Below are 115,343 nucleotides of genomic sequence, written 5' to 3'. Positions count from 1 at the left end.
AAGTTTTGCAACAATTCCAAATCTTTAAACGATTGAGAGATATCAAAACCGTTCGCTCCTAAATTGAGGTTGAAAGTGGGTGTTTTTCCTTTTGTGGACACATCGCCCGAAACAGACAATGCGCCATCAAAAATACTGGAGGTTAAATTTTCCAAGGTTGCCTGTTGGTCTTTTATATATAGCTGCCCCGTAACATTCTTTAAATTCAAATTATCGTAAACTACGGTATTGGCTTTTGCATTGACCACACACTCTAAAAAGGCAGGAATTTTCAGTGATTCAGCGCTGCCTGTGGTTTCAGAAGTTGTTTTTGTTTCGGTGTCTTCGGCCATAAAATCGTTCACCTTAAACAAATTAGACGTTAAGTTAAAATTCCCTTTCAAGGTGTTATCACTCAATAAAAAGCCCAATAGGTTTTTTATGCTTCCTGTTACATTGATATCGCTATCGCCAGTTTTGGCCTTAAAACCATTCAACGTTACCGTGCCGGGGTTGAAAGCCATATTGGCTTGGGTAATATGAAAAGGATGTACCATGTCTTCCGAAGAAAACACAAAATCGGTAATGCTCACTTCACCATTATTTTTTATGCGCTCGTAGGCATTGGTTTCAATGGCATTCATATCGAAAGACGTATTCAACTTTCCTCTTAAAATTCCGGTCAGTTGATTTTCCAATTCAATGGGATATACTTTAGTAAGGTTCGCCAAATTGATAACCCCGTCCAATTGGGCGTTTACCAACATATTTTTGGTAAGGTTTTTTATGGTCGCCGAAGATTTAAAAACGTCGTTATCAATTTTAAAATTCAAGGTTTGGATATCCACATAGGTATCATCTGCAATTCCGGTGGTGTTTTTAATGCTGGTATTGATGACGATATTTTCAACCTTTTTGGGTAACTCGGGATATTTAAACGAAGCGTTGTTCGAAGTAATCGTAATATCCAAATTCGGAATGGTTTCATCGGTCACCATACCTTGAATGGCTCCAACTACTTTAAAATCGCCCGTGGTCTCCACATTTTCAATGTTTTTGGAATAGGTTTTTGGAATAACGGCCAAGAAATTTTTAAAATCCGATTCGGGATTTTTAAAAGTGATGTACACTTTCTGTCCTTCCTCCAACAATTGCACATAGCCTTGAAATTCCAACGGCAAATCGTTAATAAAACCTTTGTTTTCCTTGAAGGTATATTTGCTGTTTTCCAAATCCAAACCAATCAACGCATCCAATTTTACGGGGTTACTGTTTAGGTAATTGGTGCTGTCCATAGTAAAACTCACATGGGCTTCACTTTTGGTATCCAATTCTGAAGTTTCCGCCGAAAACGTACCGTGCCCACTATGGTTTAGCTCGGTCACATCAATCTGCATTTTAGACACTTCATCAATGTAGGTAAAAGCACTTTTGTTTATGGCGTAATCTTCCACATCAAAAGCAAAATCGCTACTGCTTTCTGCTTCGGAAGCATTTTCGTTTTCCTTGACAATATCGTAATTCACATTGCCAAACTTATCGGTTTTTAAGCTAAGAAGCGCTTCGTCTATTACAATGGAATTGACCACTATGGGGCCATCGCTCGGTTTTTTAAACAGTTCCTTAACCGACATGGTAAACGCTATATTTTTTGCCGTGGCCAATTTTTCGTCCTTAAACGGTTCAAAATTGGTAATGGTTAAATCTGAAACCCCAACATGGGCTTGCGGAAAACTGCGTAAAAAACTCAAGCTCACATCGCTGAATTCCACTTGGGCATTTAGGTTTTGATTAACCAATTGTTTTACCATATCCTTGATTTTTCCTTGGAAGGCAAAAGGCACAACCAACAGCAAGGTTATTATTATCAAAAAGGTGATTCCTATTATTTTTAAGGCTTTTTTCATCGGGGAAATATTTATAGAAATATACGTTGTAAATAGATTCTACGACGAAGTAAATAAAAAGTTTAATAAATATTTAACCTAACCGCTAAATATATTAATGCATACCGTTAAAGGAGGTCGATTTCTTCGCCGGTTTTGAGCTTAAATCGCTTTTTTAAGAGGTACACCCCCAAATACAATAAAGGGGTGTCGCAGGCTGCTACAATCACTTTAAACAAAAAGCCGCTCACTAGCAAACCTTTAAAATTTTCCCATTCAATAATACCGAATGAACACAGTAAAAACACAATAGTAAACGTATCTACAAACTGCGAAAACCAGGTTGAAAAATTATTGCGCAACCACAAGTGTTTTCCTTTTGTAAGTCGTTTCCAAAAATGGTAAACCTGAATATCGACAAACTGGGCAAACAAATACGTAAGCATACTGGCAAAAACCGCAATGGCCGAATTGCCAAACACCTTGGCAAACAAACTATCGTTAACGTACGACCACGACGTGGCGGGCACCACACTGGCCACATAAATAATCAGCAACGAAAACAGGGAGGCAAAAATACCGGTTACCACCACATCGTTGGCCCGTTTTTTTCCGTAAATCTCACTAATTAAGTCGGTAATTAAAAATGTGATGGGATAAGGCAAAATACCCACTGAAATTTCAAAAAGCTTACCTCCAAAAATCTCAATATCGAACGGATACCAATAAAAAAACTTTTGAAAAATAAGATTCGACACCACCAACGAAGTAATAAACAATGCCCCTAAAAGGATATAAGTACGTTGGGCGGCCAATTTGTCTTTTTCTGTCATTTAGCTGCGTTTTTAATCACTTAAAATAAGATAACAAACCCGATTTTTTTGAAGCCGAAACCATAATTTCCTTACCATTGCTGAGTACAACACTACCACCCTTCCCCTTTACATACTTTACCACTTCGTTGACGTTTACCAAATACGATTTGTGCACCCGAGCAAAACAGCCATCGCTTAAAATATCTTCAAAATATTTTAGGGTTTTGCTCACTATTTTTTTCTTGTTGTTGTTCAGGTAAATTTCGGTGTAATTATCATCGGCTTTGCAATATAAGATATCCGCAGTATTCAACACCTCGAAACCGTCCAATTGCGGAATGGTTATTTTTCCGTTTACGGCATTGGTTTTGGGCACTAATATTTGGTCTTGCAAGGCTTGTTCCTTAGTTTTTATTTCAGAAACATAATCTACCGCTTTTATCAGTTCGTCGATGGAAATAGGTTTGGTTAAATAATACGACGCATGGGCATTTAGTGCATCGATAGCGTAATGGTTGTATGCCGTAACGAACACGGTTTCAAAATGGATTTCGCCAACTTTATCGAGCAAATCGAAAGCATTGCCATAGGGCATTTCCACATCGAGAAACACCAAGTCCAGTTCGTTATTCCGTATTAGCACCAAGGCTTCATCTACATTGGCCGCCTCGCCCAAAACCGTAACATTAGGACAGTATTTTTTAAGGTAATTTTTTAGAATATCCCGACTGGTTTCTTCGTCTTCTACTATAATGGAATTTAGTTTCATGTTTTTTTAGTTTGAAGCTGGAAGCCTGAAGCGTGAAGTTTTCTTCCAACTCCGCACTTCGTACTTCCAGCTTTAATCAGTCCTTTTTCAATGTTACCACTACTTTGGTTCCCGTGTCTTCTTCGGCCTGCAAATCGTCAATAAACACGTCCACTTTATCTTTGTACATATCGTTCAAAATAGCCACCCGCTCTTTTATGTTGCCCATCCCCTTTGAATTTTGCTTCTGTTGGTTTTCGGTTTTCAAGGCTTTCGATTTGGCCCGACCGATGCCATCATCCGTAATGGTGATTTTTATTTCCTCGGGAGTGGTTTGAACGATATCAATCTCTAAATGCCCTTTACTTTTTTTGTAGCGCAGCCCATGCCAAACAGCATTTTCAATATAAGGCTGCAACAACATGGGCGGAATAACAAACTCTTGCAACTTTATGTGTTCATCAACTTTTATACTGTAATCGAACTTATCCTTAAACCTGAAATGTTCCAGTTTGGTGTAAAGTTGAAGAAGTTCGATTTCCTTTTCCAACGGAATAAAATCTTCTTCGCTATTTTCCAAAACGGCACGCATAAGCATGGAAAAATCGGTAAGGTATTTATTGGCTGTGCGTTCGTCGTTTGAAGCAATAAAACTGTTGACCGAATTTAGGGCATTGAAAATAAAATGCGGATTCATTTGGCTACGCAGACTTTTCAGAGCCAATAAATTGTTAGCCAACCGTTGCTGTTTGATGTATTTAAACATTAAAAAAGCTGCGATTAGCAATAAGAGAAGCCCGCCAACCAACGAATAAATAATCAAGGTTTGCCGTTTCGATTGCTCTACGGTCAATTGGTATTTGCTTTGCGACAGTTCGCGCTCGCCCTCCAAACTTGAAATCCGGTTTTGCTTGCTCGCTATATCTTTACTGAAACGAGCCGCCTGCGATATTTCCTGTTCTTTTAGTGCATAGAGCGTATCCACCAAATCGACGTAACTTTGATAGGCAACCAAAGCTTTATCGAATTGCCCGGCATCGCGGTACACCTCCGATAATTTTCGGGTAGCATCCTTCTTAACAATCAAATCCTTTTTTTTGCCCGCCTCCGAAATACTTTTTTCGAGATACTGAATGGCATTGCCATAATCACTTTGAGAGGCATAAGCATTACCTATTTTATAATTTTGCTTTTGGGGAGTTAGGGCACTTTCGTTGTTAAATTCGGCTTCCTCTTCTATTTCAATCAAGGTATTTAACGCTTCTTTCCGCAGTTCAATTTCATCCGAAAAATCATTGGTTTCACTTTTAAAATCGGCGACTTTCAATTTTTCCTCAACGGCTCGTTTTTTGTTTTCGGTATTGGCCAACTGCATCGATTTTTCAAAGAACGATTCCGCTCTCCGCACCTCACCCTTGGCATTGTAAACCTGCGCTATTTTTGAGTTGAAATCGGTAATCTTTGGAGTAATTAAATGTTGTTTGGCAATTTTTAGACCTTCCTCGTAAAAATCGATGGCAGGCTGATAGGATTTAATTAAAAAATTAACATCGCCCAAGCCCATGTAAAGTTCAGTGAGCTGCCAATTGGAAAGACTATTTTTATCAATGCCTTTGTAGGTTTCCAAACTCTCTTGATAGTTTTTGTTTTGTCCGTAGGCATCAGCAAGCTTAAGGCTTACCAGGTTGGTTTTTCTATTCTGTAGACTAATCCGGTAGTTTGACACCGCCAAATCATACTGTTTCCAATGTGTATAAATGTCGCCCAAAACCTCGTAGGCTTCCCCGTTTTGCTTCGTTGAACTACTTTCAACCAGGGCATCGGCTACAAATTGAATGCTCTTTTTGGCATCGGTTTTCAAATAGGCTTCCGCCGAATCAATAAGCGCATTGAAACTTTCGGCTTTTGATAATCTGGAAAACTTTTTCAGTTTGGAAGTACTGATTTCCTCGTCGCTAGGCTCAACTTCAACCCTTATCCGTTCATCACTTTTAATGGTGTAAACCACGGTTTCAAAATCTTTGTGCCTAATAGTGAGTTCGTCGCCCTTCCGTGCTTCAATCCTAAAATCGCCAAAAATATCGGTGGTGGTGTACTGTCCGCCATTCACCTCTACATTAACATTGGGTATGGGGTTGCGGGTATCACGCTCAATAACCGATCCGCGCAACGTAAATTTCGGCTCTTCGGTTTTGCGCAACAGGTCGTTTTGCCCAAACAGTAGTGTTCCGCTAAAAAAGAGATGAAAAATGAAAATGTATTTTAAGGCAACGCGCATTCGCTTCGTTTAAATGAATTATCGAGTAGCTAAACTTACGCACTTTACTTGGTTTAATAAAATGTGTGTTCTGCAAAACCTTGATTTTTTTATATGGAAAATCAAACTTCACACAACCAAAAAGCGGTTTCACTCATTAAAATGTAGCTTTGGCTCATTCTGCCTTTTATAAGAAATAAGTTGGCTCTAGTTTTATGTTGTCAATGAACCAAAGTGGACATTTAGTTTAATTCATCTTCAATTAAAAAACGTAAACATCATGAAAACGCAAATCAAAACCCTGTTAGTATGCTGCTCGCTTGCCACAATTTTATCCTGCAACGCCAATAGCAAAAAACAGGATGTGGCTCAATATCAAGTGAGCGCAGATCACCCCGAGCCCAACAAACAATATATAAAAGTCGCCTTACTTTTGGACACTAGCAATAGCATGGACGGATTGATAGACCAAGCCAAAGCTCAGCTATGGGACATTGTAAACGAACTATCGTACGCCAAATGCGGCATCCAAAAACCCAATCTACAAATTGCATTATACGAATATGGAAACGATAATTTGAATAGTCGTGAAGGCTACATCAGGCAGGTTTTGGCTTTTAGCGAAGATTTGGACGATATTTCAAAAGAACTGTTTTCGCTCACCACAAACGGTGGCGAGGAATACTGTGGGCAAGTGATCCAAACTTCGTTAAACCAGTTGGATTGGGGCAAAAACCCCGACGACTTGAAACTGATTTTCATTGCCGGCAACGAACCTTTTACCCAAGGCAAAGTAAACTATAAAGATGCCTCGACCAACGCCAACGAAAAAGATGTTACGGTAAACACTATTTTTTGTGGCGATTACAACCAAGGCGTTTTAACTAACTGGAAAGACGGCGCCCGTTTAACCCATGGCGATTACATGGCCATAAACCATAACCGAGCCACGGTACATATCGCTTCGCCCTACGATGACGAAATCTTAATTTTAAACCGAAAACTGAACAAAACCTATTTGGCCTACGGTAAAAAAGGCATGGAAAAAATGGCACTTCAGGCCGAGCAGGATGCCAATGCCAATTCGTACAGCAAGGCCAACGCCGTAAAACGGACCATCAGTAAAAGTTCGCACCTGTACAAAAACAAAACTTGGGACTTGGTGGATGCCGTGGAACAGGAAGAAGTAGTTGTTGCCGATATTAAAGAAGAAGAACTCCCAACGGAACTAAAAGGGAAAAGCGAAGCGGAGATTGAAGCCTACATTGCCACAAAAAGTAACGAACGGGCCGAAATCCAGAAGAAGATCAAAGCACTTAACGCCAAACGCAAAGACTACGTTTTAAAACAACAGAAAGAAAACACCAACGGTTTGGAAAACGCTATGATAAAGGCCATAAAGGAACAGGCCAAAAAGAAAAAGTACAGTTTTCAATAATAAAAAAAGCCTCGAAAACATCAGTTTTCGAGGCTTTTATTATTTAATCTTTAGGCTTACTTGTTCCCTTTTTCGTAATCGGCCAAGAACTTCGCCAAACCGATATCAGTCAATGGGTGCTTCAACAATCCGGTGATTGAAGATAACGGGCCGGTCATCACATCACTGCCAATTTTCGCACAGTCGATAACGTGCATGGTGTGACGAATGGAAGCCGCCAAAATTTGCGTTTCGAAACCGTAGTTATCATAAATTTGTCTGATTTCAGCAATAAGGTTCAACCCATCGGTTGAAATGTCGTCTAACCTTCCCAAGAACGGCGATACGTAAGTGGCTCCCGCTTTGGCGGCCAACAAGGCCTGCCCTGCCGAAAACACTAAAGTCACATTCGTTCTAATGCCTTTATCAGAGAAATATTTACAAGCTTTGATACCATCGGCAATCAACGGTAATTTTACCACAATCTGTGGGTGTAGCGCTGCCAAAGCCTCGCCTTCTTTTACCATACCATCAAAATCGGTTGAGATTACTTCGGCACTTACATCGCCCTCAACAATATCACAGATTTTTTTGTAGTGATTCAATATATTCTTTTCCCCTGTAATACCTTCCTTTGCCATTAAAGAGGGGTTAGTGGTAACGCCATCCAATACACCCAAAGCCTGTGCTTCGGCTATCTCGTCTAAGTTGGCTGTGTCGATAAAAAATTTCATAATATTTTAGTTTTGTTGTGTTTTTAAATAGGCCAATACCTCTTGGCTCACCTTTTCTCCCGTAAACCCGAACTTATCGTCCAGTACGCCTGCTGGTGCAGAATATCCGAAGTGCTCCAATCCGAACACTTTCCCGTTATCTCCTACCAAACCTTCTAAGTTTACAGGCAAACCAGCTGTTAAACCAAACAATGGTTTGTTTTTAGGAATGATGCTGTTTTGATAATCTTTTGATTGTTGTTTGAATAAGCCCTCAGAAATCACCGAAGCAATACTAACTTTAAGGTTGTGGTCTGCTTCTAAAATTTCGGCAGCAGCCACTAAAGTTGATACTTCCGATCCGTTGGCTACAAGCACCACATCTGGATTATCAACAGATTTCACCAAATAACCACCTTTTTCGGCCGCTAAAGCCGCTTCGTAACGAGAACCTTCAGCAGGTACATCTTTTATACCCTGACGCGATAAAATTAAACCTGAAGGTGTATCAGTATTTTCCATAGCCATTTTCCAAGCAACGCTAGTTTCGGCAGAATCTGCAGGACGTAACGCTAAGAAACTTTGTTTGTGGCTGTGGTTTTGAAGTTTTTCTAACAAACGAATTTGTGCTTCTTGCTCAATAGGTTGGTGTGTTGGCCCATCTTCACCTACTCTAAAGGCATCGTGCGTCCACACATATTTAACTGGCAATTCTTGAATCGCACTTAAACGAATGGCAGGCTTCATGTAATCTGAAAACACAAAGAATGTTGCTACAACCGGAATAATACCACCGTGTAATGCAATACCGTTCGCGATACAAGCCATAGTTAATTCGGCAACACCGGCTTGTAAGAACGAACCAGAGAAATCTCCTTTTTGTAAAGACGATGTTTTCTTTAAGAATCCATCCGTTTTATCAGAGTTAGATAAATCGGCAGAAGACACGATCATGTTTTCTACGTTTTCAGCTAAATACGCTAACACGTTAGAAGATGCTGCTCTAGACGCTAAGCCTGCTTTGTGCTCAACTGAAGCAAAATCTAATTCTGGTAATTGTCCCGAAAGGAAGAAATCCAATTTATCGGCTAGTTCAGTATTGGCTTTTTTCCAAGCCTCGATTTCAGCTTTCTTTTCAGCTGCTTGTTTTGTTTTTTGTTCGATTAGGTTTTTATAGAAATCGTTTACCTCATCAAAAATCTCAAAAGGATTGTCAATATCGGCACCAAGGTTCTTTAATGTTTTTTCGTAATCGGCACCGGTGTCGCCAATAGGCTTACCGTGCAATTCGCAATGCCCTTCGTACATGCTTCCATCGGCCGTTACACAACCTTTACCCATTATGGTTTTACCAATAATCAGGGTTGGTTTTTCGGTTTCGTTGTTGGCATCAGTCAAGGCCTTTCTAATTTCATCGTGGTCATGACCATCAATGGTTACCACTTTCCAGCCCCAAGCTTCGTATTTTTTAGCAGTGTCTTCGGTGGTTACTTCGTCAGTTGAAGTCGACAATTGGATATCGTTAGAATCGAAGAACATAATAAAATTGCTCAAGCCCAAGTGCCCGGCAATCCTTCCTGCCCCCTGAGATATTTCCTCCTGGATACCTCCATCGGAAATAAATCCGTAAATCTTGTGGTTCATCCAATCGCCAAATCTAGCCTGTAAAAACTTGGCTGCAATGGCTGCCCCAACACCCATAGTGTGCCCTTGGCCCAGTGGCCCAGAGGTGTTTTCAATTCCCCTTTTAACATCTACTTCTGGATGACCCGGTGTTACAGAGCCCCACTGTCTAAAGTTGGCGATGTCGTCTTTTGAATAGTTGCCCAACAAATAATACTGAGCGTACATTAAGGTTGAGAGGTGGCCGGCGTCCATAAAAAAACGGTCCCTGAAAGGCCACTCCATATCAGACGGGTCGTAATTAAAAAATTCTGAATATAAAATGTGCATAAAATCTGCCCCGCCCATTGGTCCTCCCGGGTGGCCAGAATTCGCCTTTTCTACCATGGCAACGGCCAGTGCTCTAATATTATCTGCCGCCTGTTGATCAATTTTTTTGTTCATTTTTTTAATTACAATTTTGTCTTTGATATTGTTTGTTATTTTTCCATCACTTACTAAAAAAGCAACGATCCGCAAAACTAAAACTTTTTATCCAAAACCCTTATTTAATTTCAAATTATATGGCTGTGAAAACATTACAACTCATAAATTTGGTGTAAACATGCAAAAAAACCCACAGGCAAACAATATAGCTGTTTGCATTTTAGGCTGTTGAAGTATTTATAGGTTCAACAAACCACCAAAAAAAACCACAGATTAATTCATACTATAAGGGATTTGCTTAAATTTGCAGCCTAAAATTTTTCTATGTACCGAAGTCATAATTGTGGTGAATTAACATCGACAGATATCAATAAAGAAGTGACCCTTGCCGGATGGGTTCAAAAAATAAGAGACAAAGGCTTTATCGTTTGGGTAGATTTGCGCGACCGTTACGGCATCACCCAATTGGTTTTTGATGAAGAACGCACCTCGAAAACACTTATCGAACAGGCTCAAAACTTGGGTCGCGAATTTGTGGTTCAAGTTAAAGGCACTGTTATTGAGCGTGCTTCGAAAAACCCGAATATCCCAACTGGGGACATAGAATTATTGGTTTCAGAATTGAACATTTTAAACGCAGCCAAATTACCGCCCTTTACTATTGAAGATAAAACCGATGGCGGTGAGGACATCCGAATGAAATACCGTTATTTGGACATCCGCCGAAACCCTGTAAAAAACAGTTTAATTTTTAGGCATAAGGTTACCCAAGAGGTTCGTAATTACCTTTCAAAAGAAGGATTTATTGAAGTAGAAACGCCTTATTTAATAAAATCAACTCCCGAAGGTGCCCGCGATTTTGTGGTTCCTAGTCGCATGAACGAAGGTCAGTTTTATGCCCTTCCGCAATCGCCACAAACATTTAAGCAATTGCTTATGGTGGGTGGCATGGATAAATATTTCCAGATCGTGAAATGTTTTAGGGATGAAGACTTACGTGCCGACCGTCAGCCCGAGTTCACCCAAATAGACTGCGAAATGGCCTTTATAGAGCAGGAAGATATTTTAAATGCTTTTGAAGGGTTAACACGCCATTTATTAAAAGAAATTAACGGTGTTGAAGTTGAAAAATTCCCAAGAATGCTTTACGACGATGCCATGCGTTTATATGGTAACGACAAACCAGACATTCGTTTTGGGATGGAGTTTGGCGAATTGAACGCCGTGGCTCAACACAAAGATTTTAACGTATTTAATGCTGCCGAATTGGTTGTTGGTATTGCCGTACCGGGCGGAAATAGCTACACCAGAAAAGAAATCGATAAATTGATTGATTGGGTTAAGCGTCCGCAAATCGGCGCATTGGGCATGGTATATTGCCGATGCAATGACGACGGCAGTTTTAAATCTTCGGTCGATAAATTTTACGACCAGGACGATTTGGCGAAATGGGCTGAAGCTACCGGCGCAAAACCTGGCGATTTAATCTGTGTGCTTTCTGGCGACAAAAACAAAGTAAGAACACAGTTAAGTGCTTTACGTATGGAATTGGCCGAGCGTTTAGGGTTGCGTAAACCCGATGAGTTCGCTCCGCTATGGGTAATGGATTTCCCTTTATTGGAATGGGACGATGAGACCAATCGTTACCACGCCATGCACCACCCCTTTACCGCGCCAAAACCAGGACAGATTGAATTGCTAAAAACCGATCCCGGTGCCGTAAAAGCCAATGCTTACGATTTGGTGTTGAACGGCAACGAAATTGGCGGTGGCTCAATCCGTATCCATGATAAAGAAACCCAAGCCTTGATGTTCGATTATTTAGGCTTTACTCCAGAGGAGGCAAAAGCACAGTTCGGCTTCTTAATGGATGCTTTCCAATATGGGGCACCACCACACGGCGGATTAGCATTTGGTTTGGATCGACTGGTGGCCATATTGGGCGGACAAGAAACTATTAGAGATTTCATTGCTTTCCCGAAAAACAATGCCGGTCGCGATGTGATGATTGACGCTCCTGCTCCTATTGACGATGAGCAACTGAATGAATTGAGTTTAAAACTTAACTTAAAACAATAAAACAAAATCCTGCTGAAAAGCGGGATTTTTTAGTAGTTTTATACAATGCCTGTTTCAACTAAAAGTTTGTTGCGTAAGTTTTTAATCTGGAAATACAAACATCTTTCAGAGCAGCAATTTATTTACATACTCAGCATACTTGTTGGTTTTTTGGCAGGAATCGGTACGGTAACCTTAAAAAACCTTACACACTACATCCGTCTGCTTTTTGAGTTGGATTTCCTCAAAAACTATCAAAACTCATTATACTTTGTTTTTCCTATTATTGGATTATTTCTGGTTTATGTTATTAAACAGACTTGGCTTAAAAAACATATTGGGCACGGTATTTCATCAACGCTTTACGCTATTTCAAAGTTAAATGGAATCATTCCGCGGTACAATATTTATGCGGCTTTAATCACTGCGCCGTTAACCGCTGGATTTGGTGGTTCGGTGGGGTTGCAGGGGCCTGCCGTTAGTGTGGGTTCAGCATTGGGCTCCAACGCCGCACGCCTGTTCCATATGAATACCAAAACCCGAATGCTGCTTATTGGTTGTGCAGCGGCAGGTGCTATGGCCTCTATGTTTAAGGCGCCCATTGCGGCAATCATTTTTGCCATTGAAGTCTTTAGTCTCGATATTGCGTTTACCTCGTTAGTCCCTTTACTTTTGGCATCGGTTTCAGCAGTAGTGACCTCCTATATGTTTTTAGGAACAGACATATTGCTTCGGTTTCAACTCACCGATAAATTCCAAGTGAACGACATTGCGTTTTACGTAGTGTTAAGTGTTGTGACTGGCTTGGCATCCGTATATTTTTCCAAAGTATTTTTTGCCATTACCAACTTCTTCAAACAATTTGAAAGTCGGGCGAAGCGCCTTTTAATTGGAGGCATTGCCATAGGCACCATGCTTTATTTTATTCCGCCCCTTTATGGTGAAGGTTACGGCATTATGAATAATCTTTTGAAAGGCGACCACTTGGCGGCCATTGGCACCACACCATTGGATTTGGACCTATCGAATATATGGATTGTTGTTGCGTTGCTTTTGGGCATTTCGGTTTTTAAAGCCATTGCCATGACCACCACCTTTGGCGCCGGTGGCGTGGGTGGTGTTTTCATTCCTACCTTGGTAATGGGAAGCGCCTTAGGAAACGCCTTTGCTAAAATTATTAACCATATTGGGTTAGGCTTTCATGTTTCGGAATCAAATTTTACGCTTATCGGGATGACGGGGCTTATGGCTGGGGTATTACACGCCCCTCTAACCGCTATTTTCCTTATTGCTGAAATCACTGGAGGATACGAGCTTTTTGTACCGCTTATGATTGTTTCAGCCGTATCGTTTGCCATAACAAAATACTACGTATCGCATTCCATTTACACGTTGAAGCTTGCCGAACGCGGCGAACTGATGACGCACGATAAAGACCAAAACGTACTGATGGTGTTAGACATCGACAAAGTCATCGAAACCAATTTTATAACATTAACACCTGAAATGAAATTGGGAGAGATTTTGAATGAAGCCGTGGCCAAATCATCGCGAAACCACTTTCCCGTGGTTAATGATGAACACGAATTTTTGGGCGTGATTAGACTTGACGATATACGCCATATGATGTTCGACACCAGTTTATATGATAAAGTAGATGCCGCCAGCCTGATGCATGCCGACGCCGGAATTATTGATTACGATGCAGATTCCATGCACGATATCATGGAAAAATTTAAAACTACTGGCGCTTGGAATTTGCCTGTAACCAAACAAGGTAAATATTATGGTTATATTTCAAAATCGAAATTACTGACTGCTTACCGCCGCCAACTGATAAAATTCACAAAGTAAACATGAAATACCTCATCATTATATTGACCATTGCCGTTTTTACGAGTATTATTTTAGGTTTCACACTCGATGTGGACTACTCCGAAAAGTTGATTGGTTTTGGGGTCGCTGGACTGTTTTTGGTGGTTTTCCCCTTGTTTATTTATCACCGTTGGAAAGACCGAAACTTAAAAGATTATATGCTTACCAAAGAAAATTTGGATAAAATGCGTGAGAACCAGCGTGACAGTAAGTATTAGTTTTCTCCATTCATTACAGAATGAATTAATGAGATCCTGAAACAAGTTCAGGGTGACGAACGTCAATTCAAATTCCGTTTTTCAATAAAAAAGCGTTTTAAAAGCGTAGAAGCCTCTTCCTCCAAAACACCACCTTTCATTTGAGTTTTGGGGTGCAGTTTGGTTTTCAAATTGATACATCCGCGCTCCATATCTCGAGCCCCATAAACAATATTCGAAATTTGGCTCCAATACAAAGCCCCCGCACACATTTGGCAAGGCTCCAAAGTGACATAAAGCGTGCAATTTTGAAGATATTTTCCGCCTAAAAAATTCGCTGCCGCTGTAATGGCCTGCATTTCGGCATGGGCCGTAACATCGTTAAGGGTTTCTGTTAAATTATGTCCGCGGGCAATAATCCTATTATCAATTACTACAACCGCCCCTACCGGGATTTCCCCTTTTTCAAATGCCATTTCGGCTTCCTGCAAGGCTTTTTTCATAAAATAGTCATCATCAAACGGCTCGATCATTCAAATAAAATTTTGGTTTCAAATCAAAAATACAATTTCATCTGCTACATTTGTATTCAAATGCAAAATTTACTCCAACAAATCCATTCTCCCAAAGACCTCCGCAATTTAAGTACGAACGACCTGCCGGAGTTAGCCAAAGAATTACGCCAATTTATCATCAACATTGTGGCCACCAAAGAAGGTCATTTAGGTGCGAGTTTAGGCGTGGTGGAGTTGACCATTGCATTACACTACATCTTTAACACTCCCAACGACCAATTGATTTGGGATGTGGGCCACCAAGCTTACGGACACAAAATATTAACCGGCCGCCGCGACCAATTTCACACCAATCGGCAGTTGGGCGGAATCAGCGGTTTCCCAAAACGAGAAGAAAGCGAATATGATACTTTTGGTGTTGGGCATGCCTCCACCTCTATTTCGGCAGCTTTGGGCATGGCCATTGCTTCGAAAATTAAAGGCGATACCGAAAAACAACATATTGCCGTTATTGGCGATGCCAGTATTGCTGGTGGGATGGCTTTTGAAGGACTCAACCATGCCGGCGTTACCGATGCCAATATTTTGGTAATACTCAACGACAATGCCATTGGCATCGACCCAAGTGTAGGTGCACTAAAGCAGTACTTAACTAACGTAAAAAAGGGCACCCAAAAACGGAATAATATTATAAAAGCTCTAAACTTTGACTATTCGGGCCCCATTGATGGTCACGATTTTGAGGCTTTGTTGAAAGAACTGAAACGACTAAAAAAAATAGAAGGTCCTAAATTTCTGCACGTTATTACCACAAAAGGAAAAGGACTGAAACAAGCCGAAGCCGACCAAGTCAAATACCACGCCCCCGGAAAGTTTGATGCCAAAACGGGCGATTTAATTGCTAAGGCCAAATTAAAGCAGCCTCCAAAATATCAGGATGTATTTGGGCATACCATTGTAGAGCTAGCCAAAACGAACCCAAAAATTGTGGGGATCACCCCTGCTATGCCAACGGGAAGTTCACTTAAATTTATGATGGAAGCCATGCCCGATCGAGCTTTCGACGTGGGCATTGCCGAACAACACGCCGTAACCCTAGCGGCAGGCATGGCCACACAAGGTCTTATTCCGTTTTGCAATATTTATTCCACTTTTTTACAACGGGCCTACGACCAAATTATACACGATGTGGCCCTGCAAAAACTACCCGTTGTTTTTTGTTTAGACCGTGCCGGATTGGTCGGTGCCGATGGCGCCACCCACCACGGTGTGTTCGATTTGAGTTATCTGCGCTGCATACCCAACCTCATCATTTTTGCACCGCGAAACGAAATGGAATTGCGAAACATCATGTATACCGCCCAATTAGGATTGGATATGCCTATAGCCATTCGCTACCCACGCGGCATAGGCGTCACCATAGATTGGGAACAACCCTTTGAAAACATTGAAATTGGGAAAGGTATCGTTTTAAAAGAAGGACAGGATTTGGCTGTTTTAACTATTGGCAACATGGCCAAAAATGTAACCGAAGCCGTTGAAAAATTAGACGTGTCGCATTACGATATGCGTTTTGTAAAACCGCTGGATGAAACCTTATTGCACCATATTTTTAAAACCCACCACACGATTGTTACGGTTGAAGACAACGCCATAAATGGTGGTTTTGGAAGTGCCATTTTAGAATTTGCTGCCCAGCACAATTACCACAACACCGTAAAGGTTTTAGGTATTCCCGACACCTTTATCGAACACGGCAGCACGGCAGAACTGCAACAAGCTGTTGGCTTGGATACAAATAGTTTAAAAGCTCTTTTTGAAAGTTTGCTCTGATTGCTAGTTTTCAACTAATTTGACTTTACAGAAAACTTCAACTATATTCGTTGTCAATCATTAATTTCCGATTATTAAAACAGCATAAACCAACCCTCAACTATAGAAACATGCCAGCACACACCATCTTTACATTTAACAAAACCTCAAACTTAGAACACTGGAAAGTGGTTGATGATGCGGTTATGGGCGGTAAATCTTCAGGGCATTTTAAGCTTAATGAAGACGGTATGGGCATGTTTTACGGCAAGGTTTCTTTAGATAACAATGGTGGATTCTCTTCCTTACGGTACCGAGGCGATTCCATTGATACCCAAGGTTTCCAGGAAATAGTCTTAAGAATAAAAGGCGATGGCAAACGCTACCAGTTTAGAGTAAAAGCAAATCTTGACGACAACCACTCATACGTTTCATATTTTACAACAACAGGTGAATGGCAAACGCTTATCGTCAAACTAAAAGATCTTTTTCCTCGGTTCAGAGGGCGTAATTTAAGCATCCCAAAATTTTCTGGAAAAACCATTGAGGAACTTGGCTTTTTGGTGGCCAATAAGAAAACAGAGGAGTTTACGTTACTAATAAAAAACATATGTTTACAATAAATAGCCTTAACAACCTTAAACTTTTGCTTACCTTTAAGAGTTATGCCTGTTGACTTTTTAAAATTTTCAACTGCCTTCGTTTAGCTGTAATCAACACATTTATTTTAAAGCGGCTGGGAGCAATCATCCAATATTTCCATTTTAAACCCAAATCATTTATATGAACATTAAGGCTTTCATCCTTTTTATTACCATACTTCAAAATAGTTTTCTGTTCGCCAACGACAGTATTGTTAAACATTTACTCTTTACCCCACAAAAATTATTAGTTAATAATGATTCGGTGGCGATTCGCCCATCACAAATTTCAGATTTAGAGGCATTCTTAAAATCGAGTCTAAAGGAAGCTTCTGCTGGAAAATTCATAGTCCACACACCAAATAATGACTTTAATATTTGTTTTGAAATCAATGCGGATTTAGAACAGTTTGACAGTTACCGTTTAAACATAAAGCCTACTGAAATCAGGTTATCCGCAAAAAACACCAATGCTTTACGTTACGGCAAGCAGACCTTAAATCAACTTTTGGGATATGTAAAAACAAATAACACCCCCCTTCCGCAAATAGAAATCAACGATTGGGCAAACTTTGAAAAACGGGGCTATATGCTTGATATAAGCCGTAACAAAGTCCCCAGCATGGCAAGCCTCTATCAATTAATTGATCAATTGGCGGCATGGCGCCTTAACGAATTACAACTATATACCGAACATACTTTTGCCTATCGTAACCATCCGGTAGTTTGGCAAAATGCGAGCCCGTTAACCGCATCTCAAATTCAAGAATTGGACCTTTATTGCTTAAAAAGAGGAATTGATTTAGTGCCCAACCAAAACTCGTTTGGCCACATGGAAAATTGGTTAAAGCACGATGCCTATTTAGATTTGAGCGAATGTGAAACCGACTGCAAAACCAAGTGGGGCAACAAAAGCAGAACTGCATTAGCACCAACAAACCCAAAATCTTTTGAGCTTATGCAGGAGCTTTATGCCGAACTTCTCCCCCATTTTTCGAGCAAATATGCCAACATTGGCGGCGATGAAACCTTAGAGTTGGGCTTAGGAAAATCGAAGGCCTTATGCGACTCCATTGGCAAAGGCCAAGTGTACCTCAACTTCCTGAAAAAACTGAATGATGAAGTGGTAAAAAACGGAAAGCAAACCCAGTTTTGGGGCGATATTGTTTTAAACCACCCCGGATTGATTAAGGACATCCCTAAAAACATGACGGCACTGGTTTGGGGCTACGACGCTACCTATCCGTTTGATAAAAATTTAATTGAATTCCATAAAGCCGATTTAGATTTTTATGTGTGCCCCGGCACTTCGAGTTGGCGTTCGGAGATTGGCAGAAACAACAACGCGTTTATCAATTTAAAAAACGCCGCAATAGCAGGTAAAAAATATAATGCCAAAGGTTACCTTATCACAGACTGGGGCGATTTTGGGCATTTTCAACCCAAATCGGTGAGTTACCCTTCGTTGGTTTTAGGTGCTAATTATGCGTGGAATTATTCTGAAGACACCATAAATAATTTGGAATTTCTGCTGAATAAATATGTCTTTAAAGACGCTACGGGTTACACCGCAAAAGCCCTATTAACTTTGGGAAACGCTTATTTAAAAGCGAACATCCCAGAAGGGAATGCCAACGCTTACCACTTAATGCTACGCCGATTTAGATGGACCATTAACGGCCATTACCAAACCAAACACCTAACTAAAGCGGGATTTTTAGCTGCTAAAGCCGAAATTGAAAACGGTTTAAACCAACTTCAAAAAGCCAAACCAATATCAGCTGATGGTGAGATAATCATCAAAGAATTAAAACAAGCCTCTAAATTAGCATTATTTGGTATTCAATTGGGAATAGCGCGCTTAGATGCAAAAGATATGGCCACTAAAAACATCCCTTCTAAAAAAAGGAAAGAATTGGCCAACACACTTTCAAATTTAATTGACAGCCATAAATCGGTATGGCTCATTAGAAATAGAAAAGGCGGATTACAGGAATCTGTTGACAAACTACAAGACTTAGTCGATTATTTAAACGAATAAAGTCTAAATAATCTTGGTTTTATGACCATGATCATTGTGAATTTAAAAGCTATCAAAGCCGTTTGATCTTTAGGGATTAATTTCGTATTTTAGTTATAATAAGGTTGTTAACCGTGGACAAGTCACTAAACACAAACCGCAACCAAGCCTAAACTAAAAAAGATGAAAAAAATACTATTCCCTACAGACTTTTCGCCTGCCGCCCATAAAGCATTTGCTTACGCCATAAGCATCGCTAAGAAAGCCGACTCTAGAGTTGATGTAATACACGTCTACCCAGAACCCGGCAAAGGCAAGGAGCTTTACATGGACCCTAAAGAACTTCGCGATGGCCGCAAAATGTTTCAAAAAGACATGAAGAAAAAAATGGCTGAATTTATAAAACCATATGACGCCAATGCCATAGGAAGTCAAGTGGTATTTCCTTCTGACGAAACAACAAATAAAATCATAGAATTTAGCGACCATAAGTACGACCTCATTATTATGGGTACCAAAGGTGAAAGAAATGCGCTGAACAAAATTATGGGCAGCATTACAACAAAAACCATGATGAATGCGCACTGCCCGGTATTAGCCGTTCCCACTGACACCGAGATCAAGGATCTTAAAACCATAACCTACTCGACTTCCCTAAAAGAGAAAGACGACACCTTTCTGAAATCACTTTCTGAATTTGCAGATTTGTTTGGAGCTTCAATAGAATATCTTCATGTTGTAGATAATTCTGAAAATCAGGCTATCGCCAACTTAAAAGCCAAAGGGCTTTCCGCCGATTCTTCTAATGTTCATTTGGTAAAAAACACTTCTGTTTTAAATGGGGTGGATGATTTTTTAAAGGAACACCAAACCGACGTGCTGGCTCTTTTTATTCCTAAAAGAACATTTCTTGATAAACTATTCCATAAGAGTGTCACAAAAAAACTAACGTTTTATGCGGGCATTCCGCTATTCGTTGTAAATGAAAAGTAAATAGAACAATCACCTTTCATTTCTTATGCCGCTTTAAAAGGTTACCCCTTCTATCTTTTTAAAGTTTTGGATGGCTTTACTATCCGACAACAACGATACATAATGGCAAACCGAAAGCAGTCTTTGGTACAGATTATCGCTCTTAAAATTGATGGTTTCGGGCATACGGGTCAGTATCAATTTATCGTAATTTGAAGCCGTGCCGTTGTACGAGTTATTTACCGCAGCCGTGTAAACGCCCAACAGCTTATTGATAATTTGGTAACCAGCAATTTCTTTATCAACCACCTCTTCCGATTGGTACACGTTTTCAACACTAATTTTTATGATGTCCTTAATTTGGGCATCGTACTTACTTTTATCCAACAGACCGCAATCAAAACTACCGTTTAAAATAGCGTCTTCATTGGCCATAAAAATATCTACCGCATCGTTAATAAGTGCCCCAATGGCGAGCGCACGTAAATAGCCAATACGATCTTCGCGGCTGGATAGCGCATAATAGTTTTCGGCTATAATATTTTCGCGAATGACTTTTGAAAGATACTCCAAAGCATATTCCTCTTGAATAAGCCCCAAATTAATGCCATCTTCAAAATCGATGATGGTATAGCAAATATCGTCGGCCGCTTCAACCAAATAGGCCAAAGGGTGACGTGAAAAACTAATGTGGTCGTTGCTTCGTTTTATCAAACTCAATTCATTGGCTACATCTACAAAAGCATCTTTATCACTTTGGAAAAATCCATATTTTTTATCGGCGATATGGGTTGTGGGCTTTTTGGGCAACGACTCTTTTGGGTATTTGGTAAAGGCTCCGAGTGTGGCATAGCTCATTCGCAAACCGCCTTTTCGCCCAGGGCGATTTTGGGTCAGTATCTTAAAGCCGTTGGCATTGCCCTCGAAATCGCAAAGGTCTTGGTATTGTTTCTCGGTAAGTTGGGATTGGTATTGTTTCCCTTCGCCCGTTTTAAAAAATTCACCGATGGCCTTTTCGCCCGAATGCCCGAACGGTGGATTACCAATATCGTGCGCCAATGCCGCCGTGGCAACAATAGCCCCAAAATCGTTGGCCTGATAGCCGTGAACACTCTGTAAATGCGGGTGTTTTTCCAAAACCTTCAACCCCACTTTTCTTCCCAACGAACGCCCCACTACGCTCACTTCTAAACTGTGGGTTAAACGGGTGTGCACAAAATCGGTTTGCGACAACGGAATCACCTGGGTTTTATCCTGAAGACTTCTAAATTCCGAAGAAAAAATAATACGATCATAATCCACTTCGAAGCCTAGTCGGGTTTCGTCCTGCTCTTTTCTTAATCTTTTATTGGTATCGCCAAAGCGTTTTAAGGATAGTAGTTGTTCCCAGTTCATTGTTCATTTTTAAAGCAAGGCAAGATAAAAAAGATCTTATTAACCTATGGGCTTTACTTTCGTTTTTTTGCCACACACGAGTTAACATTACGGTAACATTTTAATCATCGTTGTTTAATATTTAGGTAACATTAGATTTATAATGTTTCGCTTATTTTGCCACTTATTTACACATTAATAAACATGAAGCATATTATTGTCATTGCCGCTATACTTTTCAGCACACTTTCCTTTAGCCAAAAGACTGGGCTTATTGTTGGAAAGGTTTTAGACAATGAAGTTGAAAATGCGCCTTTGGTTTTGGCTGACATCAGCATTAAAGATACCGAGGTAAAAGCCAGCACCGACCAAACCGGCATGTTTGTTATTGAAAACTTGAAAGCCGGCGATTACACTTTGGTTTGCAGTTTTGTAGGTTACGAACCTCAAGAAGTTGATGTTCATGTTGATGGCTTTAACCCAGTAGAATTGAAACTCACTTTGGAAGCTAGCAACGTTTCTATGGACGATATCGCTTTAGCTATGGCCATGGCAAACGCCGGGCAAAGTTCAAAAAACACTTCGGATCAGTAACAACCATGTTTCCGACAGTCAACACATTCTTTATTTTCCAGACTTAGACTTCGTTGGAGTTATTTTCCATCTGAAAAAACTTTTCTTTTTTCGAAGAATTGATTTTAAGCTCCATTTGAATTCCACGACCTAACCTTACTTCGATTTTAGATTTCATCCCCAATCTATCTCTCATGATTTTCAAGAAAAGCTATTTCCAATCTTACCCCTCCTTTTTAAAATTCAAAAGTCAAAACACATCATTTCCAACATTAAATTAATGTAACTATTTTCTCTAAAAACCCAGTTAAGCATAACGTTTACATAACACTTCTATTACCATTGTTTAACCCATAGGTAACACCCCGTTCACATAGTGTATCGTTATTTGCACAAGATAAAAACTAAGAAATATGAAAAAATTCACTCTATTTTTAGCGCTAATTACAGCATCGGTTTTTTACGGACAAAATACTGGTTCTGTGGTTGGTAAACTAACCGACAAAGAATATAACAATGAGCCTTTGGCCTTTGCCAATGTGTTGATAAAAGGTACTACAAAAGGAACCACTTCTGATTTTGACGGATTATACGCCCTTGAAAATTTAGATGCTGGCGACTACACTTTAATATATAGTTTTGTGGGTTACGAAACCCAAGAACTTGCCGTTACCGTAGTGGCCGGAAAAGTAACCGAAGTGAATGTGCCCATGGGCGCAAGTGCCGCTTCGTTGGACGAGGTGGTAATTACCACAACTACCAAACGTGAAAGTGAAACTGCCCTGTTGTTGGAGCAGAAAAAAGCGGTACAAATAAAAACAGCCATAGGTGCACAAGAGCTTAGCAAAAAAGCGGTATCAGATGCTGCCGATGCAACACTAAAAGTTACCGGCGTTAACAAACAAGAAGGATCGAGTAAAATTTATGTTCGTGGTTTAGGTGACCGCTACAATTCTACTACGCTTAACGGTTTACCGTTACCTTCTAATGATCCAAGAAACAAAAATGTCGACCTATCACTATTCAGCTCAGATATTATTGAAAGCGTAGGCATCGGCAAGGCGTTTTCTTCATACATGTCTTCAGATGTATCGGGTGCAAGCATTGACATTGTTAGCAAAGAAACTACCGACAAATCATTATTCAAAGTCAGCCTTTCATCAGGAGCAAACACCCAAACTACGTTTAAGGATTTTAAGGAAATGGATGGTGCCAATTGGTTTGGGGTTAATAGCAACACCCAACACAAAATACGAAGTTTGTCTAATTACAATTTTGACAACAGCTATTCCCCTAATTCAGGCAAAGCCAATCCAACATTGGGCGTTTCATTGAACTACGGAAAAAAAATAACATTATCTGACGAAAGCAACATTAGCATATTCCTTGTGGGGTCTTTTGATAATAAATATGCTTATCGTGAAGGGCAATCTGATGCCATAGTTGATATTAATGAAGATGGCTCATTAAATGTGGGGTCTATTTTTGATACAAAAACTTATGATTACAATGCCTCCAAGATGTTAATGGGCAATTTGGTTTACAAAATCAATAACAGCCACAAACTGAGCTACAACCATTTATTTGTACACTCCAACACCCAAAAAATTGAAGATTTTGTTGGAACAACAAATGACATTGGTAGAGATGCTGAAGACAATAGATTAGTGAACGTAATATTGCAAACTGAAGTTCAAAATAAGCTTTTCGTTAACCAGTTATTATCAGAACACAAACTAGGAGAGTCTTTTGACGCCAACGCCTCAGTAAGTTATAATGCCATTTATAATGACGAACCGGATAGAAGAAAAAACACTTTAATTATAAATAACGACACCAACAGAACCAGAATTTCCCAAAATGCGGTTAGGGACAACAGTAGGTTTTACGGCAACTTATTTGAAAATAGTATCGCAGGAAACTTAAATATTGTGAAATACCTTGGCGACCGTTTTGAAAATAAAGGCAAAATTACATTGGGATATAATGGGAATATTACCGATAGAAAATTTGACGGTATTTACTTTGACCATAACTTCTCTAACCCAAGGAATACGTTTGTAGATGTAGAAAACTTAGACGCCACATTCAACCAAACCAATTTGGACAATGGTGTATTTGGCATAGAGACATCAAGAGGTAGGAACAGCGACGATGCCGAAACTTATCTTCCGCAATTATACGATGCCAAAAAAACTACACATGCCGTTTATATTGATGCGGTTTATAAATTCAACGAAAAGCTTACTGCCAATTTTGGCGTACGTGCAGAAGATGTAAAAATGGACGTAGAATGGGACACCAACATTAGTTTCCCTGGGTTCACAAACAACAGCCAGATTACTTTGGACAAACAATACGTTTTACCTACTCTTAACCTGAAATATCAGCTTAACGACAAAATCAACTTAAGAGCCTCTGGTAGCGTAACGTACACTTACCCTCAGTTTAAGGAAATTGCCCCATTTACTTACGAAGGCATCAACTATCAAGAAAGTGGTAACCCAGCTTTGATGCCGTCAGACAACTATAACGGCGAACTTAAATTCGAGTTGTTCCCAAACAAGAGTGAGCTTTTTTCCATAGGTGTTTTCGGGAAATTAATTCAAAACTCCATTAACCGATTAGAAAGAAACTCTGCAATCGAAAGAGACTTCACCTTTGACAATTCTGGTGACGCTACTGTTTTTGGATTGGAATTAGAAGGCAAACTGGATATTATCTCTATCGAAGATACAGATAGTGAAAAATCCCAAACCCTTTCCCTTGGAGGTAACGCTACTTTGATGAGCACCAAACTGGAGTTTAACACAGCCAACACCTTGTTCAACTACACCGGAGATAGCTCTCAATTAGAAGGCGCTGCTCCCTTTACTGTTAACGCAGATGTTTCATACAGATTTGAGTTAAACGATAAAGAAACCGTTTCAACTTTAGTATTCAACTACCAAAGCGACAAAGTGTACAGTATTGGCACAAACTTTAAGGAAAACATTATTGAAAAAGGAGTTCCGCTTTTAGACTTTGTATTTAGCCACAAATTCAACAAGAATTTAGGAGCAAAATTTAATGTAAAAAACATATTGAACCCTAGCTTTGACAGATACAGGGATATCCCGGAAAAACTAACAATGAATACCTACAAAAGAGGCACCTCCTTTTCAGTTGGCATCTCTTATGATTTGTAACAAAGAACACAATATTGACAGTCAACAAAAAGAAACCCACAAGACTATAAACATTAAGTTAACATAAGTAAATTTTCTTAACCTAATACTAATATTGGCTTCAAACTAAGTTTAAATCTAATTTCTTTTTTTGCAGAACAATAAAAACAAGAATTTAAAATTAAAAAAAACAAAATGAAAACATTAAAAAACTTATTAATAGTAGCCGTTGCTATCTCTATTTTTTCTTGCTCAAGTGATGATGACAACAGAACTATTGACCCAGGAAACGGCGGTGGCCCGATTACTGGAAATGAATTAAAAGGAGAGATTACTGAAGATGCCACATTATTAGCTTCTGTAGAATACAACTTAACCAGTTCTTTAACTGTAAAAGAAGGAGCTACCTTAACCATAGAGCCTGGTACAGTAATTAAGGCAAAAAGCGGAAGAACCGATGTGTTTTTAGCTGTTGAAAGAGGAGCGAAATTAATTGCCAAAGGTACAGCAGCCAACCCTATTAGATTCACCTCTGATGCTGCATCTCCAAAAGCAGGAGATTGGGGTGGTATTGTGCTAGCTGGTAAAGCAAAAAGTAATAAAGGAACTGACGTTCAATCTGAGGTTGCCGGATTACTTTATGGTGGCAATGAAGACACAGACAGCTCTGGCGAGCTAAGCTACGTAATCGCTCAATATACTGGCGCTAAAATTAATGGCGAACAAGAGTTTAATGGTATATCTTTCTTTGGTGTTGGAAATGGCACTATTGTAAATAACATTGTTGTAAGCGACGGAAATGACGATGGCATTGAATTTTTTGGAGGCAGCGTAAATGTAACCAATGTTTACTGTGCTAACATTGCAGACGATATGTTCGACTGGACAGAAGGTTATACTGGTACAATTACAAACGCTTTTGGTGTTCGTAACGATGGCTTTGATGCTGCCACTGATGACCCACGAGGTATTGAAGGAGACAGCAACAGTTCTGACCCTACTGCTGCCCCTATATCAACACCTACCTTAAAAAATGTTACCATTTTAAACCTTAACCCAGATATACCTTTAAAAGGTGGTGCTGAAATTAGACGTGGCACACAAGCCGTAATCAGTAACATATTGTTCGCGGCATACGGCAATGCTTCTTTTGGAAACAGGATAGACACAAAAGACGACAAAGGCAACGGTACTTTAACAATTACTAATGCTGTTGCTCAAGGAAACGTTGGTGACGATAATGTAGGAGGAGACATTACAGGATCAGTAACATCAATCACTGATGGTATTACAATTACCGCCAACAACACCATAAGTTTTAAAGCTGGCGTTGGTGCAGACGTATCAGCCTTTACTTGGGCCGGACAAAGTTTTGTAGTTACCATGCTTAACTAGTAACCAACACTTTTCAAGGTTAAGATGAAATAAAAAAAGCATCCCAAATGGGATGCTTTTTCTATTTGTAGTTTGCTTAGTTTTTATAGGCCTTTATCGTCCTTAACGTCTGTTTCCTTCAAACTAGCGATTACATTTTCATTGTAATCTACTTCTTTTACGGTTTCATTAGTGTAATAAAACCACTTGCCGACTTTTTTACCATTATCATAATTACCAGAAACTGTTTTTTTGCCTTCTGCGCTAAAGCTTAACCACTCCCCTTGAAGTTTACCATCTGTAGTGTAAAAACCGGTTTGGCTCACCACTCCATTGTCATGATAGTAAGTTACTTCAATTAAATTGGTGTCTTTGTTAAACTTTAAATCTCTCTTTTGTTCTTTTTGAGCAAAAGAAACCACAGTAATTAAAAAGGCAAAACATAAAATAAACTTCTTCATAATTATGGGGTTTTTAACATTATTAAATCAAAGTTACAAAATTGATAACATTTAAACAACATTTACATAACATTAAATTAACATTAAACTTGTAATCATTTGTTTTTCAATGAATTGAATATTTAAAAAAACATCATTATTAATATTAAATTAATATTTGCGTTACATTACAATGAACTTAAACCTTGATATTTGCACAGTCTTGAGACAATTTAATTAGTATTTCATATAATCTATTAGTTTTTGTCGACTACATTATCATGATTTCTAATGAGACTGCCTTTGGCCAAGGCAGTCTTTTTATTGTTTTAATGTTAATCGTTTGGTAACATTTAGATAACATTAGGATTGGTTCTTTGCAGCGACAAAAACTAATACGTACAATGAAAATTAAATTTGCCATCGCGCTAGCGTTTGGCCTAGTACTAGCTGCACATTCTCAAGAAATCAGTGAGACTTCTTTTGGAAAAGGATTAATCAATTTTGTTGCAAAAGATAGTTCTTTCAGTATAAAATTCGCTCCCCGTTTTCAGGTTCGCTACAATTCCCAATGGAATTATAACGGCAATAACTATGGTAGCCCCGAATATGATTTTTCAGTCCGTCGTGCCCGATTAAAATTCGATGGTTTTGCCTATAGCCCTAAACTAAGGTACAAATTGGAGTTGGGACTTTCTAACAGAGACATTTCTGGAGCAAACCAGTTTACCCGTAACGCACCGCGTTATATTTTAGACGCCGTTATTATGTGGAACTTTGCCAAAAACCTCGAACTTTGGGCCGGACAAACCAAACTTCCCGGCAACGTAGAGCGTGTAATTTCGTCTGGCAACCTACAGTTAATCAACCGATCATTATTAAACAGGCGTTTTACCCTAGACCGCGATATGGGCATACAATTGCGACATAAATCAAAATTAGGCGGCAATTTCTTAATGCGTGAAAAAATCGCAGTATCGCAAGGGGAAGGACGCAATATTACGGAAGGCAACCAAGGCGGTTTGCAATACACAGCCCGGCTTGAACTTTTACCTTTTGGAACGTTTCAATCTAAAGGAGATTACACAGGTTCTGATTTAAAGCGGGAAGCCAGCCCTAAACTAATGCTGGGCTTCACTTACGACCTCAATCAGGATGCCGTAAAAACCCGAAGCGTTTTAGGCAATTACATGTTCAGGGATGATGGTTCGCTTTACGAAACCGACATCACCACCTTTTTTGCCGATGCCATGTTTAAGTACAACAGATTTTCATTTATGGGCGAATATGCCAACCGTACAGCCGATAACCCTGTTGCCGTAAATGCAGACAACTCCGAAACGGGCGATATCGTTTTGGTGGGTAATGCCCTGAATTTACAAGCGGGATACTTACTTAAATGCAATTATGAGTTTGTTGGGCGTTTCACCACTTTGAATTACAAGTCTGTTACCAATACTTTGCCAACCAAACAATACACTTTTGGCGTGAACAAATTTATAGTTGGGCACAAACTAAAAGTACAATCCGATTTAAGTTATACAACCGTTAACAGAACTAAAGATAACATTTTGTTCAGGTTAGGATTCGACATCCATTTTTAACCAATTAAAATAACAATTACGTAACATAATAACCATATATTGTCATGATATTTGCAGTCCTTTTACAATTGAAACCTATGGAACACATTTACTTATACATGCTTATAGCTATCGCTATTTTAGCTGTAGTTGATCTTGTTGTTGGAGTAAGTAACGACGCCATTAACTTTCTTAATTCTGCCATTGGATCGAAAGCCATTTCCATGCGCACCATTATGATTGTGGCCAGTTTGGGTATTTTTATTGGAGCCGTTTTTTCCAGCGGACTTATGGAAGTAGCCCGAAAAGGTATTTTTGTGCCGGCCATGTTCAACTTCCATGAAATCATGCTCATTTTTATGGCTGTAATGATTACAGACATACTCTTGCTCGATTTCTTTAACACTATTGGATTGCCCACCTCAACCACAGTATCCATCGTATTCAATTTATTGGGTGCTGCGGTGATTATGGCTGCAATAAAAATCACGGCTTCGGATTCTGAAACCCTGGCCGATTTGGGCAATTACATTAATACCGAAAAAGCCATAGAAATTATAAGTGGTATATTACTATCGGTAGTTATAGCTTTTAGTATCGGCGCCTTGGTTCAGTGGGTATCGCGACTTATTTTCACCTTTCATTTTGAAGAAAAAATCAAAAACTTTGGTGCTTTCTTCGGTGGCGTGGCATTAACGGCCATACTGTATTTCATCTTTATGAAAGGCTTAAAGGGCACACCTTATTATGATAATTTAAAAGGAGTGATTGAAGGCAATGAAATGTATATCATTTTAGGCAGTTTTGTTCTCTTTACCCTGCTCTCGTTTGCTTTCCAAAAAATAGCTAAAAAGAGCATTTTAATCATCGTTATTGCGGTTGGTACGTTTGGATTGGCATTGGCTTTTTCAGGGAACGACTTGGTAAACTTTATTGGTGTACCCATGGCCGCATACCACAGTTACGAAGCTTGGGTAGGTTCTGGAACAGGTGCCTCTGAATTCGCTATGGGCATTTTGGGCAAAAAGATGCCAGCCGAGCCCTTTTTACTTTTCATTTCTGGAGGCGTAATGGTGGCGACACTTTGGTTTTCCAAAAAAGCAAAAACCGTTGCAGAAACTGAAATTAGCTTATCAAGACAAGGCGATACACACGAAAAATTTAAGCCTAACATGCTTTCAAGAAGTATTGTTAAAGCGACCTCGTCTATTTCGGATGGATTGAGATTTATCATCCCGGCATCCATGCAAGCAAAGATTGACACCAATTTCCAAAAACCAAACACTACATTAACCAAGGACCAAAGCATGGATGCTCCTGCATTCGATATGATTAGGGCTTCAGTAAACTTAATGGTTGCTGGTGTATTAATATCTATTGCAACGGCTATGAAATTACCACTTTCAACTACCTACGTAACCTTTATGGTAGCCATGGGTACATCGTTGGCCGATAGGGCTTGGGGTGCCGAGAGCGCCGTTTATAGAGTGGCTGGCGTGTTAAATGTTATTGGCGGCTGGTTTGGTACTGCCTTTGGGGCTTTTATCGCTTCTGGGATTGTGGTGTTTTTAATCAACTGGGAACCTCATGTAATGACGCCTATCCTTCTTTTACTTACTGTAGCGCTGTTAGTTAGAAACTTTTTAGCACATAAAAGAAAATCGGTTGAAGGCAAAAGTGAAGACCGACTTAAAAATACCGAAAGCAGTTCTGTACAAGGTGTTATCCACGAAAGTGCTGCCAACATTGCTAATGTGGTAAAACGAGGTAACAAAATTTACTCGAACGCCATACAGGGATTGGCGAAACAGGACTTATCTTCACTTAAAAAGAATAAAAAACAAATCGACAAATTATCGCTTGAAGTTGATAGTTTAAGAGACAACATATTCTATTTCATCAAAAATCTGGATGAATCGAGTGTGGGCGCCAGTGATTTTTACATCAATATTTTGGGCTACCTACAGGACATGACTCAATCTTTAGAGTACATTTCCAAAGTAAGCTTCAAACACGTAAATAACAATCACAAAAAACTTAAATTCAACCAAATTAAAGAACTTAAAGAAGTTGATGAATCTGTTGAGAAATTGTTCAACGATACCAAATCGGTTTTCGATTCCCGTTCTTTTGATAAAATCGGAGACATTTTAAGTTCTAAAGACAAATTATTCCAAATTCTGTCTGAAAAAATACAAAAGCAGGTAGAGCGCACCAGAAAAGAAGAATCGAGCCCAAAAAACACTACGCTGTACTTCGGATTGCTATCTGAAACTAAAGACTTATTGGTTGCCACTATGAATCTATTGGAAGAGTATCACAATTCTCATAATGCTTCGGTAAAACCTGCAACCATTGAAATTGTAGAGTCTATTGCCGGGAATGGCACTTTAAAAGAATTGGAGAAGGAAGAATAAGCTTCCTTCATCTGTTAAACACAATAAGTCACAACATGTTATGGCGCTTATAGCCAATACATGTTGTGGCTTTTTTTATATTGGCTTTCAGATTTTTAACAAAAAAAGACTGGCTTCGTAATCTATATTGGCTTTAATCTCGTAAATATGGGAAACAATATTATTAATGATTATGAAGAAAATATCTGTATTACTTTTAATAGCCATTTTTACCGTATCGTGCGTATCAAAGAAAAAATACTTGGCATTACAACAAGAAAATGGCGAAATTAAAAGCGAACTGCAAAAAACGAGAGTAGCCAAAGAAGACTTAGAAGCCAAATTCGATAAAATTCAGGAACGCGTTGAGGCCTACAACAGCAAAATCATGTCTTTAAAAGAAGAGAGCGATTCCAAATTAGAAGCAGCAGAAAACGGCACAGTAATTTCCAACAAGACTAAAGAGGGCATGCGTAAAACATTAAAAAATGTTGATCCTGCAAAACTTAGCCAAGCCAAAACTTTAAAAGACTCTATGAATTTGGCTGTGGCATACAACCTTGAAAAAACCATTAAAACAAGTAACATTGATGAAGACGAAGACTTTGCCGTAGATATTAACGAAACTGTTGTGATGATTTCTATTGCTGATAACATGCTGTTCAATACGGCAAGCTACAGATTAAGCTCTAAAGCCGATAAGGTTTTAAAGAAATTAGCCGACGTTATCAACTCCGAGCCTAGCTTAGACGTTATGGTTGAAGGTCACACCGATGCCAGAACCATTAGCACCGTAAACATCGCAGACAACTGGGATTTGAGCGTATTAAGAGCCACCTCTGTTGTACGTAAATTACAAGACGAATATAACGTAGCTCCTGAAAAATTAATCGCTTCGGGAAGAAGCAGCTACCAGCCTATTGCGAGTAACGATAACGCTGAAGACCGTGCAAAAAACAGAAGAACAAGAATTATAATCCTTCCAAATATCGATAAGTTTTTTGCTTTGATGGCTGAAAACGACACCGCTATTTCTGAAAATATATTAGACTAAATATTAGTTTAACTATCCGTTGAACATTCTAAAAAAGATGTGAAACAACATAAAACCTCCAAGAGCCCTCACTCTTGGAGATTTTTTTTGGTATTAAATCAGATTATGGCCTATCATTCTTTGTTCTACGATGAGTTTAGTATTTTTGAAGAAATTTTAAAATTTAAATGATGATTTCAGCAAACGAATATTTTGACGGCAACGTTAAATCTTTAGGATACACCAGCAAAACAGGGCAATCTACCCTAGGGGTAATGAACGCTGGCACTTACGAATTCAGTACTTCTAAACACGAAACCATGAATGTTGTAGAAGGTGAAATGACCGTGCTATTGCCAGGTGAAACCGAGTGGAAAACATACAAAGCTGGCGAGGCCTACCAAATTGAAGCCAATGAAAAATTTCAGGTTAAAGTTTCTGGGCAAACCTCTTATTTGTGTCAATACAAATAATTGACTAAAAATTATTGCAATAAAAAAAGCACCCGAATTCGGGTGCTTTTTTGTTATAGCGATTTTGAGTACTATTGGAAGTTTAGCCTTCGCAACTAGCACATTCCTTTTTCTGCTTAAACTTTTGTGCCGCATTCATACTGTGTTGGTAGTACAGCGATTTAAGCCCCAGTTTCCAAGCAGTAACATATATCTTGTTGATGTCCTTTACAGGCATATCTGGATGAACAATAATGTTAACTGACTGCCCTTGGTCAATATGGTTTTGTCTGTTTGCCGCTTGATATACAATAGTCAATTGGTCAATTTCAGAATAGGTTTTAAACACATCGCGTTCCTCTTCCGTTAAGAAATCTAAATGCTGAACCGACCCATCGTAATCGCGGATACTACGCCATACCTCTGCGGTATTTTGACCTTTTTCCTCTAAAAGTGCCTCTAAATATGGGTTCTTTATTGTGGTTTTAATCTTGGCAATATCCTTCACGTAAATATTAGACCAAATAGGCTCGATACCCTGCGATACTTGCCCTAAAATAAAGGCTGACGACGTTGTTGGTGCAATGGCATTCAAGGTAGCGTTACGTCTGCCATAACCTTTCAATACTTCTGGTTCTCCGTATAGTTTGGCCAATTCTTCTGAAGCTTTATATGATTTCTCCTCAATCAATTTAAAGATTTCACTGTTCAAGTTGAAGGCTTCAGCGCTATCAAACGACAACATTTTAGATTGCAGTAGCGAGTGCCAGCCCAAGGCGCCCAAACCTAATGCTCTGTTTTCTTTTGCAAAATTATAGGCACGCTCCATGAACATAAATGTTTGTCTGTCGTCCAAATCCTCAGAATCTCTGAATTCTTCCAACTTTTCAACAAATTCGGTGATTACGGCATCCAAGAAATACACCATCGTTTCAACGGCATCGGTATCTTTCCACTTATCGTAGTGCAATAAGTTGATAGACGACAACACGCATACAAACGACCAGTTTTCGTTGGATGGCAACATGATTTCCGTACATAGGTTACTCGCTACAATCTGGTGTTTTTTATCTTGATAAACATCAGCCGCTTGGTTGTTGGCATGGTCTTTAAAGAAAATATAAGGATAACCTATCTCACCTCTTCTTTGGATCACTTTAGCCCAAATGGAACGCTTTTCCACATCTCCATCAATCATTTCCTGCATCCATTTATCGGTAACCGTTACACCATGGGTAAGCTCCTGGATGGAATTCCCCTCCGTACCAATTTCCAAAAATTCTTTAATATCGGGATGCTCAACAGGCAAATACGGTGAAAAACGCCCTCTACGCACCGAACCTTGGCTAACCACATCTACCATTTTTTCAAAAAGCTGCATAATATGCACCGCACCAGACGATACTCCGTTGTTTTTTACTGGCGCTCCTCTGTGTCTCAAGTTTCCAAAATACCCCGAAGTACCACCTCCTAATTTAGACATCATACCCACTTCAGATTGCGTATAAAGAATATTCCCCATATCGTCGGCAATATTCGAACCGAAACAGCTAATTGGAAGACCGCGCTTTTTTCCAAAGTTAGACCACACTGGCGAAGCCAACGAGAAAAACCCTTCGGCCATATATTTGTAAAATTTATCGGCATAACCATCAATCTTCAAAATAGATTCCGCGCGCTCGGCAATTTCCCTAATTCGGCCTTCTGGTGTAGTGCCTTCGGTTAAATAACCTGATTCCAAAAATTTACGGCTGTTTTCGGTTAACCATTTAAATTCTGGCTCCGATTCTTGTCGGGTTGCGCTTTTAATCTGCTCTTTTCTGGCATTTAAAAGTTGGTCGTAGTTTGATTGTTGCTCGGTAGTTTCGTCCTGGAGGTGCGTGTTTACTTTCATGTTTTAAGATTCTTGTATCGGGTTAGTGTTAGGCTAATTATTCGGTCTTGTTTAGAATAAGTCGTCGCTGGTTATACTTTTTGTTCTTTTACTATAGTTGATAGAGCGCTTCACAAAGAAATCGCCGTGCTTGGTGCCAATTATTTCATCATCAAACCATTCGGTTTCAGCCAATAGTTTTTCATCTACTTCAAATACTTTTCCTATGCCGATGCTTTCCAATGAATTGTTGAAACGGTTTTTAATGAATTCATTAACCACATCCTTCGGAAGAAAATCCAATTCGCCATCCTCAAAAATCCAATCCACAATATCGCTTTCGGCATTAAAGGCCTCTTTACATATTTTTTGAATTTTCTCATCGTACTCTTCACCAAACCATTTTGGGTTTTCCTTTTTGATGATTTTGATTACATCTATCCCGAAATCACCGTGAATTTGCTCTTCTTTTGAAGTCGCCTCAACCACATTCGAAATACCTTTCAGCATATTTTTGTGCTTGTTGAAAGCCATGATGATTAAAAACTGCGAAAACAACGATACGTGCTCAATGAACAAAGAAAACAATAATACCGACTCGGCATAATCCTGTATATTTTCGCTTTTGGAATTTTTAAGCGCGGTTTCCAAGTAATGCACACGGCGCATAATTACCGGTTTCTTTTTCAAGCTTTTGAATTCTGCATTCAATCCCAAAATTTCCAACAAATGCGAATAAGCATCATGATGGCGCACCTCACTTTCGGCAAAAGTTGCCCCTACCGAACCAATTTCTGGCTTTGGCATTTTTTGATAGATATCGCCCCAAAACGTTTTTACCGCCACCTCGATTTGCGAAATGGCCAACATAGTATTTTTTATGACTGATTTTTCGGTTGGCGTTAATCCAGTTTTAAAATCCTGAACATCGCTAGTAAAGTTAAACTCACTGTGAATCCAGTACGAGTGCCTAATGGCGTTTACGTATTCGTATAAATCAGGATACTCGTAAGGTTTTAAGTTGATACGCTTTTCGAAAATATTGGTCTGGCGCTTTCTGGCCTGCTCATCACGATAAAGAATATAAGCCTTAGCAGCATCATGGAACGCACTTCCCATCAATTTATCCTCCACAATATCCTGCACCTGCTCCACCGTTGGCACGTATCTGGCATCAACAGCTTTTCTAGCCAAAAGTGATTCGAATACTTTGCTCGAAATAGATTCGGCGTCTTCTCTTGTACCGTGCCCTACAGAAAGCATGGCTTTTTCAATCGCGTTCGTGATTTTTTCCAACACGAAAGGTGTGGTTTCGTAGTCTCGTTTTATGATGTGCGTTATCTCCATTATATTTGGTTTTGGTTAAATCTTTAATAAAAACTGCTTTTTTTCTTCTAAAACATTCACTAAACGCATCACTCCCTGTTGAAATATTTTAACACCTGGCTTCCAACAAAGTTTGCAAATTGTAAAACATGTTTTAGACAACCGTAAAACACATTTTTAACAAGTTTATTAACAAGCTAAAAAAATTGAATTTTACCTCTGAATTGAGTACAACAAAGATTGCAAAATGATCAATACATTTTTGAACGAAACCAAAAACCTTTTCAACAAGTTTTTAACAACGCGCAAAACGTAAAAAACAAAAAAGTTGACAACAAAAAACAACCAACAAACTAACAATCAATAGTTTATGTTTTTTAGATTTTCGAAAAGTTTACAAAAAAATTTAATGATTTTACCGCTAAAACACTGGTTTAAACCATGTTTTGCACAGTTATTTTTCGGGTTGTTAAAAAGTTTCGGCAACCTTTTCCAACTCGGCGTACCAGTCCTCTCCAAATTTCCTTATGAGGGCTTCTTTTACGAATTTGTAGATAGGCACTTGAAGTTCTTTTCCAAGGGCACAGGCATCGTCGCAAATTTGCCATTTGTGATAATTTACAGCCGAAAATTCGCTATAATCTTGAACTCTTACCGGGTACAAATGGCAGGACACTGGTTTTTTCCATTTGACTTCACCTTGGTTATAGGCTTCTTCAATACCACAAAGTGCAGTATTTTTATCGTCGAAAATCACATAGGCACAATCGGCTCCGTTAATGAGCGGTGTTTCCAAATCGCCATCTTCGGTTGTAATGGAAGTTCCCTGGGCTTCAATGGCGGCTATACCTTCCGCTCGCAGAAAAGGTTTTACTTTCGGGTAGATGTCGTTTAAAATCTTAACCTCATCGGCATCGAGCGGCGCTCCGGCATCACCATCAACACAACAAGCCCCTTTGCACGCCGATAGGTTGCACAAAAAGTCTTTTTCAATAATATCTTCCGAAACGATGGTTTTACCTAACTGGAACATAACGTATAATTCTTCGAGCGTGCAAAAATAACTAAACTTTAGCGTTTATCGGCATATAAATTTAGCATAATCCTATACTTTTGCACAAAAATAAAAGCCACGTTATGGAACTTAATTTTAAAGAAATTTTTACAGCATTTATGGTCCTTTTTGCAGTTATTGATATTGTGGGCAACATCCCCATTGTTATCGATTTACGAAAAAAAGCTGGCCATATTCATAGCGAAAAAGCATCCATAGTAGCCGGAGTTATTTTAATTGTTTTCCTGTTTTTAGGAAAAAGCATCCTGAACCTTATTGGCATCGATGTGAATTCGTTTGCCGTTGCCGGTGCTTTCATCTTATTTTTTATTGCATTGGAAATGATTCTGGGCATCACCCTTTACAAACAAGAAGAACACGACTCTAAAACCACAGCGGTTTTTCCGTTGGCATTCCCACTTATTGCGGGCCCCGGAAGTTTGACTACATTACTTTCGCTCAGGGCGGAATTTAGAACCGAAAACATTATTGTTGCCGTTATAATAAATGTTATTATTATTTTTATAGTTTTAAAAACATCAGCAAAAATTGAACGCCTTATTGGCCAAAATGGCATCAACATCATCCGAAAAGTGTTTGGTGTAGTGCTATTGGCCATCGCCGTAAAATTGTTCACCCATAACATTAAAGCTCTTTTTGATGTTGTTTAAACAATCCAACTTATGAAAATCCTATCCATAATTCTTAGTGTTATTGCCTTGGGCTTGATTATTTTCAATGTAACCAAAGTCAATTTCAACGCCCCGTTTGAAGGCGAAAGCACCGTAGCGTTAATCACCATTGTTGCTGGGCTTTGCGTTATTTTGATGATGGCTATTTTACGGACCTCGAAGCGCATTGAAGACCAAGTTAAAAAACGCAAATAATATGTTCGACGTTCTAATTATAGGCGGAGGCGCCGCTGGCATGTCGTGTGCTCTGGTTTTAGGCTCTGCACAGCACAAATCATTCGCAAAAGATAAACGCATTGGCATTGTTATTCACCAAAAAACATCGCATTTGCAAACCGCACTGTTCAACAATGTTCTCGGTTTAAAACCGGGCACCACCGGTGCTTCTGTTTTAAACGATGGCATAGCCCAGCTTAATGAACTCTACCCACATGTTGAGCAAATTGACAAAGAAAAAGTATTGGGAATTTCCAAAACAGCATCGGGCGACTTCACTGTGATCACCAACAAAAACACGTACCAGTCCAAAATAGTTGTGGTTGCCGTAGGTTACACCAATTTAATGAACATCACAGGATTGGAAGAGTTTGTTGCCCCACACCCCCGTGCCGCTATTGAAAAAGACCGTATTTGGCTTAAAAACACCGACCATCTAATTGAAGAAAATCTTTATGTAGCAGGGTCTTTGGCCGGTTGGCGCAGCCAGTTTGCCATTTGTTCGGGCAGCGGCTCGCATGTTGCAACTGATATTTTAACACTTTGGAACAATGGAAAGCACACTAAAGTGCATGATAAAATTGAGGTTTAAATTCTCTCCTTATCATTTCTTTCCTATAACCTCTAGTATTTTTCCATGATTTGCATTCGAAAAAAAACAAGGCTATTTATACCCTAAATCTGCCTTCCACAAAAACTCTTGAATTCCGAATTCAGGACTTGAGAACACCTCTATGCCAATATCATCCAAGTACGTTTTAGCACCTTCCATAGAAGCCTGAGCCAAAAACACAACGTCTACTTTTGGGACGATAGATTTTATTTTTTCAGCAATTCCCTTTTCATACGCCACCAAATCTTTGCTCTCGAAATGAGACCAGTAAGAAGAACAATCGCAATAAATAATTTCTACATTTTTATTGAGTTCAGCAGCTAATTTTACAATTAGATTTGCACTTACTGTCTTTGTTGAATTTGCCGTATAAACCAACCCGACCCTGCCATAATTCCCAACTATGTGCCGCACTATTGGCTCATCAATTCTTAAAACCCCGTTTTCTTCTGATAATTCTCCGTAAGTAGAGCAGGTACAAACTACTAGATTAGGCTTGTATTTTCTTATTTCATCAACCTCTTTTTTAAACGAAATACTATCAGTTTCATCATTTTCCAAGGCATTTTTCAACAAGTTCTCATTTACAAAGTGATTGATATCAATATCTTTATTAAACTTTCTAACTAAGTTTTCAAAACGTTCAATAAGATTTTTTGATGTATGTAGAAATGCTATCATTTTCGGTTGCCCAAATTAGGCCAAACTTTATTTATTCTCCTCACTAAGCTTTATCACCTCTTCAACCATAATGTCACGCTGGTTGTACACTTCATTAAAAGCACCGTTGCCAAAAAGTTGGTCGGCCAAAGTCGCTTTTATGTATTGTTTTACCTCATCGTGATAGGCCACAAAAGTGACTTTCGAATCGGAACGCAGATTTAAATAATCCTGAAAGGCAAACACCAAATCGTCGCCCACTTCATATTCATCAACAAAATCCTGTCTCGAAATACCATCGTACTTATGCCTATCCTGTTCCAGCTCTTCAAAAACAAAATTCCCGAAGAACCCGCGGCGCAGTAAAAAAGAAAGTGTTTCGTTTTGCATGCTTTTATCGAGCGGCACAAATACATCTGGAATAATACCACCGCCACCATAAACCACTTTTCCCGCAGGAGTAGTAAATTTTAACGAATCGTCCACTTGAATTTTTTCGGGATCTAACAATTCTCCACTATCCAAACGTTCGAAATACTCGTCATAATAATCTTTGTTACCATGGTCGTACGGACGCTGAATGGAGCGTCCTGTTGGCGTGTAATACCGCGAAACGGTTAATCGCACGGCACTGCCATCTCCCAAATCCATTTCGCGCTGCACCAAACCTTTTCCGTACGAACGCCTGCCCACAATAGTGCCTTTATCGTTATCCTGCAAAGCGCCCGCCACAATTTCACTGGCCGAAGCTGAGTTTTCGTCAATCAGCACATACACTTTCCCGTTTTCAAAATCGCCTTTGCTCGTGGCAAAACTTTTATCGATATCTCCACGTTTGTTTTTTGTGAACAGGATTAATTTATCGTCCTCCAAAAATTCATCGACTATTTTTTCGGCTATACTCAAGAATCCGCCGGGGTTACCTCTCAAGTCTATGGCAATTTGAGTGGACCCCAAATCCTCCAGCTTATCCAGACCCGCTTTAAATTCCTTATAGGTTGATTCAGCAAAACGATTAACTTTTATATACCCCAACTTATCGGTCAACATATAAGCCGCATCAACACTTTTGATAGGTATTTTTCCGCGCTTTACGGTAAACACCAAAAGTTCTGGCTCACCACGCCGGTACACCGTTAACTTCACTTTAGAGTTTATCTCGCCCTTTAGTTTATTTATAATATCGCCATCGTTCAACTTGTTTCCATATAGCGTATCGCCATCTGCCAATAAAATCCGGTCACCACCCTGAATGCCAACCTTATCACTTGGCCCATTTTCAATAGCCCGAATAACAGCAATGGTATCTCTGTAGGTATAAAAACTCACGCCAATACCCACAAAATCGCCTTTCATCTCTTCGGCCACACGCTGCATATCCTCCTTTGGAATATACACCGAATGCGGGTCTAAATTTTCCAAAATACCGTTTACGGTAACATCAACAATACTATCGGTATTGATATCGTCAACGTAATCGTATTCAATATAATCGATTAATCGGTTGAGCTTGTCCTTTTTGCTATTGGTTGAAAACAGCTTATCGCGCGAATCGTTAAAATCCAGTTTTCCCCCAATAAAGATGCCCGCAGCAATAGCAACGCCCAAAACCAATGGCATGTATTTTTTTTGAAACAACATTAATCTTCTAAATCCTCTATCAATTTAAGTTCTACGCCGGCCTTTTCAAGAAACCTAAGCCCAGAATCATCTTTATAAGCTTGATGGTACACCACTTTTACAATTCCGGCTTGGTGTATCAATTTACTGCACTCTTTGCATGGCGACAAAGTGATGTAAAGCGTGGCGCCTTTGCAGGATTGCGTGGACGATGCCACTTTTGTAATAGCATTGGCCTCGGCATGCAGCACATACCATTTGGTATAACCTTCTTCGTCCTCACAAAAGTTTTCAAATCCGGAAGGTGTACCGTTGTACCCGTCCGATATAATCATTCTATCCTTTACAATAATCGCACCAACCTGCTTGCGCTTGCAGTACGACAGCTTGCCCCACTCTTGGGCCATTCTCAAATACGCTTTATCGTACTTTAACTGTTTTCTGTCTGGCATTAATCTGTTTTAAAATTATGGCGTTGCCCCGCCCTTGCTAAAAAACCCAAGGCTATCGGGGTCAGGCTATTCGCTATATCTTTCTTATGCTAAACTTGTTTAAGTATCCCATCTTGCTTTGTTTATAAATCATAGCGCATCTTAACCACAAACTCATAGGCTAAGCACAAAAAAAGGATGCCGCTACTATCCTTAACGCAAATAGCATAACGAATATAGTTGCAAAACATTTTAATTGCAACGTGCGGGCGTTAAAGTTTTTAGAAAATTTAAGAGAATTTTGGGTTTACGACAAAAAATCACTATTCAAAATCATGGGAATGACCAACCCGACTACGATGGCAGAAATAACCATAATCCAATCGCGTTTGTTAAACCTAAAAATGGTCTGCACAATATAGCCCAAAAACAGCACGATAAACACGATAATGACTTGTGCAAGTTCAATACCTAAAGCAAATTCCAACAACATCACCAGTTTGTTGTCGCTATCGCCCAAAAGCATTCTAAACTCACGTGCAAAACCCAAACCATGGATAAGCCCAAAAAGCAAGGTTGACAAAAACAGCACTCCTACTTTTTCGCGCTGCGCCCCTTTTCCGGACGTGAATACATTAAACAGTGCCACCACCATAATGGTAATAGGGATTAAAAATTCAACCATCGCAGCATCCACACTCACCACGCCATAGGCCGCTAAAACCAAAGACAAGGTATGCCCCAAGGTAAACATGGTCACCAGCAACAGCACTCTTTTCCAGTCTCTAAAAAGATATGGAACGGTTAAAACGATAAGAAACAAAACATGGTCGTAAGCATTAATATCCAGAACGTGATTAATGCCATATTCTACGTTAAACCAAAAATTTTCGAGCATAATTTTTAACATTTAGGGTTGCCAAATATACAAATATTGATTGATGAATTTTCTATCAATCCGTTTTGTTTAAAACGTCTTCATACTTTTCTTTAATTGGAATAGCATTTCTTCGGTGATGTCTTCCAAACCGAATTGATGTTTCCATTTCCAGTCCTGCCGCGCATACGAATCGTTGATATGTTTTGGCCAACTTTCAGCGATATCTTGCCGGTAGTCGGGCTTATAACTGATTTTAAATTCTGGGATGCGTTTTTTTATCGATTCGGCAATGGTTTTGGGTGTAAAACTAATAGCCGCCAAATTGTACGACGATCGGATTTTTACATCTTCGGCCTCCGCCCGCATAATATCAATAGTTGCTTTAATGGCATCGTCCATAAACATCATGGGCAGTTCGGTATCTTCCTTTAAAAAACATTCGTAAGCCCTTTCTTTTATGGCTTTATGATAAATCTCAACAGCATAATCGGTAGTTCCTCCTCCGGGCAGTGTTTTCCAACTGATAATGCCCGGGTAACGTAAACTGCGCACATCGACACCATATTTATTATAATAGTATTCACACCACCGTTCTCCCACCTGTTTGGTTATTCCATAAACGGTACTAGGCTCCATTATAGTGTATTGAGGCGTGTAATTTACGGGCGTTGTGGAACCAAAAACCGCAATGCTGGATGGCCAAAACACTTTTTTAATAAATTTATCCCGTGCCAAATTCAGCACATTGAACAGCGAAGTCATATTCAAATCCCATGCTTTCATTGGGTATTTTTCTCCCGTGGCACTTAATAATGCGGCCATTAAATAAACGGTATCGATATTGAATTTTTCAACACAGGTTTTTACGCTGGCATAATCTTGGGCATCAACAATTTCAAAAATCCCGGAATTAACCACATCCAAATTGCTGTAACTTATATCGCTGGCAATCACATTGTCCTCGCCATAAATATGCCTTAAAGCAAAAGTTAACTCAGAACCTATTTGTCCGCACGCACCAATTATCAATATTTTAGAGCCCATTAAAAATAAGTTTGTTAAAGATACTTCAAAAATAACAAGTTTTTATTGATAATATTCTATTTTTAAAAATGAATATTATCAATTTGAATCTTTGCTTAGTCCATAAAATTCAAGTATTGATATATTTGCAATCAACCTTTATCAATTAAAGTATGCGCACTAATCTTTTATTCTTTTTGGCCTGCTTAGTTTTCCTTTCATCGTGCAAAGACGCACAGGAACAACCCAGCACGGACGACACCGAAACAAGCGAAAACCAAAACCTGACCGAGCAGGATCTGGCCAAACTGAAATACACCGATTATATTTTGGACGAGCAAGCCAAAAATTTGATGAAAAACTCGGGGGAATACACACAATTACAAGAGCTTATAAGCAACATAAAATTGGGCGATTTAAGTTTTTTTGAAACCAGCAAAGAAACCCAAAAAGGTCTTTTTAAAAATTTAAGGCAAACCCTGCCCAATGGTTTAAACACCGAATCGGTTTTGGCCAGGATACTGGTTTTAGATACTAAATTCCACCAATTGGAAAGTCTTTACAACTTATCGACCACAACAAAAGACGAACTATTAAAAAATACAAAGGAATTTTTGGTTGCCTTTTCGAACTTAAACCTCCAAATGAACAAAAAAATGGAGTTTGATAACCGCACTATTGAAAAGCCTTAAGCTCTGCTGCGGTAAAGTTTGTCACGAAAAGTGGAAGACGCAAAGCACAACTGACAATAAAACTGGCCATACTTTTAGGCCTCTATATTGGCACATTCAGAAAATAGTATCATTAATTATATTTTGGTGCTATTTTTTGTTTTCAATACTTCCCTTTGACAGTTTTCCTTTGGCTAGCGATAAAAAAGAAAATTAAATACACAAAAGGCATGTGTTTTTTTAACGTCACGGTGCACGTTCCCCATTAATGGAAATCACTTTTTTTTAAGCGACTTGCTTTGGGGCGTTTTGCATTCGCCTTCCCATTTCTAAGGCATTGGCAGTATGTATGCCAAAGAAGACCCATAACATTTCATTTGGTTTTGTTTTCGCCTTGATTTCTTTGAGGTGGCAATGTTCCTTTTCTTTACCAAAACTACCTTCTAATCGTGAAGCTCTTTCTTTTGTTATGGCTGCTTTTAGCCTGTTTCCACCTTGGTGGTCTTTCGGTAATTTTCCCTTGCGCTTAAAATCGGTCTTTATCTGGTGCTTGGTTACAAAACTTCGGTTCTTGTTGGTGCCGTATATCTGTAATTTATTGACCTTGGCTCCAAACTCCACGGGTTTTGTTTCTTTACCTCTTACTATAGGGCGCAGGTAATCTTTGGATATGCTTACAATGCGGTCTTTTATCTTTTGGCCTGTTTTAAAATAGCTGCTTTGTTGCTCGTACACTTGTTTTACAGTGACTACTCTGCGGTAATATTGGGCAGTAAAATCAATATTGTTATGTTTTTGTAATTGAGACTCAAAATCTGTTCCATGAGCTTCCTGCCCGAACAGCCTGCATAGTGTTTTAAAAACATTGGGGCTAAACGACCGCGTGGACCGAACAACATGCTGTTGCCCAATTTTTGTTCTTTGACCTTAAATTGTAAAACTAAATCATCCCAAGGAATCGCTTGATGGATTTTTCCGAGATTGCCCTCTAAAAAGCGCGCGTAGAAAAGGGCATAATCTTCACTGGGGAAAAAAGGGAAAGACGACCTTGTAGGCCAGAAATTCTTTGTATTTCCATTTTAATAGAAACTGAAAACCCCGTTTTCGACCCTTTTTGGCCGTTTTCGGGGGTTATTTATACCTCTATATACAACAAAACCCTCATGTTTACAAGGGTTTTTGTGTTTTGTGAAGGTGCCTTTGTTTTTGTTAAAATTCTAATTAGTTAAGCGTCTCCCCGCCTTTTCTTCCGGTGCGGATTCTGTAGGCTTCCTCGACACTCGACACAAAAATTTTACCATCACCCACTTCGCCCGTTGAGGCCGACTTTAAAATGGCATTGATGGCCGGTTCTACAAAATCATCGTTTACCACAATGGAAAGATACCGTCTTTGTATATCGCTAGTACTATAAGAAATACCACGGTAAACATGGCCTATTTTTTCATTACCCAAACCTGTAACGTCCCAGTAGGAGAAAAAGTTAACGCCCACATCGTGCAAGGCTTCTTTTACCACATTAAACTTCGATTTCCTTATAATTGCTTCAATTTTTTTCATGCTGTATCGCTTTGTCTTTATCAGATATTTTTAAGTTAAGTTTACTCTTGCAAACACCTAATAAATATAACAAAAAAAAGGATGCCTTTAAAAAAAGACATCCTTAATTCTAATTAAACTTAATTGAATATTAATGTTCGTTCAATCGGAAATCTGGATAAGCATCCATACCGTGCTCGTGGGCATCCAAACCTTCCAATTCTTCTTTTTCAGAAACTCTAATTCCAACCGTTTTCTTCATTACAAAGAAAATAAGGAAAGATGACACTAAACAAATGGCCGCATAACAAGCTACACCCGTTAATTGCGCCAAAAATGTGTGGTCTGGGTTAGTTGAGAAAATACCAACAGCCAACGTACCCCAAATACCGCACACCAAGTGCACTGCAATAGCACCAACAGGGTCATCCAATTTAATAGCATCGATAAAGCTAACTGCAAATACAATAAGCGCACCAGCAATAGCACCAATAATAATGGCGCTTTCTGGAGTCATTACATCTGCGCCAGCAGTAATACCAACCAATCCACCTAAAATACCGTTTAGGAACATGGTTAGATCTAAGTTTTTGTACTTAATAAATGATACGAAAGCAGCAACCACACCACCGGCAGCAGCAGCTAAGCAAGTTGTTACCAAAGTTAATGAAGTTAATTCTGGATCAGCAGAAAGTACAGAACCTCCGTTAAATCCAAACCAGCCTAACCATAAGATCAATACACCGGCAGTAGCCATTGGAATACTGTGACCTGGAATGGCCTGAGCTTTTCCGTTCTTGAATTTACCAATTCTGGCACCAAGTAACCAAACCGCCACCAAAGCAGCCCATCCACCAACTGAATGCACCAAAGTAGAACCAGCGAAATCGTAAAAACCTAATTGATCTAAAAATCCGCCACCCCATTTCCAAGACCCGGCAATTGGGTAAATAATTCCAACATACAATACGGTAAACACCATAAATGGCCCAATTTTAATACGCTCTGCCACAGCACCCGAAACAATAGTTGCGGCCGTTGCGGCAAACATACCTTGGAAAAGGAAATCGGTCCACCAAGTATAACCGCCATCAGCGTACTCTGGCGTCATTCCATTTTCAGGAGCTGCAATACCAAATCCTGCAAAATCAAATATACCTGCTGCGCCTTCTTCAAAACCTGGGTACATTAAATTGAAACCAGCGATGTAGTAAAGCAGTAAGCCAACGGTTATAATAAATATGTTTTTAAATAATATGTTAATCGTATTTTTTTGTCTAGTCAATCCAATTTCTAAAAATGCAAAACCTGTATGCATAAAGAAAACTAGTGCCGTACAGATCATCATCCATACGTTGTTTGCTGTAAATAATCCTTCCATTATAATTGTTTTATGTAATATTTTTTGTTTTTGTTATTTTAAAGTTTCTCCGCCTTTTTCACCTGTTCGTATTCTGTAACATTCGTCAACATCAGAAACGAAAATTTTTCCATCACCTACTTCACCTGTTCCGGCAGAACTGATTATGGTTTGAATGGTTTTTTCTGCAAAATCATCATTTACCACAATAGATAAGTATCTACGTTGAATATCGCTTGTGCTGTAAGATACACCTCTGTAAACATGACCTTCTTTTTCATTACCAAGACCGGTTACGTCCCAATAAGAAAAGAAGTTCACACCTACTTCGTGCAAGGCTTCTTTCACCACACTGTATTTTGATTTTCTAATAATTGCTTCAATTTTTTTCATAATTCATTATCTTATTTGGTTTTAGTTTTCTTAAAAATAGAAAATAATTACATTCTCCTTAAAACCCTAAATTGCATTTTTATAAATGTTTAAAAAGTGCCCTTGTAACAAAGGCACTCTTTAAACATGATGTTATTTTTAAACTTATTATTCCTCAATTTCTCTTTGTCTCTTACCCGGGTAAGCAATAGAACCATGCTCTGACCAGTCAAGACCAGCTATTTCTTCTTTTTCAGAAACTCTTAAGCCTACTGTTACCTTCATTATATATAGGAATATAAAAGACAATCCAATGGCCCAAACCGCATAGGCAACAACACCAATGGCTTGTGCTCCTAATTGAGCAGCGCCACCACCGTTGAATAAACCAATACCAGCATCACCGTCAACACCCCAAAGACCAATAACTAAAGTTCCCCAGGCCCCGGCAACACCGTGTACAGAAATGGCACCAACAGCGTCATCAATTTTTAATGTTTTCTCAACAAAACCTATAGAGTACACTACAAGAATACCACCTACTAGTCCGGCCAACACAGCACCACCTTCGGTCATGTTACCACAACCCGCAGTAATACTTACCAAACCAGCAAGCGCACCATTTAAAGTCATACTTAAGTTTGGTTTACCATTTTTGATCCAAGTCAAGAACAAACCACTTAAAGCACCAGCGGCCGCAGCTAAGTTTGTTACAAGCACTACTTGTGAAGCTCCAGTAGCATCATCGCCACCCCAAGCTAATTGAGAACCACCGTTGAAACCGAACCATCCCAACCAAAGGATAAATACACCTAAAGTAGCATACATTTGGTTGTGACCGTGCATTTCGATTGGCTTCCCGTTAAGGAACTTACCAATTCTTGGCCCTACCATCCAAGCAGCAACAAGAGCTGCCCAACCTCCAACGGAGTGAACAATAGAAGACCCTGCAAAATCGATAAACTCGGCTGGCATAATACCGTCGGTATTATTCAACCATCCGCCGTTCCATTCCCATCCACCAGCAATTGGGTAGATAAAGGCCGTTAATATTAAACTGAAAATAGCGTACGTTGTATATTTTGTTCTTCCGGCAATAGCTCCCGAAACAATCGTAGCTGCCGTAGCGGCAAATACCGTTTGGAAGAACAAATCGGCTGCGCCTTGAGAGAATATAAAACCACCCCAATGGAAGAATCCTCCCCCAGCATCGGCACCGTACATTAAAGAATATCCGATGAACCAGAACGCCAACGAACCTACTGCAATATCCAGGAAATTCTTCATGGCAATGTTTACAGCGTTTTTAGAATCTGTCATTCCAGACTCCACTAGAAAGAATCCTGCTTGCATAAAGAATACCAAAATACCAGAGATTAGCATCCAAAGCATTCCCATGTCGCCTTCAATAGCGGCGGTGTCTTGCATTATAAGGGGCATATTTAATATTGACATAATAAATAATTTTTAGGGTTAGTTAATTTGATAACAAAGCAAGTTCTTTATTTAAAACAGAACTTGCTTTGCCTGTTTTTATGTTATATGTTTTTACATATTAGAATGTTATTATAGCAGCCAAAGTAAAGGCAGCTAAGCTATCGGTAGGAGCTCCGTCGCTATCAACAAAGTTTCCATAAAACATTCCGTCATCTTGGTTTGTTAAAGCATCCAATCTAACCTCTGGCTTGATGATTAAGTTTTCAACAGTATAGCTTCCGGTTAAAGTGGTAGCGAATACAGATGGCAAATCATCACCGTCACCATGTAAAGCAAAGTACTCACCTCTTAAACCAATTGAGAAGCTATCAGAAGTTGCTAATTGAGGATATAGAGCAGCACCGTAGAAACCAGCCCCATCATTATCATTATAAGCAGCATTTACACCTAAGTAGAAAGCATCAGATAAATCGAAACCACCTGTATAGTCGATTTCAAAACCTAAACCACCATTATTACCGCTGTCATAATATAAATTCAAGTACTGACCATAAGCACCCAACTGAGCACCAAGAGCATACTCTCCAGTCATTGAAATATCATTAGTATCCCATGGGTTAGTAACCGCCAACATCAAACTAACATCATCAGACAAAGCAAAATCTGCTTTTAAACCCATATGAGAGAATGGTCCGCTTGAAAATAAATAAGAGCAGCTGTAGTTAAAGTTTGCTGCTGGAGCAATAACCTCATAGCCCAAGAACGTATTCCATCTACCAAAAGTTAAGGTAGTACCTTCTGATACATTCCAGTAAACATAAGCTTGGTTTACTATTCCATCAACGATATCGGTATTAAAAGTAGCCCCTGCACCTCTTGGCCCAGTTACTAAATCTAAAACCCCTCCTACTTTATCTCCTTCATAAGTAGCAATAATATTACCCATACCCAATGCAAACCCAGATTTGCCAGCAAAAGCAGTACCGAATGTTGCACCTGCATTATCTGGAGCTGTTAAATAAGTTTGATAATAAGCATCAACACTACCCGTGATAGAAAGTTTACTCCCTTCCTCTTGTGCAAATAAACTACATGATGCTAGAAAGAACATTGAAAGTGTAATAAATTTTTTCATAATTGTTTTCATTTTATTAGTTACTAATTCTTTTTGTTAATTTTTCCTTAAGAACGATGTAAAACTATCATAAAATATTTTACCCCCCGAAAAAAACAGGGCTTATTAATTCATTTTTATCAATATTTTAAATTACCCCCTATTTTTTTAGGGGTATCACCCAAAAAACTTATTTTTTTAGTTTTTTAACAATACATTCAATTGAATTATTGTCAGTATTTTCAAATTTTTGATGCAGTTTTTTTTATTTAAACAACTTTTCGTTGACTTTAATTAGCATATCTATATTTATCACTCAAAAAATGCTGTTTGAATATTTATTAAAAAAGCGATGTAATATTGATATATAATTATTTTTAATTGAGGTTCGCTCCTAAAATCGAAATAATGAAACACACCTTATTGCGGTTCGAAAACTAGTGAGTATCTTTACGTTTCAACTCAAGTTTTAAAACCAATAATTGTTGATTATGCTGACGAAACAAGGACTTTATTTACCCGAATACGAACACGCCAATTGTGGTGCTGGTTTTATTTGTAATCTTAAAGGAGAGAAAACAAATCAAATCATCCACGATGCTTTGGAGATTCTGGTAAAATTAGAGCACCGAGGGGGTGTAAGTGCCGATGGAAAAACTGGTGATGGTGCTGGTTTGCTTATTGATATCCCTCACGACTATTTTAAACGGGTTTGCGATTTCGAATTACCCGAGCAAAGAGAGTATGCAGTTGGTATGGTATTTTTACCAAAAAACACCAACCAATACACCTTTTGCAAAAACGTTTTTGAAAAAGAAATAAAAGCCCAAGGCCTTTCTATTTTAGGGTGGAGAAAAGTGCCCGTGGATTCTAGCCAATTGGGTGAAATTGCCAAGGCATCAGAACCCAATATCGAGCAAATATTTATCGGCAAAACCGAAGCTATTGACGAGGCCACATTTAAAGCCAAATTATATGCTGCCCGCAAAATAACGGAGCACGAAATCATGAACTCCAAAATTTCAGAAAGTTCATATTTCTACCTACCAAGTTTATCAACAACAACCTTAATTTACAAAGGTATAATCATGCCAGAGGATATTGGCCCATATTATACCGATTTACAGCAAATAGATTTAGTAACTCGTTTGGCATTGGTACACCAGCGTTTCTCAACCAATACCATGCCTACTTGGGAACTGGCACAGCCTTTCCGTTTTATGTGCCAAAATGGTGAAATAAACACCTTAAGAGGTAACGTAAGCCGTATGCGTGTTCGCGAAGAAATCATGAAAAGTGATGTTTTCGGTCCGCAAATCGAAAAACTGTTCCCTATCATTTTGCCAGGAAAATCAGATTCTGCCTCTATGGATATGGTGGTAGAATTATTAACCCACACAGGGCGTTCGCTACCCGAAATCATGATGATGATGATTCCTGAAGCATGGGAAAAACACAAAACCATGAGCGAAGACAAAAAGGCGTTTTACGAATACAATGCCTGCATCATGGAGCCTTGGGATGGCCCTGCATCCGTGCCATTTACTGATGGCGATTACATTGGCGCCCTCTTGGACAGAAACGGTTTAAGACCATCAAGATACACCGTTACAAAAAGCGGAAAATTAATCATGTCTTCTGAAATTGGTGTGGTAAACGTTGACCCCGCCGATGTGGAGAGCCACGGAAGATTGGAGCCAGGAAAAATGTTCTTGGTAGACATGAACGAAGGCCGCATTATCAACGACGAAGAAATAAAAACAAAAATAGTTTCTGAAAGACCATACAAAGCATGGTTGGACAAAACCCGTTTACATTTAAGGGACGTCCCTTATACCAACGAAACTTGCCCAATCGAAACTATCGATATAAAAACACGTCAGCGTTTATTCAACTATACGTTTGAAGATATTCAGGAAGTCATCACCCCTATGGCCGTTGCCGGAAAAGAGGCTTTAGGTTCAATGGGAATCGACACGCCGTTGGCTGTATTATCAGACAGACCTCAACTTATCTCAAACTACTTCAAGCAATTATTCGCCCAAGTTACCAACCCGCCGTTGGACGGTATACGTGAGGAAATTGTAACCGACATTAGTTTGAATTTAGGTAAAGACCGTAACATTTTCAGCATTACCGAAAGACAATGTAGAAAATTAAGAATTCAAAATCCGGTCATTTCAAATGCCGATTTAGAAAAAATCAGAACCATTTCCATCGACAGCTTTAAGGCTGAAACCATCCACATCCTTTACCCTAAAGCGCAAGGATTAAATGGACTGGAAGATGCTTTGGAAAACATCATCGTTCAGGTTACAAAAGCACTTGAAAGAGGTACAAACATTATTATTCTTTCAGACAGAGGGGTTAATAAGGATTTTGCTCCAATACCATCGTTATTGGCATGTTCTTATGTAAACCACCAAATGAACCGTTTACGCAAGCGTTCGTATTTCGATATTATTGTAGAGTCGGCCGAGCCTCGCGAGCCTCACCACTTTGCTACCTTGTTCGGCTATGGTGCTAGTGCCATCAACCCGTACATGGTGAACGAAATCATCAGAATGCAGGTAAAGGAAGGTTTCATTGAAAACTTGAATGAAGACAAAGCCGTTGAAAACTTCAACAAAGCCATTGGTAAAGGGCTGTTGAAAATCATGAACAAGATTGGAATCTCAACATTACACTCGTACCGAGGTTCTCAAATTTTCGAAATCGTTGGTTTCAACTCTGCATTTGTTGAAAAATACTTCCCATATACCGCTTCAAGAATTGAAGGTATCGGGCTATACGAAATTGAAAAAGAAATTAACGAACGCTACAAACAAGCGTATCCAGATAATTTAATTGATAAAAAACTAGGTTTAAACATTGGTGGCGATTACCGATGGAGACGTAACGGCGAGCGCCATTTGTTCAACCCCACAACGGTTGCAAAATTACAACAGGCGGTACGCTTAAGCGACCAAAACAGCTACGATGTTTATGCCAAAGCCATCAATGAACAGTCTGAAAACTTAATGACCATCCGTGGTTTATTTGAGTTCGATAACCTAGACCCTATTCCAATCGAGGAAGTAGAACCTTGGACGGAGATTGTAAAGCGCTTCAAAACGGGTGCAATGTCTTACGGATCTATTTCAAGGGAAGCGCACGAAAACTTGGCCATTGCCATGAACCGTATTGGAGGAAAATCCAATTCAGGTGAAGGTGGTGAAGACAGAAAACGTTTCCAAAAAGACATGAACGGCGATAGCCGAAACTCTGCCATCAAGCAGGTAGCTTCAGGTCGTTTTGGTGTAACGTCTCACTACTTGACCAATGCTAAGGAAATTCAAATCAAAATGGCACAGGGTGCAAAACCAGGTGAAGGCGGACAGCTTCCAGGCGAAAAAGTATTGCCATGGATTGCCGCTGCACGTAACTCCACCCCGTTTGTAGGTTTAATTTCACCACCACCGCATCACGATATTTATTCTATTGAGGATTTGGCGCAGTTGATTTTCGATTTGAAAAATGCCAATCGCGAAGCCCGTGTTAACGTAAAACTAGTATCGGAAGTTGGTGTAGGAACCATTGCTGCCGGTGTGGCCAAAGCGAAAGCCGACGTGGTTTTAATTTCTGGTTACGATGGTGGTACGGGAGCTTCACCTTTAACATCATTAAAGCACGCTGGTTTGCCATGGGAACTTGGACTTTCTGAAGCACAACAAACCTTGGTACTAAACAACTTACGTAGCCGTATTGTTGTAGAATGTGATGGTCAGTTAAAAACTGGTCGCGACGTTGCCATTGCCGCTTTATTAGGTGCTGAAGAGTTTGGTTTTGCTACTGCTCCATTAGTAGCTTCTGGCTGTATTATGATGCGTAAATGTCATTTAAATACTTGCCCTGTAGGTATCGCAACTCAAGATAAAGAATTGCGTAAAAACTTTAAAGGCACACCAGAGCACGTTATTAACTTCTTCTACTATGTAGCGGAAGAATTAAGAGCGATTATGGCTCAATTAGGATTCAGAACTTTGGCCGAAATGGTTGGGCAAACGCATAAAATCAATGCCAATAAAGCCATCAAACATTACAAGGCGAAAGGATTGGATTTATCGAGCATCCTACACAGGCCGCAAGCTTACAGCCAAATGCCAGTGAGAAATACTGAAGCTCAAGACCACAATCTTGAAAACGTTTTGGATTTCACTATCCTAAAAGATTCGCACAGAGCTTTATATAGAAAGGAAAAAACGAATTTGAATTACAAAATCAAGAACATTAACCGTACCGTTGGTGCTATTGTAAGTAATGAAATTTCGAAAATATACGGCCACTTAGGTTTACCTGAAGATACATTGAACATCAATTTCACTGGTTCTGCCGGACAAAGTTTTGGTGCTTTTGGAGCCCACGGTTTAACCTTTACTGTTGACGGAAACACTAACGATTATTTAGGTAAAGGACTTTCTGGAGCCAAACTGATTGTTAAAAAACCGGCGACGGCCGACTTTATTGCTGAAAACAACATCATTGTTGGTAACGTTTGTTTATTCGGAGCCGTTCAAGGTCAGGCCTATATAAACGGTATTGCAGGAGAACGTTTCGCCGTGAGAAACTCTGGTGCACACACCGTTGTTGAAGGCGTTGGAGACCATTGTTGCGAATACATGACTGGTGGTAGAGTGGTTGTTCTTGGTAAAACTGGAAGAAACTTCGCCGCAGGTATGAGTGGCGGTATCGCTTACGTTTACGATCCTGAAAACAAATTTGTTAACGGTTTATGTAATACCGAAACTATTGAATTTGAAGATATTTCTACTGAAGATGCAGCAGAATTAAAAGGGCTTATTGAAAAGCACGTACTGTACACAAACAGTAACAGAGGAAAAGCGCTATTGGAAGATTGGGACAACAGCTTAGGCAACTTTGTAAAAGTAATGCCAATAGAATACAAGCGTGCCCTTAAGCGTTTAGAGACAGAAGAACAAATGGTAGAAGAATTAACAACAGCATAGTGTCATGGGAAAAGTAACCGGATTTAAAGAATTTGACAGACAAGATGAACAATACACCCCTGTTCAAGATAGGGTAAAACATTATAAAGAATTTACAGTTCCATTAAGCGAAGAAGAGATTACCAAACAAGGCTCTCGTTGTATGGATTGCGGTATTCCTTTTTGCCATAGTGGTTGCCCACTAGGTAATTTAATACCAGATTTTAACCACATGGTACACCAAGGCGAGTGGCAAAAAGCCTCTTGGTTATTGCACGCTACTAACAACTTCCCGGAGTTTACTGGGAGATTGTGCCCTGCGCCATGCGAAAAATCATGTGTATTGGGTATTATTGAAGACCCCGTATCCATCGAAAATATCGAAAAACAAATCGTTGAGCGCGCTTTCGCGGAAGGTTGGATAAAACCTCAGCCACCAAAAACCAGAACAGGAAAAACCATCGCCGTTGTTGGATCTGGTCCTGCTGGATTGGCTGCCGCACAACAACTCAATCGTGCCGGACACACCGTAACCGTTTTCGAAAGAGATGACGAAATCGGTGGGCTTTTACGCTACGGTATTCCTAACTTTAAAATGGAAAAGGAAATCATAGACCGTCGTTTAGCTATTTTGGAAGCCGAAGGTATCACCTTTAAAACCAATGTTAACGTTGGCGTTAATTACGACACCAAAGAACTTAAGGCTTTTGATGCCGTTGTGCTTTGTGGTGGTGCCACAGAAAGACGTAGCTTACCAACCCCAGGTATTGATGCCGATGGTGTGGTACAAGCTATGGATTTCTTAACCCAACAAACCAAAGTATTGTTTGGTAAAAAAGTGGAAAACCAAGTGATGGCAACTGACAAAAACGTTATTGTTATTGGTGGTGGTGATACGGGATCTGACTGTGTTGGAACCTCGAACCGTCACGGCGCCAAATCGGTAGTGAATTTCGAAATTATGCCGAAACCACCAGGGCACCGTTCGCCAACTACGCCTTGGCCATTTTGGCCATTGCAGCTTAAAACATCGTCTTCTCACGAAGAAGGTGTTGAGCGTAACTGGTTGATTAACACCAAAGAGTTCATTACGGACGAAAACAACAAATTAACCGCGCTGAAAACGGTTAACGTAGAGTGGAAAATGGTTCCGGGTGAGCGTCCTCAATTAATTGAAGTACCGGGTACTGAAAAAACTTGGCCATGCGATTTAGCGTTATTGGCATTAGGTTTTACAGGGCCAGAAAGCACTTTAGCTGATAAATTAGGTATTGAAAAAGATGCCCGTTCAAACTATAAGGCGGAATACGGAAAGTACCAAACCAATATCCCTAACATCTTTACTGCCGGTGATATGCGCCGCGGGCAGTCGTTAATTGTATGGGCTATTTCCGAAGGTCGTGAGGCCGCGCGTCAAGTAGATATTTTCTTGATGGGTAAATCAGACTTGCCTTCTAAAGATATAACAGGCGATTTGGTTGCTTTATAAAAACCGAAACATATACATATCATTCATAAAAAATGCGAGCTAAAAAGCTCGCATTTTTTTATGCCTATAAATTAATCAACTGTTTTAAAAACCCTTCTTTACTGCTTAACGACACTTTAACTTTTTCAGCATTACTCATTACAGCGTATGGCGGTTTTGTTTTTGTGTATTTTTTAACGTGACTTAGGTTTACCAAACACGATTGACTTACCCTGTAAAAACCACTTTCTTTTAGCATTTCTTCGAAACGCTTTAAGGTTTTTGAACTTGTAATTTTCTTTCCGTTTTCAATGTAAATGTCAGTATAATTTACTTTAGCTTCACAATAAATAATATTTGAAACATCTAAAACCACACATTCATTAGCAGTGTTTATGCTTATACGTTTTTTGGCTGGGTCTTCTTTTAAATTATAGAGTAATGTGTCTATTTTTTTATTTACATCGTCAGTAGATTTTTGAGATTTCAGCCTATTTACAACCTCATCAAAATCATCAAAATCAATAGGTTTTAATAAATAATGTAGCGCAGCAAACTTAAATGCTTTTACAGCGTATTTACTGTAAGCCGTGGTAAAAACAACCATAAAATTTAAATGCCTTACTTTTTGTAAATACTCAAACCCCGTTTGGTTGTTAATTTCAACATCTAAAAAAACTAAATCTGGGTTTAGCGCATTTGTTGTTTCAACCGCATTTTTAACGTTTGTGCATGTTTTTACAACATTAAAAACATCACTGTATTTACTGGTTAATTTTAGCAAAGCATCAATACAATGCTGCTCATCATCTATAATTAATGTATTAATCATCATTTAAATATGCTAACTGAAAAGGCAATATTACTTCAACTCTTGTACCTAGACTTTTATTAATAATTTTAATTTGTGCGTTTATATTTTTGGTTTTGTTTAAAACTGCAATTCTATCGTTTGTAATTTTAATACCCAATGATTTGTGCGCCGTATTCTTTTTGTTTGCAGGTGTTATTCCCACGCCGTTATCTTCTACACTATAACACAGCTGTTGGTTGTTCAATTTTTTAACTTGAATAGTAATTACACCAGCACCGTTAAGTTTTGATACACCGTGCCAAATACTATTTTCAACAAACGGTTGCATAATCATTGACGGTACTAAAACGTTACTTTTATCAATGCCATCATCAATTTTAATTTCATAATTAAATCCGTTGGGAATGCGTTTTTTTTCAATATCTAAATAATTTTCTAACAGCTTTACATCTTCTTCAATAGTAATATTTTCATACATAGACACCTCTAGTGTTTGTCTCATGAGTTTAGAAAATTTAGTAAGATAATTTGAAGCATCATCAACCTTATTACTAACAATATAATTATTGATAGAATTTAACGTATTGAAAATGAAATGTGGGTTCATTTGTGCTCGTAGCGCTTTTAATTCGGTTGTGGCAACTTTGGTGTTAAAATCGGCTTCTCGTTTTTTCTTATAAAAAACCATTAATCCAATTACAAAACATAACGCAATGCTACCACCTGCTAAATATGTTGTTTTTATAATTTTTTGTCTCTCTAACTCATTTGCAAAAAGCAACTGCTCTTGTATATGATTATTCTCTAATATATTTTTTTCATTTTGGTACTTATATTTTTCTTCAAGCCTTACTAATTCTTCTTTCTTTTCAATAGAATTAAAACTGTCTTTTAATATTATAGCTTCATTAATATAATTATATGCGCTTTTATAGTCTTTTAACTGCTTGTTTACTTCTGTTAAACCTTCTAAAGCTGATACTTGCAATGATATGCTTTTTGATTTTTCAGCCAAACTATAAGCCTTTTGATAATGATTTTTTGCTTTATGTAAACTGCTTATGTTCAAGTAACTTTCGCCAATGTATTCATGAACTATGGCTAAATTATTGGTATTGCCAAGGGTTTCATAAAGCGCTTTGGCTTTATTGAAATTGTTTAGCGCTTCGTTATGTTTTTTAAAGCCAACGTTTACAATGCCTATATTGGTCAAGGCATTGGCCATTCCTAATTTATTGTCACTTTTTTGCATTATACCATATGATTTTCTGTAATTATCAATGGCTTTTTGTTGCTGTTTTAAATAATCATAAATGTTACCAATGTTGTTGTAACTATTGGCTAAACCGTATTTATAATCTAAAGTTTCGTAAATTTTCGAAGCTTTTTCATGGTATACTAATGCCTTTTTATATGTTTTTAACTTAGTATATAAAATTCCAAGGTTTTGGGTGGTATTAGCATAATCTAGACTAAGTGTGTCTTTTAAATCTCTATAAATGGCGAGTGCGTCTAAATATTTTGATAAAGACGATGGATAGTCAGACAAATACATATAATTTATACCTATACTATTAAGCATTTTTGCCATCAACACACTATCATTTGCTTGTTTAAATGCTTCAAAAGCTTCAATATTACACCTATTAGCCTTTACATAATTGCTTTTATTGAAATATATGAGCCCCTTATTGTAAATGAGTCTTGCCTGTTTATTGTAATTATTGGCAGCTTTGTAAATTTCACCTGCCTTATCATACATGGCTAATGCCATGGAATCATTACCAATTGTTGAGTAATTATGCCCCTTGTATTGGTATGCTCTTGCCTCTTTATCTATGTCTTTTAAACTTTTGGCTAGCAAAAGAGCTTGATCTAAAACTTTCAACCCTTTTTTAGCATTAATGGAATAGTAATAATACCCTAAATCTGTTAACAAATTCAATCTAGTAGAATCTGCCAACTTCGTGTTTAACAATTGGTTTTCGATCGAGTCGATGTCTCTTTGTTGAGCTAACAGAACGGCACTTATCAAAAAACACAAGCAGCTTATTTTTCTAAACATAAGAGGATTAAAATACTGTTGCTAAACCAAATATATAAACAATATAAAAAATATACTATTCACACATCATAAAAATACGCAAATAATAACTGGAAGTTGCCAAATAATAAATTTAGGTATTCTATTAATAGCTACGGTATTATTTTTAAAACGCTATTAATTAATCTCAACCACAATGAAATCTTTATCTCAAAAAAGTATTAACAATTTTTTATTTGTTCCTTTTATTATAAATATTCAACACCCTTTCTCTCTCTCAAAAAGCACTATATCTATAGGAAGAAACTACACACAAAAGCATTAGGTCTATTTCTGGCAGAATTTATTGGTTTGTGCAAAAAGTACTTGTTTAAGATAGCTACTACCAGTATCAAGAAAAAATATACTCTGAACTGAAAGCATAAATAGAGTAGAAATCATTTTAAACAGCCTTTAGCTAATACTTCCTAATTTGAAGACTAATCGATAATTTAAAAACACAACTATTAATTGACCCTTTAAAATCTTAAAACAATGAAAAACAAAACAGTTACCCTCAATCTTAACAGCATTTAAACAAATCAATCCATAGCCTTCCCGAAAGCCTTGCGGTATTATTATTAATTCATACACACTCTCAACATGAAACTTTTTTTTAAGAATGTTTTTTTTTCGCTGCTTTTTTTGTTTTCACTATCTACAAGCGCCCAACAACAAAACACTGATGTAAAATATAAACGTAGTTCGTTGCACACCCTCATGATTAGCGATCCACAACAGGAATATGCCAATACCATACAAGACGTTTTTGTTAATGCACCCTTGCCCGACAAGTTCAACAACCACAGGGTATTTACTAGGCTAATTCCTAAAAACGATACGACCCTGGTTTATACAAAACCAAAAGCCAGCGAACAACCCAAAAAGAAAGGGCTACTATCTAAAGTTTCCTTAAAATCTAACAATAGTAGTTCTGATGACACCCAACATTTGGCCATATTAAATTATTTAAACAGTAAAAATATTGCTAAAAACATGGTTTCCAAATGGTTCAACAGAAGTGAAAACGGTGGCTTTAACATGGATTTAATTGCCGAAAGAGGCTTTTATAACGCCACCGATTTGGATGTGAAAATTGCCAACAATAGTGAACGCGGTTCGGCGATGTTAGCCGATGCAGGCGAAGCACTAATAAAAAACACCTTTGTGGTGGTCAACAATTTTAAGTACACCAACAAAGAAGAAATTGCCGACCAAGCCAAAGGCATTTTGGGCAGCGTTTCAGATGTAGCTTCAATTCTTGGGAAAAACGATGTGGCAACGGTGTCTGACGCAACCTCGGCAGGCGTTGAAGTTGCCGGAAAAGGTTACATCATCAAAACCCAAGCTTATTTGTACAAGCTGGTTTGGAACGATGACATCGCTGGGATATTTTACAATAGCTACTGGACGGAAGATAGTGCCATTGACACCGAAAAGAAAAATGCTTTTGACGAAACCGACCTATTCAAGTTTGAATATGTTGGCAAGGCCACTTCTTGGGCCGATGTACAAAGCACCGTTTATACCAAAAAAAGCAACGAAGATTTAATAAGTATTGCAACGGTTAGAGCGGTTGACAACGTTATTGCCAAACTGCAAAGGGAATTTGAAGTCTTTAGAACAAAAACGCCATTGATCAGTACAGATCCTTTGGCAGCAAAAATTGGCCTCAAAGAAGGCTTGGAAAAAGGCGATAAATATGAAGTTTTGGAACAAGTACTCAATGAAAATGGAGTTATTGAATACGAACGCTTAGGCGTTATAAAAGTTGAAAAGGAACTCATATGGGATAACCGCTTTAATGCCGACGAAGAAAATCCTTCAGAATTGGAATACACTACCTTCAGTGGAGGAAAAAACAAATATTTTCCGGGTATGCTAATCAGACAAATTAATTAACCTTAAATACTAAAACAACATGATACAAAAAACAAAACCACTATTTATTATAATTGCCTTCTTGGTAATTGGGGTAAGTGCAAACGCCCAATGGAAAAATGAAAAAGCCAACAAAGACACCGAAATTTTTCGTTATGATATCGAGTGCGAAGGCATTGCAAAACTAGGGTCCAAACTTGTAAAAGTATGGTCTTATTCCAAAAATCCAAAACATGCCATTTCGCATGCCATGAAAAATGCCGTACATGGTATCATTTTTAAGGGATTTGCAGGTGGCGGACAAGGATGCACTTCCTTTAGCCCTTTACTAAAATCTGCTAAAACCGCAGCTGAACATGCTGAATTCTTTGATGCTTTTTTTGCCGATGGCGGCGATTACCTTAAATACGTGTCTGCAGCTACAGACGGTAGAATAGCTGCTGGCGATCGATTGAAAGTAAGCAAACGTGAATACAAAATTGGCGCCGTAGTTAATGTCCAAACCGATATGTTAAGAAAACGATTGGAAGAAGAAGGCATTATAAGAGGTTTAGCATCCGGATTTTAATTATTAATACACAACTTATGAAAAAACAGATACACTTACACATTACCTATTGCCTATTTTTAATAAGTGCAATAACATTTAGCCAAGCCAAAAAACCAACAATTATGGTGGTTCCAAGTGATGCTTGGTGTATAAAAAATGGTTACGTCATGAATTTTGATGACCAAGGCACTTTGGTTCAAATACCTGATTATCAAAAAGCATTCCAACAAGATACCGACGTACTTTTAGTTATTAGCCAAATAAATGGTATGATGGCAGACAGGGGCTTTCCACTAAAAAATATGGAATCGGCCATTAAAACACTAAAATCCAATTCGGCTGAAGACAATTTACGTTCCTCTAGCGATTCGGGCAGTGGTGTAGCCGAAAGCCCTATAGATGCATTGAAAAAAGCGGCTAAAGCAGATATTATCATGCAACTTACTTGGACAGTAAACCAAACTGGCCCTAAAAAATCCATTACGTTTAACCTTCAGGGTTTAGATGCCTATACCGATAAACAAATTGCTACTGCTGCTGGCACGGGGGCACCTTCTTTTTCAGCCGAATTACCAGTATTGCTGTCTGAAGCAGTTTTGGCCCACATGGATAAATTTACCGAACGTTTACAAGCACATTTTGATGATATGTTTGAAAATGGTAGGGAAATTATTGTCCGCATTCAAAAATGGAATGATTGGGATGGCGATTTAGATACGGAATATGGTGGTGAAGTCCTTGGTTTTGCTATTGAAGATTGGCTAGCAGACAACGCTGTAAAAGGGCGTTTTAGCACGACAGACATGACCGAAAACATGGCATTGTTTGAACAAGTTAGAATTCCATTGGAAAATGAACAAGGTAGAGCCTTAGATGCACGCCGTTTTGTATATGAGCTTAGTAAATATTTAAAAAGTGCTCCATATAACATCCCAAACAAATTGGTCATGAAAGGACTGGGAAGAGCCACCATAATTCTTGGTGGTAAATAAATTTTAAAAAATGAAAGAAATGAAAAAAATAATATCCAGTTTCGTACTCATTGCCTCGCTAACATTGGCAGCACAAAATAATGTTAATTACGATGGTATTTTTTTAGGATCTTACATTCCTAATCAAACAGAAAGTGTTCCTACTTATGCTAAAAGTATGCTTTCAAACAAATTAAACCAAATCATTACAAAAAATGGCATTGCTCAAGGTGGTTATGACTCACGGTTTATCATTACACCGAATATTACTGTGATTAGCAAAGATGTTTTGCCTACAGCCCCTCCAAAAATCGCCTTAAACCTAGAGGTTACACTTTATGTTGGTGATGGTATTGAGGGTACACTATATACAAGTGAATCCATAATGGTTAAAGGCGTTGGCACCAATGAAAACAAAGCCTATATGGCAGCAATAAATCAAATAAAACCTAAAAACCAAGCATTACAAGATTTAGTAACAAGAAGCAAAGAACGTATTATTGAATACTTTAACAACAATTGCAACTTAGTTATTAAGCAAGCTGATGCATTAGCTTCACAAAACAACTATGAAGGAGCTCTAGCCTTATTATCAAGCGTTCCTGAAGTTAGCACATGTTTTGATAAAATAAAAACCAAGCTTGCTACCTATTACGACAAAGCTATTGAATTTGATTGCAAAGTTAAACTATCGGAAGCCAGTGGTATTTGGGCCGCCAACCAAGATATTAATGCCGCTAACGAAGCGGCTGCACTTTTGGCAACGGTTGAACCCACCGCACCTTGTTTCAATCAAGTTAAATCGTTGTTCTCTAAAATATCAGATAGAGTAAAAGAATTAAGCGACAGAAATTGGAACTACGCACTAAAAGTTTTAGATGTTGAAAAATCTAGAATACAAGCTGCCAGAGATGTTGGGGTTGCTTATGGCAATAACCAGCAGCCTAACACATATAATATTAGGGGGTGGTATTAATTACGCCCCCCTTCCTTGATGCTATTATCAACAAGAATATAATACTATGAAAATAAAATTACTCTCATTTATATTGTTCACAATTTCTTATTTAGGATTTTCCCAAACCACCGCCATACCCGATGTCAATTTTGAACAAGCGTTAATCGATTTGGGCATTGATAGCGATGGAGCTATTAATGGTAAGGTTTTTACATCTGATATTTCTGGTGTTACATATTTAAATATATCATACAGAAATATTAGTGACCTTACAGGAATAGAAGCTTTTACTGCTTTAACTGAATTAAGGTGTCAAGGAAATAATCTTACAAGCTTAAATTTTAGCAATAACTTACAATTAAAGAAATTGCTTTGTTATTCTAATAATTTATCCTCATTAAATATTAACAATAGCACCGTTTTAGAAGAAGTAAATGCTAACAACAATTCAATACAAAGTATTAATTTAACAAATAACACCTTGTTAAAAGATTTTCAAATTAGTGGCAGTCAATTAACATCCATAGATATTAGCAATAACAATTTATTAGAAACCTTGTCTGTTAGTGCTAACCAAATAGCAACATTAGACATAAGCAACAACCCTAATCTTACAAATTTAGATTGCTATTTCAATCAAATTTCAAGCTTAGATATTAGTGATAAATTTCAATTAAAAAAACTTTCTTGCGGCTCGAATAACTTAACTAGTTTAGACGTTAGTAACAATACTCTATTAGAAGAATTAACATGTGGTCAAAACTCTATTCAAAATATAAACGTAAACAATAATACGTTATTAAAAACATTATGGATTGACAGCAATGGACTAACATCTTTAGATATTAGCAATAATACCCTATTAGAGATCTTAAGCTGCCAAGACAACCAACTAACCTCCTTAAATGTTGATGCTCACACTAATTTAAGAGAACTTTTATTTGCCGTCAATCAAATTTCTACAATAAATATTAGCAATAATACTCTTTTAGAAAGATTACAATGTCAATTTAATCAATTAAACACTTTAGATGTTAGTAATAATACACTTCTGGACGATTTAAATTGTGGAGCAAATCTATTGACTAATTTAGACATAAATCAAAATACTTTGATAGATATACTTTGGTGCTTTGATAACCGATTAACTAGCTTAGATGTTAGTAATAATTTGCAGTTAACATGGTTAAGCTGTGGCAATAACCAATTAGGCTACTTAGACCTATCAAGTCATTTAAAATTGGAAGCAATAGAATGCAATGAGAACCAGCTAACATATTTAAACATCAAAAATGGTAATAATACTTTAATCACAGGAGGTTTTTATTTTAACACAACAGACAATCCAAACCTAACTTGCATCCAAGTAGATGACCCATCCTATTCTTCTACAAACTGGACAAACATAGATGCCCATACAAGTTTTAGCGAAGATTGTGGCATTGTATGGTCTTCCGATTCTAGTGACTATGCAAACTTTTCAGCCACAAATAATGATGGCGATTCCTTTACTTGGGAAACAGAAAACGGCAATGTTGCAGGAAAAGGCCTTATAACAGATACAAGTTTCTTTTCTAAATCTTATGATGATATTGCCGGTGCATTAACCCCAGACAATTTACTTATTACACCAACCGGAGCCATTACCATTCCCAACAATGCAACATCCATTTCATTTAAAATAAATGTAGAGGCTTCCAGTAGTGATCGCCCTGCAGAGCACTTTGCCGTTTATGTTTTTGATGAAGCCTTAGGACAGTCGTTCAACACTAAAATACACGAAGAAACCTTAACGGTAGGTGGTTCTGGAACAGCGAAAGATATTACAGCCGCTATACCCATATCTTTTGCAGGAAAAAATATTGGTATCATTGTAAGGCACTTTAACACCGTTGGGCAAGATAAATTGTATGTGGATGATTTTAAGGTGAGCTATGAGGCCTCAACCTTAACTATTGCAGAAGAAAACGACCAAACAGTAACTACTTTATACCCTAATCCAACAAAAGATAAAATTCACATCAATACGCTTCAAAAAGCTTTATACAAATTAACAAATATTAACGGTCAAGTTTTAGTAAAAGGGGTTTTGCATGGAGGCAATAATACCATTGACATTTCCCATTTTCAAGACGGAATGTACTTTTTGAATATTAATTCAAATTTGGGAAATGTCATCAAAAAAATCATTAAAAACTAGAACCATGAAAACTTTTTCAAAAATAGCCTTCATTGTATGTTTTTTATTCGCTTTTAACTATTCAAGCATTTATGCCCAAAATGGTGCAGCACAATTCTCTGCCAAGATAAACGGCAGTGATTTTGTACCAACACCAGAAGATGGCTTTAGCCAGATTTTTGCGGTATTGGTAAAAACGCCCATGTTCTTTCAACTAAGCATTAACGGAGGTACTGTTATAGATAATGTTGCCAAAAGTATTCTTGTTTCAATAATGGACGAGAAATCGTTTAACACCGTGGGGCCAAATACCGTATGGGACTCAAAAAATAATACAGGGGAAGACTTTCCTACTGGCCATTATTTTGAAGTACAGAATGATAATGAAAAAGAAGCTAGCACAGAATCTACTGAAGATTCTTATCTAAAAATCACATCTATTGATAAAGTAAACAAACTCGTTTCCGGAGAGTTTCGGTTTACCGCCTCAGACGGCGTTAACACATATAAAATTACTGATGGTGTTTTTACGAATGTATCCTATAAGAACTTAAAAGAATATAAATAACCCATATTAAATTATGAAAAAAAGAATCTATAAATCTGTTACATTAATAAATTTCATGTTGCTAAGCGTTATTGGAATGATTTTATTGTCTTGCTCTAGTGATTCAACAACCTCATTACCAGATGGCGATTATGTAACGTGCAATTTAGACGGTACTTCATTTACATCATCTTCAACCTTAACAGGAGCATCTTATGGATATAATATACTTACCATTTCCGGTATATCAATTGATGGTGGAAAATTTGTTAGCATAGGAATTTACAAGCCTGCAGAAGGGAAAACCTATAATTTAATTGATGATGTTGATGAAGAGGATAAAATACCAGGCCTTACTACCGAAATTGGCATCACTGCTGCAAACGAATTAGATGAAAACTACATAGCTCGACCTTATGTTGGTTCTGCTTCAATAACACTTACTTATTTTGATGGAGAATCTGCTTCAGGGACTTTTAGTGCTGAGGCAGTACATGAGGACGACCCTGACAGGAAAATTTCAATAACCAATGGAAAGTTTTCAATTACTTCAATAATTGAGTTGTAGTTACTTTTCAAAAATCACTTTTTTACGATTGCTATTACGTTCCAAAAAACATGAAAACATTGCTATTAATTAATCCTTTAAAATTCTAAGAAATGAAAACAAAACAATTACTCTCAAACATGGCCGTATTATGTACCGTCCTATTATTGACCTCGATGCTGTACGCCCAAACTACCTGGCGTGTAAACAACCAATCCAACTACGATGGCACCACAAACTTTGGCGAAAATTATGGGGGTACACCTAGCTTTCCCGTATTTAGCGAAATTAACGAAGCTGTTGCTTACCCTAATGTAAATGATGGCGACATACTGCATGTAGAAGGTTCTACTATTGTTTATGCCGATGCCACAATTACAAAAGAGCTAGTTATTATTGGCCCTGGTTACTTTTTAACTGAAAACCCTAAAGTTTCAAACAACACCTATGATGCTAAAATTGGACGTGTTACATTTGATGCTGGTTCTGAATCTTCACAACTCATCGGGATGAATATATTATATGATGGAAGCAGTGTAGATGGAATTGTATATGTAAACGTAAACGGGGTTACCGTTAAAAGATGTAGGATAGACCGCTACGTAAGACCAAACACCCAACTGGTTGACATCTATATTCTTCAGAATTTTTTTCCAAACACATACAATACCAGTGCTATAGTCGATACTGGAAGTAGTTCCTATATCCCTCCACAAGAAATTGTATTCAACAACAATATCTGCCAAAAAAAATTATTATGGACAGACAATGCATGGGGCACCGGAACTATTATGGTATGCAACAATAATGTTTTCGATGGGCCAGCTAATGAATTAAATTTAGAGTTCAACACAGGTTCCTTCCAAAACAATATTCTAAAAGCCGCTGGTATTACTGCAAACATTAATAGTGGCACCAATAATAACGTAGAATACAATACAGTTTCAAACTCAGATGTGTTCGATGGTACTCCGGGCAATCTTTGGGTGCCCAGCATGGCGCTATTATTTGTAGAAGAAGGCACAACCGATGGATTATACCAATTGCAATCGGGCTCCAGCTACAACCAAGCGGGTAGCGATGGCGCCGAGCGTGGTGCATTTGGTGGTGTGGTGCTTACCAACCGCTACAATTTGTCTGGCTTAGGTGCCATTCCCGTAGCTTATGATGTTACTACCACAGGCGTATCCGAACCAGGTACCGGGCTTTCGGTAACTGTTAAAGCTCGAACCAATAACTAATTTGCCATGAAACGGATTATTTTAACAGCCATTGTATTGGCTATAACACTAGGTATCCGTGCCCAATCCAACGCTACCCAAATTGAGTATTTTTTGGATGCCGATAATGGATTTGGACAGAACACGGTACTTGATATTGCATCGCCCGATATAGACATTACCGAAACCGTATTGGCAGATATTCCTTCTGGCACTTCGGTAGGTTATCACAAACTCTATATGCGGGTAAAGGATGCCGACGGAAATTGGAGCCAAACCATCAGAAAACATATCGAAATTGTAGCGCCCTTTGTTGAAAACAATATTGTAATGGGCGAGTATTTCATTGATGAAGACTACCAGTACGGCGCAGGGACATCGTTCACCATTGACCCTGAAACGGATGATATTGAACAAGCCTTCACCGCACAAATAGCAGCAAACACACCTTTAGGTTACCACAAACTATATGGTAGGGTAAAGGATGCTTACGGAAATTGGAGTCATACTTTTAGAAAAAATATAGAGGTTTACCAAAACCCAAACACCAACCTTGTAGAAATTGAATACTTTTTTGGAGATGATTTGGAATTTGGCAACAATACTGTTGTTGAAATTACTGAACCCGAGGCGGATGGCACTTATACATTCAATGTGCCCTATCCAACGGGCAATTACAGTTTTGAAGACGTTATTTATGTTCGGGTGAAGGATTCAAACAGCAATTGGTCCATCACCACAACGGTTGATGAAATAGCCACTTTAGGAATTGATGATTTCTTGAAAAAGTCCACTTTATTGCATCCTAACCCTTTTAACGCACAACTCAACATGAGGCTACCCGATAACATTAATGTTCTAAAAGCCGTAATTTACAACAACTTAGGCCAAAAAGTTTACTCAAGTACAGAAAACAAAACTACTTTAAACGTTGAGCACCTAAAAAGTGGTTTGTATATCTTAAATCTAAAAACTGATGTGGGCACAGCCTCTTTTAAAATAGTTAAAAAGTAAAATTGCTATTCTCAGGGGGTCTGCTAAATTGAGGGATAATAAAAATGCGAGCTAAAAAGCTCGCATTTTTTTGTTAATATTTAGATATTTTTATTTCTGTGCATTCCGCATAAATTCCTCACACTTATCTACCATGTTTTTGCTTCCACAAACAAAAGGTACACGCTGATGTAATTCGGTTGGATCTATATCCATAATTCTTGTAAAACCATCACTAGCCTTACCATTGGCTTGTTCCGCTAAAAAAGCCATAGGGTTACATTCGTACAATAAACGCAATTTTCCATTTGGATTTCTTGAACCTTGCGGATACAAATAAATACCTCCCTTTATCATGTTTCGGTGAAAATCCGACACCAAAGAACCAATATACCTCGACGTATATGGTCTGTCTCCTTCTTCCATTTGGCAGTATTTAATATAATTTTTAATGCCTTGCGGAAAATCGAGATAATTCCCTTCGTTTACGGAATAAATATATCCATCTTCAGGAAACTGCATATCGGGGTGCGACAAATAAAACGATCCAATCGCAGGGTTTAAGGTAAAACCATTAACACCCGCACCAGTGGTATAAACAAGCATAGTAGATGTTCCATAAACCACATAACCGGCAGCCACCTGTTCGCTTCCTTTCTGAAGGAAATCTTCAAGCTGCACCGGGGTCCCTACAGGAGTTACTCGTCTATAAATGGAAAAAATGGTTCCCACAGACACATTAACATCAATGTTTGACGACCCATCCAAAGGATCGATTAAAACCACATATTTATTGCCATGGTTTTCATCTTGACTATTAATGGTAATAAAATCATCTTCCTCCTCGCTGGCAATACCACAAACTATATTCCGTTTGGTAAGGGTTTGGATAAACTTTTCGTTCGCATAAACATCCAGTTTTTGCTGGTCTTCCCCCTGAATATTAGTATCGCCAGCAGCCCCAATAATATCTACTAGTCCTGCTTTATTTACTTCATGGTTTACTACTTTTGCAGCCAGCCTAATGGAGTTTAGTAAACTGGACAACTCACCAGAAGAGTATTTAAAAGCAGCTTGGTTTTCAATAATAAATTCACCTAAAGTTTGTTTTTTATGTGCCATAATGGATTGTTTGTTAACACAAATTAACAGTTTTTTTCAGCAAACTACAACGTTTTCGTTAGCTAATAATTAATTATTTAACTTTAAACTATATTTGGTGTAATTTTTAAAGAATATGAATTTTACAATAAGAAAATCTACAAAAAAAGATATGCCGCAAGTGCTCGATTTAATACACGAACTTGCTGTTTTTGAAAAAGAACCCGATGCTGTTGAAGTGACCATTGAAGATTTGGAAAACGATGGTTTTGGAACAAATCCGGCTTTTACTTGCTTTGTTGCCGAAGCCGATAAAAAAATAAAAGGCATCGCATTGGTTTATAACCGCTACTCCACATGGAAAGGCCGAATCCTGCACTTAGAAGATTTAGTGGTGAGCAAAACCGCTCGCGGATCGGGAATAGGCACGGCGCTTTTAGACGAAGTGATAAAATACGGCCACAGCTTGGGCGTAAAGCGTATTAACTGGGAAGTATTGGACTGGAACACACCTGCCATAGAACTCTATGAAAAAATAGGCGCCAACGTATTGCGCGACTGGAATGTAGTCCATTTAACTGAAGAAGGCATAAAAAATTACGTTTCAAAACTATAAGATGCAAGTATTTAAATTTGGGGGAGCCTCGGTAAAAGATGCCAACGGCGTAAAAAATCTGGTAAAGGTTTTAAAATTGGTGGGGTATAAAAATACTTTGGTGGTGGTTTCGGCCATGGGAAAAACCACCAACGCCCTCGAACTTGTGGTTCAAAATTATTTTGAAAACAAAGCCGAATTGCAAAGTACCTTACAGGACGTTAAAAAATACCACAATGGAATTCTATTGGATTTGTTTGATGACGAAAATCATCCAGCATTCAAAAAAACGGCAGCACTTTTTGACGAACTCGACGCTTTATTAAAAGTGAACAAATCGCCCGATTATAATTTTGTTTATGACCAAATTGTAAGCTACGGCGAACTTATTTCTACTACCATTGTTAGTGAGTATCTGAACAATGCCGGACTAAAAAATCAATGGATAGACGCCCGAAATCTAATAAAAACCAACAACTATTATCGGCAAGCCCGAGTAGATTGGAACAGTACCCAGCACCTTATCGCCTCAAAATTCAATAAATCGGTTTTAAACATCACACAAGGTTTTTTGGGCAGCGACGATAACAATTTTACCACAACACTTGGGCGAGAAGGCAGCGACTATACCGCAGCCATTTTTGCGTACTGTCTAAACGCAGAAAGCGTTACCATTTGGAAAGATGTCCCCGGTGTGCTCAATGCCGACCCACGTTATTTTAACCATGCGCAGTTGCTCAGTAACATGTCGTACCGCGAAGCTATCGAACTTACTTTTTACGGCGCTTCGGTAATCCACCCTAAAACCCTGCAACCCTTGCAGCGTAAGGAAATACCGCTTTATGTTAAATCGTTTTTAAACCCCATGCAAAAAGGTACCGTAATCGAAAAAAACACAACCATGCAGCCTAAGGTACCTTGCTTTATTCTTAAAAAGAATCAAATTCTCATTTCACTGTCTTCATTAGATTTTTCATTCATTGTGGAAGACAATATCAGCGAAATTTTCTCCCTATTGCACCAATTCAAAATGAAAGTGGATGTTATTCAAAATTCGGCCATCAGCTTTTCGGTATGCATCGATAATATTTACGACAAATTAGAGGCACTCTTACGGCAATTAAAAGCAAAATTTAAAGTAACTTGTCATGAAAATGTGTCGCTTTACACTATTCGGCACTATACCCAATCGTCCATAAACCAAATCGAAACGGGTAAAACCGTGTTGTTAAAACAGTTAACACCAGAAACCATACAGATAGTAACTCAATAAACTATTTAGTACATTTACAGCATGAGCAAACCACATCATACCGGTTTAGTATCTGCCAAAGAAGTCGCTAAAGCCATCCAGCTGGATAAGTACGGATTTATTGGCACTTTTATAGGCTGGCTGCTAATGAAACTCCTTAAAATATCTACCCTCAACAAAATATACAACCGCAATAAGCATCATAACGATTTGAACTTTTTGAATGCCATTTTGGACGACTTCCAAATCAAGTTTGAAATTCCCGAAGAGGATTTAAAACGCTTGCCAAAAGATGGCGCCTACATTACCATTTCGAACCACCCACTTGGTGGGATAGATGGCATTTTGTTGTTAAAATTAATGTTGGAACAGCGCCAGGATTTTAAAATTATAGCCAACTTTTTGCTGCATCGCATTGAACCTTTAAAACCTTTCATTATGCCGGTAAATCCTTTTGAAGATCGAAAGGACGTAAAATCGAGTGTTGCCGGTTTTAAAAATTCTATTTTACATTTAAGGGAAGGACATCCGTTGGGCATTTTCCCTGCCGGAGAAGTTTCCACCTATCGTGATGGAAAATTAGTAGTAGATCGCCCATGGGAAGAAGCCGCCATGAAATTGACAAAAAAAGCTGAAGTACCCGTAGTGCCCATTTATTTCCACGCAAAAAACAGCAAGTTGTTCTACAAGCTTTCAAAAATTAACGATACGTTTAGAACAGCCAAACTCCCTTCGGAATTGCTTACACAGAAACGACGCACCATTAAAGTGCGAATAGGCAGGCCCATTTCTGTAGAAGACCAAAATGAACATGCCAATCTTAAAGATTTTTCAGAGTTTTTACGCCGCAAAACCTATATGTTGGCCAATGCCTTCGAGCATAAATCGAAAATTCTAGACGGCCTGTCATCCACCTTAAAAGCTTCAAAATCACCAAAAAACATTGTTACTCCCGTCGATTCGGCGTTGATGGCACAAGAAGTTGAAATGCTAAGACAGGACGGCTCTAGGTTATTAGAAAGCAAAAACTACGAAGTGTTTTTAGCCGAGGCTAAAAAAGTGCCCAACATATTACGTGAAATTGGCAGACTACGCGAAATCACCTTTCGGGAAGTGGGCGAAGGCACCAACGAAGCCATAGACCTAGACCATTTTGACGAATATTATCACCACATGTTTTTATGGGACAACGATAAAAATGTTATGGTAGGTGCCTATCGCATGGGATTAGGCTCACAAATTTTTGAACGCTTTGGCATTAACGGGTTCTATCTGCAAGACCTCTTTAGGTTCGAGCCTGAATTATATAAAATGATGAGCGAATCCATTGAAATGGGTCGCGCCTTCATTATTAAAGAATACCAACAAAAACCCATGCCACTGTTTTTACTTTGGAAAGGCATTGTACACACTACCCTACGTTATCCGGAGCACAATTACTTAATAGGCGGGGTAAGTATTAGCAACCAGTTTTCGAACTTCTCTAAATCGTTGATGATCGAGTTTATGAAATCGCATTACTACGACCCTTATATTGCACAGTATGTACGGCCAAAAAAAGAGTTTAAGGTAAAACTTAAGGATGCCGACAAAGATTTTGTTTTCGATGAAACCGAAGCCGATTTAAATAAATTCGACCGCATTATTGACGAAATAGAGCCTGGAGCATTGCGTCTGCCCGTACTCCTTAAAAAATACATAAAACAAAACGCCAAACTGGTAGCCTTTAATGTGGATCCGCTATTTAACAACTCTGTAGACGGATTGATGTACATTAAAATAGCCGACCTTCCCGAAAGTACCGTACGCCCCGTTATGGAAGAATTTCAAGCCGAATTGGAACGTAAGTTTAATGGGAATAATGGCGAATAAATAACTTGTTTTTTTAACTCTTTTTATAATTAGTAAAATTCTCTTTCTATTTCATATATCAGGCTTATACTCTATAACCTACTTATTAATTGTCTGCAAACCGCGCATTACATTGCTTCGCTATTCTTGTAGATCCATAATGCCGTTGACTAAGGTAAAACTCCCTTTTTTAGCAAATCTGTAAACAGGCTATGTTTAAGCCCCCCTCTTCTTTTAAATTCTACACTGTAAACTCGCTTTTTTATCATAGATCTTAAATTTTAAAATCTGTTAAGATAGTTCCCCCTTCTTTATGTCCACTACAATATAGTAAGTCCATTAGTATTGACAACTTTAAAAACGGCATGGCAAAACGTTAACATTGTTAACATTTAATTAACTGTTAATATATGTTTTCATGATTATAATATAACATTGCAAAGTTTACAAATAGTAAATAACACATTTATTTTGCAGCGTAAATTTTAACTAATGTAAAATATTTCTAAATGAAAACACATTACAAACTACTAATTGTTCTAATTAGTATTCTTTATTCTACCTCTTCCATTTCTCAAAATGGAGAAATACGTGGCGTGGTGGTAGACGAGACCTCCATACCTGTTTCAGGTGTAAATGTTATTGTAAAAGGGACAACAAAAGGGACCATTTCAGACTTCGACGGAAAATTCAATATTACGAAAATTGAAACAGGAGACATACAAATTGAATTATCTTCAATTGGTTTTCAAACTAAAGTATTAGATCTTAACATAAGTAATAACGAGAGTAAAGATTTAGGCCATGTAAAATTACTTCCAAACCTAGAGTCTTTGGATGAAGTTGTTGTTACAGCTTTAAATATTACCAGAGATGAAAAATCGCTTGGCTATGCATTTCAACAAGTAGACGGGGAAGAATTATCAAAATCAACCAGTACTAATTTTGTTAGTACACTTTCGGGAAAAACTGCCGGTGTACAGGTTGTAACAAATGGAACAGGCCCTGGACAATCTTCATCAATTGTAATTCGCGGCTACTCTTCTATGGCGGGCGATAACCAACCTCTTTTTGTTGTAGATGGCATTCCTATTAACAATACTACAGATACTAGAACCAACACTTTAGGAGGAGCAGGCAACATGAATATTGACTATGGCAACGGTGGTGCCGAGGTTAACCCAGAAGATGTAGAATCTGTATCTGTTCTTAAAGGAGCCAATGCAACAGCTCTTTACGGCTCTAGAGCCGCGAACGGAGCTATTATTATCACTACCAAATCGGGAAAGGGCAAGAAATTTGGCGTTTCTGTAAGCTCTAAAGTTACTTTCGAGAATGCCTTAAAAGTTCCTGAATACCAAGACGTTTATGGCCAAGGTAAAAACTTTGAATTTTCATTTGTTGATGGTTATGGCAACGGAACTTATGATGGTGTAGATGAGTCTTGGGGACCAAGAATGAACGGACAGTTAATAGCCCAACACGACTCACCAACAGCCAATGGTTTAAGAGGTGCAGATGTGCATGGTTTAGATTATATATTGGGGCCATCGGGCGTAGATTTATCAAGGCGAGGCACCATTACACCAACACCTTTTGTTTATGGAGGCAATCCTGTTGAAGAATTTTTAGAAACAGGAACAACCTTTACTAACAGCTTATCGTTTTATGGCTCTAACGAAAACGGGAATTACCGTGTAGGCTACACCAATTTAGACAACAAAGGTATTTTACCTAACACAGATTTACAGAGAAACACAATATCTTTTTCAGGGGATTATAACCTTGGCAAACGATTAAAAGTTTCTTCAAAAGTAAATTATATCCGCACAGACTCTGATAACCGACACGTTAATGGATACGGTACAGAATCTGTGATGTACTTATTCATCTGGTGGGGACAGCAGGTTAACGTAAAAAGCCTAAGAAACTATTGGCAAGAGGGTTTAGAGGGTTTTCAGCAATATAACTACAACTATAATTATCATGACAACCCATATTTTACGATGTATGAAAACACCAATGGCCTAGCAAAAGATAGAGTTATAGGTAACCTTTCTGCTACTTATAATTTCACAGACGATATTAAGCTTATGGTTCGTGGCGGGCGTGACTTCTTTTCAGAATATCGTTTTATAAAAAGAGCGTACTCTACTCAACGCTTTCCTTATGGGCAATACCGTGAAGATAAAGTTAACTTCCAAGAAACCAATTTAGATTTCTTATTAACTTACGATAAAACGTTTAACGAAAAGCTAGGTGTAAACATAAATGCTGGTGGAAACAGAATGGTGCAGAAAAACCATTACAACTCACTAATGACCAACAAATTATTATTACCAGAAGTTTATTCGTTCTACAATGCTGATGGTGCTTTAGTGCAACGCTCAGACCGTCCAGAAAAACAAATCAACTCATTATATGCTTTTGCGCATTTAGAGTGGGACGATAAATATTTTTTAGATTTAACAGCAAGGAACGATTGGTCTTCAACCTTGCCAACACAACATAACTCGTATTTTTACCCTTCTGCATCGTTCGCTGCAGTACTAAAAGAGGCCAATGGAAACAGCAAGTTGTCTTTTGCAAAATTAAGAGCTGGCTGGGCGCAAGTAGGTAGTGATACGGGTGCGTTTAGGTTGGCAGACCCTTATCTTCTGGGAACTCCCGTTGGAAACAACCCAACCGCAAGTCCATCAAACGAATTGCCTAACTACAATTTAAAGCCAGAAATTCAAACTTCTTTTGAGGTTGGAGCCGATTTAAAGTTCTTTGGAAACCGCGTTACTTTTGATGCCACTTATTACAATACCATTTCTAAAAACCAAATTTTAGGAATAGAATTACCTACAACTTCAGGTAAAACATCTAGAATCATCAATGCGGGTAAAATCTTAAATCATGGTGTCGAGATATTACTGGACGTAACACCTATAAAAAATGAAGATTTAAGATGGGACACTACGTTTAATTTCGGATTAAACCGTAATGAAATTTTAGAGCTTCAAGACGGTGTAGATCGCTATGTTTATGGCGGCAACGGGATTTCTTTAGTTGCAGAAAAGGGAGGCTCATTAGGAGATATGTGGGGCACAGGCTTGAGAACTGTTGAAGATGAAAACAGCCCTTATCATGGTCAAGTTATCTTCAATGAAGGTTTAGTACAACAGGATAACACACTTAGAAAAGTTGGGAATTTCAATCCAGATTTTACTTTAGGTTGGAACAACTCTATTAAGTATAAAAACTTCAACTTAAGCTTTTTATTTGATTGGAGACAAGGCGGCGATTTGTTATCAAGAACACGTTTAATCGCAGCTACATCGGGCAACACTATAGAAACACTTTGGGGTAGAGCTCCAGAGTTTGGGGGCGCGCATCCTGGAATTGCCGATTCTGGTTTAAGTTATGTTGACAGCAATGGAAATAATAGAACAGATGGTGTTATTGGAGCGGGTGTTATGCAGCTTGAAGATGGCAGTTATACACCAAACACAACTATTGTTGCCGCTAACGCCTATCATAATAACCGCTACCGAAGAAGTAATGACACAGAAGGTATGTATGATGCTACTTTTATAAAATTAAGGGAAGCAAGATTAACCTATAATATGCCACCAAAAATCATTAAAAACTTAAGTTTAAGCTCTATGTCTCTATCGGTTATCGGTAATAACTTGTGGTTGTGGGCAAAAGATTTTAACCACGGAGACCCCGAATTATTATCCTTTGGAGGTGGCAGGTATGTACCCGGGGTAGAAAATGCAACGGTACCTACAACAAGAAGCATTGGTTTTTCAGTTGATGCTAGATTTTAATTAAAATAAAAAAGTATAAATCATGAAAAAAACAGCTTTTTTAACAGTATTAGCAATAAGTATTTTATTTACTGGTTGCGATAAGTTCGATGTTTCAAACGACAATCCTGATGTTGCTTTAAGCATCAATAAAAATCCAGAATTATTACTAACCAATCTTCAAAGAAACTCTATACGTACTGCAGTGAGCGCATCATGGAGTGAAGGCAACTTAATGGGGCAATATGGAGCTAGAATCGTGTTTACATCATTCGATTTATTCGATTGGGGAGCACAATCTGGCCAATGGGACACATATTACCTAGCTATTCGAGATGCCAAAGTACTAGAAGAAATAGCCGTTACCGAAGGTAACTCAAGTTACGAAGGCGTATCAAAAGTTATGCAGGCTTGGTTGTTTAGTTTATTAACCGATATGTGGGGAGATGTGCCTTTTAGCGAAGTTAACTTGGCTAACGAAGGTAATGTAACTCCTGTTTATGATACACAAGAAGATATCTACAATGGCTTGTTACAGCTTTTAGACGAGGCCAACACTATTTTAGGAAATGCCCAGTTTGCCATAAAAGGAGATTTGGTTTTTAATGGCGATTTAAGTAAATGGCAAAAGTTTGCAAACTCATTACGTTTAAGGTTAGCATTACGATTAAGTGAGGTAAATGCAACAAAAGCAGCTTCAGAGATTGCTACAATTTTCAACAACATGTCGTTATACCCTATAATGGAGTCTAACAACGACAATGCTACATTAACCTTTTTAGGGGCCAATCCTGATGCGCACCCAGTGACCGAAGAATCGGTTTATAGAGTAGGGTCTTATAATGAATACCGCATTTCTGAAAACTTTGTAGGCCTTCTTAAAAACTTTGATGATCCAAGATTAGAGTTTTTTGCAGACCCTACGGCTAATTCGGTTGAAAATGGCACGCCAGAAATTGAAGGTATGCAAAATGGTATTGTAGATGGCCCAGCTTACGAATACAAGGGCGGAGATGCTTTCTTATCAAAATTCAATATTTCATATTTTTATTTGCAGCCAAATGCCAATCAAGCACGTTTAATGTTGCATGGTGAAGTTAATTTTATTCTATCTGAAGCTGCACAAAGAGGTTGGATTAATGCGAACGCAGAAGCACTTTACAACGAAGGTGTTACTTCTAATTTTGAATATTGGGACGTTACCATGCCTACCGATTATTTAACTCGAACCGGTGTAGCTTACAATAACAGCTTAGAAACTATTTTAAATCAAAAATACATTTCGCTATTCTACACAGATTACCAAGGATTTATTGAATTTAAGCGCACGGGCTTTCCAAGTACAATTGCCCCTGGCCCAGATGCCTTTTATTCAACATACCCTAGCCGTTTTGAATATCCAAGTGACGAGCAAGCTCTAAATGCACAAAACTACAATGCAGCTGCAACGAGAATTGGAGGAGACGAAATAACAACTAAAGTTTGGTGGGAAAATTAAAATGACACATAAAACAATATTAATAGCAGGTACAATCATAGGGGCAGCACTGTCCCTATGCTCTTGTACTTTCAATCCGGAAAAAGAATCAGTTTCACCGAAAGGCATAGAACATGTAATTGTAATAGGTGTAGATGGCATGAGCCCAGACGGTATTGTCAAAGCCAAAACCCCTACTCTAGATTCTATAATGGCAAACGGTGCTGCCACCTTACACGCCAGAAGTGTGCTACCATCAAGTTCTAGCCCAAACTGGGCCAGCATGCTCATGGGCGCAGATACCGAACAACACGGTATAACTTCAAACGGGTGGAAAAAACACGACCATGTTTTGCCTCCTGTTGTTGAAACCAATAACGGTACCTTTCCTACTATTTTTACCCTTTTTAAAAATCAAGAACCAGAGAGCAACGTAGGAGCCATTTACGATTGGGACGACTTTGGAAGATTATTCGAAAAAAGTGAAGTAAGCTTCGACATAAATGGCGACCACGAAGACGGCACCACTAAAGATGCTGTAAAATACATTGAAACTTATGCGCCAAAGTTTGCTTTTATCCACTTAGATCACGTTGACCATGCAGGCCATAGTATGGGACATGGTAGCGAAGAATATTACGCTTCTGTTGAAAAAGCAGATTCTTTGATTACTGAAATAATTGAAGCCACAAAACGCAAAGGCATTTTCAATAAAACTATGTTTATAGTGGCTGCCGATCATGGCGGATTAGGTTATGGTCATGGAGGAGAAAGTTTAGCTGAGGTAGAAGTGCCATTTATCTTGTACGGTGCTGGAATAAAAAAAGGCTACAAAATTGAAGAAACGGTTTATCAATATGATAATGCGGCTAATGTTGCTTATGCCTTTAATCTAAAAACACCACAAGCCTGGATAGGTCGCCCTGTAAAAGGAGCTTTTATTGGCAACCCAAAACCAGAGTTAATTTATAAACGTGTAAAACGTACTGTAGCCCCAAAAATATTACCCAACGCAGGGTATTACGAGGCCGCTGGAGGGGTTTTTAAAGCCGATTCGGTTGCTGTGGTTATTCAAAACCCTAACAGTAAGGGCACTATCCGCTACACGATAGATAATGAACTACCTACATTAGAAAACAGCAAGATATATAAAGACACGTTTTACCTTAAGCAGACTAGAATACTTAAAGCCGCTGTTTTTGAAAATAATAAAATTGAAAGCACCGTGGCTTTGGGCAATTTTAGAATAGCGCCTAAAACCAAGGAAAACCCTGTAAAATACCAAATCTTTTATGGCGAAAAATTGGAAAAACTACCAAACTTTTCAAAACTGCAACCTGTAGTAACAGGTTATACAACCGAGTTTTCCCATAAAGAGGTTATTGTTGATGATATACAAACAGACCAAGTAGCCGTAGTTTACGAGAGTTACTTAGAAATAGACAAAAAAGGAAAATATACTTTTTTCGTTAACAGTGACGATGGCAGCAAGCTTTATGTGAACAACCAATTAATTGCAGATAACGATGGGGATCATGGCGTTTTAGAAAAAAGCGGAAGCATAAACCTTGAAAAGGGAAGGCACTTAATTAGGGTGGAATTTTTTAATGGCGGAGGCGGTTTTCATTTAGACGCTAAATACGAAGGAGAGCATACGTTGAAACAAATTATTCCCATTAACAGGCTATTCAGAACCAAAAGTTAAGGTTTATGCTCAGAACATTTTTAGCTACTTTTTTCTTTTTGGTTGTTTGGCATGAAACACATGCACAAAACAATGTTTTTCCAAAATGGGAACCGGGTTTTTTAGATATTCACCACATAAACACCGGCCGTGGCGATGCCGCTTATATTGTTATGCCCGATGCCACAACCCTTTTAGTGGATGCTGGCGACATGTCTGAAACACACCCAAGAACAACATCGTCTAGAAATGCGAAATTAGTACCCAACAATTCTAAAACCGCACCACAATGGATTGTAGACTACATCAAACAATTTGCACCAAAACAAAGTCGGAGTTCTTTAGATTATGCTTTAATAACCCATTATCACGATGATCATTTTGGTGAAATCGACTCTACAAGAATCATGGCTAAAGGGGGGTATCAACTTACCGGAATCATGGAAGTTGGCACCATATTGCCTGTCAAAAAATTAATCGATAGAGGTTTTGATTTTCCTATAAATTTAAAAGATAAAAGCATTCAAACCTTACCTCAATTTGCAAACGATCCTTACCGCATGATTGCTACCCTTAAAGCATATTGGCAATTTATCGACTATCAAACTAAAAAAGGATTAGAAAACGAAACTTTAAAAGTAGGGTCTAAAAACCAAATTAAACTGAAAAACAACCCTGAAAAATTCACAGGGTTTTCAGTGGTAAATATCGCATCAAATGGTAAGATTTGGACTGGTGATAATGAAGACACGTACCAACTATTTAAGAAAGGGGACTATCCAGGAGAAAACCCATTGAGTAATTGCATTAGGATAGATTATGGTAAGTTCAACTATTTCACTGGTGGCGATATTTCGGGAATTGGAACTTTTGGCCAATCCAAATTAAACACTGTAGAATCTCATGTTGCTCCAGTAATCGGTGCTGTAGATGTGGCTACGTTAAACCATCACGGAAATCGAGATTCTCAAAATTCATTTTATGTACGTACAGTTCGTCCACGTGTTTGGATTCAGCAAAATTGGACTGCAGATCACCCAGGCGAAGAAGTGCTTCGTCGCATTACATCACAAAGTTTATACCCGGGCAAACGCGATATCTTTTCTACTGTAATGCTACAAGGAGCTAAAGATGTTTTAGGAAGCAAATTAAATCAATATAAAAGTCAAGAGGGGCATATTGTAGTACGCGTTTTTAACGCAGGCGACAATTACAATATTTACATTTTAAACGATAAATCTGAAGACCGAGAGATTAAAGCCCATTTTGGCCCATACAAATCACGTTAATTTTAAAACCATGAAAAAATTACATATAGCACTATTAGTTGTCGTGTTTTTCCAAGTCAAATTATTTGCACAAAACCACACAGAAATTCTTGTGCAACCTTATTTACAAGATGCAGAACCATCCTCAATAAAAGTGCTTTGGGAGACCAATACTAACGAAAAAAGTACTGTTGAATGGGGTCTTACCCCTAAATTAGGCCAAAAAACTAGCGGATTTTCAACTAAGGTTAATTATGACGATTCTTTTTTGCACCAAGTTGAACTTACCGGCTTAAAACGTTTTACCATTTATTATTACCGCGTTAAAACAGGAAAATTAAAATCGGACATTTACCAGTTTAAAACACCTCCATTTGCCAATCAAAAAGAGTCGTTCAACCTAGTTGCTATGAGCGATATGCAATACGACCACAGGCAACCAGAAAAGTTCCAAGAAGTGGTTAACGATGGCGTTATTAAATATTTAGAAAATGAATTTGAAGGTAACGTACCTGAAAATTTAGCTTTAGTGATGATACCTGGAGATTTAGTTGAGAATGGTGCAAAATATCACCAATGGAAAGACCATTTTTTCAAACAATCGGCAAACTTGTTTTCCCAAGTTCCTGTTTATCCTGTTTTAGGAAACCACGAACGTAACTCTAATTTCTATTTTAAATATTTTACGCTACCAGAAAACGGTTCGCCTGCATACCACGAGCATTGGTGGTATAAAGATTATGGAAATACTAGAATTATTGGATTGAATTCAAATAGCGGATACCGCGATTTAAAGGAGCAATTTGAATGGTTAAAAACAACATTGGAAGAAACCGCAAAAAACGATAATATCGATTTTGTTTTTGCACAATTACACCATCCGCATAAATCTGAGCTCTGGATCCCGGGAGAAGAAGAACCTAGCGGAAAAATAGTGAAAATGCTAGAAGCCTTTACTGAAACCTCGGGAAAACCTAGCCTACATTTTTTTGGGCACACACATGGCTATTCACGCGGTCAATCAAGAGACCACAAGCATTTATGGGTAAATGTAGCTTCGGCTGGTGGCGCTATTGATAATTGGGGAGAATTTGAAGGTAGAGATTACGATGAGTTTACCGTAACCCAAGATGAGTATGGGTTTGTTATGGTGTCTATAGACCCCAATCCTACCGACCCTAAATTAACTCTAAAGCGTATTAGTAGAGGCAATATTGAAGACGGCATAAAAAACAACGAAGTTTCTGACAGCATTACGGTTTGGAAATTAACAAAAAAACCAAATGCCCCTAAAGCATTAAGCCCTATTAATGAAACTGTAAACTATGTTGGCACCAGTTTAAAAGCTTCAGCATTTATTGGAAATAGGGCTGGCGCATTTCATGCAGCGTCTCATTGGCAAATCTCAACATCCGAGAATTTTGAAAAAAATGAAGAAACCGGAGAGGACGTAAAAATTATAGAAAGCTGGAAACAGTTTGAAAACTGGTATTACGATGAAAACCGTCAGAAAAACGACAATTTAAGCGATGAATGGTTTGAGCGCTTAGAGCCAAATACCACCTATTACTGGCGTGTAAGGTACCGCGACCAATACTTAAACTGGAGCGATTGGTCTATCACAAAATCTTTTAAAACAAAACAAAATTAAGTTTTTGAGTTTTTTTATTTGAGTTAGTTTTTGTTGTATGGCAGCTTTCTTTTTGAAGGCTGCTTATACTTTTTCAATTTATGAAATCGAACAATTTAAAATTTATTTTACAAGCATCAGTTGCTGCGTTTGGAGCTTATTTTTGCATGTATGCCTTTAGAAAACCGTTTACAGTTGCCACGTTTTCAGAGTTAAGTTTCCTAGGTATAGACTATAAAATATGGCTCGTTGTAGGACAGGTTTTAGGTTATACCCTATCTAAATTTGTAGGTATTAAGTTAATTGCCGAAATGCCAAAAAGCAAGCGATTTATATACTTGGTAAGCTTTATACTTTTCGCCGAATTGGCTCTTTTAGGTTTTGCTATGGTTTCGGCCCCTTATAATATCATTTTTCTGTTTTTAAATGGGCTTCCCTTAGGCATGATTTGGGGTATTGTTTTTTCTTATTTAGAAGGAAGAAAGAGCACCGAAATTTTAGGTGTAATTCTATGTTCTAGTTTTATAGTTTCTTCGGGTGCCGTAAAATCTATAGGCAAATTGGTTATGGATTCTTGGCATTTTTCAGAATTTTGGATGCCATTCATTACAGGACTGCTCTTTATTATACCGTTAGTTTTATTCGCCTTCTTGTTAAATCGTTTACCTGAACCGAGCAGCCAAGACGAACAAACAAAGTGTAAAAGAGCTACATTAAACAAGGCAGAGCGCACTAAACTATATAAAGAATTTGCATTACCACTAACCTTAATTGTTGTTTTTTATGTGTTTTTAACAGGAGTTAGGGACTTTAGAGATAATTTTGCCCGCGAAATTTGGGATTCATTAGGTTTTTCCAACAGCGCAGCTATCTATTCTTTTTCAGAAATTCCAATAGCCGTTTCAGTGTTAATAATTATGATTGCTATTGGTTCAATTACAAAAAATTTTAGAGCATTCGCTTGTTATCATTTGGTACTATGCGCTGGTGGATTATTAATAGGGATTTCAACCGTTCTTTTTCAATTTGGGGTTATAACCCCTGTACTGTGGATGATTATTTCTGGCTTTGGCATGTACATTTGTTACATTCCGTTTCAAGGTCTGTTTTTCGACCGTATGATAGCGACCTTTAAAATAAAAGGTAACGTAGGCTTTTTAATTTACCTCGCCGATGCTTTCGGTTATTTAGGAAGCGTCATTATTTTGTTTTATAAAAACTTTGTAAAGGCTAATATTTCATATTTAAATTTTTTCACTTCCCTCATTTTAATAGTAGCCGTTTTAGCAGTAAGCATATCTATTATATCCTATGTGTTTTTCAATAATAAAAAACAAAAAACCATAGTTCAACCTAATATTTTAATACATGAATAATAAAACATATGACCTTGTTATTATTGGAGCTGGTATTTTAGGAACCTTTCATGCATACCATGCTCTAAAAAAAGGATTAACCGTAGCGTTAATAGAAAAAAACGTTAGGCCCCAAGGTGCAACAGTTAGAAATTTTGGGCAGGTTGTGCCATCAGGAATGAACTTAAAATGGCAAAATATTGGCCGGAAAAGCTTAGAAATCTATAAAGAAATCAGTAGTCAAGTTGATGTTACGGTAAAGCAAACGGGCAGTATCTATTTAGCATCAAACCAAGAAGAAATTCAGTTAATCGAAGAGCTAGCTCAAATTAATAAAACCAATAATTATGAATCGCATTTATTAACGGCTGCACAGTGCATAGAAAAGTGTACCGGATTAAACAAAAATTATGTGAAAGGCGGTTTGTTTTTTCCGCAAGAAATGAATGTTGATCCTAGTTTAATGATTCATAGAGTTCGTAATTTTTTAATCAACAGGCATCAGCTTGAGTTTTTTCCTAATACAACCATAATTAATATTGAAGAAGCAAACGGAAAAACAGTGGCGCATGCCTCTAACGGCGACATCTTTTCGGCTTCAAAAATAATTGTTTGTAACGGTAGCGACTTTAAGGCCTTGTTCCCAGAGGTTTTCAATAAAAGTGATCTAGAAGTAAGCAAACTACAAATGCTTCGCACGAAACCCCAAAAAAATTACACCTTGGCCCCATCAGTTTTAACGGGCTGGACAATAAGGCGTTATGAATCTTTTACAGAATGCCCTTCATTTAAAACCATAAAAGCCAAAGAAAATAAAGCCGATTTTCATAATGAATATGGTATTCACATACTATTTAAACAGGTAAACGATGGTTCGGTTGTATTAGGTGATTCTCATGAATACCAAGATGCCATTAATGCCGATTTGGTTGGTTTTAACCGAAATGAAGATATTGACGATTTCATGATAGCAGAATCTAAAAAAATAATGGATTTACCAACTTACAAAATAGATTCGCGTTGGGTGGGCGTGTATTCGCAATGCAAGAATAGCGACATTTTTGAATATCAGATAAATAAAAACACGCATATAGTAACCGGAATTGGCGGCAAAGGCATGACGGGTAGTCCAGCGTTTTCCGAAATAAGCTTAAACAAAATACTAAACCAATAATTATAATAATGACAGCAATTAAAATGGTTGTTTTCGATATGGCCGGAACAACAATTAATGAGAAAAATGTAGTGTACAAAACCCTTTTTAAAGCCATTGGCAATTATACCAGTGCCGTAAGTTTAAATTTGGTTTTAAAATTAGGCGCCGGCAAGGAAAAACACCAAGCTATTAAGGATATTTTAAAATTTTTGGAGCTAGACCAAGAAATAAACTCAGAAACTATTTTCAACGAATTTAAAATTATGCTGGATAAGGCATACCGAGAACTTGATGTTGCACCAATAAAAGGAGTTGAAGAAGTACTACTTAAGTTAAGAAAAAACAATATAAAAGTAGTTTTAAACACGGGATACAACAAACTGGTTGCCAATAAATTATTAACCAAAATTAATTGGAAATTAGATATGCATTATGATGCATTAGTTACGGCAGACGATGTTATTGATGGGCGACCAAACCCTGATATGATTTTTAAAGCCATGGAAATTTTCAACATTAACGACGCCAAACAAGTCTTAAAGGCAGGCGATTCGGCAGTCGACATTCAAGAAGGGAAAAATGCCAATTGCGGTATTACAGTCGGCGTGCTTTCTGGCGCACAGACCAAAGATCAGCTAGAAAGTGCTCATTGCGATTTTATTTTAGAATCATTAGCAGATTTAAATCAAGTTTTAAAAAACATCTAAATTCATGAGTGTAAACCAAGGCGAAAACATTAAACATTTAGGAAACAGTATATCTAAATCTGATTGGGCAAATCAAGTCATCCAAAGAGATTCTGAGGTGTTTTATCACCAATCGTTATCCTCTCCAGTTTTCAATATGGTAAGCAAAGCAGAAGGCGCTTACCTATTTGATGAAAAGGGCAAAAAGTATTTAGATTTTCACGGTAATGGAGTACATACTGTTGGCTATAACAATCCTAAAATTTTTGAAGCTGTTGTTAATCAGTTTGAAAATAAATTGTCGTTTTCGCCAAGACGGTTTACAAATGAACCGGCTGTTTTATTGGCGGAAAAATTAGTTCAAGTTACTCCCAAAGGATTAAACAAAGTATTGTTTTGTCCTGGCGGATCGGAAGCTATTGAAATGGCAGTAATGTTAGCTAAGCATTATACAGGCAAATGGAAAACATTATCGTATTACGGTACTTTTCATGGTGCAGGATTTCAAGCAGTTTCAATTGGTGCCGACAAGCATTTTAAAGATGGATTAGGGCCCATGATGCCTGGGGCAATTCATTTAGAATTACCCGATTATTACAGAAACCCTTGGAACTGGAGCAACCAACAACAAATTGACGACGAGTATTTAAGGCAGTTAAAAATACAAATTGAAAATAACAGCGATATCGCTGCACTCATAACTGAACCCATATTTTACAATTCTACGGTGCCAACAAAGTATTATTGGGAACAAGTAAAAGCCATTTGTGAACAAAATAATATTCTCTTGATTTTTGATGAAATTTACACAGCTTTTGGCAGAACTGGTAAAATGTTCGCTAGTGAACATTTTGTCACACCAGATATTCTAGTAATTGGCAAAGGCTTTGGTGGAGGGGTTGTACCATTCGCTGGCATTGTTGGCAAACAGGAACTTGATGTTATTTCACATAAATCCATTGGGCATTATACACACGAAAAAAATCCGTTGTGTGCATCGGTTTCAAAAGCAGTAATTAATTTTGTTGAAGAAGAGCAACTCGTTGAAAAGACAAAAACCTTAGGATTGTATTTTAAAACACAATTAGAGCATTTTAAAGATGAGTTTGAATGCATAGGGAACATAACAGGTTTGGGCCTAAACTTAGGTGTAGATATTGTTAAAAGCAAAGCAACTAAAGCCCGTGATGTAGAAAAAGCACACCTAATCATGAATTTTTGTTTGGAACGTGGTATTTCGTTTAAATTAATTCAAGGTAATATACTTAACTTAAAGCCTTCACTTATCATTACAAAAAGTGAAATCGACTATACTTTAAAAATCTTAAAGGAAGCTTTAAAAAGCTTTTAGTTGTTAAGAATTTTCAGAATAAAAATAAAGCACAAGCATGGTACAATCTGCATCAAATCGGTTTATTGGCACATGCGGTAAACGGCCATTAAAATATAGCGAATCTCCTTTGTTTACTTCTATTTCTTCATCATCAATAATATAAACGCATTTTCCAGAAAGTATATATTTAAACTCCCAAGCATCAGTAATTACTTTTTCCCTTTCTGAGTTTGGTGAAACCGTAAGAATAACCGCTTCAAAACCAACAGCATTTAAACTTTTTCCAAAAATCTGAAAATAGGTAAAACCCTGGGCTTCAATCTCTTTTTCCAGAAACTGTTTGTCTTCATCCTTAATATGAACGAATTTTGCACCAGCCTTCTTTTCAACGCCTTCAAAAAAATTACTGGCATCAACATCTAAGGCACTTATTAGCTCTAATAAAACTGGTAAAGAGGGAATAGTTCTTCCGTTTTCTATTCTAGAAATTAAACCATTGCTTACCCCTGCATTGTTGGCTAAATTACTGATGGTAATTCCGTTGTTCTTTCTTATAGCTTTTATACGTTTACCAATACCAATTAAAAAGTCATCCATTTATACGATAATTTTCACAATAAAAAGTAAATATATTCTTTCTATTAAACTTAAATGATTTTGTTGGTTTTATTTTAAGGTTAATAGTTTAACAGGAAAATCAAACTTTACGAAACATACAAATATTACACTACATATAGCATATAAAAATATACTTTTTATATTTTGAAGGTATTAAATATTCGGTCTCATTTATTATAAGAATGGAATTTACAATCTTAAGTTTAAAACAACAGCAATTAAAGTTACATTAGATTACAATATTAGGCACTTAATTAAGACGAGGAAACATTTAAATCTTGCATACACACTTTTAATAAAGCATATGCTCTTCTTATATGACCTTCAACCGTTTTAATAGAAATTTCTAAGTTTTTAGATATTTCAATATATTTTAAACCTGAAATCTTTTTATCCAAAAACACCTTTTTACATCTCTTAGGCAGTTTATTAAGGCATGCGTCCAGCTTTGCTAATAGTTCAGCTTTATAATTGTCATCTTCATCTATAGTAATTGTTGCTTCTTTTACTGAGGATTGATAAAAAGACAAATATTCATCATTTTTTCTAGAGTTATTTTTAAAGGCGTCCATAAGTTTATAATAAACAATTCTATATAGATAGCCTTTAAGTGACGATTTAATTTTCAATTTTTTACGTTGGCGCCAAAGATCTAAAAAAGTATCCTGAACAACATCTTGGATTAAATTACGATCAGGCGTATATTTAAGAGCATATATACAAAGTTCATCATAAAACCTGTTATAAATAGTTTCGTAAGATTTTAAGTTCCCTTGCTTTAAAGATTTTAAAATAACACTTAAATCTTCACTCTTTTGATCCATTTACATAAAATATTGAGGGTAAAACTAAGTAAATTAAATAAAAATGGAGGGTTTTTGCAATTGTTGAAGACATAATAATAAAAGCACCAAATAATGAATCAAAAGCAAAAAGACCATTTAATAGTTAAATTTATAGAGAATGATATTTCTCATCAGGAACTTTTAGATTTAAAAGCATGGTTAAATAATGCAAACAATAAAGCCTACTTTGATGAGTATATTAGAATTAATTACTTAATAAATTTAAAAACACCTTTTAACCGCGAGTCTTCCTTAGATGAAATTAAAAGGCAAATTGCAAATAATACCAGAGTTAAAAAGGTGCGCTTCATTAAATATGGCGCAGTCGCAGCGTCAATAGTACTTTTAGTAGCACTAACTTTTATTTTTAATAGTAATAATTCTCAAGCTGAAGAATCAATAATAGTAAACAATCAAATAAAAACAGGCACTGATAAGGCAATTTTAACTATGGAAACTGGAGAGAAAGTTGCTTTAGCTAAAGGCGTTTCTTTTCAAACTCAAAATGCCACTAGTAATGGTGAAGGCATTGTTTATAATAATAATTCCTCCCAGCAATTAGTATATAACTATTTAACCATTCCTCGAGGAGGGAAATTTTTTATTGAATTATCTGATGGCACTAAAGTTTGGTTAAATTCTGAATCTAAACTTAAATATCCTGTAAGTTTTATAGATGGAGAGACAAGAGAAGTCGAACTAGTTTATGGTGAAGCTTATTTTGATGTGTCATCTAGTACAAACCATAATGGTTCTGCTTTTAAAGTCATTAATGAAGCACAGGACGTTCAGGTTTTAGGAACCGAATTTAATATTAAAGCATATAAGGACGATGATCAAATTTTAACCACACTAGCAGAAGGTAAAATAGCATTACATGTAAAAAATGATGTTAAAGTGTTAGTGCCAAATGAGCAAGCAAATTTCAATACACTAAATGAAACCATAGAAATTTCAAAAGTTGATGTTTACAATGAAGTTTCTTGGAAAGAAGGCATCTTCAGTTTTAAAGATAAGCCTCTTAAAGATATTATGACTACCCTATCCCGGTGGTATGATTTTAATGTGCTGTTTGAAAATAAAGATATGGAAAAAGACCTCTTTGGTGGTGTTTTCTCAAAAGACCAGAATATTAAAGATATTTTAAAAATGATTGAAAACTCGGATGCTGCCGTACGCTTCGAAATATCAGAAAAAACAGTTACGGTAAAATAAAAAAAAGAGAGAGCAGAGTTTAGACATCCTACCGTACCATTCTCTGTCCCTCTTAAGTATAAATTAATTATGAAGTATAACTAACTTAAAACAATCAAATTTATGGAAATTAATTTTACTAGAGTTCCTATTTATATTAGGAAAGTACTCTTTATTTGGATTATGAGACTATTCGTTCTTTTATGTTGCACATTAACATTTGGTTTAAACCCTATTACTGGGTTTACTCAAAATATTAAAATAGACATTGATCATGACCAGGAACTGTCGGTTATAGATGTTTTTGAATTGATAAAAAAAGAAACAGATTATCGGTTTGTTTATCGAACAGAAAGCTTTAAAAACGCGCCTAGCGTTAAATTAAACAAAGGCATTATTACGGCGCACGACTTACTCTCTAGATGCCTCTCTTTTAGCAATTATCTCTACGAACTCACAGCAGATAAAACAATTATTTTAAAAGAAAAACCTCCTGTAGACCAGAGTAGAACAATTTCTGGAAAGGTAACCGACGAAAATGATGTGCCATTACCTGGCGTTACCATCTTAGTACATCGCAATGGAAACAATAACTTTAAAGGAACAACCACCGATTTTGATGGTGGATATGAAATAGCGGTTCAAGAAGGTGATATTGTTAAATTTAGTCATGTCGGTTTTATTATGCAGAGAATTGTTATCGAGGATCAAACCATAGTTAACATTACCATGAAAGAAGATGCTTCTAAACTGGATGAGGTTGTCGTTGTAGCGTACGGTAACGAATCTCGAGAAAAACTAACAGGAGCAGTAAATAAGGTTGATACAAAAGTATTACAAACCACTCAAAATGTATCTTTTGCTGATGCTTTAATTGGTGTTGTACCTGGCTTACTCGTACAGGAAAGCTTTAACAATCCAGATACACCCCCATCCATTCTACTTAGAGGTGTTGGCTCTATAAGCGCAAATACAGAACCTTTAATTGTTATCGATGGTGTGCAAATGCCAGCTTCGGAAAATTCTCGAGGCTTTAGCTTTGCCGCTCTAAATGTTAATGATATAGCAGATATCAGTATCTTAAAAGATGCTGCAGCTACTTCTATTTATGGTTCCAGAGCTTCTAACGGTGTCATTTTAGTTACCACTAAAAGAGGAACAAAAAATAGCAAATTACAAGTTGCTGTAAATTCAAGATTAGGTTTTAACAACCCAGACACGTCATTTACAGACGATATCATGAACGCTTCTCAAAAACTTGATTACGAAGAGTCTTTAGGGGTTTATGACCGGGAGGGTCAGGCTTTATTGGATGAGCGCAGAAATTCAGGTAATGATATTAATTGGACCGATTTACTAATAGGCAATGAGGTGAGCCATAATCATGATATTGCTATTTCTGGTGGCGGTAATAATTCAAGCTACTACTCGTCCATATCCTACAGCAACGTCGATAATATTTTTGGCAGCGAATATGAACGTTACACGGTTACAATGCGGGCAGATTTTGAGCTGAACAAAAAACTAAAATTAGCATTGTCCGGAAATTTTGGAAATGTTAATAATCAAGACAGGCGTACTGTAGGCGACCCTTTTTCTAATGCCTTTTTATTAAACCCTTGGGAGCAAGTATTTGATGATTCTGGAAACCCCGCAAGAACAATCGCTGTTTTAGACGTTACAGGTGCAAGAGGCCAACAAATCAACCCACTCTTTCTGAGAGACAATACGAGTACAAGATCAATAAGAAAAAATATTGGCGGAAGTGCTAATTTAATATATAAACCCTTAGAATGGTTAACCTTAAACGGTATTTTGGGAGCCAATTATAACACATTTAGGAATAAGACTTATGAAAACGTGATTGTCCAAGGCGGAGTTCTAACTTCAATTAATAGTGATGACAACAACTATACGGCAACACTTATGGCAACCGTGGATAAAACTTTTAATCAACATAATTTCAATCTTCTATTAGGTAATGAATTTAATGAAAGTGAAGCATCTAGTTTTACAGGAATTGGCAGAGATTTCCAATCAGATGCAGTTCAAACTTTAAGTGCGGCAGGCAATCCTCCAACAATTTTTGATACTGAAACACATGCTGGATCTATTTCTTATTTTTCAAGATTAAATTATTCTTTTAACAATACATACAACTTGTCATTGTCCTATAGAAGAGACGGTTCATCTAGATTTGGGGACAATAACAAATATGCCGATTTCTGGGCTATAGGTGCTTCCTGGAACATTCACAATACGCTTTTTAAAGAAAGTAATACGGTAAACAACTTAAAATTACGTTTTAGCACAGGAACTTCTGGTAACGATTTTATAGGAGACTTTGCTTCTCAATCCCTGTATCGATATAGATTTAACTATGATGGTGCCGGTGTGCCTACCTTATCAAGAGGAAGCAATCCTAATTTAACTTGGGAAAAAAATGACAACACCAACTTCGGATTGGACTTTGGGTTATTTAATAATAGAATTAGCGGTTCTTTAGATTATTACATTAGAAACACTTCAGATTTACTCAACCCCGTTCCAACGCCATTAACGTCAGGATTCGACAACCTGGTTGATAATCTTGGTGATTTTGAAAATAAAGGCTTCGAAATTGCATTAAACACCATCAATGTTCAAAATAATAATTTTACATGGACTACCAATATTACGTTTTCAACTAACGAAGGCACTGTAGTTTCTTTGACTAAAGATCGAGAACTCATTGAATTAGGCAGTATAGCTTACCAAGCAGGGAGTCCTATAAACGCATTATATATAGTGGATTGGGCGGGTGTAAATCCAGACACCGGATTTAACCAGTATACAGATCCCAATGGGAACCTTATAGACTTTGACCCAGATACCCGTAGTGGCAACAGAGCAGAAATTGATGAATTAAGAGAAGTAAGCGACAAAACGGCGATACCAACATATCATGGCGGTGTTACCAATGCGTTTACTTTTAAAAATTTCGACGCTTCTTTTTTAGTTTCATTCTCTGGAGGCAATTATATTTTAAACAATGGTTTACACAGCTTGTATAATAATGTAGGCCTAAATCAACATATTGATGTATTAAACGCTTGGCAAAATCCTGGCGACCAAACAAATATTGCGGTTAGAGAAGTTAATTCCAGAACGCCCAGAAGATCAATAGCTTCAGATTTCCAAGCGTCTACCCAGTTCTTGCAGGATGCTAGTTACGTAAAGCTTAAAAATATTGTTATAGGCTATACGCTAAATGAAACCGTTTCAAAGAAAATAGGTATCGAGCGTTTAAGACTTTTTGCCCAAGCCCAAAACATCATTACTATTACAGACGTGGATTATATAGATCCTGAGTTTGCCACAGGAATTGGAGGTATTGGCTTATCAGCACCTATTAACACAGGATTTTCTTTTGGTATTAATGCTAACTTTTAATTAAAAAACCATGAAAACGATTATAAAATTTATATTTATATTTTTAGTAACCATCGGACTTACAAACTGTTCTGATGATATTATAGACAAAGAACCACTTGACGAAGTAGCTCCAGAAAATTTACTTCAAACCGAAGCGGGATTTAGGACCGCTCTTGATGGGGTTTACGCCATCATGCAAGAAGACTTTTTAGGGTATAACTTTTGCATTTATTCTATTCCTGAAGCCATAAATGATGATATTATTGCGGGAGATCCTAATGGCTTTACATTTGAAGGAAGTCATTCTGATATTTATCCATTAGCGTATGATGCTACGGCATTTCAAATTGAAGGGTTTTGGAGAGAGTCCTATAAAGCGATAAATAACGTTAATGCTATTATAAAAGTTGCAAGGACAAGTAATGTAACAAACAAAGACGCTTTTCTTGCAGAAGCACTTGGTGTTAGAGCCATGTTATATTATAACTTGTATCGCTTCTTTGCGCCAGCTTACAATACAGATGCTAACGCGTTAGCAGTCCCATATAAACTCGAAACAGAGGATCCATTAGATATAAAGCCTAGAAATACGAATCAAGAAGTTATAGATTTTGTATTGAACGATTTACTAGAAGCAGTAAGTTTGGCTACAAACGATGTTAATTCTTATAGAATGTCTAAAACTGCTATTGAAGCATTAACAGCCAGGGTATATCACGAGACAAACGATTTTTCCAATGCCATTACCTATGCGCAGCGTGCCTTAACAGATGGCAGATATATGCTTAACACCAATGCAGCAGACTTACAAAAACAATGGCTGGAGGATGATTCAGATGAAATCATTTTCAGAATTCGATTTGAAGAATCTGATGCTAGCTTTAACGCAGCCTTACTATCTATACCAATTTTTTTCAGTTTTCCTTATTTTGTGTCTGATGACTTAATAAACCTTTACGATCAAACCAACGACATTAGGTTTGCTACTTATTTTGAACCAGAACCCTTTGGCTCAGGAGCTTTTTATCCTAAAAAGCATGCCAGTACCAGAACTGCCGATGATGCTACTTTTAATCCTGGGGCAACAGATATTAAATTGATACGCGTTCCAGAATTACACCTAATTCTTGCAGAGGCTTATGATAAAACAGAAAATGCAGGCATGGCGTTAAATCATTTAAATATTTTAAGAAATGCTAGAGGCTTGGGTGATTATGTAGGTAGCGATTTATCAAATGAAATTTTAGATGAACGCCGTCGTGAACTTGCTTTTGAAGGTTTTAGATTTACCGATTTAAAACGTCTAGGGCTTGGGTTTACAAGACCAGACGGTACATCATTAGCTCCTAATGCGAATCGTTTTGCCTTACCTATTCCGCAACTAGAAATAGACAGATCAGGTTTAAATCAAAATGATGGATATCAATAGTATACTGTCATGGTAAGTTCTAAACCTATCAGGGCTATTGGTCATTTGCTTTTTAATTTATATGGTTATAAATATCTAACCAAAAACCCTAAATAATTTAAAAGGCTTACTAAATAGAACTTTATTATTTTTTTTGAATTAGTTGTCAATTAATAAAGGTGGTGCTATTAATCAACCACCTTTATTTTTTTAATCTCTCCGACATAATAATTATATAAAATGAAAAACATATTGAAACTAAGTTTATTCCTTTTGCTTTGTATTGGTATTAACAAATCTTATGGGCAATATCAAGCAAAAAAGGATTCTTTATTGGTTTTAAAAAACGGGTTTATTATAAACCTAACTCCTGAGAGCGCTATCGTTAAAAAAGGAACCATTGTAATTGAAAAGGACAGCATTAAAGAGTTATACTACCTAAATAATACAAAAACCTATGCCAATGCTAAAGTTATAGACCTCAACGGAAAGTATATTTTACCTGGTTTAATAGATACACATGTACATTTAGCTACAGTTCCTAAAGAAGGCAGAAACGAGAACAATGCTTTTATGGAACAGCAATTAAATAAAATGCTTTATTCTGGCATTACCACGGTGCGTGATATGGCAGGAAATGCCATTATTCTCTCAGATTATGCACGAGCAAGCAATTTAAATCAAATACCTGCGCCTTCAATTTTTTACGCTTCACAATTTGCAGGACCAGAATATTTTAATGAGATGCGAAGTTATGCAACCAATACGAGAAGCAAAAGAGACAGACCTTGGGCGCAAAGCATAACAGATTCAACAAATATGCCTTTGGCAATAGCTAGAGCAAAGGGAGCTGGTGTTACGGGTATTAAAATTTATGCAAACTTAAAACCTTCGTTGGTTACAAAAATAGTTAAAGAAGCAAAAAAACAAGGGCTTCAATCTTGGAGTCATGCTGCAGTATTTCCAGCTTCTCCATTACAAATTGCAACAGCAAAAGTGAATACCATGTCTCATGCTTGGGATATGATGTATGGATTAAATACTACTGGCACTATAACCCGAGCAGATTTAGCCAAAGATATTAATTATGATAAGCTGGATAGTTTATTATATATCATGAAAAACAATAATGTTATTCTCGATGCAACAAACTATATAGCAGAAAACAACAGTATGCACAACGGCGTGAACGTTACACAACGAGCACATAAACTAGGAGTTAAAGTAAGTGTAGGAACCGATTGGCCCTATATATACGAACCTGAAATTCCTTTTTATAAAGAATTAAGATTACTTATCGATAAATGCGGATTTACTACAGAAGAAGCACTATACAGCGCCACTAAAATAGGCGCAGAAAGTATTGGACTTACAGATAGAGGCGCTATAGAAAATGGAAAAAAAGCAGATATCATTATTCTTAACAAAAACCCTTTAAAAGATTTAGAAAACTTAAAAGATCTACATCTTATCATTAAATCCGGAATCATTTATACAAAAGAAACCCCATGAAAACACTAAATGCTTCACTGCTTATACTACTTTTATTTGCTAGTTGTAAACCATCTACAAAACCTAATCTTATTGGTAAAATAACCGATAATGATAACGTACAACAAATAAAACTAATTGGTCTGGAAAATGGTTATACCATTTTAGATTCAACTAACGCAGTAAATCAAACCTTTAGTTTTAATCTTTCGTTTAAAAACAAAAAGCTTTTACAAATTAGAACGAATGATCGTAAGGTGTCCAGACCCTTATTTTTTTATGAACCTGGATTAAATTACACCTTTCATATTGAAAACAAGGAAGCTTTAATTCAAGCACCAGAAAACTCTTTACAATATGAATACAACGAGTTATTAAAAAAACTTAATCCGTTAAATGAAAAATTAAGTAAAGTATCGCAAGACACAACACTAATCAAAGCAGAGCTTAATACACTATCTACCAAATATTTTACAGAGCAATTAAACATTAAAAAAAATTATATACGAACCCATCCAGAATCTTACATATCGCTTTACTTACTGAAAGATTTAGTCAGACTTGGTCCATTAAGTTATCATGAACTAAAAGACTTTTTTAATATTGTAAACATTGATGCACACAAAGGAAATCCTATGCTAGATTTTATTGGTAATAAACTAAAAACCATAGAAGCAAATAGAATAATAGGCAAAACCGCGCCTGCATTTTCGCTAAAAACCCCAAACGGAAAAGTATACACTATCGAAGATTTTAAAGAAGGATATACACTTATAGACTTTTGGGCAAGTTGGTGCGCTCCATGTAGAGTTGCCAATAAAAAAATTATTCCCTTGTATGAAAAATATAAAAATAAAGGCTTCAATATTATTTCAATATCCTTTGATGACAATAAAGAAAAATGGATGAAAGCCATAGAGGAAGATAAAATTCCTTGGGTACAAGTATCAGATTTAAAAGGGTTTAAAAATTCTGAAATTAGAAACCTTTATAAAGTAAAGCAATTGCCTACAACCTATGTTTTAGATCCTGAAGGTAAGGTTGTTGATCAACATTTAAAGCACCATGAATTGGAAAACCTTCTTAAAACTATTTATCAAAACTAATTTTTCACTCTCTTAAAATTTACAACAATGAAAAAAATATCAAACCTAATATATGTCTTAACTTTTATCTCAATTGCCATAGTGTCCTGCAACAGTTCAAAAGAACAAAACAAATCAGTAATACAAGGAACAATTAAGGGCTTAGGAAATAATCCTATTGTTTTATTGGACGCTCAACACCAACCTTTAGATACTGTTCAGGCCAATAACGACAACTTTGTGTTTGAACATGAATTAGACATAAGTAATCCTAAAATGCAAGGTCTTTTTGTACCCCAGTTATCAAATAAAAAAGACCGTGGCATGAGAGTGAATAAGACTTACTTCTTTGTAGATAGCAAAACGATTAACGTTACAGCATCGATTGTTAACGAAAATTTAGAAAACATAGAAGTTACAGGGTCTCCAACCACAAAAGAATACAAGGACTTGGAGGCTAATTTCCCAGCCAGTATTGAATTGGAAAAATATTCAAAACCATATAACGACGCATTTCATCTTTACAACAAAGTAGAGCAAAGTGAAGAGCATTTAAAAACATTGAAATATTATACTAATATAGTAGATTCGTTATATACTGAAAGAGGGAAAAATATAATAGATGCTATTGAGTACAACAAAGAAAGTATCGCACTTTCCTATATCGTTTATCAAAATTATGGAACCAAATCTGCTCCATTTATTAAAGACTTGTTAAATAAGTTTTCTCCAAATATTGAAGACTCCTACTATATTTCGCTTTTAAAGGAGCAAGTGAAATTAAAAGAAGAATCTTCTGTTGGTGCTATGGCGCCTGATTTTACACTGGTTGATGATACAAACAAAATTGTAAAACTTTCCGACTTTAAAGGGTCTTATGTGCTTATTGATTTTTGGGCAAGCTGGTGTGGCCCATGCAGACGGGAAATCCCTCATTTAAAAAAGGCTTACAATACATTTAAAGATGAAGGGTTTCAAGTAGTTTCTGTTTCTATTGACAGTAAAAAAGAAGCTTGGGAAAAAGCTTTGAAAAAAGAACAATTGCCTTACGTAAAATTATGGGATGAAAAAAAGGAAACCATGCAATTATACCAATATCGAGGGATCCCATATATAGTTTTAGTTTCTCCAGAGGGAAAAATACTGAAGATAAAAGAAGGCTTAAGAGGAGTTGCTTTAGAAGAAACTTTGAAAAATATTTTTTTAAATGAAAAGTGATTTCTAAAAACCTAAGGCAAAAACAAAAAAGAAAGTAAAAGCTCTAACCAATATGAAATGTCTGCAATGAAAACCTACATTATAGACGGTTATAATCCAAACACTCCAGAAAATTTTGAGAACATTGTCAAAGCTATAACAATAGAAGATATTCAAAGTATAACAAAGGATTTGTTGGAAGAAAGTAAATCCTATGAAGTAGTTTTTAAACCTGAAATGTAAAAACAATAATTAGTAACACCTTTCTAATAATTATTTGAGTTAGTCAGTCAATTTTTGATTTAAGAAAGAGTGAAAGGACTGGTTTCAATCAGCCCTTTTTTAGGCACCTTTACAAAACACAAAAACCCTTGTAAACATGAGGGTTTTTGTGTTTTGTAAAGGTGCCTAGTTAATTGTGTTGTACCTAAACAAAAAAGCCTCTACAACAAATATTGTAAAGGCTTTTAGTACTGAAGGCGGGACTTGAACCCGCACGGCCATAATGGCCATTGGATTTTAAGTCCAACGTGTCTACCAATTCCACCACTTCAGCTTGGTATTTTTAAAATCAGAGCGAAAGACGGGATTTGAACCCGCGACCCTCACCTTGGCAAGGTGATGCTCTACCCCTGAGCTACTTTCGCATTATGTTGTTGTACGTTGCAATACCGTATTGCGGATGCAAATTTAAAATATTTCCATTAAATCCAAAGCCTTTTATCAAAATAAATGAAATAATTTTTAAGCCTGCTTTTTCTTAACCAACATGCGCTTGATTTCATTCAATTTCATAAGGGCTTCAACGGGCGTAAGGGTATCAATATCAGTATGTAAAATTTCGTCCTTTATATTTTCGAGCAACGGATCATCCAAATTGAAAAAACTCAACTGCATATCATTTTCCAAAGATTTCACCTTATCGGTAAGCTCTTCACTGGAATGCGACTGCTCCAATTTCTTCAGAATTTTGTTGGCGCGATGCAAAACTTGCTGCGGCATTCCCGCCATTTTTGCTACGTGAATTCCAAAACTATGGTGGCTACCGCCTTCAACCAGTTTTCTTAAAAACAGTACATTGTCTTTCAATTCCTTTACCGAAACATTGAAATTTTTAATGCGCTCGAACGTTTCGGTCATTTCATTCAGCTCGTGGTAATGTGTCGCAAAAAGTGTTTTCGGTTTAGCGGGGTGTTCGTGCAAATACTCGCTGATGGCCCAAGCAATGGAAATACCATCATAGGTGCTGGTGCCTCGCCCGATTTCATCAAGCAACACTAAACTCCGTTCTGAAATATTGTTCAAAATGGAAGCCGTTTCGTTCATTTCTACCATAAAGGTCGATTCACCCATAGAAATGTTGTCGCTCGCCCCTACTCTGGTAAAAATCTTATCAATCAGACCGATTTTTGCTTCCTTGGCTGGCACAAAACTTCCTATCTGAGCTAACAGCACAATCAATGCTGTTTGACGTAAAATGGCCGATTTACCAGACATATTCGGACCAGTTATCATAATGATTTGTTGCGATGCCCGATCTAAAAACACATCGTTGGCAATATAGGCTTCCCCCAAAGGCAACTGCTTTTCGATAACAGGGTGACGCCCCTCCTTAATTTCCAAATCGTGCGAATCGTCTATATCGGGGCACACATAATGATTATCTTTTGCCAATTGCGCAAAGCCGCATAAACAATCAAGTTGTCCAATAAGGTAGGCATTTTGCTGTACTGCTTTTATGTATTGGTTCATCCAAGCCACCAACTCGGCAAACAACTGTTGTTCGATGGCCAAAATACGTTCTTCGGCACCTAAAATTTTGGCTTCGTATTCTTTCAGTTCTTCAGTAATGTAGCGCTCGGCGTTCACCAAAGTCTGCTTTCTTATCCACTCGGCAGGCACTTTATCTTTGTGCGTGTTCCGCACTTCAATATAATAGCCAAACACATTATTGGAAGCAATTTTAAGCGAAGTGATTCCGGTGCGTTCACTTTCGCGCTCCAGCATATTGTCCAAATAATCCTTACCGGATTTTGAAAGATTTCTTAGCTCATCCAGTTCTGATGAAAAGCCTTCTGCAATGGTATTTCCTTTCAATACATTTACGGGCGCTTCCTCGTTTAGCGTTTGCTTGATTTTTTCACGAAGCACATCGCAACTTTGCAGGGTTTCGCCAATAATTTTCAGCGATTCGTTATCGCAATTTGATGCCAATGATTTTATCGGAACAATCGCTTCCAATGAATTTTTAAGCTGAATGACCTCACGCGGATTCACCTTTCCGGTAGCCGTTTTGGAAATCAAACGTTCCAAATCACCAATGTGTTTAATGTGGCTTTGTATTTTCTGAAGTACCGAATTTTCCGAAGACAAAAACCCAACCACTTGGTGGCGTTGTTTTATTTTTTCTAAACTTTTTAAGGGCAGGGCCAACCAACGTTTCAACAACCTTCCACCCATAGGTGAAATGGTTTTATCGATCACATTGAGCAAGGTTACCGCATTATTGTTGGTGGAATTATAAAGTTCTAAATTGCGAATAGTAAATTTGTCCATCCATACGTAATCATCTTCTGCAATTCGAGCAATCGAAGTAATGTGCTCCAATTTGTGGTGCTGTGTTTCACCCAAATAATGCAAAATGGAACCCGATGCAATAATACCTTCGTACAAATCTTCAATGCCGAAACCTTTTAGCGTTTTGGTATTAAAATGTTTTGTAAGTGTTTCGTAGGCATAATCGGTTTGATATACCCAGTCTTCCAAATAAAAGGTATGAAAATCGTCACCAAAAGTGTCTTTAAACAAGCTGCGTTTTTGTTTAGACACCAATACTTCACTCGGGCTGAAGTTTTGCAGCAATTTATCGATATACTCAGCATTGCCCTGCGAGGTTAAAAATTCACCCGTCGAAATATCCAAAAACGAAATCCCGATATATTTTTTATCGAAATACACCGAACATAAAAAGTTGTTCGATTTAGACACCAACACCTCATCATTCAAAGCTACTCCGGGAGTTACCAATTCGGTTACGCCACGTTTCACAATGGTTTTGGTTTGTTTGGGGTCTTCCAACTGGTCGCAAATGGCCACGCGCTCTCCTGCTTTTACCAATTTTGGCAAATACGTATTTAGCGAGTGGTGCGGAAATCCAGCCAATTCGGTCTTTTCTCCACCATTGTTTCTATTGGTTAGCACAATACCCAAAATACCGGCCGCCCGTACGGCATCTTCTCCAAAGGTTTCGTAAAAATCGCCCACCCGAAACAATAACAAGGCATCGGGGTACTTAGCCTTTATGGCGTTGTACTGCTTCATCAACGGGGTTTCCTTTTTTGCTTTTTTTGTCATATCCTTTTGTCATTCCCACGAAGATGGGAATCTAGCGGTAAAATGGTTTTTAAATGTTACTTTTGAAAAAAATGTAGCATGCAATGTACTACTAATTTCATGCTTTTTGAAACTGGCAACAATCAAGTTATCTACAATTCAATTAAGATGTCAACAATGAAACTATGCGCAAACTAAAAAACAGCGAACTGTACCGACTGAGTATCGACGACTTTAAAGAAGCGGAAAAAACACCTATCATTATAATCCTTGATAATATTAGAAGTTTAAACAATATTGGCTCAGTATTTAGAACCAGCGACGCCTTTTTAATAGAAAAGATTTATCTCTGCGGTATTACCGCCCAGCCGCCGCACAAAGACATTCATAAAACCGCATTGGGCAGCACCGAAACGGTAGATTGGGAATATTCTAAAAACACTCTTGATGCAGTTGAAAAATTAAAATCTGAAGGTGTGAAAATATGCTCCATCGAACAGGCCGAAAACGCTACCATGCTCAACGATTTTGAGGTTAAACCCAACACCAAATACGCCCTGATTTTTGGAAACGAAGTAAAAGGCGTGGCCCAAAATGTAGTTTCAGCCAGTGATGCGGTGATTGAAATTCCGCAATTTGGCAGCAAACATTCACTGAATATTTCAGTAAGTTGCGGTGTGGCGGTTTGGGATTTGTTTAGTAAGTTGTCAGCAAAAAACTTAATACTTAAGTAAAAACCAATATTCTTTGAAAAACATTTTTAGAATAGATTTAAACCAAAATAGAATTTTTGGTCTGGATATATTGAGAGCTTTTGCAATTTTATTCGTTGTCGCTGGACACGCTGGCAATCTTGTTGAATCCGAAACCTACAAATACATTAATCTTTTCCTTTTTGATGGGGTAGGCATCTTCTTTGTTTTAAGTGGTTTTTTAATTGGCGGTATACTTATCAAACTGTTAAAAAACAATACGGTAAACCTAAAACTTTTAATTAATTTTTGGATTAGACGATGGTTTAGAACGTTACCTAATTATTTTTTAATCTTAACAACCATTGTCATCATAAACTTCCTATTTGGCAAAAATTTTACCATAACAGATAAGTTAAAGTATTTTATTTTTTCTCAGAACCTATTTAGCGAGCATCCAGCTTTTTTCCCGGAAGCTTGGAGCTTAAGCATCGAAGAATGGTTTTATTTATTAACGCCCATAATTATTTTTACTTTCATAAAAATATTTAAAACCAAAATTGACAATTCGATTTTAATAACGGCTATTGGCATTATTTTAAGTATCACTTTTTTTAGATACTACAGATACTCCATTCTCTCAACAAACGACATTGACGTTTGGAATTTAACATTTAGAACCCAAGTTTTCACAAGGCTTGACAGTTTAATGTACGGTATATTGGGGGCTTATGCACATTATAAATACAATTCATTTTGGGCAAAACACAGGGCTTATTTCTTCTTTTCTGGCATATTCCTATTTATATTTGACAAATTCAATTTTTTATGTTTTAAATCTTTTGAACTTTATGATTGTGTTTTTTCGTTTTCTGTAATTTCTCTTGCCACTCTTTTTCTTTTACCTTTTTTAAGTACATTAAAAAATGGTAAAGGGACGATTTACAAATCTTTAACCTATATAAGCTTGATTTCTTATTCCATGTACCTAGTGAATTACACCATTGTTTTAGAATGGATAATTATGAAAATCAACTGGTTACCATTACAAAATCTAAATAGCCATTTAAGTCTAATCACTAAGTACAGTCTGTTCTGGTTTTCAACTATTTTTTTATCAATAATAATTTACAAATACTTCGAAACCCCTTTCATGAAGTTACGTGATAAAATAACCTTAAGTAAAAACGATGGGTAAAAAAACACCCTGGCCCACAAAAGCCGTGATGGAACAAATTTACGATATGCACCTTTGGGGCGGCACCGATTTTGATTTTTATTCAGGTGAAGGCTCCCACGATCCGGAAATCATCAATCCGTATCTCGAAACTGTAACTGCTTTTTTAAAATCGTTCAGCAACCCCTTAACGGTTTGCGATTTGGGTTGTGGCGATTTCAACATTGGAAAACACCTCTACCAACACACTAAAAAATACACCGGTGTCGATATTGTTGAAAACTTGATTGAGCGCAACAAAACGTTGTTTCCGGAATCCCATTTAGAGTTTTTGTGTTTGGACATTGCTAAAGGCGACCTTCCTCCTGCCGATTTCATAATGCTTCGGCAGGTTTTGCAGCATTTATCGAATGGAGAAGTTTTGGCCATCACCAAAAAATTGGCAAATTACAAATACATCATCCTGACCGAACACCTTCCCACGGGCGACTTCATTCCGAACAAAGACATCATTTCCGGGCAAGGCATCAGAATAAAACAAAATAGCGGTGTTGATATTTTAAAAGCGCCTTTCAATCTTAAAATCAAGGCCGAACAACACTTCGGCGAATACATTTTTGATAACAACAAAGGCCGTATTGTCACTAAACTATACGAAATGTTTTAAGTTTTTCGCGGGACATTAACACAAGCTCTCGCGAAGGCACAGAAACGCAAAGTTAAAAAGCCTAAAAAACAAACTATTTCTCTTCCCTTTCTAAAATGCAATATAAAACTTTGCGACTTAGCGTCTTTGCGTGAAGCAAAAGTAACGCTAACGCCCAATGAAGCAATTTGGCCATTATCCACGATGCCGAAAACCTTACCGTTAAAAATGCAAGCATTAAAACGCCCGATTCCATTATTGAAGTTTTAGGCGGAAAAAACATTGCTTTTAAAAAGCTTGCTCTTGATTTAGGCGGTGCGACATTGGAAAAGCAGATGGCATTTTGTTTGAGGATTGTGTTGTGGAATAGACATCCTCTTAAAAAAAACATTAAAATTACCTACAGTTTTGTTTGATTCTTATGTTTTTGTTTTCAATAAAAAAGATTGGAATGAAATGATAGATTTTATGACTGATGGCACGGTAAAGCTTGAACAAACTTTCAACAAAACCATTCAAAAAATAAATCAAAACCAAAGAGAAATAGACATTATAAAAAATATAGGTTCTTCTATTTAATTATTTACCTCCACAAATCTTCCCCAACACCCACAAATAATCGGCGCGATTTTCTACAAAATCCCTTTCAGAAATATCGATAATTTTTACGTTGAAATCGGTTTGCGACTTTAAAAACTCCAAATAGCCCGTATTTATTTTTTCCAAATAATCGTTGGCTATGTTTTGTTCGTAATCGCGCCCGCGCTTTTTTATGTTTTGTTGCAAGCGTTCGGTGTTTTGATACAGGTACACGTACAAATCGGGAGTTTTCAAATCTTTGTACATCAAATTAAACAACTTTCGGTACAGCTTAAACTCATCCTCTTGAAGTGTGATTTTCGAAAAAATAAGCGATTTAAACACATCGTAATCGCTCACAATAAAATCCTTAAACAAATCGAGCTGCGCCAAATCGTCACTAATTTGCTGATAGCGGTCGGCCAAAAACGACATCTCTAAGGCAAAGGCATAACGGTTGGCATCTTCGTAAAATTTAGGCAAAAATGGATTATCGGCAAAACGCTCTAAAATCAATTTCGCGTTAAAATCGTTGGCTATCTTATTGGCTAAACTGGTTTTTCCGGCACCAATATTCCCTTCAATGGCAATGTAATTGTAGTTTGAAAAGCTAAAAGTTTTACTGGGGTTCTTTAACCACTGGTTAATGGGCTCCAAGTCAGAGTCATCTTCACATTCCTCCAACAAAACCGAAACGGATTTCTTTAAAACCGGATGTTTCACTTTGCTTGCCACATCGTTTAAGGGCTGCAGCACAAAACGCCTTTTTTGCATTTCAGGATGCGGAACTTGCAGCGTTTCGGTATCGATAATACTAGCTTCGGCAAAAACAATATCCAAATCGATAGTCCGTGCTTCGTAACCAGCACCATCCGTTCGGGTTCTTCCCAATTGGGTTTCAATCTTCAAAAGTTTATCAAGCACGACTTGGGGCTGTAGCCTACTGTGCATTTCCAAACAGCAATTAAAAAAATCTTCGCCTGCAAACCCTAATGCTGGCGATTTGTAAACCCTAGAAATCTTGGCAACATGGCCTATTTCCGCGTAAACGGCATCAATGGCTAGTTGTAGGTTTTTAAACTTATCGCCCTTATTACTGCCCAGCGCTATATAATATGTGGTTGGTTTTATCATTATCCGACAAAATAATAAAAAGTAAATGGTTTACTTTATATTTACGCTTTGTAATTTATCCACAATAAACCTAAAATTCGCTATGCCTATTATAAAACCAGTAAACGGCTCTTCGCCAGAAATTCCAGCCGACTGCTACATTGCCGAAAACGCTACAATAGTGGGAGACGTTAAAATGGGCAACGAATGCAGCGTTTGGTTCAATGCCGTTATTCGGGGTGATGTAAATTTTATTAAAATGGGCAATAAAGTGAATGTGCAAGATGGCGCCGTAATACACTGTACTTACCAAAAATTCGGCACCTCCATTGGCAATAACGTATCTATTGGGCACAATGCCTTAGTACACGGGTGCACGCTGAAAGACAACGTTTTGGTGGGCATGGGCAGTATTGTTATGGATGGCTGCGTGGTAGAAAGCAACAGTATTATTGCTGCTGGTGCGGTAGTACCCCAAAACACCATTGTTGAAACGGGAAGTATTTACGCCGGAGTACCCGCAAAAAAAATAAAGGATATCAGCAAAGAACTCATTTCAGGCGAAATAGACCGCATTGCCAATAATTACGTAAAATATTCCAGTTGGTTTAAAGAATAGTTTTTGGGGCGTTCCCCCTCTACAAGTTCGGGGTCGGGCTTTCCATTTCAATCTTTTTGCTCATGCTTCACAAAAAGGATTTCCATTGCAATCCCTAACGCAAATAGCCTTAAAAACCAATACAGCCACCAAAGGTGTTTTTTTTGAAATTTCGAGCAAAAAACCTTAAAAAATAGTTAATTTTCACCAAAAACGAAGCTTTTTCAAAAGAAATTCGTCAATTTATTAGGATTTTCGGTTAAATCGTTTATGTTATACTATGTATAATATATAAAACTTACATTCCATAGATGAGGCAATTAAAAATCACAAAACAAGTTACCAATCGCGAGTCGAAATCTTTAGACAAGTACCTTCAGGATATTAGCAAAATACCTATGATCACCGCCGAAGAGGAGGTAGAATTGGCGCAGCGCATTAAACAGGGGGACCAAAAAGCTTTAGAAAAACTCACGACTGCCAATTTGCGTTTTGTGGTTTCGGTTTCTAAACAATATCAAAACCAAGGTTTAAAATTGCCCGATTTAATCAACGAAGGCAATGCTGGCCTAGTAAAAGCGGCAAAACGATTTGACGAAACCCGCGGTTTTAAATTCATTTCGTATGCCGTTTGGTGGATTAGACAAGCAATTCTTCAAGCTTTAGCCGAACAATCTCGAATAGTTAGATTACCTTTGAACAAAATTGGCTCGATAAACAAAATCAATAAAGCCTATTCGCATTTGGAGCAAACCCACGAACGGGCACCCAGCGCACACGAGATTGCCAAAAATTTAGACCTTACGGAAAGTAACGTTAAGCAATCTTTAAAAATTTCTGGACGCCACGTTTCAATGGACGCCCCGTTAAAGGAAGGTGAAGATTTTAGTTTATACGACGTGGTGAAAACCGATGAGTTGCCTAGCCCGGATTCTGAATTAATTCAAGATTCATTGAATGTAGAAGTGAATCGGGCGTTAGATACCCTCTCGGACAAAGAAGCCGAGGTGATTAGACATTATTACGGCATTAGCAAAAAGCACCCTATGAGCCTACAAGAAATTGGTGACGCTTTTGGCTTGACTAGAGAGCGCGTAAGACAAATAAAAGAAAAGGGGATTCGCCGTTTGCGACACACCTCTAAAAGCAAAGTATTAAAAACGTATTTGGGATAATCCCGAATCATCAAATAAATTTAAATTCTATATATGTTAAAAATTATTGTAAAAGATGGCGAAAACATAGAGCGTGCCTTAAAACGCTACAAACGTAAACACCGTAATATTAAAGTGATGCAAAATTTAAGGGAGAATCAGTTCTTTACTAAACCATCTGTTAAAAGACGTCGTGAAATACAAAAAGCGGCATACATTCAAAATTTAAGAGATCAGGAGGAAATATAACCATATAAGGGAGCCTGCCTAAAAAGCGATAGCTATTACGGAATCTTCATCGAACTTATCTGAGAATCAAAATCTTGATTTAAGAGGACTTCTTCGAGTTTTTCGGAAAGATGACTTTTTAAGCAGGCTCTACTCTTTGGGGTAATCTTCATAAAAATGGTCGAAGGTTTTATTGGTTGTATAATTATCCTTCAGCACTTTATATACCATAACTAATAGAAAGAACTGCCCCACGCATTTGGTGTAAAACACCAGCCCAAAAGGCACGTCCAAACTTACCATTACTGCTAAAAGCACCAACAGAAAAGTGGTTAACGCGACGTAAAACATTGCAGGGACTTTCATTTTTATTTAAAAGATACTGAAAATCTGCAACTTGCACAAAATTTATTCCGCTAAGGCCCAACTACAATTTGCACTACCAAACCTTCATTGGCGCGTACATTAAATACAGTATTATCTTCAAAAATGAGATATTGACCCTTTACCCCAACTAATTTTCCGGTATATTGTTTTTCCTTTTTTAAGTTTAAACTTTTTGGTTTTTCTGGGTATTTCAACACTGGAAAATTCAAATTGGTTTCGCTATTGCTTTCAATAAAATAATCCATAGCCTCGCTTGGCACAAAGCTTTTTAGTTTTTCACGCCACTCCACCAAATTTTCATCTTTAATCTCGTTTTTCAGCATGGTGCGCCAGTTGGTTTTATCACTTACATGATCTTTTAGAGCGACTTCGGTAATTCCCGCCAAATAGCGGTTGGGCACTTCAACAATTTCGATGGCTTCGTGGGCCCCTTGGTCTATCCATCGTGTGGGCACTTGACTTTTGCGAGTCACCCCTACCTTCACGTTACTGGAATTGGCCAAATACACAATATGCGGTTGTAGCTGTACTTTCTTTTCATATTCCAAATCGCGGTCTTCTTTATCCAAATGGGCGGTGCTCAATTCGGGGCGCATTACCCAATCGGCTGCCTGAGGCACATCGTAAAAACAACTTTTACAAAAGCCTTGTCGATAAATAGGTTTATTTAAACTACAGTTTAAACACTGGTATTTAACAAATTGCAGGCCGATGGTTTTATCTAGCAATTGGTTCATATTTATAAAGTCGTTTTCAAACACCAAATAGTATTGAATGGGGCTTGCAAACTCCGTTTCCATTTTTGTTAGAACGCCTTGGTAGGTCATAAAAAAAAGTATTATTTTTAAAAAACTTAAAGATAATTTAAAAATGCCAATACCCATAGTAAATTCCATTGCTTCTTGGTTTTTGAAGAAACGTTTCCATCAAATTGAACTGTTTTTAAAATACCCCAATGAAGTACAGAACGAATTGCTATTAAGCCTTTTAAACACGGCCAAAAACACCGAATTTGGCAAGAAATACGATTTTGCATCCATAAAAAGTTACGACACTTTTGCCGAGCGCGTACCGATTAAAAACTACGACGGCTGGCAAGAGGACATTGAACGTAGCCGAATGGGCGAAAACAATATTTTTTGGCCCACACCCATAAAATGGTTTGCCAAATCGAGCGGCACTACACGAGCCAAAAGCAAATTTATCCCCGTAAGCGAAGAATCGTTGGAAGACTGCCACTACGCAGCCAGCAAAGATTTACTTTGCATGTATCTTAACAACAACGAAGACTCACAACTGTTTACAGGAAAAAGCTTGAGATTGGGTGGCAGCAAAGAACTTTACAAAGAAAATGGCACTGTGTTTGGCGATCTTTCGGCCATTTTAATTGACAACATGCCGTTTTGGGCAGAATTTAGTAGCACGCCCAGCAACAAGGTATCACTGATGAGCGACTGGGAACATAAAATGCAGGCCATTGTTGACGAAACCATAAACGAAAAAGTAACCAGCTTAGCTGGCGTACCGTCATGGATGTTGGTACTCCTGAACAACGTTTTGGAAACCACGGGCAAAAACAGTATTTTCGATGTGTGGCCCAATTTGGAAGTGTACTTTCACGGCGGAGTGAGTTTTATTCCGTATAAAGACCAATACAAAAAAATATTGCCGAATAAAAACTTCAAATATTACGAAATCTATAATGCTTCGGAAGGCTTTTTCGCCATTCAGGATCAAAACAATTCCAATGAGCTTTTGCTGATGCTGGATTATGGTATTTTTTATGAGTTCATCCCGATGCAGCTTTATGGTACCGAAGCCGAAAAAGCCATTCCGCTTAGCGAGGTAAAACTTGGGCAAAATTATGCGGTAATCATCACCACCAATGCCGGGCTTTGGCGCTATAAAATTGGCGACACCATAAAATTCACCTCATTAAGTCCGTACCGAATAAAAATTTCGGGACGTACCAAACACCACATTAATGTGTTTGGCGAAGAGCTTATTATTGAAAATGCCGAAAGCGCCCTTAAAAAAGTATGCAAACGCACGAAAGCTGAAATTGTAGATTTTACCGCCGCCCCCATTTTTATGGACGGCAAAGAAAAAGGTGCCCACGAATGGCTTATCGAATTTAAAACACCTCCTGCTGACATCGATTATTTTAACGAACTTTTCGATAATGCCCTGAAAGCCTTAAATTCCGATTACGAAGCCAAGCGCTACAACAATATTACGCTTAATAAACCCCGAATAAATTTAGCCAGGAAGAACTTATTTTACGATTGGCTAAAGCAAAATAATAAATTAGGCGGACAGCATAAAATACCAAGGCTATCGAACACCAGAGACTATATGGAAGAGCTATTATCGTTAAACTCAAAAAACCTATAAACTTCTTTAAAACAAACACTTAACGAGTTTAATTGCGCTTAGCCTAAGTTTTTTTCATTACACCGAGTTCAGGATTATATTTAGTTACTAATTAATCCAAACCCTCGCCCAAAAATGAAAATAAAACTATCCCTTTTCGTTTTCTTGGCATCCCTCATGCTGTTTAGCCAAGGACCATCAAACGTAGTGGCCTTCAACCACAACACGCCTCATAGACCAGATTTATTTAACACAACCGACGTTCTTTCTTTTGAAGATAGCGGATTTGATTTTGAACTCTTGGACGCCGGTGTGAACACGGCGTTTTCCGAAATTGGTTCCGGTTTTTTCAGAAACAAGCTTATTTTGGTTTCCTCCAAAAAACTGGGTGGTTTGGCCAAAATAGACCCTAAAACCAAGGAGGCTTACAAGGAGCTATATTGTTTGGATATTAGCAGAAACGGTGCATTGAGCGCCCCTTATCTTTTCAGCAGAATATTGAACACCAATGCTAGTGAAGACCAATTAACGTTCTCACCAGACGAAAAAACGGTGTATTACACGAGAAGCAGCAAAGAAAACTCATTGGAATTTAAACTCTACCGAGCCGTACTTGAAGAAGACTCCCATGGCAACTGGATTAACAACGAACTCCTTGCAATGAATGAGAATGGCGTTTCCATTGAAAACCCGTTTGTAAATCACGCAGGCACACAACTTTACTTTTCTGCTAACCTACCAGACTCTTATGGCGGATTCGATCTGTATGTTTGTAATATTGCCGAAGACGGCAGCATAAGTGTTCCTAAAAATTTAGGAAACACTATAAACACCGCCTACGACGATAAATACCCAGCGCTATCACTAGACGACAAATACTTTTATTTTTCTTCAAAAGGACACCAAAACATGGGGGGTTTCGATTTATTTACGAGCAAGATTTCAAAACATGGTTTCAAATCACCAAGAAACATGGGCAACACCATAAACTCTGCTTATGACGAAGTAGCGTATTTTTTGGCTGCCAAAAACAAAGGATATGTATCTTCAAACCGGCCCAACGGAAAAGGCAGTTTCGATATTTACACCGCCGTTAACAACGAAGTTATCCAAACAATAGCGGGCAGGGTTGCTGACCAAGAAACACAAATAAAACTTCCCAATACCTTAATCATTTTAAAGGATGAAGATGGAGCTGAATTAAGCCGAACATTAACGGGCGAAGACGGTAGTTATTCGCTAAGCGTTTCTCCTTTTGAATCTTATACGCTGAACACCTACAAAGACGGATTTAAGGATAGTGCGTCGGAATTTTATACCAACCGAGGTTATAAAACCGCTTACAGAAAAGACCTTGAATTACTCACCACCGAACCCGTTATCGCAAAAGTTGATGACGAAATGCGCATTGTTTTGGAAAATATTTACTTCGATTTCAACAAATGGAACGTGAAGGAAGAATCGTTTATTTCATTGAACAAAATTATTAAAGTCCTTAAGGAACACCCAGACATGAAATTGGCTATAAATGCGCATACGGATAACAAAGGCCGTGATGCTTACAACATGAACTTATCGAACAAACGTGCGGCATCGGCAGTTAAATATTTAATTAAAAATGGTATTAGCAAGAGCAGATTGCAATCAAAAGGATTTGGTGAAAGCAAACCATTGATAGATTGCAAAAATAATTGTAGCGAAGAAGACCTGCAAGCGAACAGACGTGTGGAATTTGTGATTTTGGAATAAACAGACAAACTGCTTTCCTCAAAAATTCGTAATAACCGATTAAGTGCACGTGCATAAGTCCTTAAACGAGTATTTCGTCTTATAGTCTAAAACCATTTTAAAAGCTTTGTGCCTTGTTAAATTAAAGATACATTTGATTCAGATTAATCGAAAAACTTAAGATTTATACATAGCAGATCCATTATTAATTAATTTTCCATAAATAAAAAACCACGCTAATTAGCGTGGTTTTTTTATATCTATTTGTCACTTGTTTAAGAAACCGCTTTTAGCTTCTTAAGTGTGGTTTTTGTCAATTTATCTTCAGCGTAAGCTTTAGTAACATTCAATTTTTTCTCGTTGCTACTAGGCATTTCAAACATCGCATCGGTTAAAATTTCCTCGCAAAGCGATCGTAATCCCCTTGCTCCCAATTTATACTCAATCGCTTTGTCAACTATAAAACCAAGGGCTCCATCGGTGATAGAAAAATCAATGTCGTCCATTTCAAACAGCTTTTTGTACTGTTTAATAATAGCGTTTTTAGGCTCTGTTAAAATAGCTCTTAAAGTTTCGGCATCTAAAGGGTTCATGTGCGTTAACACTGGTAAACGCCCAATGATTTCAGGAATTAACCCAAAGTCCTTCAAATCCTTCGGAATAATATACTGCAATAGGTTTTCTTGATCCACAATATCGTCAGACATTGATGCGCTGTAACCAACGGCTTGCATATTCAATCGTTTTGAAATGATACGCTCAATACCATCAAAAGCACCGCCAGCAATGAACAAAATGTTTTCGGTATTCACTTCGATGAATTTTTGATCGGGATGCTTACGCCCACCTTTTGGTGGTACATTAACCACAGTACCTTCCAGAAGTTTCAATAAAGCCTGTTGCACACCTTCACCAGACACATCCCTGGTGATGGATGGGTTATCGCTTTTACGGGCAATTTTATCAATTTCATCAATAAAAACAATTCCTTTTTCAGCCTTTTCCAAATTGTAATCGGCAGCCTGCAATAAACGGGTTAAAATACTTTCTACGTCTTCGCCAACATATCCAGCTTCCGTTAGTACCGTTGCATCAACAATAGCTAAAGGCACGTTCAGCATTTTAGCTATGGTTTTGGCCATTAGGGTTTTACCGGTTCCGGTTTGCCCCACCATAACGATGTTACTTTTTTGGATATCGATATCGTCTTTAGACGGTGTTTGCAACAAACGCTTGTAATGGTTATAAACGGCTACTGACATTACTTTTTTAGTAGTGTCTTGCCCTATTATATATTCATCGAGAAACGATTTGATTTGTTGCGGTTTGCGAAGCTTTAATTCTGCAGAAAGGTCGCTCGTATCGTTCTGTTTAGATTCCTCTATAACAATACCGTGCGCCTGCTCAATACATCTGTCGCATATATGAGCATCCAATCCTGCTATCAATAAATTGGTTTCGGGTTTTTTACGACCACAAAACGAACATTCTAATTCTTCTTTTGCCATTAATCTAATTTATTTTCTGGGGAGGAAAAAATCGCAATCCTCACACTAATAACTCTTAAAATTACAATTTTTTTATTAATTGCGAGCCAATATTTCATCAATCATACCGTATTCTTTAGCCTTATCTGCTTTCATCCAGTAATCACGATCACTATCTTCGTAAACTTTGTCGTAATCTTGCCCCGAGTGTTTACTTATTATTTTGTAAAGTTCTTCTTTTAAGGTTAAAATCTCTCTAGCGGTAATTTCGATATCGCTGGCCTGACCTTGTGCACCGCCCAAAGGCTGGTGAATCATTACACGAGAGTGCGTTAAACCACTACGTTTTCCTTTTTCACCTGCACATAAAAGCACCGCTCCCATCGAGGCCGCCATACCCGTACAAATGGTAGCCACATCGGGCTTGATGAACTGCATGGTATCGTAAATACCCAAACCGGCATACACGCTACCGCCCGGTGAATTGATATAAATTTGAATATCTTTAGAAGCATCAGTACTTTCCAAAAACAGCAATTGCGCCTGAACGATGTTGGCCACTTGGTCGTTAATACCTGTTCCCAAGAAAATGATACGATCCATCATCAATCGGGAAAACACATCAAAAACCGCTATGTTCATTTGGCGTTCTTCTATAATGTTTGGAGTAAGGTTGGTGGGGTACATACTACTGATGATTTTATTGTAATATGTGCTGCTTATACCTTGGTCTTTTATCGCGAATTTTTCAAACTCTTTTGCGTAATCCATAGTTAAAATTGAATTTTATTTTGATAATCCATTGATTGACACCAATATGGATTTATCACTTTTAGTTTTAGTAATTTATTTTGAACAAAAAGGCGCTTAAATCTATAGATTTAAGCGCCTAAATATAAGCATTTATTATTTACCTATTTATCGCCGTAAACCTCTTTAACAAAGTTTTCATAGCTTAATTCCTTAATTTTAAGGTTAGCTTTTTCTT

95 protein-coding genes and 2 tRNA genes (2 of these 97 only partly in view) are annotated in these 115,343 nt (G+C 37.7%); 59 read left to right on the top strand and 38 right to left on the bottom strand.

Going from position 1 to position 115,343, the window contains the following annotated elements; translation table 11 throughout:
- The 4 genes from ABI125_03840 to ABI125_03825 all read right to left on the bottom strand — a co-directional run.
- Window positions 1-1,886, bottom strand: partial view of an AsmA-like C-terminal region-containing protein gene (locus ABI125_03840; protein XCF06997.1) — the 5' portion only. It extends 790 nt beyond the left edge of the window; only the first 1,886 of its 2,676 coding nucleotides appear in the window; its start codon is at window positions 1,884-1,886; its stop codon lies off the left edge, out of view.
- A gap of 107 nt (window positions 1,887-1,993) precedes the next feature.
- Window positions 1,994-2,698 carry a queuosine precursor transporter gene (locus tag ABI125_03835; protein XCF06996.1) on the bottom strand — a complete coding sequence of 235 codons (705 nt, stop codon included), beginning with the start codon at window positions 2,696-2,698 and terminating at the stop codon, window positions 1,994-1,996.
- 16 nt (window positions 2,699-2,714) lie between these two features.
- Window positions 2,715-3,449, bottom strand: coding sequence for a LytTR family DNA-binding domain-containing protein (locus ABI125_03830; GenBank protein ID XCF06995.1), 735 nt, complete (start codon window positions 3,447-3,449; stop codon window positions 2,715-2,717).
- Window positions 3,450-3,525: 76 nt separating this feature from the next.
- The gene (locus ABI125_03825) at window positions 3,526-5,706 is read right to left on the bottom strand and encodes a histidine kinase (GenBank protein ID XCF06994.1); all 2,181 of its coding nucleotides are present in this window, start codon (window positions 5,704-5,706) and stop codon (window positions 3,526-3,528) included.
- A 259-nt stretch (window positions 5,707-5,965) separates the two neighbouring features.
- On the opposite strand from ABI125_03825, the gene ABI125_03820 reads away from it, so the two are divergent.
- A complete protein-coding gene (locus ABI125_03820) occupies window positions 5,966-7,123 on the top strand; it encodes a vWA domain-containing protein (GenBank protein XCF06993.1) in 1,158 nt (385 codons plus the stop codon).
- 56 nt (window positions 7,124-7,179) lie between these two features.
- Here the strand turns inward: ABI125_03820 and fsa are convergent, their stop codons facing one another.
- Both fsa and ABI125_03810 read right to left on the bottom strand, forming a co-directional pair.
- Entirely contained in the window at window positions 7,180-7,836 is a 657-nt protein-coding gene (gene fsa / locus ABI125_03815) for a fructose-6-phosphate aldolase (GenBank protein XCF06992.1), read from the bottom strand.
- A gap of 6 nt (window positions 7,837-7,842) precedes the next feature.
- Window positions 7,843-9,882, bottom strand: coding sequence for a transketolase (locus ABI125_03810; protein XCF06991.1), 2,040 nt, complete (start codon window positions 9,880-9,882; stop codon window positions 7,843-7,845).
- A 306-nt stretch (window positions 9,883-10,188) separates the two neighbouring features.
- On the opposite strand from ABI125_03810, the gene aspS reads away from it, so the two are divergent.
- From aspS to ABI125_03795, 3 genes are read left to right on the top strand one after another with little or no spacing between them, the layout of a single operon-like run.
- On the top strand, window positions 10,189-11,943 hold the full coding sequence (gene aspS / locus ABI125_03805) for an aspartate--tRNA ligase (GenBank protein ID XCF06990.1): 1,755 nt from the start codon (window positions 10,189-10,191) through the stop codon (window positions 11,941-11,943).
- Between the two features lie 45 nt (window positions 11,944-11,988).
- Window positions 11,989-13,776: a chloride channel protein gene (locus ABI125_03800; protein XCF06989.1), complete on the top strand. Its 1,788-nt coding sequence runs from the start codon at window positions 11,989-11,991 to the stop codon at window positions 13,774-13,776.
- A gap of 2 nt (window positions 13,777-13,778) precedes the next feature.
- On the top strand, window positions 13,779-14,015 hold the full coding sequence (locus ABI125_03795) for a hypothetical protein (GenBank protein ID XCF06988.1): 237 nt from the start codon (window positions 13,779-13,781) through the stop codon (window positions 14,013-14,015).
- Between the two features lie 62 nt (window positions 14,016-14,077).
- On the opposite strand, the gene ABI125_03790 is transcribed toward ABI125_03795, so the two are convergent.
- The gene (locus tag ABI125_03790) at window positions 14,078-14,527 is read right to left on the bottom strand and encodes a nucleoside deaminase (GenBank protein XCF06987.1); all 450 of its coding nucleotides are present in this window, start codon (window positions 14,525-14,527) and stop codon (window positions 14,078-14,080) included.
- 60 nt (window positions 14,528-14,587) lie between these two features.
- Here ABI125_03790 and dxs point away from each other — a divergent pair, with 60 nt between their 5' ends.
- From dxs to ABI125_03770, 4 genes are all read left to right on the top strand, one after another.
- Complete coding sequence (gene dxs, locus ABI125_03785) at window positions 14,588-16,342, top strand: 1-deoxy-D-xylulose-5-phosphate synthase (protein XCF06986.1); 1,755 nt, start codon at window positions 14,588-14,590, stop codon at window positions 16,340-16,342.
- 110 nt (window positions 16,343-16,452) lie between these two features.
- Window positions 16,453-16,944, top strand: coding sequence for a CIA30 family protein (locus ABI125_03780; GenBank protein ID XCF06985.1), 492 nt, complete (start codon window positions 16,453-16,455; stop codon window positions 16,942-16,944).
- Window positions 16,945-17,104: 160 nt separating this feature from the next.
- Window positions 17,105-19,003, top strand: a complete 1,899-nt coding sequence (locus tag ABI125_03775; GenBank protein ID XCF06984.1) for a family 20 glycosylhydrolase — start codon at window positions 17,105-17,107, stop codon at window positions 19,001-19,003.
- Window positions 19,004-19,165: 162 nt separating this feature from the next.
- Window positions 19,166-19,975: a universal stress protein gene (locus ABI125_03770; GenBank protein XCF06983.1), complete on the top strand. Its 810-nt coding sequence runs from the start codon at window positions 19,166-19,168 to the stop codon at window positions 19,973-19,975.
- 33 nt (window positions 19,976-20,008) lie between these two features.
- Here the strand turns inward: ABI125_03770 and dgt are convergent, their stop codons facing one another.
- A complete protein-coding gene (gene dgt, locus ABI125_03765; GenBank protein ID XCF06982.1) occupies window positions 20,009-21,349 on the bottom strand; it encodes a dGTP triphosphohydrolase in 1,341 nt (446 codons plus the stop codon).
- Window positions 21,350-21,532: 183 nt separating this feature from the next.
- Between dgt and ABI125_03760 the strand changes: the two genes are divergently transcribed.
- A complete protein-coding gene (locus ABI125_03760) occupies window positions 21,533-21,922 on the top strand; it encodes a carboxypeptidase-like regulatory domain-containing protein (protein ID XCF06981.1) in 390 nt (129 codons plus the stop codon).
- Between the two features lie 43 nt (window positions 21,923-21,965).
- Here ABI125_03760 and ABI125_03755 read toward each other — a convergent pair whose 3' ends face one another.
- A complete protein-coding gene (locus ABI125_03755; protein ID XCF06980.1) occupies window positions 21,966-22,097 on the bottom strand; it encodes a hypothetical protein in 132 nt (43 codons plus the stop codon).
- A 217-nt stretch (window positions 22,098-22,314) separates the two neighbouring features.
- Here ABI125_03755 and ABI125_03750 point away from each other — a divergent pair, with 217 nt between their 5' ends.
- Together ABI125_03750 and ABI125_03745 are read left to right on the top strand one after the other, a co-directional pair.
- Complete coding sequence (locus ABI125_03750; GenBank protein ID XCF06979.1) at window positions 22,315-25,089, top strand: TonB-dependent receptor; 2,775 nt, start codon at window positions 22,315-22,317, stop codon at window positions 25,087-25,089.
- Between the two features lie 174 nt (window positions 25,090-25,263).
- The gene (locus ABI125_03745; GenBank protein XCF06978.1) at window positions 25,264-26,463 is read left to right on the top strand and encodes a hypothetical protein; all 1,200 of its coding nucleotides are present in this window, start codon (window positions 25,264-25,266) and stop codon (window positions 26,461-26,463) included.
- 83 nt (window positions 26,464-26,546) lie between these two features.
- On the opposite strand, the gene ABI125_03740 is transcribed toward ABI125_03745, so the two are convergent.
- A complete protein-coding gene (locus tag ABI125_03740; protein XCF06977.1) occupies window positions 26,547-26,903 on the bottom strand; it encodes a nicotinic acid mononucleotide adenyltransferase in 357 nt (118 codons plus the stop codon).
- A gap of 383 nt (window positions 26,904-27,286) precedes the next feature.
- Between ABI125_03740 and ABI125_03735 the strand changes: the two genes are divergently transcribed.
- The 4 genes from ABI125_03735 (at window position 27,287) to ABI125_03720 (ending at window position 32,367) form a co-directional block, all read left to right on the top strand.
- Complete coding sequence (locus tag ABI125_03735; GenBank protein XCF06976.1) at window positions 27,287-28,486, top strand: porin; 1,200 nt, start codon at window positions 27,287-27,289, stop codon at window positions 28,484-28,486.
- A gap of 77 nt (window positions 28,487-28,563) precedes the next feature.
- Window positions 28,564-30,882: an inorganic phosphate transporter gene (locus ABI125_03730; protein XCF06975.1), complete on the top strand. Its 2,319-nt coding sequence runs from the start codon at window positions 28,564-28,566 to the stop codon at window positions 30,880-30,882.
- 172 nt (window positions 30,883-31,054) lie between these two features.
- Window positions 31,055-31,915: an OmpA family protein gene (locus ABI125_03725; protein ID XCF06974.1), complete on the top strand. Its 861-nt coding sequence runs from the start codon at window positions 31,055-31,057 to the stop codon at window positions 31,913-31,915.
- 170 nt (window positions 31,916-32,085) lie between these two features.
- A complete protein-coding gene (locus ABI125_03720) occupies window positions 32,086-32,367 on the top strand; it encodes a pyrimidine/purine nucleoside phosphorylase (protein XCF07871.1) in 282 nt (93 codons plus the stop codon).
- A gap of 82 nt (window positions 32,368-32,449) precedes the next feature.
- Here ABI125_03720 and ABI125_03715 read toward each other — a convergent pair whose 3' ends face one another.
- The 3 genes from ABI125_03715 to ABI125_03705 all read right to left on the bottom strand — a co-directional run bounded on the left by ABI125_03715 (window position 32,450) and on the right by ABI125_03705 (window position 36,578).
- Window positions 32,450-34,240: a ribonucleoside-diphosphate reductase subunit alpha gene (locus tag ABI125_03715; GenBank protein ID XCF06973.1), complete on the bottom strand. Its 1,791-nt coding sequence runs from the start codon at window positions 34,238-34,240 to the stop codon at window positions 32,450-32,452.
- 51 nt (window positions 34,241-34,291) lie between these two features.
- Window positions 34,292-35,566: a ribonucleotide-diphosphate reductase subunit beta gene (locus ABI125_03710; protein XCF06972.1), complete on the bottom strand. Its 1,275-nt coding sequence runs from the start codon at window positions 35,564-35,566 to the stop codon at window positions 34,292-34,294.
- Between the two features lie 448 nt (window positions 35,567-36,014).
- Window positions 36,015-36,578, bottom strand: a complete 564-nt coding sequence (locus tag ABI125_03705) for a DUF3109 family protein (GenBank protein XCF06971.1) — start codon at window positions 36,576-36,578, stop codon at window positions 36,015-36,017.
- 104 nt (window positions 36,579-36,682) lie between these two features.
- On the opposite strand from ABI125_03705, the gene ABI125_03700 reads away from it, so the two are divergent.
- Genes ABI125_03700 through ABI125_03690 form a run of 3 tightly spaced genes read left to right on the top strand, consistent with a single transcriptional unit; the run spans window position 36,683 to window position 38,099 of the window.
- The gene (locus tag ABI125_03700) at window positions 36,683-37,270 is read left to right on the top strand and encodes a MarC family protein (protein ID XCF06970.1); all 588 of its coding nucleotides are present in this window, start codon (window positions 36,683-36,685) and stop codon (window positions 37,268-37,270) included.
- A 12-nt stretch (window positions 37,271-37,282) separates the two neighbouring features.
- The gene (locus ABI125_03695) at window positions 37,283-37,486 is read left to right on the top strand and encodes a hypothetical protein (GenBank protein XCF06969.1); all 204 of its coding nucleotides are present in this window, start codon (window positions 37,283-37,285) and stop codon (window positions 37,484-37,486) included.
- A gap of 1 nt (window position 37,487) precedes the next feature.
- A complete protein-coding gene (locus ABI125_03690; GenBank protein XCF06968.1) occupies window positions 37,488-38,099 on the top strand; it encodes an FAD-dependent oxidoreductase in 612 nt (203 codons plus the stop codon).
- Window positions 38,100-38,171: 72 nt separating this feature from the next.
- Here ABI125_03690 and ABI125_03685 read toward each other — a convergent pair whose 3' ends face one another.
- The 5 genes from ABI125_03685 to ABI125_03665 form a co-directional block, all read right to left on the bottom strand.
- A complete protein-coding gene (locus tag ABI125_03685; protein XCF06967.1) occupies window positions 38,172-38,801 on the bottom strand; it encodes a hypothetical protein in 630 nt (209 codons plus the stop codon).
- Window positions 38,802-38,828: 27 nt separating this feature from the next.
- Window positions 38,829-40,421, bottom strand: coding sequence for a S41 family peptidase (locus ABI125_03680; protein XCF06966.1), 1,593 nt, complete (start codon window positions 40,419-40,421; stop codon window positions 38,829-38,831).
- On the bottom strand, window positions 40,421-40,852 hold the full coding sequence (locus ABI125_03675) for a dCMP deaminase family protein (GenBank protein ID XCF06965.1): 432 nt from the start codon (window positions 40,850-40,852) through the stop codon (window positions 40,421-40,423). Before ABI125_03675 ends, ABI125_03680 begins: the two co-directional genes overlap by 1 nt.
- Before the next feature lie 286 nt (window positions 40,853-41,138).
- Window positions 41,139-41,729 (bottom strand): HupE/UreJ family protein, encoded by a 591-nt coding sequence (locus tag ABI125_03670; GenBank protein ID XCF06964.1) that lies wholly within the window; start codon window positions 41,727-41,729, stop codon window positions 41,139-41,141.
- A 69-nt stretch (window positions 41,730-41,798) separates the two neighbouring features.
- Window positions 41,799-42,755, bottom strand: a complete 957-nt coding sequence (locus tag ABI125_03665) for an NAD-dependent epimerase/dehydratase family protein (GenBank protein XCF06963.1) — start codon at window positions 42,753-42,755, stop codon at window positions 41,799-41,801.
- Between the two features lie 152 nt (window positions 42,756-42,907).
- Here ABI125_03665 and ABI125_03660 point away from each other — a divergent pair, with 152 nt between their 5' ends.
- Window positions 42,908-43,426, top strand: coding sequence for a hypothetical protein (locus ABI125_03660; protein XCF06962.1), 519 nt, complete (start codon window positions 42,908-42,910; stop codon window positions 43,424-43,426).
- Window positions 43,427-43,690: 264 nt separating this feature from the next.
- Here ABI125_03660 and ABI125_03655 read toward each other — a convergent pair whose 3' ends face one another.
- The 6 genes from ABI125_03655 to ABI125_03630 all read right to left on the bottom strand — a co-directional run bounded on the left by ABI125_03655 (window position 43,691) and on the right by ABI125_03630 (window position 49,248).
- The gene (locus ABI125_03655; protein ID XCF06961.1) at window positions 43,691-44,140 is read right to left on the bottom strand and encodes a transposase; all 450 of its coding nucleotides are present in this window, start codon (window positions 44,138-44,140) and stop codon (window positions 43,691-43,693) included.
- Window positions 44,141-44,626: 486 nt separating this feature from the next.
- Window positions 44,627-44,965, bottom strand: coding sequence for a P-II family nitrogen regulator (locus ABI125_03650; GenBank protein ID XCF06960.1), 339 nt, complete (start codon window positions 44,963-44,965; stop codon window positions 44,627-44,629).
- A gap of 130 nt (window positions 44,966-45,095) precedes the next feature.
- Window positions 45,096-46,325: an ammonium transporter gene (gene amt, locus ABI125_03645; protein XCF06959.1), complete on the bottom strand. Its 1,230-nt coding sequence runs from the start codon at window positions 46,323-46,325 to the stop codon at window positions 45,096-45,098.
- Window positions 46,326-46,358: 33 nt separating this feature from the next.
- Window positions 46,359-46,697: a P-II family nitrogen regulator gene (locus ABI125_03640; protein ID XCF06958.1), complete on the bottom strand. Its 339-nt coding sequence runs from the start codon at window positions 46,695-46,697 to the stop codon at window positions 46,359-46,361.
- 147 nt (window positions 46,698-46,844) lie between these two features.
- Complete coding sequence (locus ABI125_03635) at window positions 46,845-48,131, bottom strand: ammonium transporter (GenBank protein XCF06957.1); 1,287 nt, start codon at window positions 48,129-48,131, stop codon at window positions 46,845-46,847.
- 100 nt (window positions 48,132-48,231) lie between these two features.
- Complete coding sequence (locus ABI125_03630; GenBank protein ID XCF06956.1) at window positions 48,232-49,248, bottom strand: outer membrane beta-barrel protein; 1,017 nt, start codon at window positions 49,246-49,248, stop codon at window positions 48,232-48,234.
- Window positions 49,249-49,718: 470 nt separating this feature from the next.
- Here ABI125_03630 and gltB point away from each other — a divergent pair, with 470 nt between their 5' ends.
- The gene (gltB, locus tag ABI125_03625) at window positions 49,719-54,233 is read left to right on the top strand and encodes a glutamate synthase large subunit (GenBank protein XCF06955.1); all 4,515 of its coding nucleotides are present in this window, start codon (window positions 49,719-49,721) and stop codon (window positions 54,231-54,233) included.
- Window positions 54,234-54,237: 4 nt separating this feature from the next.
- Entirely contained in the window at window positions 54,238-55,701 is a 1,464-nt protein-coding gene (locus tag ABI125_03620; protein ID XCF06954.1) for a glutamate synthase subunit beta, read from the top strand.
- A gap of 64 nt (window positions 55,702-55,765) precedes the next feature.
- Here the strand turns inward: ABI125_03620 and ABI125_03615 are convergent, their stop codons facing one another.
- Together ABI125_03615 and ABI125_03610 are read right to left on the bottom strand one after the other, a co-directional pair.
- Window positions 55,766-56,515: a LytTR family DNA-binding domain-containing protein gene (locus ABI125_03615; protein ID XCF06953.1), complete on the bottom strand. Its 750-nt coding sequence runs from the start codon at window positions 56,513-56,515 to the stop codon at window positions 55,766-55,768.
- On the bottom strand, window positions 56,505-58,457 hold the full coding sequence (locus ABI125_03610; GenBank protein ID XCF06952.1) for a tetratricopeptide repeat protein: 1,953 nt from the start codon (window positions 58,455-58,457) through the stop codon (window positions 56,505-56,507). The genes ABI125_03615 and ABI125_03610 overlap by 11 nt, the downstream gene beginning before the upstream one ends.
- Window positions 58,458-59,180: 723 nt before the next feature.
- Here ABI125_03610 and ABI125_03605 point away from each other — a divergent pair.
- The 9 genes from ABI125_03605 to ABI125_03565 all read left to right on the top strand — a co-directional run bounded on the left by ABI125_03605 (window position 59,181) and on the right by ABI125_03565 (window position 68,444).
- Window positions 59,181-60,479 carry a hypothetical protein gene (locus ABI125_03605; GenBank protein XCF06951.1) on the top strand — a complete coding sequence of 433 codons (1,299 nt, stop codon included), beginning with the start codon at window positions 59,181-59,183 and terminating at the stop codon, window positions 60,477-60,479.
- A gap of 19 nt (window positions 60,480-60,498) precedes the next feature.
- Window positions 60,499-61,026 carry a hypothetical protein gene (locus ABI125_03600; GenBank protein ID XCF06950.1) on the top strand — a complete coding sequence of 176 codons (528 nt, stop codon included), beginning with the start codon at window positions 60,499-60,501 and terminating at the stop codon, window positions 61,024-61,026.
- A 17-nt stretch (window positions 61,027-61,043) separates the two neighbouring features.
- Window positions 61,044-62,000, top strand: coding sequence for a DUF6175 family protein (locus tag ABI125_03595; GenBank protein ID XCF06949.1), 957 nt, complete (start codon window positions 61,044-61,046; stop codon window positions 61,998-62,000).
- A 19-nt stretch (window positions 62,001-62,019) separates the two neighbouring features.
- A complete protein-coding gene (locus ABI125_03590; GenBank protein ID XCF06948.1) occupies window positions 62,020-62,955 on the top strand; it encodes a hypothetical protein in 936 nt (311 codons plus the stop codon).
- A 46-nt stretch (window positions 62,956-63,001) separates the two neighbouring features.
- On the top strand, window positions 63,002-65,137 hold the full coding sequence (locus tag ABI125_03585; GenBank protein ID XCF06947.1) for a T9SS type A sorting domain-containing protein: 2,136 nt from the start codon (window positions 63,002-63,004) through the stop codon (window positions 65,135-65,137).
- 4 nt (window positions 65,138-65,141) lie between these two features.
- Window positions 65,142-65,684, top strand: coding sequence for a DUF6252 family protein (locus ABI125_03580; protein XCF06946.1), 543 nt, complete (start codon window positions 65,142-65,144; stop codon window positions 65,682-65,684).
- A gap of 13 nt (window positions 65,685-65,697) precedes the next feature.
- On the top strand, window positions 65,698-66,231 hold the full coding sequence (locus tag ABI125_03575) for a hypothetical protein (protein XCF06945.1): 534 nt from the start codon (window positions 65,698-65,700) through the stop codon (window positions 66,229-66,231).
- Window positions 66,232-66,323: 92 nt separating this feature from the next.
- A complete protein-coding gene (locus tag ABI125_03570) occupies window positions 66,324-67,451 on the top strand; it encodes a hypothetical protein (GenBank protein ID XCF06944.1) in 1,128 nt (375 codons plus the stop codon).
- A gap of 6 nt (window positions 67,452-67,457) precedes the next feature.
- Window positions 67,458-68,444, top strand: coding sequence for a T9SS type A sorting domain-containing protein (locus tag ABI125_03565; GenBank protein XCF06943.1), 987 nt, complete (start codon window positions 67,458-67,460; stop codon window positions 68,442-68,444).
- Between the two features lie 90 nt (window positions 68,445-68,534).
- Here ABI125_03565 and fbp read toward each other — a convergent pair whose 3' ends face one another.
- Window positions 68,535-69,545, bottom strand: a complete 1,011-nt coding sequence (gene fbp, locus ABI125_03560) for a class 1 fructose-bisphosphatase (GenBank protein ID XCF06942.1) — start codon at window positions 69,543-69,545, stop codon at window positions 68,535-68,537.
- A gap of 115 nt (window positions 69,546-69,660) precedes the next feature.
- Between fbp and ABI125_03555 the strand changes: the two genes are divergently transcribed.
- From ABI125_03555 to ABI125_03500, 12 genes are all read left to right on the top strand, one after another.
- A complete protein-coding gene (locus ABI125_03555; GenBank protein XCF06941.1) occupies window positions 69,661-70,140 on the top strand; it encodes a GNAT family N-acetyltransferase in 480 nt (159 codons plus the stop codon).
- Between the two features lies 1 nt (window position 70,141).
- On the top strand, window positions 70,142-71,392 hold the full coding sequence (locus ABI125_03550; GenBank protein XCF06940.1) for an aspartate kinase: 1,251 nt from the start codon (window positions 70,142-70,144) through the stop codon (window positions 71,390-71,392).
- Between the two features lie 21 nt (window positions 71,393-71,413).
- Window positions 71,414-73,243 carry a lysophospholipid acyltransferase family protein gene (locus ABI125_03545; GenBank protein ID XCF06939.1) on the top strand — a complete coding sequence of 610 codons (1,830 nt, stop codon included), beginning with the start codon at window positions 71,414-71,416 and terminating at the stop codon, window positions 73,241-73,243.
- 488 nt (window positions 73,244-73,731) lie between these two features.
- The gene (locus tag ABI125_03540) at window positions 73,732-77,040 is read left to right on the top strand and encodes a SusC/RagA family TonB-linked outer membrane protein (protein XCF06938.1); all 3,309 of its coding nucleotides are present in this window, start codon (window positions 73,732-73,734) and stop codon (window positions 77,038-77,040) included.
- Window positions 77,041-77,062: 22 nt separating this feature from the next.
- Window positions 77,063-78,517: a SusD/RagB family nutrient-binding outer membrane lipoprotein gene (locus ABI125_03535; GenBank protein ID XCF06937.1), complete on the top strand. Its 1,455-nt coding sequence runs from the start codon at window positions 77,063-77,065 to the stop codon at window positions 78,515-78,517.
- 1 nt (window position 78,518) lies between these two features.
- Window positions 78,519-80,201, top strand: a complete 1,683-nt coding sequence (locus tag ABI125_03530; protein XCF06936.1) for an alkaline phosphatase family protein — start codon at window positions 78,519-78,521, stop codon at window positions 80,199-80,201.
- Window positions 80,202-80,206: 5 nt separating this feature from the next.
- A complete protein-coding gene (locus tag ABI125_03525) occupies window positions 80,207-81,469 on the top strand; it encodes a hypothetical protein (GenBank protein XCF06935.1) in 1,263 nt (420 codons plus the stop codon).
- Window positions 81,470-81,479: 10 nt separating this feature from the next.
- Complete coding sequence (locus tag ABI125_03520) at window positions 81,480-83,099, top strand: fibronectin type III domain-containing protein (GenBank protein ID XCF06934.1); 1,620 nt, start codon at window positions 81,480-81,482, stop codon at window positions 83,097-83,099.
- Window positions 83,100-83,179: 80 nt separating this feature from the next.
- A complete protein-coding gene (locus ABI125_03515; GenBank protein ID XCF06933.1) occupies window positions 83,180-84,454 on the top strand; it encodes a DUF5690 family protein in 1,275 nt (424 codons plus the stop codon).
- A complete protein-coding gene (locus ABI125_03510; protein ID XCF06932.1) occupies window positions 84,447-85,607 on the top strand; it encodes a TIGR03364 family FAD-dependent oxidoreductase in 1,161 nt (386 codons plus the stop codon). Before ABI125_03515 ends, ABI125_03510 begins: the two co-directional genes overlap by 8 nt.
- An 8-nt stretch (window positions 85,608-85,615) precedes the next feature.
- Window positions 85,616-86,296, top strand: a complete 681-nt coding sequence (locus ABI125_03505; GenBank protein XCF06931.1) for a phosphonatase-like hydrolase — start codon at window positions 85,616-85,618, stop codon at window positions 86,294-86,296.
- A 4-nt stretch (window positions 86,297-86,300) separates the two neighbouring features.
- Window positions 86,301-87,626 (top strand): aspartate aminotransferase family protein, encoded by a 1,326-nt coding sequence (locus ABI125_03500; protein ID XCF06930.1) that lies wholly within the window; start codon window positions 86,301-86,303, stop codon window positions 87,624-87,626.
- A gap of 3 nt (window positions 87,627-87,629) precedes the next feature.
- On the opposite strand, the gene ABI125_03495 is transcribed toward ABI125_03500, so the two are convergent.
- Both ABI125_03495 and ABI125_03490 read right to left on the bottom strand, forming a co-directional pair.
- Window positions 87,630-88,205, bottom strand: a complete 576-nt coding sequence (locus ABI125_03495; GenBank protein ID XCF06929.1) for an XRE family transcriptional regulator — start codon at window positions 88,203-88,205, stop codon at window positions 87,630-87,632.
- Window positions 88,206-88,480: 275 nt separating this feature from the next.
- Window positions 88,481-89,050 carry an RNA polymerase sigma-70 factor gene (locus ABI125_03490; protein XCF06928.1) on the bottom strand — a complete coding sequence of 190 codons (570 nt, stop codon included), beginning with the start codon at window positions 89,048-89,050 and terminating at the stop codon, window positions 88,481-88,483.
- A gap of 93 nt (window positions 89,051-89,143) precedes the next feature.
- On the opposite strand from ABI125_03490, the gene ABI125_03485 reads away from it, so the two are divergent.
- From ABI125_03485 to ABI125_03455, 7 genes are all read left to right on the top strand, one after another.
- Window positions 89,144-90,286 (top strand): FecR domain-containing protein, encoded by a 1,143-nt coding sequence (locus tag ABI125_03485; protein XCF06927.1) that lies wholly within the window; start codon window positions 89,144-89,146, stop codon window positions 90,284-90,286.
- A gap of 102 nt (window positions 90,287-90,388) precedes the next feature.
- Window positions 90,389-93,697, top strand: a complete 3,309-nt coding sequence (locus ABI125_03480) for a SusC/RagA family TonB-linked outer membrane protein (GenBank protein ID XCF06926.1) — start codon at window positions 90,389-90,391, stop codon at window positions 93,695-93,697.
- Between the two features lie 10 nt (window positions 93,698-93,707).
- Window positions 93,708-95,108, top strand: coding sequence for a RagB/SusD family nutrient uptake outer membrane protein (locus ABI125_03475; GenBank protein ID XCF06925.1), 1,401 nt, complete (start codon window positions 93,708-93,710; stop codon window positions 95,106-95,108).
- Between the two features lie 219 nt (window positions 95,109-95,327).
- Complete coding sequence (locus ABI125_03470) at window positions 95,328-96,599, top strand: amidohydrolase family protein (protein ID XCF06924.1); 1,272 nt, start codon at window positions 95,328-95,330, stop codon at window positions 96,597-96,599.
- Window positions 96,596-97,684, top strand: a complete 1,089-nt coding sequence (locus tag ABI125_03465) for a TlpA disulfide reductase family protein (protein XCF06923.1) — start codon at window positions 96,596-96,598, stop codon at window positions 97,682-97,684. Before ABI125_03470 ends, ABI125_03465 begins: the two co-directional genes overlap by 4 nt.
- A gap of 27 nt (window positions 97,685-97,711) precedes the next feature.
- Window positions 97,712-98,881 (top strand): TlpA disulfide reductase family protein, encoded by a 1,170-nt coding sequence (locus ABI125_03460; GenBank protein XCF06922.1) that lies wholly within the window; start codon window positions 97,712-97,714, stop codon window positions 98,879-98,881.
- A gap of 66 nt (window positions 98,882-98,947) precedes the next feature.
- Complete coding sequence (locus tag ABI125_03455; protein ID XCF06921.1) at window positions 98,948-99,103, top strand: hypothetical protein; 156 nt, start codon at window positions 98,948-98,950, stop codon at window positions 99,101-99,103.
- Window positions 99,104-99,331: 228 nt separating this feature from the next.
- Here the strand turns inward: ABI125_03455 and ABI125_03450 are convergent.
- The 3 genes from ABI125_03450 to mutS form a co-directional block, all read right to left on the bottom strand.
- Window positions 99,332-99,416 (bottom strand) — tRNA-Leu (locus ABI125_03450).
- Between the two features lie 19 nt (window positions 99,417-99,435).
- Window positions 99,436-99,507: transfer RNA gene (locus ABI125_03445), tRNA-Gly, on the bottom strand.
- 97 nt (window positions 99,508-99,604) lie between these two features.
- Window positions 99,605-102,214 (bottom strand): DNA mismatch repair protein MutS, encoded by a 2,610-nt coding sequence (gene mutS, locus ABI125_03440; GenBank protein XCF06920.1) that lies wholly within the window; start codon window positions 102,212-102,214, stop codon window positions 99,605-99,607.
- Window positions 102,215-102,378: 164 nt separating this feature from the next.
- On the opposite strand from mutS, the gene ABI125_03435 reads away from it, so the two are divergent.
- The 5 genes from ABI125_03435 to ABI125_03415 all read left to right on the top strand — a co-directional run bounded on the left by ABI125_03435 (window position 102,379) and on the right by ABI125_03415 (window position 105,287).
- Window positions 102,379-102,927 carry an RNA methyltransferase gene (locus tag ABI125_03435; GenBank protein XCF06919.1) on the top strand — a complete coding sequence of 183 codons (549 nt, stop codon included), beginning with the start codon at window positions 102,379-102,381 and terminating at the stop codon, window positions 102,925-102,927.
- Between the two features lie 13 nt (window positions 102,928-102,940).
- The gene (locus ABI125_03430; protein XCF06918.1) at window positions 102,941-104,083 is read left to right on the top strand and encodes an acyltransferase; all 1,143 of its coding nucleotides are present in this window, start codon (window positions 102,941-102,943) and stop codon (window positions 104,081-104,083) included.
- Window positions 104,076-104,729 carry a class I SAM-dependent methyltransferase gene (locus ABI125_03425; GenBank protein ID XCF06917.1) on the top strand — a complete coding sequence of 218 codons (654 nt, stop codon included), beginning with the start codon at window positions 104,076-104,078 and terminating at the stop codon, window positions 104,727-104,729. The genes ABI125_03430 and ABI125_03425 overlap by 8 nt, the downstream gene beginning before the upstream one ends.
- 167 nt (window positions 104,730-104,896) lie before the next feature.
- Complete coding sequence (locus ABI125_03420; protein ID XCF06916.1) at window positions 104,897-105,124, top strand: hypothetical protein; 228 nt, start codon at window positions 104,897-104,899, stop codon at window positions 105,122-105,124.
- Window positions 105,117-105,287, top strand: coding sequence for a hypothetical protein (locus ABI125_03415; protein ID XCF06915.1), 171 nt, complete (start codon window positions 105,117-105,119; stop codon window positions 105,285-105,287). The genes ABI125_03420 and ABI125_03415 overlap by 8 nt, the downstream gene beginning before the upstream one ends.
- On the opposite strand, the gene folK is transcribed toward ABI125_03415, so the two are convergent.
- Entirely contained in the window at window positions 105,288-106,421 is a 1,134-nt protein-coding gene (gene folK, locus ABI125_03410) for a 2-amino-4-hydroxy-6-hydroxymethyldihydropteridine diphosphokinase (protein ID XCF06914.1), read from the bottom strand.
- An 82-nt stretch (window positions 106,422-106,503) separates the two neighbouring features.
- Between folK and ABI125_03405 the strand changes: the two genes are divergently transcribed.
- From ABI125_03405 to rpsU, 3 genes are all read left to right on the top strand, one after another.
- Window positions 106,504-107,019 (top strand): gamma carbonic anhydrase family protein, encoded by a 516-nt coding sequence (locus tag ABI125_03405; protein XCF06913.1) that lies wholly within the window; start codon window positions 106,504-106,506, stop codon window positions 107,017-107,019.
- Window positions 107,020-107,309: 290 nt separating this feature from the next.
- Window positions 107,310-108,173: an RNA polymerase sigma factor RpoD/SigA gene (locus ABI125_03400; GenBank protein ID XCF06912.1), complete on the top strand. Its 864-nt coding sequence runs from the start codon at window positions 107,310-107,312 to the stop codon at window positions 108,171-108,173.
- A gap of 33 nt (window positions 108,174-108,206) precedes the next feature.
- Window positions 108,207-108,401, top strand: a complete 195-nt coding sequence (gene rpsU, locus ABI125_03395) for a 30S ribosomal protein S21 (protein XCF06911.1) — start codon at window positions 108,207-108,209, stop codon at window positions 108,399-108,401.
- A gap of 129 nt (window positions 108,402-108,530) precedes the next feature.
- Here rpsU and ABI125_03390 read toward each other — a convergent pair whose 3' ends face one another.
- Both ABI125_03390 and ABI125_03385 read right to left on the bottom strand, forming a co-directional pair.
- The gene (locus ABI125_03390) at window positions 108,531-108,746 is read right to left on the bottom strand and encodes a hypothetical protein (protein XCF06910.1); all 216 of its coding nucleotides are present in this window, start codon (window positions 108,744-108,746) and stop codon (window positions 108,531-108,533) included.
- A gap of 50 nt (window positions 108,747-108,796) precedes the next feature.
- Window positions 108,797-109,594 (bottom strand): DUF2797 domain-containing protein, encoded by a 798-nt coding sequence (locus ABI125_03385; protein XCF07870.1) that lies wholly within the window; start codon window positions 109,592-109,594, stop codon window positions 108,797-108,799.
- A gap of 43 nt (window positions 109,595-109,637) precedes the next feature.
- Between ABI125_03385 and ABI125_03380 the strand changes: the two genes are divergently transcribed.
- Both ABI125_03380 and ABI125_03375 read left to right on the top strand, forming a co-directional pair.
- Window positions 109,638-111,161: a GH3 auxin-responsive promoter family protein gene (locus ABI125_03380; protein ID XCF06909.1), complete on the top strand. Its 1,524-nt coding sequence runs from the start codon at window positions 109,638-109,640 to the stop codon at window positions 111,159-111,161.
- Window positions 111,162-111,275: 114 nt separating this feature from the next.
- Window positions 111,276-112,889 carry an OmpA family protein gene (locus ABI125_03375; protein ID XCF06908.1) on the top strand — a complete coding sequence of 538 codons (1,614 nt, stop codon included), beginning with the start codon at window positions 111,276-111,278 and terminating at the stop codon, window positions 112,887-112,889.
- Between the two features lie 254 nt (window positions 112,890-113,143).
- Here ABI125_03375 and clpX read toward each other — a convergent pair whose 3' ends face one another.
- From clpX to tig, 3 genes are all read right to left on the bottom strand, one after another.
- Window positions 113,144-114,376 (bottom strand): ATP-dependent Clp protease ATP-binding subunit ClpX, encoded by a 1,233-nt coding sequence (gene clpX / locus ABI125_03370; GenBank protein XCF06907.1) that lies wholly within the window; start codon window positions 114,374-114,376, stop codon window positions 113,144-113,146.
- 75 nt (window positions 114,377-114,451) lie between these two features.
- Window positions 114,452-115,126, bottom strand: coding sequence for an ATP-dependent Clp endopeptidase proteolytic subunit ClpP (gene clpP / locus ABI125_03365; protein XCF06906.1), 675 nt, complete (start codon window positions 115,124-115,126; stop codon window positions 114,452-114,454).
- Between the two features lie 143 nt (window positions 115,127-115,269).
- Window positions 115,270-115,343, bottom strand: partial view of a trigger factor gene (gene tig / locus ABI125_03360; GenBank protein ID XCF06905.1) — the end only. Its footprint extends 1,255 nt past the window's final position; the window shows 74 of its 1,329 coding nt (coding positions 1,256-1,329); the start codon falls outside the window, past its right edge; it ends in the stop codon at window positions 115,270-115,272.

Origin of the sequence: Tamlana crocina (genome assembly GCA_040429635.1) — a bacterium.
GTDB lineage: Bacteria > Bacteroidota > Bacteroidia > Flavobacteriales > Flavobacteriaceae > Flavisericum > Flavisericum crocinum.
Note: the sequence above shows the minus strand (reverse complement) of the source record. Positions and strands in the feature narration are given on the sequence as shown.

What these genes read in the sequence shown, in the direction of transcription:
- ABI125_03835 (XCF06996.1), bottom strand. Translation starts at nt 2,698, where the DNA reads ATGACAGAAAAAGACAAATTGGCCGCCCAACGTACTTATATCCTTTTA.
- ABI125_03830 (XCF06995.1), bottom strand. Translation starts at nt 3,449, where the DNA reads ATGAAACTAAATTCCATTATAGTAGAAGACGAAGAAACCAGTCGGGAT.
- ABI125_03825 (XCF06994.1), bottom strand. Translation starts at nt 5,706, where the DNA reads ATGCGCGTTGCCTTAAAATACATTTTCATTTTTCATCTCTTTTTTAGC.
- ABI125_03820 (XCF06993.1), top strand. Translation starts at nt 5,966, where the DNA reads ATGAAAACGCAAATCAAAACCCTGTTAGTATGCTGCTCGCTTGCCACA.
- fsa (XCF06992.1), bottom strand. Translation starts at nt 7,836, where the DNA reads ATGAAATTTTTTATCGACACAGCCAACTTAGACGAGATAGCCGAAGCA.
- ABI125_03810 (XCF06991.1), bottom strand. Translation starts at nt 9,882, where the DNA reads ATGAACAAAAAAATTGATCAACAGGCGGCAGATAATATTAGAGCACTG.
- aspS (XCF06990.1), top strand. Translation starts at nt 10,189, where the DNA reads ATGTACCGAAGTCATAATTGTGGTGAATTAACATCGACAGATATCAAT.
- ABI125_03800 (XCF06989.1), top strand. Translation starts at nt 11,989, where the DNA reads ATGCCTGTTTCAACTAAAAGTTTGTTGCGTAAGTTTTTAATCTGGAAA.
- ABI125_03795 (XCF06988.1), top strand. Translation starts at nt 13,779, where the DNA reads ATGAAATACCTCATCATTATATTGACCATTGCCGTTTTTACGAGTATT.
- ABI125_03790 (XCF06987.1), bottom strand. Translation starts at nt 14,527, where the DNA reads ATGATCGAGCCGTTTGATGATGACTATTTTATGAAAAAAGCCTTGCAG.
- dxs (XCF06986.1), top strand. Translation starts at nt 14,588, where the DNA reads ATGCAAAATTTACTCCAACAAATCCATTCTCCCAAAGACCTCCGCAAT.
- ABI125_03780 (XCF06985.1), top strand. Translation starts at nt 16,453, where the DNA reads ATGCCAGCACACACCATCTTTACATTTAACAAAACCTCAAACTTAGAA.
- ABI125_03775 (XCF06984.1), top strand. Translation starts at nt 17,105, where the DNA reads ATGAACATTAAGGCTTTCATCCTTTTTATTACCATACTTCAAAATAGT.
- ABI125_03770 (XCF06983.1), top strand. Translation starts at nt 19,166, where the DNA reads ATGAAAAAAATACTATTCCCTACAGACTTTTCGCCTGCCGCCCATAAA.
- dgt (XCF06982.1), bottom strand. Translation starts at nt 21,349, where the DNA reads ATGAACTGGGAACAACTACTATCCTTAAAACGCTTTGGCGATACCAAT.
- ABI125_03760 (XCF06981.1), top strand. Translation starts at nt 21,533, where the DNA reads ATGAAGCATATTATTGTCATTGCCGCTATACTTTTCAGCACACTTTCC.
- ABI125_03755 (XCF06980.1), bottom strand. Translation starts at nt 22,097, where the DNA reads ATGAGAGATAGATTGGGGATGAAATCTAAAATCGAAGTAAGGTTAGGT.
- ABI125_03750 (XCF06979.1), top strand. Translation starts at nt 22,315, where the DNA reads ATGAAAAAATTCACTCTATTTTTAGCGCTAATTACAGCATCGGTTTTT.
- ABI125_03745 (XCF06978.1), top strand. Translation starts at nt 25,264, where the DNA reads ATGAAAACATTAAAAAACTTATTAATAGTAGCCGTTGCTATCTCTATT.
- ABI125_03740 (XCF06977.1), bottom strand. Translation starts at nt 26,903, where the DNA reads ATGAAGAAGTTTATTTTATGTTTTGCCTTTTTAATTACTGTGGTTTCT.
- ABI125_03735 (XCF06976.1), top strand. Translation starts at nt 27,287, where the DNA reads ATGAAAATTAAATTTGCCATCGCGCTAGCGTTTGGCCTAGTACTAGCT.
- ABI125_03730 (XCF06975.1), top strand. Translation starts at nt 28,564, where the DNA reads ATGGAACACATTTACTTATACATGCTTATAGCTATCGCTATTTTAGCT.
- ABI125_03725 (XCF06974.1), top strand. Translation starts at nt 31,055, where the DNA reads ATGAAGAAAATATCTGTATTACTTTTAATAGCCATTTTTACCGTATCG.
- ABI125_03720 (XCF07871.1), top strand. Translation starts at nt 32,086, where the DNA reads ATGATTTCAGCAAACGAATATTTTGACGGCAACGTTAAATCTTTAGGA.
- ABI125_03715 (XCF06973.1), bottom strand. Translation starts at nt 34,240, where the DNA reads ATGAAAGTAAACACGCACCTCCAGGACGAAACTACCGAGCAACAATCA.
- ABI125_03710 (XCF06972.1), bottom strand. Translation starts at nt 35,566, where the DNA reads ATGGAGATAACGCACATCATAAAACGAGACTACGAAACCACACCTTTC.
- ABI125_03705 (XCF06971.1), bottom strand. Translation starts at nt 36,578, where the DNA reads ATGTTCCAGTTAGGTAAAACCATCGTTTCGGAAGATATTATTGAAAAA.
- ABI125_03700 (XCF06970.1), top strand. Translation starts at nt 36,683, where the DNA reads ATGGAACTTAATTTTAAAGAAATTTTTACAGCATTTATGGTCCTTTTT.
- ABI125_03695 (XCF06969.1), top strand. Translation starts at nt 37,283, where the DNA reads ATGAAAATCCTATCCATAATTCTTAGTGTTATTGCCTTGGGCTTGATT.
- ABI125_03690 (XCF06968.1), top strand. Translation starts at nt 37,488, where the DNA reads ATGTTCGACGTTCTAATTATAGGCGGAGGCGCCGCTGGCATGTCGTGT.
- ABI125_03685 (XCF06967.1), bottom strand. Translation starts at nt 38,801, where the DNA reads ATGATAGCATTTCTACATACATCAAAAAATCTTATTGAACGTTTTGAA.
- ABI125_03680 (XCF06966.1), bottom strand. Translation starts at nt 40,421, where the DNA reads ATGTTGTTTCAAAAAAAATACATGCCATTGGTTTTGGGCGTTGCTATT.
- ABI125_03675 (XCF06965.1), bottom strand. Translation starts at nt 40,852, where the DNA reads ATGCCAGACAGAAAACAGTTAAAGTACGATAAAGCGTATTTGAGAATG.
- ABI125_03670 (XCF06964.1), bottom strand. Translation starts at nt 41,729, where the DNA reads ATGCTCGAAAATTTTTGGTTTAACGTAGAATATGGCATTAATCACGTT.
- ABI125_03665 (XCF06963.1), bottom strand. Translation starts at nt 42,755, where the DNA reads ATGGGCTCTAAAATATTGATAATTGGTGCGTGCGGACAAATAGGTTCT.
- ABI125_03660 (XCF06962.1), top strand. Translation starts at nt 42,908, where the DNA reads ATGCGCACTAATCTTTTATTCTTTTTGGCCTGCTTAGTTTTCCTTTCA.
- ABI125_03650 (XCF06960.1), bottom strand. Translation starts at nt 44,965, where the DNA reads ATGAAAAAAATTGAAGCAATTATAAGGAAATCGAAGTTTAATGTGGTA.
- amt (XCF06959.1), bottom strand. Translation starts at nt 46,325, where the DNA reads ATGGAAGGATTATTTACAGCAAACAACGTATGGATGATGATCTGTACG.
- ABI125_03640 (XCF06958.1), bottom strand. Translation starts at nt 46,697, where the DNA reads ATGAAAAAAATTGAAGCAATTATTAGAAAATCAAAATACAGTGTGGTG.
- ABI125_03635 (XCF06957.1), bottom strand. Translation starts at nt 48,131, where the DNA reads ATGTCAATATTAAATATGCCCCTTATAATGCAAGACACCGCCGCTATT.
- ABI125_03630 (XCF06956.1), bottom strand. Translation starts at nt 49,248, where the DNA reads ATGAAAAAATTTATTACACTTTCAATGTTCTTTCTAGCATCATGTAGT.
- gltB (XCF06955.1), top strand. Translation starts at nt 49,719, where the DNA reads ATGCTGACGAAACAAGGACTTTATTTACCCGAATACGAACACGCCAAT.
- ABI125_03620 (XCF06954.1), top strand. Translation starts at nt 54,238, where the DNA reads ATGGGAAAAGTAACCGGATTTAAAGAATTTGACAGACAAGATGAACAA.
- ABI125_03615 (XCF06953.1), bottom strand. Translation starts at nt 56,515, where the DNA reads ATGATGATTAATACATTAATTATAGATGATGAGCAGCATTGTATTGAT.
- ABI125_03605 (XCF06951.1), top strand. Translation starts at nt 59,181, where the DNA reads ATGAAACTTTTTTTTAAGAATGTTTTTTTTTCGCTGCTTTTTTTGTTT.
- ABI125_03600 (XCF06950.1), top strand. Translation starts at nt 60,499, where the DNA reads ATGATACAAAAAACAAAACCACTATTTATTATAATTGCCTTCTTGGTA.
- ABI125_03595 (XCF06949.1), top strand. Translation starts at nt 61,044, where the DNA reads ATGAAAAAACAGATACACTTACACATTACCTATTGCCTATTTTTAATA.
- ABI125_03590 (XCF06948.1), top strand. Translation starts at nt 62,020, where the DNA reads ATGAAAAAAATAATATCCAGTTTCGTACTCATTGCCTCGCTAACATTG.
- ABI125_03585 (XCF06947.1), top strand. Translation starts at nt 63,002, where the DNA reads ATGAAAATAAAATTACTCTCATTTATATTGTTCACAATTTCTTATTTA.
- ABI125_03580 (XCF06946.1), top strand. Translation starts at nt 65,142, where the DNA reads ATGAAAACTTTTTCAAAAATAGCCTTCATTGTATGTTTTTTATTCGCT.
- ABI125_03575 (XCF06945.1), top strand. Translation starts at nt 65,698, where the DNA reads ATGAAAAAAAGAATCTATAAATCTGTTACATTAATAAATTTCATGTTG.
- ABI125_03570 (XCF06944.1), top strand. Translation starts at nt 66,324, where the DNA reads ATGAAAACAAAACAATTACTCTCAAACATGGCCGTATTATGTACCGTC.
- ABI125_03565 (XCF06943.1), top strand. Translation starts at nt 67,458, where the DNA reads ATGAAACGGATTATTTTAACAGCCATTGTATTGGCTATAACACTAGGT.
- fbp (XCF06942.1), bottom strand. Translation starts at nt 69,545, where the DNA reads ATGGCACATAAAAAACAAACTTTAGGTGAATTTATTATTGAAAACCAA.
- ABI125_03555 (XCF06941.1), top strand. Translation starts at nt 69,661, where the DNA reads ATGAATTTTACAATAAGAAAATCTACAAAAAAAGATATGCCGCAAGTG.
- ABI125_03550 (XCF06940.1), top strand. Translation starts at nt 70,142, where the DNA reads ATGCAAGTATTTAAATTTGGGGGAGCCTCGGTAAAAGATGCCAACGGC.
- ABI125_03545 (XCF06939.1), top strand. Translation starts at nt 71,414, where the DNA reads ATGAGCAAACCACATCATACCGGTTTAGTATCTGCCAAAGAAGTCGCT.
- ABI125_03540 (XCF06938.1), top strand. Translation starts at nt 73,732, where the DNA reads ATGAAAACACATTACAAACTACTAATTGTTCTAATTAGTATTCTTTAT.
- ABI125_03535 (XCF06937.1), top strand. Translation starts at nt 77,063, where the DNA reads ATGAAAAAAACAGCTTTTTTAACAGTATTAGCAATAAGTATTTTATTT.
- ABI125_03530 (XCF06936.1), top strand. Translation starts at nt 78,519, where the DNA reads ATGACACATAAAACAATATTAATAGCAGGTACAATCATAGGGGCAGCA.
- ABI125_03525 (XCF06935.1), top strand. Translation starts at nt 80,207, where the DNA reads ATGCTCAGAACATTTTTAGCTACTTTTTTCTTTTTGGTTGTTTGGCAT.
- ABI125_03520 (XCF06934.1), top strand. Translation starts at nt 81,480, where the DNA reads ATGAAAAAATTACATATAGCACTATTAGTTGTCGTGTTTTTCCAAGTC.
- ABI125_03515 (XCF06933.1), top strand. Translation starts at nt 83,180, where the DNA reads ATGAAATCGAACAATTTAAAATTTATTTTACAAGCATCAGTTGCTGCG.
- ABI125_03510 (XCF06932.1), top strand. Translation starts at nt 84,447, where the DNA reads ATGAATAATAAAACATATGACCTTGTTATTATTGGAGCTGGTATTTTA.
- ABI125_03505 (XCF06931.1), top strand. Translation starts at nt 85,616, where the DNA reads ATGACAGCAATTAAAATGGTTGTTTTCGATATGGCCGGAACAACAATT.
- ABI125_03500 (XCF06930.1), top strand. Translation starts at nt 86,301, where the DNA reads ATGAGTGTAAACCAAGGCGAAAACATTAAACATTTAGGAAACAGTATA.
- ABI125_03495 (XCF06929.1), bottom strand. Translation starts at nt 88,205, where the DNA reads ATGGATGACTTTTTAATTGGTATTGGTAAACGTATAAAAGCTATAAGA.
- ABI125_03490 (XCF06928.1), bottom strand. Translation starts at nt 89,050, where the DNA reads ATGGATCAAAAGAGTGAAGATTTAAGTGTTATTTTAAAATCTTTAAAG.
- ABI125_03485 (XCF06927.1), top strand. Translation starts at nt 89,144, where the DNA reads ATGAATCAAAAGCAAAAAGACCATTTAATAGTTAAATTTATAGAGAAT.
- ABI125_03480 (XCF06926.1), top strand. Translation starts at nt 90,389, where the DNA reads ATGGAAATTAATTTTACTAGAGTTCCTATTTATATTAGGAAAGTACTC.
- ABI125_03475 (XCF06925.1), top strand. Translation starts at nt 93,708, where the DNA reads ATGAAAACGATTATAAAATTTATATTTATATTTTTAGTAACCATCGGA.
- ABI125_03470 (XCF06924.1), top strand. Translation starts at nt 95,328, where the DNA reads ATGAAAAACATATTGAAACTAAGTTTATTCCTTTTGCTTTGTATTGGT.
- ABI125_03465 (XCF06923.1), top strand. Translation starts at nt 96,596, where the DNA reads ATGAAAACACTAAATGCTTCACTGCTTATACTACTTTTATTTGCTAGT.
- ABI125_03460 (XCF06922.1), top strand. Translation starts at nt 97,712, where the DNA reads ATGAAAAAAATATCAAACCTAATATATGTCTTAACTTTTATCTCAATT.
- ABI125_03455 (XCF06921.1), top strand. Translation starts at nt 98,948, where the DNA reads ATGAAAACCTACATTATAGACGGTTATAATCCAAACACTCCAGAAAAT.
- mutS (XCF06920.1), bottom strand. Translation starts at nt 102,214, where the DNA reads ATGACAAAAAAAGCAAAAAAGGAAACCCCGTTGATGAAGCAGTACAAC.
- ABI125_03435 (XCF06919.1), top strand. Translation starts at nt 102,379, where the DNA reads ATGCGCAAACTAAAAAACAGCGAACTGTACCGACTGAGTATCGACGAC.
- ABI125_03425 (XCF06917.1), top strand. Translation starts at nt 104,076, where the DNA reads ATGGGTAAAAAAACACCCTGGCCCACAAAAGCCGTGATGGAACAAATT.
- folK (XCF06914.1), bottom strand. Translation starts at nt 106,421, where the DNA reads ATGATAAAACCAACCACATATTATATAGCGCTGGGCAGTAATAAGGGC.
- ABI125_03405 (XCF06913.1), top strand. Translation starts at nt 106,504, where the DNA reads ATGCCTATTATAAAACCAGTAAACGGCTCTTCGCCAGAAATTCCAGCC.
- ABI125_03400 (XCF06912.1), top strand. Translation starts at nt 107,310, where the DNA reads ATGAGGCAATTAAAAATCACAAAACAAGTTACCAATCGCGAGTCGAAA.
- rpsU (XCF06911.1), top strand. Translation starts at nt 108,207, where the DNA reads ATGTTAAAAATTATTGTAAAAGATGGCGAAAACATAGAGCGTGCCTTA.
- ABI125_03390 (XCF06910.1), bottom strand. Translation starts at nt 108,746, where the DNA reads ATGAAAGTCCCTGCAATGTTTTACGTCGCGTTAACCACTTTTCTGTTG.
- ABI125_03385 (XCF07870.1), bottom strand. Translation starts at nt 109,594, where the DNA reads ATGACCTACCAAGGCGTTCTAACAAAAATGGAAACGGAGTTTGCAAGC.
- ABI125_03380 (XCF06909.1), top strand. Translation starts at nt 109,638, where the DNA reads ATGCCAATACCCATAGTAAATTCCATTGCTTCTTGGTTTTTGAAGAAA.
- ABI125_03375 (XCF06908.1), top strand. Translation starts at nt 111,276, where the DNA reads ATGAAAATAAAACTATCCCTTTTCGTTTTCTTGGCATCCCTCATGCTG.
- clpX (XCF06907.1), bottom strand. Translation starts at nt 114,376, where the DNA reads ATGGCAAAAGAAGAATTAGAATGTTCGTTTTGTGGTCGTAAAAAACCC.
- clpP (XCF06906.1), bottom strand. Translation starts at nt 115,126, where the DNA reads ATGGATTACGCAAAAGAGTTTGAAAAATTCGCGATAAAAGACCAAGGT.